Source organism: Halobacillus sp. B23F22_1 (assembly GCF_043497005.1).
Classification (GTDB): Bacteria; Bacillota; Bacilli; order Bacillales; family Halobacillaceae; genus Halobacillus_A.
The window spans coordinates 1-112322 of record NZ_JBIEKE010000004.1 but is presented as its reverse complement, the minus strand read 5'-3'; the positions used below and the strand labels follow the sequence as shown (position 1 = coordinate 112322).

Annotated in this window: 121 protein-coding genes, 12 tRNA genes, 1 rRNA gene and 2 riboswitches (1 of these 136 running past the window's edge); of the genes, 90 read left to right on the top strand and 44 right to left on the bottom strand. The window is 40.6% G+C overall.

Annotation, left to right across the window (positions count from 1 at the left end):
• The 3 genes in view from ACGTNH_RS19570 to ACGTNH_RS19560 are tightly spaced (at most 21 nt apart) and all read left to right on the top strand, a layout consistent with a single transcriptional unit that may run on beyond the window.
• A protein-coding gene (locus ACGTNH_RS19570) for an ABC transporter ATP-binding protein (RefSeq protein WP_394588704.1) crosses the window boundary here: on the top strand, positions 1 to 603 show its 3' portion. 318 nt of this gene lie to the left of the window's left edge; only the last 603 of its 921 coding nucleotides appear in the window; the start codon falls outside the window, past its left edge; it ends in the stop codon at positions 601 to 603.
• A complete protein-coding gene (locus ACGTNH_RS19565) occupies positions 596 to 1552 on the top strand; it encodes an ABC transporter permease (protein ID WP_394588702.1) in 957 nt (318 codons plus the stop codon). Before ACGTNH_RS19570 ends, ACGTNH_RS19565 begins: the two co-directional genes overlap by 8 nt.
• Before the next feature lie 21 nt (positions 1553 to 1573).
• Positions 1574 to 2023, top strand: a complete 450-nt coding sequence (locus ACGTNH_RS19560; RefSeq protein WP_394588701.1) for a DUF4064 domain-containing protein — start codon at positions 1574 to 1576, stop codon at positions 2021 to 2023.
• Between the two features lie 43 nt (positions 2024 to 2066).
• Here ACGTNH_RS19560 and ACGTNH_RS19555 read toward each other — a convergent pair whose 3' ends face one another.
• The gene (locus tag ACGTNH_RS19555; RefSeq protein WP_188378983.1) at positions 2067 to 2243 is read right to left on the bottom strand and encodes a hypothetical protein; all 177 of its coding nucleotides are present in this window, start codon (positions 2241 to 2243) and stop codon (positions 2067 to 2069) included.
• A gap of 128 nt (positions 2244 to 2371) precedes the next feature.
• Here ACGTNH_RS19555 and ACGTNH_RS19550 point away from each other — a divergent pair, with 128 nt between their 5' ends.
• Entirely contained in the window at positions 2372 to 3274 is a 903-nt protein-coding gene (locus ACGTNH_RS19550; protein WP_394588700.1) for a formate/nitrite transporter family protein, read from the top strand.
• Positions 3275 to 3328: 54 nt separating this feature from the next.
• Here ACGTNH_RS19550 and ACGTNH_RS19545 read toward each other — a convergent pair whose 3' ends face one another.
• Positions 3329 to 3799: a DinB family protein gene (locus tag ACGTNH_RS19545; protein ID WP_394588699.1), complete on the bottom strand. Its 471-nt coding sequence runs from the start codon at positions 3797 to 3799 to the stop codon at positions 3329 to 3331.
• 164 nt (positions 3800 to 3963) lie between these two features.
• Between ACGTNH_RS19545 and ACGTNH_RS19540 the strand changes: the two genes are divergently transcribed.
• Complete coding sequence (locus tag ACGTNH_RS19540; RefSeq protein WP_394588698.1) at positions 3964 to 4722, top strand: MerR family transcriptional regulator; 759 nt, start codon at positions 3964 to 3966, stop codon at positions 4720 to 4722.
• Between the two features lie 267 nt (positions 4723 to 4989).
• Here ACGTNH_RS19540 and ACGTNH_RS19535 read toward each other — a convergent pair whose 3' ends face one another.
• Entirely contained in the window at positions 4990 to 5547 is a 558-nt protein-coding gene (locus ACGTNH_RS19535) for an NADPH-dependent FMN reductase (protein ID WP_394588809.1), read from the bottom strand.
• A gap of 248 nt (positions 5548 to 5795) precedes the next feature.
• Here ACGTNH_RS19535 and ACGTNH_RS19530 point away from each other — a divergent pair, with 248 nt between their 5' ends.
• The 6 genes from ACGTNH_RS19530 (at position 5796) to ACGTNH_RS19510 (ending at position 9834) form a co-directional block, all read left to right on the top strand.
• Entirely contained in the window at positions 5796 to 5951 is a 156-nt protein-coding gene (locus ACGTNH_RS19530; RefSeq protein WP_188378975.1) for a hypothetical protein, read from the top strand.
• A 187-nt stretch (positions 5952 to 6138) separates the two neighbouring features.
• A complete protein-coding gene (locus ACGTNH_RS19525) occupies positions 6139 to 6939 on the top strand; it encodes an SDR family NAD(P)-dependent oxidoreductase (RefSeq protein WP_394588697.1) in 801 nt (266 codons plus the stop codon).
• Positions 6940 to 6987: 48 nt separating this feature from the next.
• Entirely contained in the window at positions 6988 to 8004 is a 1017-nt protein-coding gene (locus ACGTNH_RS19520) for a MoeB/ThiF family adenylyltransferase (protein ID WP_394588696.1), read from the top strand.
• Between the two features lie 76 nt (positions 8005 to 8080).
• On the top strand, positions 8081 to 8176 hold the full coding sequence (yxzF, locus tag ACGTNH_RS21175) for a small protein YxzF (RefSeq protein ID WP_507161316.1): 96 nt from the start codon (positions 8081 to 8083) through the stop codon (positions 8174 to 8176).
• A gap of 75 nt (positions 8177 to 8251) precedes the next feature.
• Positions 8252 to 9406 carry an AI-2E family transporter gene (locus ACGTNH_RS19515; protein WP_394588695.1) on the top strand — a complete coding sequence of 385 codons (1155 nt, stop codon included), beginning with the start codon at positions 8252 to 8254 and terminating at the stop codon, positions 9404 to 9406.
• A gap of 167 nt (positions 9407 to 9573) precedes the next feature.
• Complete coding sequence (locus ACGTNH_RS19510; RefSeq protein WP_394588694.1) at positions 9574 to 9834, top strand: YesK family protein; 261 nt, start codon at positions 9574 to 9576, stop codon at positions 9832 to 9834.
• Positions 9835 to 9843: 9 nt separating this feature from the next.
• On the opposite strand, the gene ACGTNH_RS19505 is transcribed toward ACGTNH_RS19510, so the two are convergent.
• Entirely contained in the window at positions 9844 to 10842 is a 999-nt protein-coding gene (locus tag ACGTNH_RS19505) for a YeiH family protein (RefSeq protein ID WP_394588691.1), read from the bottom strand.
• 114 nt (positions 10843 to 10956) lie between these two features.
• Here ACGTNH_RS19505 and ACGTNH_RS19500 point away from each other — a divergent pair, with 114 nt between their 5' ends.
• On the top strand, positions 10957 to 11856 hold the full coding sequence (locus tag ACGTNH_RS19500; RefSeq protein ID WP_394588690.1) for a LysR substrate-binding domain-containing protein: 900 nt from the start codon (positions 10957 to 10959) through the stop codon (positions 11854 to 11856).
• A 315-nt stretch (positions 11857 to 12171) separates the two neighbouring features.
• Here ACGTNH_RS19500 and ACGTNH_RS19495 read toward each other — a convergent pair whose 3' ends face one another.
• A complete protein-coding gene (locus tag ACGTNH_RS19495; protein WP_394588689.1) occupies positions 12172 to 13380 on the bottom strand; it encodes an MFS transporter in 1209 nt (402 codons plus the stop codon).
• A gap of 105 nt (positions 13381 to 13485) precedes the next feature.
• On the opposite strand from ACGTNH_RS19495, the gene ACGTNH_RS19490 reads away from it, so the two are divergent.
• From ACGTNH_RS19490 to ytvA, 3 genes are all read left to right on the top strand, one after another.
• Positions 13486 to 14352, top strand: a complete 867-nt coding sequence (locus tag ACGTNH_RS19490) for a LysR family transcriptional regulator (RefSeq protein WP_394588688.1) — start codon at positions 13486 to 13488, stop codon at positions 14350 to 14352.
• 100 nt (positions 14353 to 14452) lie between these two features.
• Entirely contained in the window at positions 14453 to 14917 is a 465-nt protein-coding gene (locus tag ACGTNH_RS19485) for a nucleotidyltransferase family protein (RefSeq protein ID WP_394588808.1), read from the top strand.
• Positions 14918 to 14983: 66 nt separating this feature from the next.
• Complete coding sequence (gene ytvA, locus ACGTNH_RS19480; protein ID WP_394588686.1) at positions 14984 to 15778, top strand: YtvA family blue-light photoreceptor; 795 nt, start codon at positions 14984 to 14986, stop codon at positions 15776 to 15778.
• 453 nt (positions 15779 to 16231) lie between these two features.
• Here the strand turns inward: ytvA and ACGTNH_RS19475 are convergent, their stop codons facing one another.
• Complete coding sequence (locus tag ACGTNH_RS19475) at positions 16232 to 16393, bottom strand: VOC family protein (RefSeq protein WP_394588684.1); 162 nt, start codon at positions 16391 to 16393, stop codon at positions 16232 to 16234.
• Between the two features lie 244 nt (positions 16394 to 16637).
• Here ACGTNH_RS19475 and ACGTNH_RS19470 point away from each other — a divergent pair, with 244 nt between their 5' ends.
• On the top strand, positions 16638 to 17798 hold the full coding sequence (locus ACGTNH_RS19470; protein ID WP_394588683.1) for an acyl-CoA dehydrogenase family protein: 1161 nt from the start codon (positions 16638 to 16640) through the stop codon (positions 17796 to 17798).
• Between the two features lie 45 nt (positions 17799 to 17843).
• Here the strand turns inward: ACGTNH_RS19470 and ACGTNH_RS19465 are convergent, their stop codons facing one another.
• Complete coding sequence (locus ACGTNH_RS19465) at positions 17844 to 18365, bottom strand: type 1 glutamine amidotransferase domain-containing protein (protein ID WP_394588681.1); 522 nt, start codon at positions 18363 to 18365, stop codon at positions 17844 to 17846.
• 61 nt (positions 18366 to 18426) lie between these two features.
• Positions 18427 to 18798 carry a DoxX family protein gene (locus tag ACGTNH_RS19460; RefSeq protein WP_394588679.1) on the bottom strand — a complete coding sequence of 124 codons (372 nt, stop codon included), beginning with the start codon at positions 18796 to 18798 and terminating at the stop codon, positions 18427 to 18429.
• Positions 18799 to 18963: 165 nt separating this feature from the next.
• Between ACGTNH_RS19460 and ACGTNH_RS19455 the strand changes: the two genes are divergently transcribed.
• Positions 18964 to 19872, top strand: coding sequence for a DUF1002 domain-containing protein (locus ACGTNH_RS19455; protein ID WP_394588677.1), 909 nt, complete (start codon positions 18964 to 18966; stop codon positions 19870 to 19872).
• A gap of 201 nt (positions 19873 to 20073) precedes the next feature.
• Here ACGTNH_RS19455 and ACGTNH_RS19450 read toward each other — a convergent pair whose 3' ends face one another.
• Complete coding sequence (locus tag ACGTNH_RS19450; RefSeq protein ID WP_394588675.1) at positions 20074 to 21342, bottom strand: helix-turn-helix domain-containing protein; 1269 nt, start codon at positions 21340 to 21342, stop codon at positions 20074 to 20076.
• A 263-nt stretch (positions 21343 to 21605) separates the two neighbouring features.
• Here ACGTNH_RS19450 and ACGTNH_RS19445 point away from each other — a divergent pair, with 263 nt between their 5' ends.
• Positions 21606 to 22127, top strand: a complete 522-nt coding sequence (locus ACGTNH_RS19445) for an RNA polymerase sigma factor (protein ID WP_394588673.1) — start codon at positions 21606 to 21608, stop codon at positions 22125 to 22127.
• Between the two features lie 35 nt (positions 22128 to 22162).
• Here ACGTNH_RS19445 and ACGTNH_RS19440 read toward each other — a convergent pair whose 3' ends face one another.
• Positions 22163 to 22750, bottom strand: a complete 588-nt coding sequence (locus ACGTNH_RS19440; RefSeq protein ID WP_394588671.1) for an SCO family protein — start codon at positions 22748 to 22750, stop codon at positions 22163 to 22165.
• 188 nt (positions 22751 to 22938) lie between these two features.
• On the opposite strand from ACGTNH_RS19440, the gene ACGTNH_RS19435 reads away from it, so the two are divergent.
• On the top strand, positions 22939 to 23718 hold the full coding sequence (locus ACGTNH_RS19435; protein ID WP_394588669.1) for an alpha/beta fold hydrolase: 780 nt from the start codon (positions 22939 to 22941) through the stop codon (positions 23716 to 23718).
• A gap of 59 nt (positions 23719 to 23777) precedes the next feature.
• Here the strand turns inward: ACGTNH_RS19435 and ACGTNH_RS19430 are convergent, their stop codons facing one another.
• Positions 23778 to 25193: a hypothetical protein gene (locus ACGTNH_RS19430; protein WP_394588668.1), complete on the bottom strand. Its 1416-nt coding sequence runs from the start codon at positions 25191 to 25193 to the stop codon at positions 23778 to 23780.
• Between the two features lie 345 nt (positions 25194 to 25538).
• Positions 25539 to 25712, bottom strand: a complete 174-nt coding sequence (locus ACGTNH_RS19425; protein WP_394588666.1) for a hypothetical protein — start codon at positions 25710 to 25712, stop codon at positions 25539 to 25541.
• Positions 25713 to 25836: 124 nt separating this feature from the next.
• Between ACGTNH_RS19425 and ACGTNH_RS19420 the strand changes: the two genes are divergently transcribed.
• The 4 genes from ACGTNH_RS19420 (at position 25837) to ACGTNH_RS19405 (ending at position 30214) form a co-directional block, all read left to right on the top strand.
• Positions 25837 to 26436 carry an NUDIX hydrolase gene (locus ACGTNH_RS19420; RefSeq protein WP_394588665.1) on the top strand — a complete coding sequence of 200 codons (600 nt, stop codon included), beginning with the start codon at positions 25837 to 25839 and terminating at the stop codon, positions 26434 to 26436.
• Between the two features lie 68 nt (positions 26437 to 26504).
• Entirely contained in the window at positions 26505 to 27650 is a 1146-nt protein-coding gene (locus ACGTNH_RS19415) for a trans-sulfuration enzyme family protein (RefSeq protein ID WP_394588663.1), read from the top strand.
• Between the two features lie 76 nt (positions 27651 to 27726).
• Positions 27727 to 27837: riboswitch (SAM riboswitch) on the top strand.
• A 90-nt stretch (positions 27838 to 27927) separates the two neighbouring features.
• Positions 27928 to 29715, top strand: coding sequence for a PLP-dependent aspartate aminotransferase family protein (locus ACGTNH_RS19410; RefSeq protein WP_394588662.1), 1788 nt, complete (start codon positions 27928 to 27930; stop codon positions 29713 to 29715).
• 271 nt (positions 29716 to 29986) lie between these two features.
• On the top strand, positions 29987 to 30214 hold the full coding sequence (locus ACGTNH_RS19405; RefSeq protein WP_394588661.1) for a hypothetical protein: 228 nt from the start codon (positions 29987 to 29989) through the stop codon (positions 30212 to 30214).
• Positions 30215 to 30234: 20 nt separating this feature from the next.
• Here ACGTNH_RS19405 and ACGTNH_RS19400 read toward each other — a convergent pair whose 3' ends face one another.
• Complete coding sequence (locus ACGTNH_RS19400) at positions 30235 to 30432, bottom strand: hypothetical protein (RefSeq protein ID WP_394588660.1); 198 nt, start codon at positions 30430 to 30432, stop codon at positions 30235 to 30237.
• A gap of 454 nt (positions 30433 to 30886) precedes the next feature.
• On the opposite strand from ACGTNH_RS19400, the gene ACGTNH_RS19395 reads away from it, so the two are divergent.
• The 3 genes from ACGTNH_RS19395 to ACGTNH_RS19385 all read left to right on the top strand — a co-directional run bounded on the left by ACGTNH_RS19395 (position 30887) and on the right by ACGTNH_RS19385 (position 34732).
• Positions 30887 to 32389, top strand: a complete 1503-nt coding sequence (locus ACGTNH_RS19395; protein ID WP_394588659.1) for a phytoene desaturase family protein — start codon at positions 30887 to 30889, stop codon at positions 32387 to 32389.
• Positions 32390 to 32980: 591 nt separating this feature from the next.
• Positions 32981 to 33970 (top strand): sodium:calcium antiporter, encoded by a 990-nt coding sequence (locus tag ACGTNH_RS19390; RefSeq protein WP_394588658.1) that lies wholly within the window; start codon positions 32981 to 32983, stop codon positions 33968 to 33970.
• Between the two features lie 126 nt (positions 33971 to 34096).
• On the top strand, positions 34097 to 34732 hold the full coding sequence (locus ACGTNH_RS19385; protein ID WP_394588657.1) for a uracil-DNA glycosylase: 636 nt from the start codon (positions 34097 to 34099) through the stop codon (positions 34730 to 34732).
• Positions 34733 to 34767: 35 nt separating this feature from the next.
• On the opposite strand, the gene ACGTNH_RS19380 is transcribed toward ACGTNH_RS19385, so the two are convergent.
• The gene (locus ACGTNH_RS19380; protein WP_394588656.1) at positions 34768 to 35418 is read right to left on the bottom strand and encodes a hypothetical protein; all 651 of its coding nucleotides are present in this window, start codon (positions 35416 to 35418) and stop codon (positions 34768 to 34770) included.
• The gene (locus tag ACGTNH_RS19375; RefSeq protein ID WP_394588655.1) at positions 35411 to 36001 is read right to left on the bottom strand and encodes a sigma-70 family RNA polymerase sigma factor; all 591 of its coding nucleotides are present in this window, start codon (positions 35999 to 36001) and stop codon (positions 35411 to 35413) included. Before ACGTNH_RS19375 ends, ACGTNH_RS19380 begins: the two co-directional genes overlap by 8 nt.
• A gap of 120 nt (positions 36002 to 36121) precedes the next feature.
• Here ACGTNH_RS19375 and ACGTNH_RS19370 point away from each other — a divergent pair, with 120 nt between their 5' ends.
• Positions 36122 to 37804 (top strand): YndJ family protein, encoded by a 1683-nt coding sequence (locus ACGTNH_RS19370; protein WP_394588654.1) that lies wholly within the window; start codon positions 36122 to 36124, stop codon positions 37802 to 37804.
• 150 nt (positions 37805 to 37954) lie between these two features.
• On the opposite strand, the gene ACGTNH_RS19365 is transcribed toward ACGTNH_RS19370, so the two are convergent.
• The 4 genes from ACGTNH_RS19365 to ACGTNH_RS19350 form a co-directional block, all read right to left on the bottom strand.
• Positions 37955 to 39352: an ammonium transporter gene (locus ACGTNH_RS19365; RefSeq protein ID WP_394588652.1), complete on the bottom strand. Its 1398-nt coding sequence runs from the start codon at positions 39350 to 39352 to the stop codon at positions 37955 to 37957.
• A 27-nt stretch (positions 39353 to 39379) separates the two neighbouring features.
• Positions 39380 to 39721 (bottom strand): P-II family nitrogen regulator, encoded by a 342-nt coding sequence (locus tag ACGTNH_RS19360; RefSeq protein WP_394588651.1) that lies wholly within the window; start codon positions 39719 to 39721, stop codon positions 39380 to 39382.
• Positions 39722 to 39896: 175 nt separating this feature from the next.
• Positions 39897 to 40937 carry a ribonucleotide-diphosphate reductase subunit beta gene (locus tag ACGTNH_RS19355; protein WP_394588650.1) on the bottom strand — a complete coding sequence of 347 codons (1041 nt, stop codon included), beginning with the start codon at positions 40935 to 40937 and terminating at the stop codon, positions 39897 to 39899.
• 12 nt (positions 40938 to 40949) lie between these two features.
• A complete protein-coding gene (locus tag ACGTNH_RS19350) occupies positions 40950 to 43178 on the bottom strand; it encodes a ribonucleoside-diphosphate reductase subunit alpha (RefSeq protein ID WP_394588649.1) in 2229 nt (742 codons plus the stop codon).
• A 145-nt stretch (positions 43179 to 43323) separates the two neighbouring features.
• Positions 43324 to 43502: riboswitch (cobalamin riboswitch) on the bottom strand.
• Positions 43503 to 43690: 188 nt separating this feature from the next.
• Between ACGTNH_RS19350 and ACGTNH_RS19345 the strand changes: the two genes are divergently transcribed.
• Complete coding sequence (locus ACGTNH_RS19345) at positions 43691 to 44368, top strand: class I SAM-dependent methyltransferase (protein WP_394588648.1); 678 nt, start codon at positions 43691 to 43693, stop codon at positions 44366 to 44368.
• Between the two features lie 332 nt (positions 44369 to 44700).
• Positions 44701 to 45219, top strand: a complete 519-nt coding sequence (locus ACGTNH_RS19340) for a hypothetical protein (protein WP_394588647.1) — start codon at positions 44701 to 44703, stop codon at positions 45217 to 45219.
• A gap of 43 nt (positions 45220 to 45262) precedes the next feature.
• Here the strand turns inward: ACGTNH_RS19340 and ACGTNH_RS19335 are convergent, their stop codons facing one another.
• Positions 45263 to 46117: an alpha/beta fold hydrolase gene (locus tag ACGTNH_RS19335; protein ID WP_394588645.1), complete on the bottom strand. Its 855-nt coding sequence runs from the start codon at positions 46115 to 46117 to the stop codon at positions 45263 to 45265.
• A gap of 125 nt (positions 46118 to 46242) precedes the next feature.
• Positions 46243 to 46968, bottom strand: a complete 726-nt coding sequence (locus ACGTNH_RS19330; protein ID WP_394588643.1) for a Bax inhibitor-1/YccA family protein — start codon at positions 46966 to 46968, stop codon at positions 46243 to 46245.
• A 401-nt stretch (positions 46969 to 47369) separates the two neighbouring features.
• Between ACGTNH_RS19330 and ACGTNH_RS19325 the strand changes: the two genes are divergently transcribed.
• On the top strand, positions 47370 to 47795 hold the full coding sequence (locus tag ACGTNH_RS19325) for a pyridoxamine 5'-phosphate oxidase family protein (protein ID WP_394588640.1): 426 nt from the start codon (positions 47370 to 47372) through the stop codon (positions 47793 to 47795).
• A 785-nt stretch (positions 47796 to 48580) separates the two neighbouring features.
• On the opposite strand, the gene ACGTNH_RS19320 is transcribed toward ACGTNH_RS19325, so the two are convergent.
• The 3 genes from ACGTNH_RS19320 to ACGTNH_RS19310 form a co-directional block, all read right to left on the bottom strand.
• Positions 48581 to 48892 (bottom strand): ArsR/SmtB family transcription factor, encoded by a 312-nt coding sequence (locus ACGTNH_RS19320; RefSeq protein ID WP_394588638.1) that lies wholly within the window; start codon positions 48890 to 48892, stop codon positions 48581 to 48583.
• Positions 48885 to 49790, bottom strand: a complete 906-nt coding sequence (locus tag ACGTNH_RS19315; RefSeq protein WP_394588636.1) for a cation diffusion facilitator family transporter — start codon at positions 49788 to 49790, stop codon at positions 48885 to 48887. Before ACGTNH_RS19315 ends, ACGTNH_RS19320 begins: the two co-directional genes overlap by 8 nt.
• Before the next feature lie 105 nt (positions 49791 to 49895).
• Positions 49896 to 51281 (bottom strand): DUF2254 domain-containing protein, encoded by a 1386-nt coding sequence (locus tag ACGTNH_RS19310; RefSeq protein WP_394588634.1) that lies wholly within the window; start codon positions 51279 to 51281, stop codon positions 49896 to 49898.
• A 467-nt stretch (positions 51282 to 51748) separates the two neighbouring features.
• On the opposite strand from ACGTNH_RS19310, the gene ACGTNH_RS19305 reads away from it, so the two are divergent.
• Complete coding sequence (locus ACGTNH_RS19305; RefSeq protein WP_394588633.1) at positions 51749 to 52192, top strand: GNAT family N-acetyltransferase; 444 nt, start codon at positions 51749 to 51751, stop codon at positions 52190 to 52192.
• A gap of 75 nt (positions 52193 to 52267) precedes the next feature.
• Positions 52268 to 53722 (top strand): aldehyde dehydrogenase family protein, encoded by a 1455-nt coding sequence (locus ACGTNH_RS19300; protein ID WP_394588631.1) that lies wholly within the window; start codon positions 52268 to 52270, stop codon positions 53720 to 53722.
• Between the two features lie 35 nt (positions 53723 to 53757).
• Here ACGTNH_RS19300 and ACGTNH_RS19295 read toward each other — a convergent pair whose 3' ends face one another.
• Positions 53758 to 54933 (bottom strand): pyridoxal phosphate-dependent aminotransferase, encoded by a 1176-nt coding sequence (locus ACGTNH_RS19295; protein ID WP_394588630.1) that lies wholly within the window; start codon positions 54931 to 54933, stop codon positions 53758 to 53760.
• Between the two features lie 130 nt (positions 54934 to 55063).
• On the opposite strand from ACGTNH_RS19295, the gene ACGTNH_RS19290 reads away from it, so the two are divergent.
• From ACGTNH_RS19290 to ACGTNH_RS19280, 3 genes are all read left to right on the top strand, one after another.
• Positions 55064 to 56395, top strand: a complete 1332-nt coding sequence (locus ACGTNH_RS19290; protein ID WP_394588628.1) for a CoA-disulfide reductase — start codon at positions 55064 to 55066, stop codon at positions 56393 to 56395.
• A 56-nt stretch (positions 56396 to 56451) separates the two neighbouring features.
• Positions 56452 to 56658: a zinc ribbon domain-containing protein gene (locus ACGTNH_RS19285; protein ID WP_394588627.1), complete on the top strand. Its 207-nt coding sequence runs from the start codon at positions 56452 to 56454 to the stop codon at positions 56656 to 56658.
• 100 nt (positions 56659 to 56758) lie between these two features.
• Positions 56759 to 57823: a nitric oxide synthase oxygenase gene (locus ACGTNH_RS19280; RefSeq protein ID WP_394588626.1), complete on the top strand. Its 1065-nt coding sequence runs from the start codon at positions 56759 to 56761 to the stop codon at positions 57821 to 57823.
• Between the two features lie 433 nt (positions 57824 to 58256).
• On the opposite strand, the gene ACGTNH_RS19275 is transcribed toward ACGTNH_RS19280, so the two are convergent.
• Positions 58257 to 59042, bottom strand: a complete 786-nt coding sequence (locus ACGTNH_RS19275) for a carbon-nitrogen family hydrolase (RefSeq protein ID WP_394588625.1) — start codon at positions 59040 to 59042, stop codon at positions 58257 to 58259.
• Positions 59043 to 59136: 94 nt separating this feature from the next.
• Here ACGTNH_RS19275 and ACGTNH_RS19270 point away from each other — a divergent pair, with 94 nt between their 5' ends.
• From ACGTNH_RS19270 to ACGTNH_RS19255, 4 genes are all read left to right on the top strand, one after another.
• A complete protein-coding gene (locus ACGTNH_RS19270; RefSeq protein WP_394588624.1) occupies positions 59137 to 59418 on the top strand; it encodes a GNAT family N-acetyltransferase in 282 nt (93 codons plus the stop codon).
• Between the two features lie 22 nt (positions 59419 to 59440).
• A complete protein-coding gene (locus ACGTNH_RS19265; protein ID WP_394588623.1) occupies positions 59441 to 59911 on the top strand; it encodes a GNAT family N-acetyltransferase in 471 nt (156 codons plus the stop codon).
• A gap of 34 nt (positions 59912 to 59945) precedes the next feature.
• Positions 59946 to 60827, top strand: coding sequence for a diacylglycerol/lipid kinase family protein (locus ACGTNH_RS19260; RefSeq protein ID WP_394588622.1), 882 nt, complete (start codon positions 59946 to 59948; stop codon positions 60825 to 60827).
• Between the two features lie 445 nt (positions 60828 to 61272).
• A complete protein-coding gene (locus tag ACGTNH_RS19255; protein WP_394588621.1) occupies positions 61273 to 61932 on the top strand; it encodes a lytic transglycosylase domain-containing protein in 660 nt (219 codons plus the stop codon).
• Positions 61933 to 61969: 37 nt separating this feature from the next.
• On the opposite strand, the gene ACGTNH_RS19250 is transcribed toward ACGTNH_RS19255, so the two are convergent.
• A complete protein-coding gene (locus tag ACGTNH_RS19250) occupies positions 61970 to 62509 on the bottom strand; it encodes an NADPH-dependent FMN reductase (protein WP_394588620.1) in 540 nt (179 codons plus the stop codon).
• Positions 62510 to 62629: 120 nt separating this feature from the next.
• Between ACGTNH_RS19250 and ACGTNH_RS19245 the strand changes: the two genes are divergently transcribed.
• From ACGTNH_RS19245 to ACGTNH_RS19200, 10 genes are all read left to right on the top strand, one after another.
• A complete protein-coding gene (locus tag ACGTNH_RS19245) occupies positions 62630 to 62920 on the top strand; it encodes a YkvA family protein (RefSeq protein WP_394588618.1) in 291 nt (96 codons plus the stop codon).
• A 64-nt stretch (positions 62921 to 62984) separates the two neighbouring features.
• Positions 62985 to 63401 carry an organic hydroperoxide resistance protein gene (locus ACGTNH_RS19240; protein ID WP_394588617.1) on the top strand — a complete coding sequence of 139 codons (417 nt, stop codon included), beginning with the start codon at positions 62985 to 62987 and terminating at the stop codon, positions 63399 to 63401.
• Positions 63402 to 63552: 151 nt separating this feature from the next.
• Positions 63553 to 63837, top strand: coding sequence for an iron-sulfur cluster assembly accessory protein (locus tag ACGTNH_RS19235; RefSeq protein WP_394588615.1), 285 nt, complete (start codon positions 63553 to 63555; stop codon positions 63835 to 63837).
• 163 nt (positions 63838 to 64000) lie between these two features.
• Entirely contained in the window at positions 64001 to 64612 is a 612-nt protein-coding gene (locus ACGTNH_RS19230) for a metal-dependent hydrolase (RefSeq protein WP_394588614.1), read from the top strand.
• An 86-nt stretch (positions 64613 to 64698) separates the two neighbouring features.
• Positions 64699 to 65544 carry an NmrA family NAD(P)-binding protein gene (locus tag ACGTNH_RS19225; RefSeq protein WP_394588613.1) on the top strand — a complete coding sequence of 282 codons (846 nt, stop codon included), beginning with the start codon at positions 64699 to 64701 and terminating at the stop codon, positions 65542 to 65544.
• Positions 65545 to 65871: 327 nt separating this feature from the next.
• Entirely contained in the window at positions 65872 to 66438 is a 567-nt protein-coding gene (locus tag ACGTNH_RS19220) for a nucleotidyltransferase domain-containing protein (protein WP_394588612.1), read from the top strand.
• Positions 66439 to 66568: 130 nt separating this feature from the next.
• On the top strand, positions 66569 to 68065 hold the full coding sequence (locus ACGTNH_RS19215) for a glycine betaine uptake BCCT transporter (protein ID WP_394588611.1): 1497 nt from the start codon (positions 66569 to 66571) through the stop codon (positions 68063 to 68065).
• Between the two features lie 337 nt (positions 68066 to 68402).
• Positions 68403 to 69215 (top strand): DUF368 domain-containing protein, encoded by an 813-nt coding sequence (locus ACGTNH_RS19210; RefSeq protein WP_394588610.1) that lies wholly within the window; start codon positions 68403 to 68405, stop codon positions 69213 to 69215.
• 74 nt (positions 69216 to 69289) lie between these two features.
• Entirely contained in the window at positions 69290 to 69607 is a 318-nt protein-coding gene (locus ACGTNH_RS19205; RefSeq protein ID WP_394588609.1) for a thioredoxin family protein, read from the top strand.
• Between the two features lie 80 nt (positions 69608 to 69687).
• A complete protein-coding gene (locus tag ACGTNH_RS19200; RefSeq protein ID WP_394588608.1) occupies positions 69688 to 70770 on the top strand; it encodes an FAD-dependent oxidoreductase in 1083 nt (360 codons plus the stop codon).
• A gap of 34 nt (positions 70771 to 70804) precedes the next feature.
• On the opposite strand, the gene ACGTNH_RS19195 is transcribed toward ACGTNH_RS19200, so the two are convergent.
• The 5 genes from ACGTNH_RS19195 to ACGTNH_RS19175 are packed head-to-tail and all read right to left on the bottom strand — an operon-like array spanning position 70805 to position 75283.
• Complete coding sequence (locus ACGTNH_RS19195; RefSeq protein WP_394588607.1) at positions 70805 to 71449, bottom strand: TVP38/TMEM64 family protein; 645 nt, start codon at positions 71447 to 71449, stop codon at positions 70805 to 70807.
• Positions 71442 to 72413, bottom strand: coding sequence for an ABC transporter ATP-binding protein (locus ACGTNH_RS19190; protein ID WP_394588606.1), 972 nt, complete (start codon positions 72411 to 72413; stop codon positions 71442 to 71444). Before ACGTNH_RS19190 ends, ACGTNH_RS19195 begins: the two co-directional genes overlap by 8 nt.
• Positions 72410 to 73207 (bottom strand): ABC transporter permease, encoded by a 798-nt coding sequence (locus tag ACGTNH_RS19185; protein ID WP_394588605.1) that lies wholly within the window; start codon positions 73205 to 73207, stop codon positions 72410 to 72412. Before ACGTNH_RS19185 ends, ACGTNH_RS19190 begins: the two co-directional genes overlap by 4 nt.
• Positions 73207 to 74064 (bottom strand): ABC transporter permease, encoded by an 858-nt coding sequence (locus ACGTNH_RS19180; protein ID WP_394588604.1) that lies wholly within the window; start codon positions 74062 to 74064, stop codon positions 73207 to 73209. The genes ACGTNH_RS19185 and ACGTNH_RS19180 overlap by 1 nt, the downstream gene beginning before the upstream one ends.
• A complete protein-coding gene (locus ACGTNH_RS19175) occupies positions 74045 to 75283 on the bottom strand; it encodes an ABC transporter substrate-binding protein (RefSeq protein WP_394588602.1) in 1239 nt (412 codons plus the stop codon). The genes ACGTNH_RS19180 and ACGTNH_RS19175 overlap by 20 nt, the downstream gene beginning before the upstream one ends.
• 145 nt (positions 75284 to 75428) lie before the next feature.
• Here ACGTNH_RS19175 and ACGTNH_RS19170 point away from each other — a divergent pair, with 145 nt between their 5' ends.
• Together ACGTNH_RS19170 and ACGTNH_RS19165 are read left to right on the top strand one after the other, a co-directional pair.
• Positions 75429 to 76019 (top strand): class I SAM-dependent methyltransferase, encoded by a 591-nt coding sequence (locus ACGTNH_RS19170; protein ID WP_394588601.1) that lies wholly within the window; start codon positions 75429 to 75431, stop codon positions 76017 to 76019.
• A gap of 93 nt (positions 76020 to 76112) precedes the next feature.
• Entirely contained in the window at positions 76113 to 76370 is a 258-nt protein-coding gene (locus tag ACGTNH_RS19165) for a DUF2164 domain-containing protein (protein WP_394588600.1), read from the top strand.
• 493 nt (positions 76371 to 76863) lie between these two features.
• On the opposite strand, the gene ACGTNH_RS19160 is transcribed toward ACGTNH_RS19165, so the two are convergent.
• The 7 genes from ACGTNH_RS19160 to ACGTNH_RS19130 form a co-directional block, all read right to left on the bottom strand.
• Positions 76864 to 78597, bottom strand: coding sequence for a methyl-accepting chemotaxis protein (locus tag ACGTNH_RS19160; RefSeq protein WP_394588598.1), 1734 nt, complete (start codon positions 78595 to 78597; stop codon positions 76864 to 76866).
• Positions 78597 to 79541 carry a BMP family lipoprotein gene (locus ACGTNH_RS19155; RefSeq protein ID WP_394588597.1) on the bottom strand — a complete coding sequence of 315 codons (945 nt, stop codon included), beginning with the start codon at positions 79539 to 79541 and terminating at the stop codon, positions 78597 to 78599. Before ACGTNH_RS19155 ends, ACGTNH_RS19160 begins: the two co-directional genes overlap by 1 nt.
• A 186-nt stretch (positions 79542 to 79727) precedes the next feature.
• Positions 79728 to 80408: a VOC family protein gene (locus tag ACGTNH_RS19150; protein ID WP_394588596.1), complete on the bottom strand. Its 681-nt coding sequence runs from the start codon at positions 80406 to 80408 to the stop codon at positions 79728 to 79730.
• Positions 80395 to 81411, bottom strand: coding sequence for an LLM class flavin-dependent oxidoreductase (locus ACGTNH_RS19145; RefSeq protein WP_394588595.1), 1017 nt, complete (start codon positions 81409 to 81411; stop codon positions 80395 to 80397). Before ACGTNH_RS19145 ends, ACGTNH_RS19150 begins: the two co-directional genes overlap by 14 nt.
• 83 nt (positions 81412 to 81494) lie before the next feature.
• Complete coding sequence (locus ACGTNH_RS19140; protein WP_394588594.1) at positions 81495 to 82778, bottom strand: efflux RND transporter periplasmic adaptor subunit; 1284 nt, start codon at positions 82776 to 82778, stop codon at positions 81495 to 81497.
• A gap of 12 nt (positions 82779 to 82790) precedes the next feature.
• Positions 82791 to 83465, bottom strand: a complete 675-nt coding sequence (locus tag ACGTNH_RS19135) for a hypothetical protein (RefSeq protein WP_394588593.1) — start codon at positions 83463 to 83465, stop codon at positions 82791 to 82793.
• 294 nt (positions 83466 to 83759) lie between these two features.
• Positions 83760 to 84209 carry a MarR family winged helix-turn-helix transcriptional regulator gene (locus tag ACGTNH_RS19130; protein WP_394588592.1) on the bottom strand — a complete coding sequence of 150 codons (450 nt, stop codon included), beginning with the start codon at positions 84207 to 84209 and terminating at the stop codon, positions 83760 to 83762.
• Positions 84210 to 84351: 142 nt separating this feature from the next.
• On the opposite strand from ACGTNH_RS19130, the gene ACGTNH_RS19125 reads away from it, so the two are divergent.
• The 5 genes from ACGTNH_RS19125 (at position 84352) to abc-f (ending at position 88481) form a co-directional block, all read left to right on the top strand.
• On the top strand, positions 84352 to 85293 hold the full coding sequence (locus tag ACGTNH_RS19125; RefSeq protein ID WP_394588589.1) for a YegS/Rv2252/BmrU family lipid kinase: 942 nt from the start codon (positions 84352 to 84354) through the stop codon (positions 85291 to 85293).
• A gap of 35 nt (positions 85294 to 85328) precedes the next feature.
• Positions 85329 to 85727, top strand: coding sequence for a cupredoxin domain-containing protein (locus tag ACGTNH_RS19120; RefSeq protein WP_394588588.1), 399 nt, complete (start codon positions 85329 to 85331; stop codon positions 85725 to 85727).
• Between the two features lie 218 nt (positions 85728 to 85945).
• Complete coding sequence (locus tag ACGTNH_RS19115) at positions 85946 to 86404, top strand: MarR family winged helix-turn-helix transcriptional regulator (protein WP_394588586.1); 459 nt, start codon at positions 85946 to 85948, stop codon at positions 86402 to 86404.
• Positions 86405 to 86460: 56 nt separating this feature from the next.
• Positions 86461 to 86568 (top strand): RAxF-45 family protein, encoded by a 108-nt coding sequence (locus tag ACGTNH_RS19110; protein ID WP_394588584.1) that lies wholly within the window; start codon positions 86461 to 86463, stop codon positions 86566 to 86568.
• A 92-nt stretch (positions 86569 to 86660) separates the two neighbouring features.
• Positions 86661 to 88481 (top strand): ribosomal protection-like ABC-F family protein, encoded by a 1821-nt coding sequence (gene abc-f, locus ACGTNH_RS19105; protein ID WP_394588583.1) that lies wholly within the window; start codon positions 86661 to 86663, stop codon positions 88479 to 88481.
• A 106-nt stretch (positions 88482 to 88587) separates the two neighbouring features.
• Here abc-f and ACGTNH_RS19100 read toward each other — a convergent pair whose 3' ends face one another.
• Positions 88588 to 89682 (bottom strand): SDR family oxidoreductase, encoded by a 1095-nt coding sequence (locus tag ACGTNH_RS19100; protein WP_394588581.1) that lies wholly within the window; start codon positions 89680 to 89682, stop codon positions 88588 to 88590.
• A 144-nt stretch (positions 89683 to 89826) separates the two neighbouring features.
• On the opposite strand from ACGTNH_RS19100, the gene ACGTNH_RS19095 reads away from it, so the two are divergent.
• From ACGTNH_RS19095 to ACGTNH_RS19080, 4 genes are all read left to right on the top strand, one after another.
• Positions 89827 to 90456 carry an SDR family oxidoreductase gene (locus tag ACGTNH_RS19095; RefSeq protein WP_394588579.1) on the top strand — a complete coding sequence of 210 codons (630 nt, stop codon included), beginning with the start codon at positions 89827 to 89829 and terminating at the stop codon, positions 90454 to 90456.
• 107 nt (positions 90457 to 90563) lie between these two features.
• On the top strand, positions 90564 to 90845 hold the full coding sequence (locus ACGTNH_RS19090) for a glutaredoxin family protein (protein WP_394588578.1): 282 nt from the start codon (positions 90564 to 90566) through the stop codon (positions 90843 to 90845).
• 94 nt (positions 90846 to 90939) lie between these two features.
• Positions 90940 to 91320 carry a YppG family protein gene (locus ACGTNH_RS19085; protein WP_394588577.1) on the top strand — a complete coding sequence of 127 codons (381 nt, stop codon included), beginning with the start codon at positions 90940 to 90942 and terminating at the stop codon, positions 91318 to 91320.
• Between the two features lie 213 nt (positions 91321 to 91533).
• Positions 91534 to 92259 carry an alpha/beta hydrolase gene (locus ACGTNH_RS19080; protein WP_394588574.1) on the top strand — a complete coding sequence of 242 codons (726 nt, stop codon included), beginning with the start codon at positions 91534 to 91536 and terminating at the stop codon, positions 92257 to 92259.
• Between the two features lie 113 nt (positions 92260 to 92372).
• Here ACGTNH_RS19080 and ACGTNH_RS19075 read toward each other — a convergent pair whose 3' ends face one another.
• Together ACGTNH_RS19075 and ACGTNH_RS19070 are read right to left on the bottom strand one after the other, a co-directional pair.
• A complete protein-coding gene (locus ACGTNH_RS19075; protein WP_394588573.1) occupies positions 92373 to 93230 on the bottom strand; it encodes a DegV family protein in 858 nt (285 codons plus the stop codon).
• A 69-nt stretch (positions 93231 to 93299) separates the two neighbouring features.
• The gene (locus ACGTNH_RS19070; RefSeq protein WP_394588572.1) at positions 93300 to 94214 is read right to left on the bottom strand and encodes a DMT family transporter; all 915 of its coding nucleotides are present in this window, start codon (positions 94212 to 94214) and stop codon (positions 93300 to 93302) included.
• A 350-nt stretch (positions 94215 to 94564) separates the two neighbouring features.
• Between ACGTNH_RS19070 and cshA the strand changes: the two genes are divergently transcribed.
• Positions 94565 to 96037, top strand: coding sequence for a degradosome RNA helicase CshA (cshA, locus tag ACGTNH_RS19065; RefSeq protein WP_394588571.1), 1473 nt, complete (start codon positions 94565 to 94567; stop codon positions 96035 to 96037).
• 420 nt (positions 96038 to 96457) lie between these two features.
• On the opposite strand, the gene ACGTNH_RS19060 is transcribed toward cshA, so the two are convergent.
• Complete coding sequence (locus tag ACGTNH_RS19060; RefSeq protein WP_394588570.1) at positions 96458 to 97219, bottom strand: rhomboid family intramembrane serine protease; 762 nt, start codon at positions 97217 to 97219, stop codon at positions 96458 to 96460.
• A 123-nt stretch (positions 97220 to 97342) separates the two neighbouring features.
• Between ACGTNH_RS19060 and acpS the strand changes: the two genes are divergently transcribed.
• The 15 genes from acpS (at position 97343) to ACGTNH_RS18985 (ending at position 109852) form a co-directional block, all read left to right on the top strand.
• Positions 97343 to 97699, top strand: coding sequence for a holo-ACP synthase (gene acpS, locus ACGTNH_RS19055; protein WP_394588569.1), 357 nt, complete (start codon positions 97343 to 97345; stop codon positions 97697 to 97699).
• Between the two features lie 58 nt (positions 97700 to 97757).
• Complete coding sequence (locus ACGTNH_RS19050) at positions 97758 to 99281, top strand: NAD(P)H-hydrate dehydratase (protein ID WP_394588568.1); 1524 nt, start codon at positions 97758 to 97760, stop codon at positions 99279 to 99281.
• 48 nt (positions 99282 to 99329) lie between these two features.
• Positions 99330 to 100349, top strand: coding sequence for a LolA family protein (locus ACGTNH_RS19045; protein ID WP_394588567.1), 1020 nt, complete (start codon positions 99330 to 99332; stop codon positions 100347 to 100349).
• A gap of 201 nt (positions 100350 to 100550) precedes the next feature.
• Positions 100551 to 101708 (top strand): alanine racemase, encoded by a 1158-nt coding sequence (gene alr / locus ACGTNH_RS19040; RefSeq protein ID WP_394588566.1) that lies wholly within the window; start codon positions 100551 to 100553, stop codon positions 101706 to 101708.
• 157 nt (positions 101709 to 101865) lie between these two features.
• Complete coding sequence (locus ACGTNH_RS19035) at positions 101866 to 102147, top strand: CopG family ribbon-helix-helix protein (RefSeq protein WP_188378875.1); 282 nt, start codon at positions 101866 to 101868, stop codon at positions 102145 to 102147.
• Between the two features lie 5 nt (positions 102148 to 102152).
• Positions 102153 to 102503, top strand: a complete 351-nt coding sequence (locus tag ACGTNH_RS19030) for a type II toxin-antitoxin system PemK/MazF family toxin (protein WP_188378874.1) — start codon at positions 102153 to 102155, stop codon at positions 102501 to 102503.
• Between the two features lie 209 nt (positions 102504 to 102712).
• Positions 102713 to 103582 carry an RsbT co-antagonist protein RsbRA gene (gene rsbRA, locus ACGTNH_RS19025; protein ID WP_188378873.1) on the top strand — a complete coding sequence of 290 codons (870 nt, stop codon included), beginning with the start codon at positions 102713 to 102715 and terminating at the stop codon, positions 103580 to 103582.
• Between the two features lie 5 nt (positions 103583 to 103587).
• Positions 103588 to 103944: an STAS domain-containing protein gene (locus tag ACGTNH_RS19020; protein ID WP_188378872.1), complete on the top strand. Its 357-nt coding sequence runs from the start codon at positions 103588 to 103590 to the stop codon at positions 103942 to 103944.
• Between the two features lie 2 nt (positions 103945 to 103946).
• Positions 103947 to 104348: an anti-sigma regulatory factor gene (locus tag ACGTNH_RS19015; RefSeq protein ID WP_394588564.1), complete on the top strand. Its 402-nt coding sequence runs from the start codon at positions 103947 to 103949 to the stop codon at positions 104346 to 104348.
• A gap of 12 nt (positions 104349 to 104360) precedes the next feature.
• Complete coding sequence (locus tag ACGTNH_RS19010) at positions 104361 to 105371, top strand: PP2C family protein-serine/threonine phosphatase (RefSeq protein ID WP_394588562.1); 1011 nt, start codon at positions 104361 to 104363, stop codon at positions 105369 to 105371.
• Positions 105372 to 105437: 66 nt separating this feature from the next.
• The gene (locus ACGTNH_RS19005; protein ID WP_394588561.1) at positions 105438 to 105767 is read left to right on the top strand and encodes an STAS domain-containing protein; all 330 of its coding nucleotides are present in this window, start codon (positions 105438 to 105440) and stop codon (positions 105765 to 105767) included.
• Positions 105768 to 105769: 2 nt separating this feature from the next.
• Complete coding sequence (rsbW, locus tag ACGTNH_RS19000) at positions 105770 to 106243, top strand: anti-sigma B factor RsbW (protein WP_394588560.1); 474 nt, start codon at positions 105770 to 105772, stop codon at positions 106241 to 106243.
• Complete coding sequence (sigB, locus tag ACGTNH_RS18995) at positions 106218 to 106997, top strand: RNA polymerase sigma factor SigB (RefSeq protein ID WP_394588559.1); 780 nt, start codon at positions 106218 to 106220, stop codon at positions 106995 to 106997. Before rsbW ends, sigB begins: the two co-directional genes overlap by 26 nt.
• On the top strand, positions 106997 to 107593 hold the full coding sequence (locus ACGTNH_RS18990; RefSeq protein WP_394588557.1) for a PP2C family serine/threonine-protein phosphatase: 597 nt from the start codon (positions 106997 to 106999) through the stop codon (positions 107591 to 107593). Before sigB ends, ACGTNH_RS18990 begins: the two co-directional genes overlap by 1 nt.
• A gap of 99 nt (positions 107594 to 107692) precedes the next feature.
• Complete coding sequence (locus ACGTNH_RS18985) at positions 107693 to 109852, top strand: Tex family protein (protein ID WP_394588556.1); 2160 nt, start codon at positions 107693 to 107695, stop codon at positions 109850 to 109852.
• Between the two features lie 34 nt (positions 109853 to 109886).
• Here the strand turns inward: ACGTNH_RS18985 and cmpA are convergent, their stop codons facing one another.
• A complete protein-coding gene (cmpA, locus tag ACGTNH_RS18980) occupies positions 109887 to 110000 on the bottom strand; it encodes a cortex morphogenetic protein CmpA (protein WP_394588555.1) in 114 nt (37 codons plus the stop codon).
• Positions 110001 to 110026: 26 nt separating this feature from the next.
• Here cmpA and ACGTNH_RS18975 point away from each other — a divergent pair, with 26 nt between their 5' ends.
• The 14 genes from ACGTNH_RS18975 to ACGTNH_RS18910 all read left to right on the top strand — a co-directional run.
• Complete coding sequence (locus ACGTNH_RS18975) at positions 110027 to 110524, top strand: SprT family protein (RefSeq protein WP_394588554.1); 498 nt, start codon at positions 110027 to 110029, stop codon at positions 110522 to 110524.
• A 198-nt stretch (positions 110525 to 110722) separates the two neighbouring features.
• Positions 110723 to 110797: transfer RNA gene (locus tag ACGTNH_RS18970), tRNA-Asn, on the top strand.
• A 4-nt stretch (positions 110798 to 110801) separates the two neighbouring features.
• Positions 110802 to 110892, top strand: a tRNA-Ser gene (locus ACGTNH_RS18965).
• 18 nt (positions 110893 to 110910) lie between these two features.
• Positions 110911 to 110982: transfer RNA gene (locus ACGTNH_RS18960), tRNA-Glu, on the top strand.
• 20 nt (positions 110983 to 111002) lie between these two features.
• Positions 111003 to 111079: transfer RNA gene (locus tag ACGTNH_RS18955), tRNA-Asp, on the top strand.
• Between the two features lie 6 nt (positions 111080 to 111085).
• Positions 111086 to 111160 (top strand) — tRNA-Gln (locus ACGTNH_RS18950).
• 245 nt (positions 111161 to 111405) lie between these two features.
• Positions 111406 to 111481, top strand: a tRNA-Lys gene (locus tag ACGTNH_RS18945).
• A gap of 7 nt (positions 111482 to 111488) precedes the next feature.
• Positions 111489 to 111570: transfer RNA gene (locus tag ACGTNH_RS18940), tRNA-Leu, on the top strand.
• A 43-nt stretch (positions 111571 to 111613) separates the two neighbouring features.
• Positions 111614 to 111697: transfer RNA gene (locus ACGTNH_RS18935), tRNA-Leu, on the top strand.
• Between the two features lie 70 nt (positions 111698 to 111767).
• Positions 111768 to 111844, top strand: a tRNA-Arg gene (locus tag ACGTNH_RS18930).
• Positions 111845 to 111852: 8 nt separating this feature from the next.
• A tRNA-Pro gene (locus ACGTNH_RS18925) sits at positions 111853 to 111929 on the top strand.
• Between the two features lie 39 nt (positions 111930 to 111968).
• Positions 111969 to 112042, top strand: a tRNA-Gly gene (locus tag ACGTNH_RS18920).
• Between the two features lie 20 nt (positions 112043 to 112062).
• Positions 112063 to 112139, top strand: a tRNA-Ile gene (locus tag ACGTNH_RS18915).
• A gap of 122 nt (positions 112140 to 112261) precedes the next feature.
• Positions 112262 to 112322, top strand: a 16S ribosomal RNA gene (locus ACGTNH_RS18910); the annotation flags it as partial.

Genomic DNA, 112322 nt, shown 5'->3' with positions numbered 1-112322 from the left:
TCTGGTATTACAAAAGAACGGATCGATGAAGTTGTTAAGTTGGTTGGTTTGGAAAATAGGATAAATGAAAAAGTGTCGAAGTATTCTTTAGGAATGAGGCAAAGGCTGGGGATTGCACAAGCTCTTCTACATAAACCGTCTATCCTCATTTTAGATGAGCCTACGAACGGGTTAGATCCCTCAGGTATTCGTGAAATTCGGGCTTACATAAGACGACTGGCTTCCGAGGACGGAGTGGCTGTCATCGTTTCGAGCCATATATTATCTGAAATGGAACTCATGTGTGATCGAATTGGAATTATTAAAAATGGGGAGCTTATTTCGATTCAATCTGTGGATGATGCTCTAGAAGAGACGGATAAGAAAGAAGTGCTTCTAGAAGCTGAACCTATTGGGGAAGCCCAAGGTGTAGTAAAAGAGTGTGTAGATGCTAAGGTGAGGATTCAAGGGGGGCAGCTTCTATTTACAGCAAAACGTGAAGAACTGCCATCAATTGTTCAGAAATTAGTAGAGCACAATATTAATATATACGGTGTCACCGTCTCTCGGTCTACATTAGAAGATAAATTCTTGGATTTGATTGGAGATGGAGCCATTGAATAACTTTATTCAGCTTGTTAAAAATGAGCAAATGAAACTGTTTTCCCAAATCTCAACCTGGGTCATGTTGATTATCTTAGCTGTTTTAGTCGTAGGCGTCGGGGTGTTCTTTAAAGTAGATGGAATGTTAACTGAAGAATCAGATCAGCCCTCTGAAAATTGGGAAGAGCAGCTCCAAACAGAAAACGAACAGCTTCAGCAAGATATAGACGAAGAATCAGGATTTTCTGATTTAAATCAAGAGACCATAGCAATGAACCAATATCGATTAGACCATGAAATTCCACCTGATGGTTACGATGTATGGGATTTTGTACAGGAAAATCGAAGCAATGTATCGATTATTAGTTTGTTAACAATTATAGTTGCAGCAAGTATTATTGCAAACGAGTTCAAATGGGGTACAATTAAATTATTATTGATCCGCCCTATATCTCGCACAAAAATATTGGCTGCGAAGTATGTGTCGGTTCTGGTCTATGCCATGATGATGCTTTTATTTCTTTATGTGTTATCTTTTATTACGGGTTCGCTGTTATTTGGCTTTGCCGGTTTAAATGAACCCTACTTGTTTATGAAAGATGGAGAAGTTCAAGAGGCACCTATTTTTCAGCATACAGCTTCACAGTACATGTTAAGTTCTGTTAATTTAGTAATGATGGCCACATTTGCTTTTATGATTTCGACTATATTTAGAAATAGTTCATTAGCAATTGGAGTAGCTATTTTTCTCATGATGTCCGGAAATACCATCGTTGGCTTTTTCGCAAATAAAGAGTGGGCGAAGTATATCTTATTTGCTAATACAGATTTAAATCAGTTTTTCACCGGCACCCCGATGATTTCTGATTTAACTCTAGGGTTTTCAATCACTGTTTTAAGTGCCTACTTAATTATTTTTCTAGGATTGGCATGGGTCTTTTTCACGAAAAGAGATGTGACGAACGCTTAAATTTGAAAGGAAGTGAAGCATTTGAAACGAACTGTAGAAATTGTTTTTACCATTATTGGAGCTGTTTTTTTTGGTCTTGCTTTAGCATTAGGAGCTTTTTTTGCAAATATGGGGGATAATCCTCAAGCTCGTGCTGAATTGGAAAGTATTATAAACCAGGACCCCAACGTAGATCCTGACCAGATTTCAGTGGATCAGTTAATGAATGCCATGTCCACCGGGGCCTGGACTGTAGTAGTTGCAGGATTGATCGCCGTAGCACTTGGCATATTATGTATTGTATTCTTAAAAGGAAATAAAAAACCAAAGGCAGCAGGGATTATTTTAATAGTGGCAGCAGTATTATTAACATTCGGCACCTTTGGGTTAGGATTGTTTGGCGGGATTGCCTACCTGATTGCAGGTATTACCGCTCTTGTCCGTAAACCTAAATCACCCGTAGTGAACGAAGAACCTACTGAAACTTATTAAATAACTAAAAAAGCGGGAGCTCTCTATAGGAGCTCCCGCTTTTTTAGTCTAATATTCGATTCATCTCGTCAGTGTCTGCAAGCTGGCGGTTGGCTACATTTGTATGTTGGGGCATAAAGCCATCTCCATTACATATTTTACATGTGTACTGCCATTCTTCATCGTCCATTAACAATCCACGTCCGTCACACGCTAAACATACTTGATCTCGGCTTCCCATGAGTCCCTCCTAAATGAGTTCGATTTACTATGTAATTTTACCTGTTTTAAGAGAAATATGCGTGAGGATATGATTTTTGATTACTTGTCATTAATGAAGGGAATAAGAATTCCACAGGAGGGATGGAAATGAGCGAGAAAGAAAAAGAAGAAGAGCGTGAAGCCCACGAAGATAAAGAGACGGATCAAAATTATTCTGAGATTGATCGCCCGGGGCGTCAATTTTATATTCCCTCACAGATTGTAGATGAATTTGGGGAAAAAGGGAGAGATCACTTAAGGCAGTCGTTTGGCAGCCAGTTTTTATTGGCTCTTACTGCCGGATCGTTTATGACGTTTGGTGCGATTTTTTCCATCCTGCTTGCTGAAGGTGTCGAGAAGCAAGGCATCTTTTATTTATTGTCGGGACTTGGTTTCGCAGCTGGTTATGCGATGGTATTTATTTCGGGGGCCGTTTTATTTACGGAAATTAACGTGCTGCTGCCATCTTATTTATTTAATAAAGCCAATCTTATGAAAGTCAATATTTATAAGTTCTGGGCGTCCACCTATATAGGTAATATTTTAGGCGCCGTTATGGTGGCTGTCCTTATAGAGGTTTCAAATTCACTAAACGCTGAGTTTTACACCGAACTTTCCTCTTACCTTGATAAAAAAATGAAGTTCATGGATCACGGAGTTAAAGGATGGTTTGAAGTTGTAGTGTCAGGGATATTAGCCAACTGGTTAATCGGGATGGCTGCTTTTCTTGCAACGTCCGCCCGCGACATTACCGGAAAAATCCTGGGGACGACTTTACCTGTTATCTTATTTGTAGCCGGTAACTTTCAGCACAGCGCTGCCAATATGGGTTACTTTAGTATGGGTGTATTAGCTTCAGATAAATACACGTGGTACGAGTATATCCTTTTTAATTTAATTCCAGCGAGTATTGGGAACTTAATTGGCGGAGCCATACTTGTTTCGTTGTTATTCTCTTACGCTTATAAGGATGATATTCAAACAACTTTAGGTAAAAAGAAGAAGAAATAAAACAAAGGTCTCCTGCTTTAGGCGGGAGACCTTTTCTTACGTTCAATGACTGACCTATTCAAATAACATAATCTCTGGATCAAGCTTGAAAGTATGGACAAGCATTGAGTGAAGCTGTCCACGGTGGTGATACATATGAGCTACAATTTCAAGCAGCCATTCAAAACGAGTATACGTTACATCCCACCAAGAAGTGATCTCCGTAAATAAGTGATCTTCTGTATAGTGTTCATACTGAAACTTCAGTTGGGCAAAATGCTCAAATAAAGCATGTGAAATTTCTTCCTTTGTTTTAAGGGATACCGAGTCATAAAGTTCTTTCATTTCCTCTTCCGATGCGCCTTCTGCAATTCTGGCGTCGGCTGCGGGAATCATCGCTAAATGTTCTAATAGTTCTCCAACGGAATATTTTCCGTCTGTGGGTCGAAAGGATAAGTCTTCATCTTTTAATTGTCCTAGAATCTCTGAGAGTGAAGCGATAACGATTTCTAACTGGTGAAAGGCACTATGGCAATACATATTCATAATTATGACCTCATTTAAAAGTGGTGTTACAGAAGATATTCTGCAAAATATCAAGAATACCTCTCTCTGTTTAAAAATCTCTTAAAAAACGACAATATTCCCCGGGAAATATTATTGACTCTTACGTTGCGTCATAGATTATATTTAGAAGTGAGGTGATCACCGTGTATAAAGTAAAAGAAGTAGCTGATCTAGCTGGTGTAAGTGTGCGCACACTGCACCATTATGACCAAATTGGACTGCTGTCACCAAAGAAAGCAGACAACGGGTATCGTTATTATAATGACAATGATTTTATTAGGCTGCAACAGATTCTTTTCTTTAAAGAGCTGGATTTTCCACTTCAGAGAATTAAGGAAATATTGCATGATCCAGCATTTGATGAAAAACAAGCGCTTAAGCAGCATAAAACCATCTTGTTGGAGAAAAAAAAGAGATTAGATAAGATTATTCAATCAATTGATCAGTCTATTCAAACATTTGAGGGAGGAAAAACAATGGCAAATAAAGATCGTTTTGAACCATTCGATATGAAGAAAATTAAAGAACACCAAAAGAAATACGCGAATGAAGCTGAACAGCGTTGGGGTGATACAGATGCTTATCAGGAATCAGCTAGAAGGACTTCATCCTATACCGAAGAGGATTGGAAGAAGATTCATGAGGAGAGTGAAGAAATCGATCGTCAGTTGGTTAACCTGATGGATCGCTCTCCGGCTGATGCAGAGGTGCAAAGATGGATCGAGGCAAAGCGCCAGCATATTACCGATCATTTTTATCAATGCAGTATTGAAATTTTTCGAGATTTAGCAGATATGTATATTACCGATCCGCGCTTTACGAACAATATTGATAAGAAGAAACGCGGGTATGCAGACTTTCTAAATAAGGCTATGCATATGTATTGTGATCTTCAGAAGTAAAAAGTAAGGTGCTGGGGCAAAACTGATAAAGCATAAAATCATCCGGACGATTCTAGTGAAATCAGTCCGGATGATTTATGTTCAAAATAGGATTTTAGGAAACGGTGCAATTCCTATGGTAGACACGAAAATGAAAGGATGCCTATTACCAAGGTTTCACTACAAGCTGACGACCACATTAAAGATGGTTGTTTCAAAGTAATGATCGAAAACTAACTCAGAATAGGGAACTTTTTTAATAGCCGCCGAATCCAATACTCGTTAAAATTACGTCCGAGCTTTTTCTTTTTGGTCTTCTACAAAAGGTATAAATTGATCAATAACACTATCGATAAAATCTATCGTTTGTTGATCAGTGAGCCGGCCATTCTCATCCATCTTATGCTGCACAGCCCCCACTAGAATTTCATTTCCTGGTAATACATTCGCTCCCATACCCGGTGAGTTTAAAATTTGACGCAGCTGCATCTGGGCGCGTACCGTCCCCAGAGCTCCCATTGTGGCTCCTGCAATAAAGGTCGCTTTATTTGCCATTTCACGATCACCTCGAGAAAGCCAATCCAATGCATTTTTAAGTACACCAGGAATGGAATGGTTGAATTCAGGTGTGACAATAAGAAAAGCATCGACATCAGCCAACTCAGCTTTAAAACGCTGGACAGAAGCAGGAGCCTCATCTTCAATATCTTGATCGTAAAAGGCTAAATCGTTAATGGGTACAATTTGAATATCTAAACGATCACTATATCTATCCTTCATAAATTGAGTTAATTTCATATTAAAAGAGTTCGTACGAATACTTCCCACAAGAGCCGCGACTTTTATCATATAAATCCTCCTCTAAAACATTTCATTGTATTCATTATAAAGACCGCCAAATCAATATTCTAATCTTCTGCTTATTAGATCCACGATCATAGTAAGAAAATCACCGAATTTTGTCAAAAAAATTGTAAAAAAAACTATTGCGTTACCCCCTTTATAGAGAGTAAAATTTCCTTAAATTCCTTAGTTTTAATGCTGAAAAATTTGGGAATTATTTTAATATACTATTTAAAAAGGAGGGACCAAAAATGACTATGCTTTATTCCAAGGCTCGCGAACTATTCGATCAGGATTACAAGAATAGTGAGGAAGCTAAGGAATCTCAACAGGCGGCTTCCACTAAAGTGAAGCGTACAAGAAGCGGTAAACTTCTAATGCCTTTCCGTAAAAATAAGCGGAAATAAAGACTTTAAGAAGTGGTGACGGTAGCTATGAGAATATATGACAAACAAATAACGGTGAACGTGCCTATGGCCGTTCCGTGGATCAACGTCTGAAGACTAAGGAAGTCTAAAGACGTTGATTTTTTATTGGGGAAAAGTTTGAAGCTTGCCAAATAGTGCTATCTTACTCGTAAAAGGAGGCTTCATAATGAGCGTATTTTCAAACGAAGCATTAACAGAGCAACACATTTTAATTACCGGGGCGACCGGCGGGATTGGCTATGCAACAGCAAAAGAAGCAGTGAAAGCAGGAGCAAGTGTTACTATTACAGGACGAAATGAAAAGAAATTGAGCGAATTGAAGCAAGCATGTGAACAAGAAACCCCTTCAGCTAAAGTATTTGTTTGTCCAACTGATTTAAACAAAGTGGAAGAACGAAAGCGTCTTGTGCAAGAAGCTCAACATACATTTGGAGCGATAGAAGGGCTGGTAAATTCGGCGGGGGTTATTGGAGGAAACGCACTAGATCAACTCACTGAAGATGATCTGCGTTCCGTGATGGAGTTAAATTACTTCTCAACCGTACTCCTTACTCAAGAGGTTTATGAACACATGAAAGAGCTAAGACGCGGAGCCGTTGTAAACCTATCCTCTCTCTCTGGATTACGAGGGACCCATAGTAACACAGCTTATAGCGGATCAAAGTTTGCCATTACAGGATTCACTCAATCCTTTGCGGTGGAGGCTGTAGAGCATAATATACGAGTGAATGCTGTCTGTCCTGGTTATGTTGATACGCAAATGGGCCAGCAGGCGATTAAGAATAAAGGAGAGCGGGAAGGGCGCAGTTATGAGGACCAGTTAGAACGAGCAAAGGCCGGGATTCCTTCTGGCCAATTGAGCACCCCTGAGGAAGTAGCACGTACGATTATCTTTTTACTATCAGATGCCTCCTCCAACATTATCGGCGAATCCTTGAAAATTTCTGGAGGAAGCGTAATGAGGTAGCTTCGTGATAAAATAAAAAAGAAGAGTCAGTCAAAATGGGGGTAAAGCATGTCTTTCGATCGTTATTCTCGTCAAGAACGCTTTCAGCCAATTGGAAATCTAGGTCAAAAAAAATTAATAAAAAAACATGTGCTAATAATTGGTGCAGGTGCGCTAGGGGCGAGTAGTGCCGAACAGCTTGTCCGTGGCGGGGTCGGAAGATTAACTATTGTCGACCGTGATTACGTGGAGTGGAGCAATCTGCAGCGCCAGCAGCTCTTCACCGAAGAACATGCAAACCAAAGAATTCCAAAAGCAAAAGCAGCTGAAAGTAAGTTGAAGGAAATTAATTCTGAAATACAGATACAAGGACACATAATGGATGTCCAGCGCGAAGAGTTAGAAATGTTGATTGATCAAGTGGATGTTGTCCTGGATGCAACGGACAACTTTGATACCCGTATGTTACTTAATGATGTGTGTCAGAAGTATTGCGTTCCCTGGATTTATGGAGGGTGTGTGGGGAGTCACGGAATGAGTTATACAGTCATACCTGGAGAAACCCCCTGTCTTCAATGCTTGCTTGAATCTGTTCCAATCGGTGGAGCCACCTGTGATACAGCGGGCGTCATCAGCCCGGCTGTACAAATGGTAACTGCTCATCAAGTGGCAGAAGCTCTAAAGATCCTTGTCGAGGACAAAGAAGCTTTGATCGGCAAGTTCGTCATGTTTGATTTATGGAACCACCACTATACTACGTTGAAGGTAAATCGTGTCAAACGAAAGAACTGCCCTTCCTGTGGAGTGAACGCTGTCTATCCTTATTTATCACCGAAATACCAAACGAAGACCGCAGTATTATGTGGACGAGACACCGTTCAGATTCGCCCGCCTTCTAAAATGGTAAGAAATTTAGATGAGGTAAGGATGTCTTTAATAGACGGCGAGGTCGAACAAAATCCGTTCTTATTATCTTATAAAAAAGGGGACCAGCGCATGGTTTTCTTTAAAGACGGACGAGTTCTGGTTCATGGCACCAAAGATATAACAGAAGCCCGGAACTTGTATCATAAAATTATCGGGTAAAGGCCGTAGGGTTTTAGAAATGGAGGAGAAGGGAAACATACCTTTAACAAACCATTTCGGGTAGGAGGTAACTACGATGGGAAGATTAATCAAACGTGCGATTAAATATGGACCTATGATCTATCCGGTGATTAGGAAATTTATGAGAAACCGCAAGTCTAAAAGATATTAAGCAAAACGTGCCTTAAAGGGGCACGTTTTTTTTTAGGCTGTGCTAAAATGAAGGTACATATAGGGAGGGAAAGATATGGATAAATGGGAATCTACCCCTTTGATTCGTTTTTTTGGAGGTCGAAATTTACTTTACATATTAGCGATTCTTTTATTTATTGGGTTAAATTTTCTTGTTTATACCCAAGTTTCATTTATATTTCATCCCATTGTTATTTTCCTTGAAACAATTGCTCTGCCCGTTCTGTTTACTGTGGTCGTTTATTATTTACTGCGTCCATTTATCGGATTATTAGAGAAGATAGGTATAAAAAGGGTGTGGGGTATATTAATCACCATAGCTCTTGTAGCTGGTTTAATTACGCTGCTTGTATTTTTAATTATTCCTTTCTTAGAACGTCAATTTATGAGCCTTGCCAAGGAATTACCTGAATACTTAATGGAAATGGCAGGAGCGATCGATGAGTGGTTAAGAAACTCGATGTTCGCCAATTACTATAACAACTTATTTGAAGATTTAGAAGGAACGCTTGGTCAGGTTTCAGATAACTTTTCTTCCTATGCCGGCAATACAGTAGAAGGCATTACCAACTTTATTTCTACAATAACGAATGTGATCATTGCCATTTTAACCTTGCCTTTTATTCTCTTTTACCTATTAAAGGATGGAGAGAAATTCCCGAATATGATTCTGAAAGTATTTCCTCCTAAGGTAAGACCTGAGCTATCTAGTGTGTTTAAAGGTATTGATCACCAACTGAGTGCTTATATACAAGGCCAGATCCTTGTCAGCTTCTGCATAGGGGTGATGATGTATATTGGTTTTTTAATTATCGGATTAGATTATGCACTGCTGCTTGCAGCTATTGCTAGTGTAACAAGTGTTGTTCCTTATCTTGGCCCTATGATTGCCATTATTCCAGCACTTATCATTGCGATTGTAACTTCACCTTTTATGCTGCTTAAGCTTGCTGTGGTATGGACAGTTGTCCAGCTATTAGAAGGAAAGTTTATTTCCCCGCAAATTATGGGGAAAAGACTTCATGTTCATCCAGTGACAATCATCTTCGTCCTGTTAACAGCGGGGCATTTGTTTGGAGTTATTGGCGTAATTGTCGCCATTCCAGGTTATGCGATCATTAAAGTCATTGTAACGCATCTGTTTTATTGGTTCCAACGCAGGTTCAATAAGTATGCAGATTCAGATAATCAGTATGGAATCTCTAAATAGAAGCTTTAGTCAGCAAAAGATAAAGAGTATGTATCTCGTCGATTCATACTCTTTTTTCATGGTAAATGACTTAAGACAAAAAAAGAAAATAAGGGAATTTATGTTAAAATAAATGAAGAGAGTATATTGAAAATTTCATAAATTTGCTTGCAGAGGGAGGTAAATACATGATGGTAGGAGGACCGCTTCTTATGGCAACGGTCATTGGAGTGCTTGTAATAGTTTTAATGTGGTGGCTGAGAAAGTCAGCACTTCCTTTTATCGTACGTTTGATCCCTGGTCTATTAACTGCGGTGGCAGCTTTGATTTTGTTTTACATAGGATTTGTTCAAATAAGAGGTTTTGAAGGAGGCGCATATGGTCTATTAGCTTTTTTTCTACTAGTATTTGCTTTCGTTTCGGTCATCATGGGGACCAGAAAATTATAGTTATCATTATCAAATTATAAAAAAGGTTACGATACTTAACAAGATTGACGTAACAATCACTGCTGTAATGGGTTTTAAAGCACGATCTTTTACATCGTGCAGACTTACATTCAATCCCAGAGCAGCCATAGCCATCGTAAGAATGAACGATGTGGCAGTAGAAATGCCCTCTAAGAATGAGGTGGAGACAGTGATATAAGTACCAAAAATAAAGCTTCCGATTACACTCATGACTAGAAATCCAACTAAAAACCAGGGAAATGGCACGGGTTGATTAGAGCTGGTTTGATATTTTCGCTTCATTACCGTCATCAACAAAAGGCAGAGTGGTACGAGTAGAAATACACGTCCGAGTTTACCGAGCAGGGCCATCGCTAACCCTTCTTCTCCTGCTGGTTCCCCTGCTAAGACCACATGAGCAACTTCATGCAAACTAAGTCCAGACCACATTCCATAACTTTCAGCATCCATAGGTAGAAATGGGCGAAGGAGGACGTAAATAATAGCAAAGCCGGTACCAATTAAAGAAATTATGCCGGCACTTAGTGCCGTATCCTCTTCCTTCGCTTTTAATATAGGAGAAACAGCAGCAACTGCAGATGCTCCGCAAACCCCAGTTCCTATGCCAAGCAGTAAAGAAAGAGAATGATCTGCTTTTATCAACCTTGCGAGGAACATCATAGTCCCGATGCTGAACAGGATCACTATCAAATCGCGAAAGAGTAAGGAAATACCTTCTTCGATAATGACATGTATATTTAACTTTAAACCGAATAGTATGATCGCCAACCTTAATAATTGTTTTGCAGAGAATTGAATGCCTTCATTTAAAGAAATGGGAAATCCGAAAAAGTGCCGGTAGACCACTGCGAGTAAAATGGCGGCGGATAAGGGTCCGATTTGATGGAAAACGGGTAGAAAAGCCAGAAAAAAACCAATCCCTGCAATTGAGAATGTAAAAACTATACCAAGGAATAAGGATTGGTGCGATTTATTAATAAAAGACATAATATCCTACCTTTTCGTTCTTATATAAAAACCACTATACGAGCGCTATGGTGATTAGTAAAATAAAACTTTATAATGATAATCATTAATAATTTAAATGAATGGACTGAAACGATGGATATAGAATCATTGCAGACTTTTGTAAAAGTTATTGAACTCGAGAGTTTTACTAAGGCTTCTCAACAGCTGAACCTGTCTCAGCCTACAGTAAGCTTCCATATTAAAAGTCTGGAAGAGCATTTCCAGACGACCTTAATTGATCGTACACCTAAACGATTTCAAATTACGTATACAGGCGACATTGTTTACCAGAGAGCAAAACAAATTCTCGCTCTGCTGGATAAAGCGCGCACTGAAGTTTACGAATTTCACCATCAGCTGAGAGGGGAAATTCGAATAGGAGCGAGCTATACAGTTGGAGAATATGTTTTACCTTCTTTGCTGAAAACCTTTAGTGATTTATATCCGGATGTAGAACTTAATGTAGCGATTAAAAACACTGAGCACATCAACCAGGAGGTTCAGCTGCATGAACTGGATATTGGGTTGATAGAGGGACAAGTGAAGCAAAAAGATCTATCGCCCCATCCTTTTATGGAAGATGAGATGGTGGTTGTCGTACCTGCAGAACATCCGTTACGTCATAGAAAAGATGGGAACTTTAAAGAGCTGCAAGATCAAACGTGGATATGTCGGGAACGTGGTTCAGGTACGAGAGATGTTATGGAGTCTTTGTGGGACAGCTACAATATCCGCCCGGGTAAACTAATTACGATCGGCAGCAACCACGGTGTGATTCAAGGAGTAAAACAAGGACTAGGTTTATCTATTATTTCAAAGACAGTTGCAGAGCATTCTGATTCTAAAGAGCTAATCTATCCTCTGCCATTTATTAAGTCTGCTACCCGCTTCTTTTCCTACGTTATTCCTGGCAATGAGAAAGAAATTTCAAAGAATGTTTCTGTTTTCATTGAGCTGGTGAAAGAACAACACCCTTTTGACGAGCAATTGTAAAAAAACTGTGTAAATATGCTTGAAATTGAATACAATAATGAAATCTGGGGTATGGTTAGATTAGAGAATATGAAACAAAGTAAGTAAGTCATTCGTAAATAAGCCATAGAGATTTTTAAGTCATCCTAACATTACATTGAGGTGAAATTATGAAAAGCCTAGACCAGATCGTCGATTATCTGAAGACACTGGGAGTTGAGGTTGAAAAGGTTTATAAGACACCTAAGGAAGAAGCGAGATAAGATAGAAAACGAGAGGCTTAGCGGTATCTTTATACATGAAAACAACAAGGTATGTTTTAAACATACCTTGTTGTCATGCGGTTTTTGAAGTTATTTCGATGAACTGCGGGTGCTTAGATTGGAACCAGGACCATATTAGTCCAAAAACCACGGGGATCAACAGGAGTAAAAAAACAAAGTTAGCTCCATTTTCATTGGCGATCCATCCAAATAGAGGGCCTGTAATAACTACGGAAGACTGGTTACATAACATTCGAAAACTTGCCATTCTACCATGAAACGCACGATCCGTAGCTATTTGCTGAACCGATTGCAATAGAGCTCGTACGATGGAGGTACCAGCACCGATTAAAAGAATGCCAGTAAACACCACTCCTATGTTTTGAAAGAAACCCAGCATCCCTAACCCCGCTGCCATAGTGAACATGGCATAAACAGCCATGCGGTTTTGCATTCTTCTCCACCACCAGGCTCCAAGAATTCCAGCGGCTATTCCTCCAATAGAGAAAGTTACGTCTAATGAACCATAGACTAAAGCAGATCTCTGTAAATGTTCACTCGTGTAAACGGATAAAAATCCAAGAGTAGTATGAAAAGTTAACTGCCCGAGCATCATCATGACGAATAAACCGTAGAGCATACGGTGCTCATGTAAATATTTAAAGCCGGAATGAATTTCCTTGAAGAATTGCGAGTGCTCCTCATCTTTCCGTTCAAAAAGCGGCTTATAATTTAGGAGATAAATCATTAAAGATGCTGCCAGATAGAAAATAATAACGATGAACAAGGCGAGAGAAATAGGGAGAAAGCTTGAAAAAACCCCGCCCAGCCCTGCTCCAGTTAAACTGCCGGAAATGGTGGCTGATCCAGAAAGTGAAAAGATTCTTGGAAGCTCTTCTGGTTTGAATACTTCCGCCACTAACGCTTGTAAAGATGGCCGAAAAAGCGAACCTGTAGTCTGCAGGAACATATGAGTGATGATTACGCCCCACGGGTTAATCCAATCCAATAAAAAAGCTGACCACAACATAATAAGAACGAAGATACTTAGGAGCCCTGCTAGACTAGCTAATGTTTTACGATTATAACGATCAACTAGGACGCCGAAAATGATGTTTGAAAACAAACCTGGAATAAAACCGAAACTTACAAACAACCCCGTATACAGGGCGTTTTCAGTCCATTGAAATAAAAACCATGTGACGAGGACAAAATACATAGCCCTCCCGCATTCATAGGCAAAGTATCCAACTAATAATTTACGAGTGTTGTTCTGATTCATAGGCTCACCTCAATCTAGTTATCTTTATCATACTCTTCATACTGTGATAAAAATAATATTAATTTATAATTAAAATTGATAAGAAAATCTAATCGGAGGTAAGATATGAAACTAGAAGACTATCAGCTGCTCGTACACTTGCACAATTATAAAACGATTCGAGAGACGGCGAGGAATGTCTTGATTTCTCAGCCGGCAGTTACTCAGCGTTTAAAATATATTGAAGAATATTTAGGAGCGGAAGTTTTTATCCGCACCTCAAAAGGATTAGTCCTCACTCCAGAGGGAGAGGTGGTGTTGGAGCATGCTTCCGCTTTGCTCGAAGCTGAAACAAAGTTACATAATCAATTGCTGCGCAAAAATGAGTCAGTGAGAGGTACACTTTCTTTAGGGGTGTCATCACTTGTCAGTCAGCACTATTTGCCGCACATTTTACAAAGGTACACGACCACTTATCCGGACGTTAAAATTGATCTTGTCACAGGAGCAAGTGCGGAGATTAAACATACAGCAAGAGACTTTCACGTCACCATCGTTAGAGGGGAGCCTTTAAAAGGATACAAATGCTATGAGTTGTTTGATGATCCGTTATATTTATTTGATACCGTTAAATTAGATGGGAAATCTGAGCGTCCCTTTATAGAATTTAAAACAGATGCCGATTATCAAAAGCTTGTAGAAGAGTGGATGCTGCAGCAAAATAAGATTAAATACAGACGTACGATGAAAGTTGATCAATTTGAAACGGCTAAACAGTTAATGGTGACCGGCCTAGGAATGACCGTATTACCAAAGAGTATCGCAGCAGAAGAACTATGGAAGCTGCCCCATCTGCCCTTATACATAAACGGTCAGCCGATGAATCGAAAAACATGGGTATGTTTTTATGAAGAAACGAGCGGTCTTCCACAAGTAAAAGCTTTTATTCATTTACTTACGAGTGATTCGTGGAGAGGGGGCAATAATGCTTAACTCAAGATTAGCCAACATAGTGAGACGTACTGACTTTCTACAAGAGGTTTTTCAGAAAGTTGATGGAGAGTTTAGCCACTATTAAATTGGTGCCGGTTGAATTACGCAAACGGTATGGAATGAATTAAGCGGGAGTCCTCAAGGATATGGAATTGGCGATATAGATATTGTCTATCATAACTCTTCCGATCTTAGTGGGGAAAAAGAGAAGGCTTGTGAGTTAAAGTTGAGAGAAGCATTACACGACCTTCCTTTTTCTATAGATGTCACGAATGAAGCGCGTGTCCACTTGTGGTATGAGGATAAGTTTGGAAAAGAAATAAAACCTTATCAAACGGTAGAGCATGCCATTGATACGTGGCCTACTACGGCATCGGCTGTAGGGGTGAAAAGGGTAAGCGGGCAGTATACCATATACGCCCCTTATGGATTACAAGATTTATTTGATATGGTGGTACGCCCTAATAAAAAACTGGTTACTAGACAAGTCTACGAGAGTAAAGCTCTAAAGTGGATGCAGCGCTGGCCGATGCTTAAGATCGTCCCTTGGGAAAGTGACGTTTGATTGGAAATTTTCGTTTGTTCATTTTATTATGATAGTAATTATATTTCTCTAGAGGGGATTGGACATATGCTTTATCATTCGCTAGATAAACTAGAAGACATTCAGCAAAATGAATTTATAAAAGCTGCCATTGACCATGTGGGTGCGGGGGTTGTTATTTCTGATCCAGAGCAGGAAGATAACCCTATCATTTATGTGAACAGAGGGTTTGAAGAACTTGTGGGGTACAAGAGTGAAGAAATATTAGGGCATAATTGTCGATTCTTGCAAGGAAAGGATACAGACCCTGGGGCTGTAGGCAAAATCCGTGAGGGCTTAGCAAATTCTCAATTTGTTCAGGTCGAGATATTAAACTACAAAAAAGACGGTACCCCTTTTTGGAATGAACTGCAGATTTACCCGGTACATATTAAGCAAGTGGATCAATTATTTTTTGTCGGGGTTCAACAGAATGTTACCCAAAGGCGAGAGGCTGAAAATCTCGTTGAACACTATTTATCAGAAGTGAAACGGTTATCGACTCCTATTGTTCCAATAGAAGATAATATATCTATACTGCCATTAATAGGCACAGTTGATGAAGAGCGTTTACAACAAATGCTTGAAACTGTGAGTCATCACGTGCAAGAAATGAAGGAAGACTATTTGATTTTAGACTTATCGGCTGTTTTTACGTTTAATGAAGATATCCATTTAGGTATCTATCAATTAAATCAGCTTCTTGACTTAATGGGAACAACGCTTTTACTTACAGGAGTAAAACCGAATTTCGCTATGCAAAGTGCTCCCTATGCTGATTTTAAGGAAATGTCATTAAAAAGCTATGCTTCCGTTAAACAAGCATTAGAGGATATTAGATAACTGAAAAGGGGCGGTGACGCCCTTTTTCAGCTTGTAGAGAAGATTTTGTGTTGGAAACGGCTGAGGCCACTGAAAAAGTCTTACCTAATCTTAAAGAGCCTCACGAATCTTGGATGCTTGCCGCTGGCATGACCTCAGCTAACTTGGTCATTTTGACCAAGTGAATCTTCAGCTTTCATCCTCCCCACAAAGCGACTCTTTTTCTTTAGACAAAAAAGTTGTATTGCTTACTTTTTTGTTACCCGTTGCAAATCATGATGATATTTCGATCGGGATCATATAGATTGAAAAAGGATAAATCTTCAAACTCAGTGATGGGGGCTGCTATGCGCAGCCCCTTTATATGTGCAAATGAATAAGCTTTTTGAATGTCTTCCGTATAAATGTTAAAGAGAGGGTAAGGGAGCGGTTCGAAAGTTTTTGGATTAGTGCCGGGTGGGCCGGCATCCAGGGTTAAGCTTGTGTGTTGTGATAAGAGAATGTATAGACGGGATCGCTTACGTCTTCTTCTTTAAAGCTGCGATCAAGCAACTGACTGTACCATCGAACGGATCGGGTCAAGTCGGAGACATGAACAAAAACCGTATTCATCTTAAGGTAGATCGGGTGGCTCATATAGATTCTCTCCTTCTTCAATTCATCACTAATTAGTTCTATTTCAGAAAGAAAATTCCTTTATTTTTAGAAGAATATCAAAACAGAAATCTGCCCACTAAAAGTTAAGAAAAAGCCATAATTTTAAGTAAATGATATTTTTAATGCCCATAATAAGGGATATGGTATATGAAAGACGGATGATTCGCATTATTACGATCGCTTTTGTATGATTTAAATAGAGTGTTTGAAAGGGAGTGAGAAGATGAGTGATCTTATACGTTCATGGTTAAGAAATGAGAGGCATGAGCGTCTCTATGAAAAAGCAAAGAATATTGCTGAAGAAGCTCGTTCCCACTTAGAGGAAACCGATTTAGAAGCGATTTTTTCTCATCAAACGTTAAAAGTCATTAAACAAGAAGGTTATCCTTCCTTAAGTTTACCTCTTCGCCTGGGAGGAGAGGGTATATCGTTATATGAATTTTTATTTTTACAAGAAAAAATTGCTGAAGGTGATGGATCGGTTGCTCTATCTATAGGGTGGCACGTCGGCGTGATTATGGAATTGAGCGAAGACAGGAGTTGGTCGAAGGATCACTTTATGGACCTAGCCCAGCAAGTGATTGAAAATCAAGCGATTGTTAATCGAGCAGCCACAGAGCCAGCAACGGGGAGTCCGACTAGAGGAGGTATCCCTGAAACAAACGCTGTGAAAAAAGGTGACCATTATATTTTGAATGGACGCAAAACGTTTACTTCAATGGCTGATCATCTTGACTATTACATTGTCTCTGCTTACGTAGAAGAATTGAAAGATATCGGCTGGTTTATCATTGACCGTCATCAGCCTGGGGTGAAAGTGGAGAAGACGTGGGATACGTTAGGAATGCGCGGCACAGCAAGTGATGATTTAGTTCTGGAGAATGTTGAACTTAGTGTGGATCATTTGGTGGAAATGAAAAGTAAGGCAAAGCCATCTCCCAAAGGATGGCTGCTCCATATCCCTGCATGTTATTTAGGAATTGCTGTTGCTGCTCGTAAGGATGCAATTACTTTTGCAAAAAACTTTCAGCCTAATAGTCTGGATACACCGATCTCTGAAGTCAGTCATATTCAGGATAAGATTGGCGCGATGGAATGGAAGCTTATGCAGGCTCATAGTTTTATGTATTCGACTGCTAGAAAATGGGACGAAGAGCCTGAAAAGCGAGAACACATGGGCCCGGAGTTGGCTGCAGTAAAATTGGCAGTAACGAATGCGGCGGTGGAAGTTGTAGACCTTGCCATGCGCATTGCAGGGGGAAGAGGATTGTCGAAAGATCAGCCTTTTGAAAAATATTATCGTGATGTAAGAGCTGGATTGCATAACCCGCCTATGGATGATGCTGTGCTTCGGATGCTGGCAGGTAAAGCATTAAACGAATAAACAAGTTTTAAAAAATCACACCTTCTTTTTGAAGGTGTGATTTTATTATTTGGCTAATAGATCAGCAAAAGCTTTGGCGTAAGGCGGAAGATCAGGTGGACGGCGAGCAGAAACGATGTGTTCGTCGACGATTACGGCTTCATCAAACCATTCGGCACCGGCATTTTTCATATCATCTTTAATACCAGGCGTACTGGTAACTTTTCTACCTTCTAAGATGTTAGCTGAGATCAGTACCCAGCCTGCATGGCAAATTTGGCCGATTGGTTTTTTGTTTTCATCCATATGACGAACCATTTCAAGCACACGGTCATAGCGGCGAAGCTTGTCCGGAGACCAGCCGCCTGGAACGAGAATGCCATCATAATCAGCAGGATTGATATCCTCAAAGGCATAATCAGCGGTAGCAGGAACGCCATATTTACCAGGATATTCTGCGCCGGCTTTTTCGCCGACAAGGTGAACGGCTGCACCATCTTCTTGCAAGCGGAGAACCGGATACCATAACTCTAAATCTTCAAAGTCTTTACTTACGAGTGCAATGACTTTCTTATTTTCTAACCTCACGAATAAGCCTCCTTATTTTTAATCTATTTGTAGTGTATCAAATAATGGGCGACCCAAGATACTATTTCGAAGCAGCAAGCACCCACCAGATCAATAAAGGCTGGAAAAGCGGCCGCAGCCATAACATAATAAGATTGGTATCTTCAGCCCATGGAGCCGGGGCCCCTATAATGGCTGCATAGATATTGGCAGGTAAGACAGCTACTAGAAAAACAGCTGTGGCAATACCGGCTGCCCGTCTAGTCTGAGGAAATATGAGAAAAAGAGAGAGCATCCATTCCATGATTCCTGTTACATAAACAAGTTCAAGCTTATATGGGACAAAGTCTGGAATCATAACTGCAAAGCCTTCATCATATACAAAATGGGTGACCCCCGCTAAGAACAAACCAATAGCGAATATGTATAGGGACATTGTCTTAAAAATAATCATCTTGTCACTCCTTTTGAAACCTTATACACGGTCAATACGTAAAAATAGAAGCGGGAAAATAATCCAAAAAAGTAGGTGCCAAATAAAAGAAAATAAGTATAATAAAAGTTAAGTTTAGCATAATCGTAAATAAGTTTGAATCTATAAACTAAGGGGACGAACATAATGAAAAATCATATCGGCTTGTTTTTGTTGTCGTTCATATTGATGTTGACTTCTGTCATTCCGCAAGGAGTACAAGCTTCCACAGGCAATGGTAATGAAGGGATTAATGAGAAATTAGGATTGCCTATCGTTGTTTATGGAGATGCTTTATCCGATGCACAGAAAAGTGAAGTTACTGATTTACTGGAAGTGGATCAGCATGACGAAGTTGATGAGTTTACCGTCACAGGTCAAGATATTGCAAATTACATCGGTGGTAATCCGAATTCCAATATGTATTCTTCGGTGAAAATCATCCATCAAGATGATGGAGAAGGAATCAATATTGAGATCGCCACGCCAGATAACATTACCAAAGTAACAAAAGAAATGTATCACAATGCTCTGTTAACAGCAGGAGTCGAGAATGCTGATGTGCTTGTAGCCTCTTCCGTTCAAGTAAGTGGTCACTCTGCTCTTACAGGTATATATAAAGCTTATGACGCTAAGGGAGTTTCTTTAGATGAAGATCGAATGAAAGTGGCAAATGAAGAACTCGACGTAGCCACTTCTCTTGCGGACGAAGAGGGTGTGGATGAAGCTGAGGTTAGTGAATTATTAACAGAAATTAAGAAAGCTATAGCTGAACAAAATCCCGCTACGAAAGAAGAGGTTGAACAAATCGTAGAAGAACAGCTTAGTAATTTGAATATTGAACTTAGTGAAGAAGATCGTCAGCGCTTAATTGATTTATTCGATCAAATGCGTAACTTAAATATAAACTTTGATGATGTGAAAAATCAGCTTGATGAATTGACGGGCGGCCTCCAGGACATCCTTAATGATGAAGGATTCTGGGATAACTTATCAAATGCGATACAGGAGTTTTTTGATGCACTTACTGAATTTTTTCAGTCTGTCTTTAATTAATGGAGGAGCGCATGTGATTAAGCATATCTGCACTTTAGACTTTGCTAAAGCATCGACTCCAGTTGCGCCTGCACTACCGATTAAAACGAGTTAATCTCTCTCCGTCATCAATAGCTTCTATACAATATTTAATTAAAATTACAGCCTCAGTCCCTGTAGAATGAAACAGGTGCTGAGGTTTATCCATGTCTGAGGAGCCTACTAACAAGGACGCGTCTGCTTAATATGTAAAAGGTAACAGTCGGCCGCTCGTTTGTATTTACCTGTTTCATATAAGTAATCACCAAGCTTTAAGTACAATGTTTCTAAAGGTTCTTGATCAGCATCTTGTTCAAAGAAATCAATACATTCTTCTAAACTTCTTTGGTACATCTTACCTTGATTTGTTTTTTTATAGTATTCAAGAAAAGCTTCCAGAAGGTAATAATAATCTGATGTCTTAATCACTTCAGATTTAGCTTTTGCAAAAATCTCATAGGCGTTTTCTAATCGATCTAAATTAAGGTAGGCTTTACACAAGGAATGGTAAGAAATTTGTTTATTAGCTTTTAATCCTTCTGCTTCTTTTAACGCTAGAGATTCCTCTAAGAACTCACACGCCTCATGATTAGCCCCATCTTTTCTCATAACCACTCCTTTGTTATGAAGCACTTGAGTTAATAACCGAAAATTTTTAAACTCTTTCGCGAGTTGTTGTGCTTGAGTTAAATATTCCATTGACTTACTAAATTCTTCTTTATTTAAATAGATGACTCCAATTAAGTTATACACCATAGCCGCCTGTTGGTGCTGTTTCAAGTTTTCGTAGTAACCTAAAGCTTCATAACTAAAGGTGATGGCTTGACGATAATTCCCTACAGCATTTGATAAGACTGCTATATTATAAGTCAGCGCTGCTTTTACACTTAGAGGCTGTTTCTCCAGTCGAAAGTTCTTGTAATGAGCAAGGCTTGATTGAAAATCAGACTTTTGATAATGACGAATGCCTTCACAATAATGATAAGCATTTTGCACATATAAAGGTGTTTTATCGATATCGTCTTCATCAATAAAAGGCTGGACATATGTATCATAAACTTTCCTGGCTTTCGAATAGTCTTTTGTTTTGCAGTAAAAAGCACATTTAAGCAGTAAAAAGTAAATTTCTTGATGGACATTGGATAGGTAGTCGTAATAGTTCTCAACGATCGTATCTACAAGCGGTGTAGCTTTTTCAACTTGAGTAATAATAAACTGCTCCAGTTGAGTGAGAACATGATGAACCTCAGGATCTTCTTCTTCAAAATTGTCGAAGAAGGCAAAGGGGAGGTTTAAGGAATTGGATATTTTTTTTAACGTCGATTCTCCAGGGCGGCGATATCCATTTTCAACTTTACTCAAGTGCGCTGTGGAAATCGCTTCCCCAGATAAATCATGTAATGTCATTTGGTTTAATTTGCGATAGATGTTTATCCTGCGCCCAATATCCATCTGTCTTCGCTCCTCTCTTTTTCGATTACTGTTCATTGTAAAACAGGAAAAATTTTGTCGCTTCTAATTAGGTATAATGAACTACTCATATCAATTTCCTGTAAAAATAAAGAAAGAAAGCAACTGAATGAGTGCCATTTATGGAAAAATTGCTAAATTGTTTAAGGATAATAGTACAAAAACAAGATTTTTATTCGATAGGAATATTGTACGATAAAAAAAGGAAATATTGAAATACTATTGGAATGGACAAGGTGATGGGCATGAATCGAGAGCAGCATCTTAATGAAATTGTCGAAAATCATTACGGCGCATTGCTGAGAACAGCAAGATGCTATGTAAAAGAACAGATGACAGCTGAAGACATGGTTCAGGAAGCATTGCTGAAGGCTTATGAGAGATTTGATCTGTTTAAGAAAGGCAATAATCTTAAAGCTTGGGTGTTCCGAATTATGATCAATCACTGTAAAGACTATTTGCGAAGCTACACAAAACGTAACGTAACTCCGTGGGAAGATCAATGGCTGCATTGTCAGGAGGACGAGGAGAGTAATCCTTTAGACATAATTGTGGAAAAAGAAGAATACGGCCAGATTCATGAAGCTATTGACCATTTGAAGCCGGATTATCATAAAGCTGTGTACTTGTATTATTTTGGTGATTTATCTGTAAAACAAATGTCTCATGTTCTCCACTTAAATGAAAATACTTTAAAAACCCGAATGAAACGGGCAAGAGATCACATAAGTGGAGAGATAAAAGAATTGGCTGCTGCACATAGCTAAATTGGCAAAAAAACGAGCATATGCTGCTCGTTTTTTTATTGTTCAGCTAAGATTTCAGTATCTTCAATAATATCTTCATAAGGGACATCTGTGTCCCCTTTATAGTGTTTCATTACCTGATTGTTCTGGTCGACCAGGAAAAAAGATGACCCATGTGATACTTGCTCGGCTCCTTCTGGTTTCTGGGCAACGGTACGAAAGCTTTCTTGAGCAAACTCTTCAATTTCTTCCTGAGAGTAACCGGTAATAAAGGACCAGTTAGAAAAGTCAGCATCTTGTGCAGAGGCAAATTCCTTCAGCATTTCAGGGGTGTCTACTTCAGGATCCACGCTAAATGAAACAATCTCTGCTTCAATTCCCTCTTCTTCCAACTGATCTTGAAGTTTACTCATATTACGAGTCATTGGAGGGCAAACGGTATCGCATGATGTGAAAATGAAGTTCGCGAGCCAAACATCACCTTCCATGTCATCGACAGAAAAGTCTTCACCTGATTGTGTTACGCCGCTTATGTTATCAATTTCCCATTCCAAAGGGTCCTCGAGTTCTTTTTCACCGCATGCAGACAGTAAAATGGTCAAGGTTATAAATAATAAAGCAATAAGAAAACGTTGATTCTTCATAAGAAACTCCTCTCACTTCTATGTACCTTCTTATAGTTTACGACTGCTGGAATCAAGGTGTCAATTTACTAATTGAGAAGAAAAAGGCGTTCGTGTAAATGTTCATTGAGTTTTCACATCCGGTGAATGGTTAAAGGAGAAAAGGAAACACTAAGCAGCATGAAATTACTAAAAAGTAGGGGATGTGTATGGGGTATTTCATCAATGAAGACGGACAGCGTATTTTTTATGAAGATCAAGGGGTTGGCCACGCCCTTATATTCATTCATCCACCGGGGATGGGAAGAAAAGTATTTGCGTATCAACATGAGCTCAGTCAGCATTTTCGATTGATTCTGCCTGACTTAAGCGGCCACGGAGATTCAGATACACTCACTGGAAACCCTGGAATTGAAGATTATGCCAAAGAATTATTGGAATTAGTGGATCATTTGAAATTAGACCAAGTGTTTATATTTGGTTACTCTGCAGGAGGGTCAGTCGCACAGGAATTTGCGATTCAATTTCCTGATAGGGTAAAAGGATTAATTTTGTCCGGCGCTTTTCCGAAAGTGAACACGAGACTTTTAAAACTTGAGTTTTTAGCTGGAATGAAATGGCTGAAGCACAATCCGTTATCACTGGCTAGACTATTGAGCAGCTCCCATTTTAAACATCATGAGACTAAAGTTGAGCAATTTCATCATATTCTAAAGTCTGATGTTGACGTATGGTATGCATTTTACCGTAATTCCTTAACGTATGACTGCACACGTCAATTATACAAGCTATCTATGCCGTTATTATTATTGTACGGAACCCGGGCAGAATGGATTAATCACCAAGCCCCCTTTTACCATTCATGTCCTCAAGCTAATTTAGTGGTAGTAGATAAAGCTTATCATCAGCTGCCTGCAACTCATAGCGACGTGGTTAATCAAGCCGTCATAGATTTTTTTAAGCGATCTTACGTACACAAAAATAAATAAGGGAGAAGAAACGGTAAACAATAAGCCGCCGTTTTCCTTCCCCATTTTAGAGGGGATGATTAGTCTACCTTTATTTCTGCTGAGAAATTGATATTCTTAGAGATGGGTGTTTTTTTGAAATTTAACCGCAGTTTTTCTGACCCTTTAAGAGAGTAACTATTTACGTCTAAGACTGTGTTTTGGCCGTCATATCCCATACCTGGCTGAGGGTTGATCTCTTCTCCATCTATAGTTGCAAGAAGGTCGTCTTTATGATTTAACGACGTTCCAAAATGGGCAGACTGCGAACTTAAATAGAAAGACTCACTGGTTTCTTTCGGTTCAAATGACAATCGAAATTGAGAGGTCATGGAGGTATCATAAACTTTTTCGTCTAAGATAATATCAGTGTTTAGATGTTCTCCTATTTTTTCCTCTACTAGAATGGTTGCCCGATCACCTTCTTCTACAGCTTTATCATAATCACTTACATCTATTTCTAGCGAATACTCCTCCTCACGAACCATTGTCACTGTTTTTAAATCAAGTCTTAAGGATTGTGGAATATCTGAAGCAGGGGGGACCTGAGATTCAAAGATCTGGGAATTTTCGTCACGCTGCCAAATATGAGCTAAAGAAAAGCTTTGATCATCCATATGTAAGGTGCCATTTAAGTTTGTAATTGGATAGTCTTCATGCTCAATTTCAAACATTATTTTACTGCTCATAATGCCAAACTCGATTTTCTTTGGCCGGACGGTTAAACCATCTTTTTTGTACGTTTGGTGGAATTCTTCTGTATGTAAAATTTCTTGCCCTGGTTCATATGTATAGCTGATCGGCTGTTCTTCCGTTTTATGAAACCCATCTTCCATTTCTAATCGAAACGTTGTAGGGGCTGCTTCATTTAATGAAGCATCTTGACCGTTTTGAATAGATTGATGTTCCAAACCTTCTTGTTCTAAGCGATCTAAGTGAGCTAAACCATATAATTTGCCATCATATATTTTATAGTGCGAATCATTTGAGTTGCTGTTAAAAATAGGGCGTGTTTGAGTCGGCAGCTGACCTTTATTTGCTATGTTAACTCTGGAAATCTCGAAGAAGGGGAGAGAAGGCGTATATTCTTTTTCTTCAAAAATCTTTAAATCAACACTATAGTACATAAAAATCTGTTGCTGTGTGTACCAAACCTCATCGATTGTTAAAGTACCTTCGTGTTCGGGTATCTTAAAAGATTGGTCAAGAGATTGAACAATATTAAGATTTTTGGCTTTTTTATATCCGTGTATCTGATCTTCATAAAATTCATCAATGTCCTCTCGGTTCTCCACTTCTTCAATTTCATTTGGAAGATCAATTTCATCTGGACTCGGATTTTGAAAGACTTTTAACTTTTCTGTGGCATTGTCTTTATCACTCATACTCCATTGAACGGCTAAGGCAAAACTAACTAAAAGTATAACAAAAGTGAACCATTTCGTTTTGTGATGCATTTATCAACGTCCTTTCTTGAAATGGGTTTCTCTTCCATAAATGATAGCAGATTTTGAAGTATTATGAAGTGAAAAATAAGATTAAGTAAAGTTGAGATGTCAAAATAGAACATTGTATAAATGCAGCTCATGAGCGCACGAAAAACAAAGAGTCCTGGGACAGCGGAAATCGATGAGCCCGCAGTTAAGCATTTTTAACTTATCGAGGGATTTGAGGTCGTGTCCATCGAAAGTGAAGTGTTTTGACGGAGCGAGGGTGTAATTCTTTATATAAATCATCCGAACTGATTTCTACAAGATCGTTCGGATGATTTCATGCTTTATTCAGTTTTCTCCCAGCCAGGTTTACTTTTTATCATGATCGAGATAGTGATTAAGTAAAGCATCTGATTCTGATTCTTCATTATCTTCTTTATGAGGGTGGGTAAATGCTTGACTGAAATTGGATGGATGGGCAAAGAGTTCAGCTGCTTCGTTCGAAGTATCCTCTTTATTTACACGCTTATTTTTTCTGTTCATCTCATAAACCTCCTTTTATCTAGTTTTACTAAAGGGGAGAATTTTAAACGATTTTCCTCGCATTTTGTCGTTATATGGTAGACTAATGAATATATAAATAATGGCGAGGAGAAATAATGAACGTATGGGAGAAATTATAAAAATATTCAGTGATTGGTTAACGCCCATAGGTGAAAAAGATAGAGATGAAGTTCACCGCGACGGAGATTGGCATGAAAGCTTCCACTGCTGGTTTTACAGCCATGACAGGAATCAAACGATGATTTATTTTCAAAAGCGATCGAATGTGAAGAAGGATTTCCCTAATTTGTATGACATTACAGCCGCAGGTCATATCGGGATTGGTGAAACTCGGATAGAAGGCGGGCTGAGGGAAATCCATGAAGAGTTAGGGCTGGAATTAGAAGAAGAAAAAATCAGCTATACCGGTTTTTATAAAGAAGAATTAAAGATGAAGAAGTTCAATGATCGCGAAATTTGCCACATTTACTTATTTCCTTTTGATGAAGCATTACCCCTGTTGATGAATGAAGAAGTAACAGATGTAGTGAAGATCGATCTTGAAGACTTCTTAAGTATGATATCGAAAAATCGACCATTTTTGTCAGCAATATCGGTTATGAACGGGGAAAACAAAACGTTGCTGCCTCAACATTTTTGTCCTCATGACTTTAATTATTATCAGCATGTTATTCAAGAGATTTTACAGACGCGACGGAGATAATTTTTTGACAACAGGTGCTGGGAATAAGATATACTGTTGTGAATAACCAAGTGAAGGAGATGGATCATATGGCTGATCAATTATTTAGTACACGCGTTGTACATAATAAATTGAATCAAAACACCGCATTGAACAGTAAAGCGACACCGATTTATCAGACGTCCGCTTTTACATTTCGTGATTTGGAACACTTAGAAAGTTACTACTCTGGTGACACACCTTATTTATATACAAGAGAAAATAATCCGAACACCGATGAATTAGGACAAGCTGTAGCCAACCTTGAAGAAGCAGAGGCAGGTGCGGCCGCCTCTTCTGGAATTTCGGCAATCATGGCTGGAATCCTTTCCATAGCTGAAGCTGGTGATCACATTGTGACAGCTGAAGATATATACGGTGGTACGCATCAATTGATTACGAAGCAGCTGACAAGTTTTGGTATTGAATTTACAATGGTTTCATTTGCAGATCCCGAGGCTATAAGATCAGCCATTAAACCAAATACGAAATTGCTTTATACGGAATCTATAACGAATCCTTTCTTACGCGTGGAAGATATCGAGCTCCTCGTCGATATTGCCAAAAAGCATGATTTAAAGACGATGGTGGATAATACGTTTGCTACACCATATTTACTTCAGCCTTACACGCAAGGGGTTGATCTAGTAGCACACAGTGCTACGAAATATATAGGCGGGCACAGTGATGTAACGTCAGGCGTAGTAGTTGGGCCAAGTGATCTTATTGCGAAAGCTAAGCAGAGAATTATTGGCTTAGGAACGAATCTGAGTCCATTTGAAGCTTGGCTGACTCAGCGTGGATCCAAAACACTTGCTTTACGTATGAAGCAGCAGTCTCAAAATGCGAAGCATGTGGCTCATGTGTTGAAAGAAGATCCGGGAGTAGAACGAGTTTATTATCCTGAGTATGTATCTGAGAGAGGCAATGGAGCGATTATCACAATTGAATTAGCTGAACAAGTCGATTTTGAAGCCTTTTTTAAATCGCTGGGCTGGATTAAGCTGGCTCCTACATTAGCAGGTGTCGAAACCACAGTTTCTTATCCAATCCGTACCTCTCACCGAGCGTTGACGGAGGAAGAACAAGAAAAATTAGGAATTTCTGATTACACCATTCGATTGTCAATTGGGATTGAAGAAGCAGAAGATATTGCTGCTCAATTTCAACAATCCATTCGCAACTCTATTAAATAAATATTCGAAAAATTATTGACTTTGTTTTGTGTAGTGCTTATAATTCAATAACATAACCACGTTAACTAAATAAATACTCTTATCAAGAGCGGCAGAGGGACTAGGCCCTGCGAAGCCCGGCAACCTACAAACATCGGTTTGAAAAGGTGCCAATTCCTACAGATTTCATAGATCTGAGAGATAAGAGGAGGACCTGAATTTATAACCCCTCTTCTTATCGAAGAGGGGTTTTTTGCCATTCAATTTCTTTAAGAGAAAAATCAAGGAGGAAGTTACAATGACGAACTCATTTGAAAGCTATGATTTAGATACAGTAGCCCTGCACGGGGGGCAATCACCAGATCCTACCACAGGTTCAAGAGCTGTTCCTATTTATCAAACGACATCTTATGTATTCCACGATACTGACCATGCGCAAAGTTTATTTGCGTTAGATGAGCCAGGTAACATTTACTCGCGAATTATGAATCCGACGGTGGACGTTTTTGAAAAGAGGATGGCTCTACTTGAAAATGGGGTAGCTTCTGTAGCAACAGCTTCCGGAATGTCTGCGATATCCTTAGCGATTTTAAACCTTGCAGGTTCAGGGGACGAAATTGTGGCTGCAGCTAACTTATATGGCGGTACTTATAACTTATTCGCGAATACGCTGCCAAGATACGGCATTAAAGTGGTATTTGTTGATCCAGAAGATCCAGAGAATTTCCGTAAAGCGATTACTGACAAAACAAAAGCTGTTTTTGCTGAAACGGTTGGTAACCCGAGCCTTCACGTGCTTGATTTTGAAAAAGTAGCTGATGCTGCTCATGAAAATGATGTGCCGTTAATCGTGGATAACACGTTTGCTACCCCATACTCTTGCAAACCTATTGAGTGGGGAGCGGACATTGTTGTTCATTCAGCCACAAAGTGGATCGGCGGACATGGGACGACGATCGGCGGTGTAGTCGTAGACGGAGGACGATTTGATTGGAGTAACGGAAAGTTTCCAGTATTTACTGAACCTGACGAAAGCTATAATGGCATCCGCTACGCAGCAGACTTCGGGACGCTAGCATTTAGTACAAAGCTGCGCGTACAGTTACTTAGAGACTTAGGAGCATGCCTGAGTCCCCAAAACGCTTTCCAGCTTCTTCAAGGTCTTGAAACACTGCATTTAAGAGTTGAGCGTCATAATGATAATGCGCTAGAATTAGCGCAATATTTAAAAGGTCATCCTGACGTGGAATGGGTTTCCTATCCTGGACTGACCGATCACCCTGCCCATGATCTTGCTAAAAAGTATTTAGAAGTGGGTTATGGTTCTATCGTCAATTTTGGTATTAAAGGCGGGCGTGAAGCAGGTCGTCAGGTGATCAATAATATTTCCCTATGGTCTCATGTGGCTAACGTAGGAGATGCGAAATCACTAATTATTCACCCGGCCTCTACGACCCATCAGCAGTTAACAGCAGAGGATTTGGCTGCAAGTGGAGTAACTGAGGAATTAATTCGTTTGTCTGTTGGTTTAGAATCAGTAAAAGATTTAATCAATGATTTAAATCATGCCATCGGTAAAGCGACAGGGAATGAAGTAGCTGCAACGATTACTGAAAATGATGAAGGAGTCATTAAGTGGGCACTAAGCTCCTCACAGGTGACAGAAGAAGAGGGCGGCCGGAAAGTTACTCGTCCTAAGCGCCTGGCGGTTGTAGGATTAAGTGGAAAACCTTCAAGACCTAGTCACCGTCTTGCTCGCAAAATGCAGCGATTGGGTTATCAGATCGTCCCTGTTAATCCTCGGGAAGATGAAGTGTTGGGCGAAAAGGCTTACCCTGACTTGAGTTCTATCCCGTTTAAGATTGATGTGGCTCAAATTTTCAGAAGTCCAGAAGCTGCAGTTGAAATTGCTAAAGAAGCTTCTCAAGTAAAACCTGAAGTTTTCTGGCTGCAGGAAGGAGTTATTGCACCAGAAGCAGCCAAGATTGCCAGCGAAGCAGGTCTGCAAGTGATTCATAACCGCTGCACTTACAAAGAAGCACAACGCTTAAGAGGTAGTATTGACACTTACGCCTGTGAAATTTAACACTTGAGGATGTCTCTTACACTGGGCTCGGCTCCTCCTGCTCAAGTGGTGTATGGGGGAGCGCTGTCAGTAGTAAGCTGCGGGAAAGGAAATGTTAGAAGCGAGGTACTGAAAAAGCAGGAAAGCCGTAGGGCTGCCTGCTTTTTTTATTGCGTGCAGATGAAACAGCAGAGCTGTTCGGTCTACTCTTTTAATATGAAAATCCTATGTGTGCTTTTTCTATTAATTGGGTATACCTGTAATAGACGTTAATTGTAGAGAGGTGATTTGGATGGCTTATTCTGTAACATTACAAAAGATCTTAATTTTTCTTGGAATAGGAGTCACGATAGGAGCAATTATTGGATTTAGTGCCGTATACGGTTTTGAGCAAGGCGGAGTTGTATTCATTCTGTCTATGTTCCTAAGCATTCTTACTGTATTTGCTACAGCTATGTATGCAGAACTCTATCATATTCGAGAAGCAGTAAATAAACAAAATAAAAGAGACGGTCTATAAGCGTATTTTTTTGAGATTTTTCATACCCCGTCAAGAAGAGAAAAAGCTAAAAGAATCGCATAAAGTACACCTATAATAACAATAATCACATAACTTGTTTTTGTTAGTTTTCTGAAAATAATCCAAAATGTGCTTAGAACGACGCTGATAATAAATATCCAGTAGATGGTGTGCATAGGTTCTCCTTTATTAACTGCTTTTCTACTCATGATACGCAAATGAAAAATCTCTTACAACCTACAAGTGTGCTGTGGGCCGTTTAGGTGTGAAACCATAGGGTATTGTTTAAAAGTAGCAGCTATACGGCAGAGTGGGGCCTCACTTAAGAGATTTCAGATCGGGATGGACTAATAAAGGGAATTTAGAAATACTTCATTTGCGTGAACTGCTTACAAGAGAGGTCTCTTCGCGCAAACGCGCCATCTTATAAGTTAATAAAAGGTCGAGGCCCCCCTTGTACACTGACTTGTTATTTATAGTGGTTGGTTTCTGCTTAGGTGCAGGATAGGTCAGGACCGCAGTAGTTGGTGGGGTATGCGTAGCACATAAACTGCTACATAGAATTCGAATTAAAACTATGTTAATAGATGTACATGGAAAACAGTCTTGAGAACAGTGTAAAGGCCGATATCGTTTAATTTCATTTGTTCATTAAATTCGGAGGTGGAAGGTTTGGGGAAACGTCAAGCAATTGTGGTAGGAGCAGGATTAGGTGGAATGTCAGCTGCGATAAGGCTGACAGCTGATGGATATGACGTAAAGGTTCTTGAGAAAAATAGTAACCTTGGCGGAAAGTTAAATCGCAGAGAAGGAAAAGGGTTCACCTTCGATACGGGTCCTTCGATTTTAACGATGCCCTGGGTATTGGAACAGCTATTTGAAAGTGTGCACCGTCGCTTAGATGATTATGTAACAGTAGAGCGGGTAGAGCCGCAATGGCGCACCTTTTTTGAAGACGGGACACAGTTGGACGTGACGAGTGATTTACCTACTATGCTTGACGAGATGGCCAAGGTTACTGACCGACCGAATCGAAAATTAACCGACTTTCTATCGTACAGTCAAGACATGTATGAACTTTGCATGAAGAGTTTCTATAAATATAGTATTCAAGATTTGCAAGACTTAAAGAGTCACCACAAGCTAAGTGATTTATTCAAAATGGATCCAATGAGCACGATTGCTAAATCTACTCATAAACATTTTGATAATAAACATTTAGAGCAATTATTCAATTATTTTGTGATGTATGTAGGTTCTAACCCATATTCTGCTCCAGCTATTCTAAATCAACTGGCGTATGTTCAACTTGGGTTGGGTATCCACTATGTAAAAGGAGGAATGTACCAAATCGCTGAAGGTATGCGCAAGCTGATGGAAGAATTACGAGTAGATCTTCATCTGCACACTCCTGTGCGGCAGTTGATTGTTGAGAAAGAGAATGTTGTCGGCGTAGAAACAGAAGATGGAGAAATCTATACGGCAGACGTAGTCGTATCCAATTTAGAAGCGATTCCTTCATATCGTCGTTTGGCACCTAAGTCTTCTAAGGTGAAAAAGGAAACGAAGGCATTAGAGAAGAAATTTCAGCCAACTGTATCAGGTCTCGTGCTGCTGCTTGGCACCGATAAGAAATTTGAACAGCTTCAGCATCATAATTTCTTTTTCTCTGATGATCCTGAAAAAGAATTTAAAGAGATTTTCGATAAGGGTGTTCCAGCAGAAGACCCGACAGTTTATATTGGAGTTTCTGCCCGCTCCGATGAGACTCAGGCTCCTGCAGGCAAAGATAATCTCTTTGTACTGACGCATGTGCCGCCTCTGAAAAACGGTAAGCGAAAGCCGGTCGATTGGGATCAATATCGTGAAACCGTCCTTAATAAGCTTGAGCGTATGGGGATGGAGAACGTTAGAGATTCGATTGAGTTCGAATATCGTTTTACCCCTGAAGATCTAGAAAGTTTATATGGTCCAAATGGGGGGTCTATTTATGGAATTGAGGCTGATAAAAAGACAAACGGGGGCTTTAAAATTCCTTCAAAGAGTCAGATCTTCGAGAACCTTTACTTTGTCGGCGGCTCTACACACCCTGGTGGAGGGGTACCAATGGTTACCTTATCAGGCCAGTTAACCGCAGATTTAATTAAAGAACATACGACTGAAAAAGTAACATGATAAAAAAGCTGGCCATTCTGCCGGCTTTTCAGCTTGTAGAAAAACCTTAAAGAGTGTAAAATTCCTTGCGTTAGAGAGTGTAAAGGGTTTGAGGAAACGACTCCCTTTCCGCGGGCGAATGGTGTGCCTCCTCGGGCTATCAGCCCTCCGGGGTCACACCTGATTCCCGTTTCCCGCAGGAGTCTCGCTGTTTCCTCAAACCCTTTTTCGAAATAGATCACTGGCAAAATCATTTATTCAAGCTGTGCCCTTATGAAAACAGCGTTTGCAATAAGGCATTCACAAGTACGTAGGTTTCAAGATTCCATTTTCGTCAAAGGAACGAAAAAAGTGCTGACTCCTGCGGGACGAGCAGACAGGAGAAGCCCTGGAGGTCGCAGTGAAGTGACTGAGGGATTTTCCATCTTGGCCCGCGGAAAGCGGCGCTTTTTCTTTTCCTTTCTCCATACTTATATGAAGTACATCTTAGCTTTTTCGACAGACTGAAAAGCCGGCCATTCTGCCGGCTTTTTGTAGTTGGTTTTGTCCGTGGTGATTTGGGGAAACTTAACGGTATCTTGGATAGGAACATTAGATTTGAGGAGTTATGTCATGGGAGATGTATTAGTTTTTGTTTTATTCACATCTGCAGCGGTGGCTACTTTTTTTGTAGCTTCACGCTTAACGATGTTTGGGGATGCAGTAAAAGAAAAAACGCGAGCCTCTTCATCATTTATGGGAATTCTTATTGGGATCGCGATTTCGCTGCCTGAGTTAACCTCAAGTGTAACTGCTGTGGCTATTGACGCCCCCGATTTAGCGGTTGGTAATTTAATAGGAAGTAATTTATTTAATATAATGGGTCTTGCTATATTTGATATTGTGTATCGACGCCATCAGATTATGACGCACGCTACCGTGGAGAGTAAATTATATGGTTGGTTAGTTATTTTCATGACGTTAATAATTCTTGTCGGATTGTCGTTAACTCTACCGACTCATATTTATCATATTAGTTATTCTACGATCGCCGTTATCATCCTTTATTTTATAGGATCTAAGTGGATCAATGACAGAACCGAGTACAAAGGAAGGAAAATCAAAAGAGAAATTAAGCGTTATAAAGAGTATACTTACAAGCAAGTGATGACCTACTTTGTCATGGCTGCTGTAGGGATTATGATTATCGGCAGTGTACTTACTATAACAGCTGAGCGAATTGCCACGATTACGGGGTTAGGTACATCGTTTGTAGGGGCATTCTTAGTTGCTATCAGTACGTCTCTTCCTGATGCAGTAAGTGTAGGAACGGCTTTAAAACTTAGACGGTTTAATTTAGGGATCAGTTCATTATTAGGGAGTAATGCGTTTAATATTATGGTACTGGCCATTACAGACTTAATCTATCTCCGCGGCGGTTTACTTTCAGAGTCAAGTCCCTCGAATTTAATCACTGGTGGAGTGTCTATACTATTTATCCTGCTCATCATTTACAGTATTTCCAGGAGAAAGAGCCAGCCAGCCTGGAGTTATATTCTTCCTTCGATTCTTGTTATAGTGGGGTATTTTGTAACCACTTACTTCGTTTTTCAAATGAGGTAATAAAGAGAGTTTTTCCATTAAGGTGAATTGATAAATGGTATGGGCTGGAAACAGTATTGCCTCGTCAAACAGGGAGGAAGTAGAAGATAGAGTAAACCTCTTCTACGAAAAGCTTTGGAGGGATAAATGATGCAAATACCTGATCAGATAATTGAAAAAGCAAATAAGGAAATAGAAGGTTGTGACGTAGAGGGTTTTGTGCTCGGAGGGGGCAGCTCAGAAGCTGATATTGTAATTGTGGGTGAAGCTCCTGGAGAACACGAAGCTGTGAAGGGTGTTCCTTTTATTGGACGAGCGGGAGATGAATTAGACAAGCAATTCAATTATATAGGAATTAAAAGAGAAGAGGTTTATATTACAAGTGCTGTAAGAAGCCGGCCTTATAAATGGGTTAAAACAACTAAAAAAGGATCAGGCGGTAGTAGAAAAGCAAATCGTAAGCCTAATAAAAAAGAAATTTGGGCGCATGCCCCTATATTAGATTACCAATTAAATACGATTGCACCGAAGTTAATTATTGCGCTTGGGGGGGTAGCTTTAGAGAGACTGTTGGGACAAGGGTATAAAATTACAGAGGTATTGGGGGAAGTAATTGAAAGTTCAATTTTAGAAGTGCAAGGAGAGGGTTATGGATGGTCGGAAAAACGATATGCGATTTTTCCACTTTACCACCCGGCAGCTGTATTTTATAATCCTCGAATTAAAGAAGACATTTATCAATCGTTGGATCACTTAAAAGAATATATGGATCAGTTGAATTAAAAACCCGCATTCGCTTAAGAATGCGGGTTTACACGTTATTGGGCCATAGGCAGTGCTTCTTCTTTTTCAAAGATAAAATAACCGTGCTGGCTGACCGCAGTTGAACCAATTCCTGTGCTTCGCCGACTTTTAATTGCGATCTGGTCATGGTGGTCTGTCCCTTTAACGCTGTATATTTTTTCTTCTGAGGTGACAGATGCCCCTCGCTGTTGTTCGGCGGGCGTTTCAGGTTTAACATGACCAATCGGTTTTTCAAGATCTGATTCATCCACTTGCTCATTAGTCTGCACATACATATTGTCATCATAAATAATATAAGTATGGCGAACCATAGTGGAGCTCTGAGTATCTTCTGTGTTACTCGCTTGTTCGATGTTCTTCTGAGCTTCGTCATTAGTGATGAATTGTTGTGACTTCATCTCTGTGTTCATAGACCTTTGGCTCAAAAATGAAATTTCCTGTTCTGAAGAGTTGGAGGGCTGATAATTGATTTGAAAAAACATAAAAGCCACTACTGCTACTGCAGGTACAGGGAAAATGTATTTTATCCACCTTAGAGACGATGGGTGAGTATGGTTTCTAACCTTAACAATGAGCGCGCTTGCATCGTGTTGATCCATAGGCACTTTATTGTATTTGATGTTATGGTTCATCTTTTTCAAACGACGATCCATGAGTTCATTCATTTATAGTGCTCCCTTCTGAAGCGAGTTGCTCCTGTAAAAGCTGACGACCTCTTCGTAGTCTGGTCTTAACGGTGTTAGGGCTGACATTTAACATTTCAGCAAGTTCTTTCACATCGAATTCTTCGAAATAATAGAGAACAATTACTTCTCTATATTTATCTTCCAGCGTTAAGATGTGCTCTAAGAGTTCTTCGTCTTCGCTTTTATTCAGTGTGTGCTGCTCTGGAGTCTCGGTTTGAGATGGGATGCTTTGGAAGGCTTCCGCCCCTTTTTTCAATACTCTCTTTATGTAAGAGCTTTTTAAGTGATCCTTACATAAATTAATGGTAATTTTGTAGAGCCAAGTCTTTTCGCTAGATTGTTGTTTGAAGTTTGTATATTTTTGAAAGGCTTTAATAAAAGCTTCCTGAGTTATATCTTCAGCCATTGCATGGTCTTTTACATAAGAATAGGCAAGCCATTTTAAATCATGGCTGTATAAGTGGATCCATTCCTCTACTTTTTCATTGACAGAAAGGGAACGATTTGATTCTTCCACATTATTCTCTGCGCGGTCTTTTCCGATCAATTTGTCCCACCTCATAGAATAGACGACACTCCTTACATTGAGGTTTTATTTAAAAATAGAATCTACAGCGTGTATAATATTTCTAGCATAACATATGATTTCCTCTCAAGAAGTGACAGTTAGGAGAAATGCAGCGTGGAAAAGTCTGGAACACTACTGGCGTTAGCCGGCACAATTATATTGATGGCTTGGGTTATTATTTTCGATATGAGTTTAATAGATATAGTTTTATCTTTTTCTTTTCTAATTCTCGTTCCTTTGTTGTTAGAAGAAGCGGTACGGGGAAAGGAGAACAATCGTGCTGAACACTGGATTAATAATGTCATGATTACGTCACTGCCTTTTGCTGGAGCAGGAATGTTGTCTGTAGCGCTGCCTGCGGGTCAAGAGGCGGGAGCATGGGCGGTTTTATGGTTGTTTTTTACCATATTGATTGCTGTCGGTGGATTAATGCGTTTGCTGGGGAGAGGTTGGAGACCTGTTCAGGAAACAGTTATTGATCTGGGATTAATCTATATGGCAGCGGGCGGGGGATGGCTGGTTATCTCTAGTGGGGGATTGAGTCGTTATCTGCCTTATTCTGAAACAATTGTCCAACTGACAGCTGTGCACTTTCATTATGCTGCTTTTGTAGTCCCTGTTGTTACTGGACTTTTTGGCCGCTGGCTCGTTTCCTATAAGAAAAAGCCTGCAGGTCTACCTTATACTGTACTAGCTTCTGGAATAGCTGCTGGTCCTGTGCTCGTTGCCCTTGGGCTTCGTCAAGGTTCTCCCACAGAAACGGTAATGGTTATAATTTACGTTAGTTTCATACTCTGGTTATCTGTATGGTGGTTATGGTGCTCAGCAGAGTTTAATATGTGGTCCAAGATTGCGATTCGTTTATCTGCTTTATTACTTATTATAACAATGAGTGTATCCTTGTTCTATAGCTTTGGAATGATGAACGGGTCTTACTGGTTTGGAATAAGTGATATGATTCGCTGGCACGGGCTTCTGAATGCGTTTGGGTTCTCATTATTTTCTGTATTAGCGTGGAGGGATATTAAACCGGATAGAGGTTATATTTACACAAGCTTTCCTATATCTAAACTTCGAACAAAGGGACACGTTGGCAATGACGCCATTTTTAATAAAGGGTGGGTTGCTCGTCATGTGCACGAAGAAGGGCTGTTAGATCACTTTCATGCTTATCGTTCCGAAAACTTTGATCCGGCAAAAGTAAGTGCAACGATAAGGCAATTTTATGAACATACGGATCAATTCTCTTTAAGAGCTCACGTACTTTGGCAAAAGGGTTTTCGGAGATTATCCACTCTTATTAATAAATGGACGTTGAGAATGGGGCAAATAAATGTACCACCCTCAGGGGAAGTATCCATGACTGGAGAAATTGTAGCGATTGATGATGACCAAGATGGAAGGGAAGGCGTCCGGGCCTGGACTAGGAAAAATGAACAGACGGGAGATTCTATTTTCACGGCTCTTTACTCTTCTCATGCTAATGGGAGAGAAAGGTATTTAAATATAGCTTTACCGTTGCCATTAGGAATAATGACGGGGGTCCTGCGTCTACTTCATGATAGAGAACGTGGGTTGATTTTAACGAGCGAAAGAAGAAAAGGGGGAAAAGGCGATGAAGGCATTTACCTAACGCTAGGAAATTGGACAATTCGACTGCCGATGCGTGAACATTTTTACGTAAAAGAGGTGTCAAAAGGGAAGCTAAATGCTTCTCATGAGATGAAGGTATTTTCGATTACTTTTCTTAAAATAAAATATATAATTGAAGAGAAGAAGAGCAGGGGACAAAACTGAATAAAACATAAAATAATCCGAATGATTGTGTAGAAATCAGTTCGGATTATTTATGTTAAAGAGAACACATCCGTCTTGCCCCGCGGAAAGCGGCGCTTTTTCGACAGACTTAAAAACCACCTCAGTTTGAGGTGGTTTTTAAATGGCGATTTATTGAGCTGTACGCTCTTTAGATTTTACTTTTTTATTTTCTAAACTATCAAGTCTATTTAACAAGCCGACACCAAAGTCTTTTCCTACGTCCGTAACATTTGGATTCTCATTGAAGATACTCTTAGAAGACTCGTAAGCACTTGAGCCATGCTCAGCGAAGTCCAATCCGGAGATTTCTTCTTCACGAGAAACGCGTATACCGAAAGCGGATTTAAGAACAAAGATGACAAGCGCGGAGGTTCCCATGGTCCATGCCATAACAGCTAGAATTCCTATCGCTTGAATGGAAAGAAGGTCAAACCCGCCGCCGTAGAATAAACCACCTTCCAGGGCGAAGAAACCTACTGCTAGTGTACCCCACACCCCGCAAATGCCGTGTACGGCGATCGCTCCGACTGGATCATCGATGTGAAGTTTACGGTCAAGCAATTGAACACCTTCTACAAGGATTATCCCTGCAATGGCACCAGTAATGATGGCTCCAATAGGTGATAAGTCTCCTGTACCTGCTGTAATACCTACTAGCCCAGCTAGAGCCCCGTTCAATGTAAGTGAAGCATCAATACGCTTGTACTTTAATTGGGAATACATTCCGGAACCAACAACACCTGCTGAAGCAGATAAAAGGGTAGTTGCAACTACGCCCGGAATTGCTGAAGGGTCAGCAGCCAGCGTACTACCGCCGTTAAAACCGAACCAACCGAACCAAAGAATGAATACACCCAGCGCACCGATCGGAATGTTATGACCTTGGATAACATTGACTTTACCACCACTGTATTTCCCTAAACGCGGTCCTAAGAACATGACAGCTACAATGGCGCCAAGAGCGCCTGTTAAGTGAACAACGGTTGAACCAGCAAAGTCTACGAAACCTAACTCAGCCAACCATCCGCCTCCCCATACCCAGTGACCAACGACTGGATAGATGAAAGCCGTCATAGCAACAGTAATCATTAAGTACGAGCTTAATTTAATTCGTTCAGCTACAGCACCTGAGATGATCGTAGCACATGTAGCAGCGAAAACAGCCTGGAAGACAAAGAAACCAACTTGGTCTTCGTGACCGCTAAGCATAAATCCATTTAGACCTATAAAACCTCCCCCAGAGGTACCAAACATAATGCCATATCCAACTATAAAATAGAGAATAGCAGCTATTGACATCGTCATAAAGTTTTTCATTAAGATGTTTAATGCGTTTTTAGATCGAGTGAATCCTGCCTCGACCATGGCAAATCCTGCGTGCATGAAAAAGACAAGAAAAGCAGCGATCATAATCCAAACCATATCGACAGATTCTAAAACGGCTTCTGGTGTAGTGGAGGTCTGAGCGTTTGCCACTACAGGAAAACTTAGAGAGGTTAGTAATAATAATGGAATTACTTTTTTCATTAGTTCATGACATCCTTCCGAATAAAATTAAATAAGGGCAGCTTTTCCTTTTTCACCGGTACGAATTCGATAGACTTCCTCAATCGTAGAAACGAAAATTTTACCGTCTCCCACTTTGTCTGTTGCACATGTATTTGTAATGACTTCGATAATATCTTCTATCTCTGTTTCATCGACAACCATTTCAACCTTAACTTTAGGATATAGTTTGATTTCATATCGGTTGCCGCGGAAGATTCCTTCCTGTCCTTTTTGCTGACCACAGCCAGCTACTTCTGAAACGGTTAATCCCTTAACACCCATAATATCAAGATTTTCGCGAAGCGATTGAAAAGCTTCGGGGCGTATAATGGTCTCTACTTTTTTCATGGTTGACATCCTCCTTTTTAATTTGTGTTAACTTTTCTAACATATAAAGTAATGATAAATCTTACTATAAACCAAATTATCAGAAAAATCAACACCTATCTTTTATTTCGTGTTAGGAAAGTTTACATAAAAAAACGAACCACTTTCAAAGTGGTTCGGGAGGGGTAGCAGAGTTTTAAAGGTCATCAAATCCATTATCTTCAGAGACCTTCGTATATTGTCTGGATTTTTGTTCGAAGAAGTCTGATTTCCCTTCATCGACTTCTTGATAAGCACGTATCCATTTTAGAGGATTTTCAGCATACTCTGGATAAGGTTTGTCAGCGCCCATTAATTTGCATCGTTTATTAGCAATAAAGCGAATATAGTCTTCTAAATCATGAATCGGAATTCCTGGAAATTCGTTTCCGATGATGTGCTGAGCCCATTTTATTTCAAGCTCAGCAGCTTCTTTAAAAGTTGTAGTAACGAAACTCTCATACCATTCACGGTCGAGTTGAGGATTTTCATTTAATGTTTCTTTAAAGATGTGGGCAAATAAGTTTACATGAATTTGCTCGTCTCGATTGATGTAGTTGATCATCGTGCTTGTAGAGACCATCTTTTGGTTTCGAGCTAAATTATAGAAGAATGCAAAGCCGGCGTAGAAGAATAACCCTTCTAATACAACATCATAAACTACGGATTTTAAGAATTTATCTATACTTGGATCATTGGCAAACTCTTCATATCCGTCTGTTATAAATTGGTTTCTTTCCATAAGGATTTCATCATGCTTCCAATACTCGAAGATTCGTTCTTGTTCACTTTGATCTACAAGAGTAGATAGTACATAGGAATAAGATTGATTATGGACGACTTCCTGAAAAGCGAGCACCTGCATGAGAGCTGAAACGCTTGAGTCGGTTAAATAGTCAGCTACTTTTCCGGAGTAATCAGTTTGAATCGAATCTAAGAACGCGAGCAAACCTATAATTTTTTTAAAAGAAGCTTGCTCTTGGGCTGATAGCTCGGGCCACTGCTTTAAATCGTTGCTCATATTTATTTCACTGGGAATCCAAAAGTTTGCCAGCATCGTCTTATACATAGGGTACGCCCAAGAGTATCGAGTATTATCCCAGTTTAAAACGTTCGAGCTTCTGCCATTAACGATACCTGTTGAAGCGTTAGGGGCGTGATGGTCCACGAGCTTTCGTTTTTGTAGTGCATGATCCATTATTTTTCCTCCTTAAGATGAGCAGCTTTCACACTCGTCAAATTCACCTTGGCTGGAAGTAGAACGGGTGTAGTAAGTAGTTTTCAGTCCTGACTTCCACGCGTCGATGTGTAAAGCGAGCAATTCTTTCGCTTGAATTGTGTTCTTGACGTATAGATTGAAAGAGATGGACTGATCAATGTACTTTTGGCGTACGGCATTCTGTTTAATACTAGAATGCTGGTCCACATCGTAAGCTGATTTGTAATACCAGTAAGTGTCCGGGCTTAAGTCAGGAGCAGTTACAGGAATTTTAAAATCTTTTTTCTCTTCGGAATAGAACTTCTTGAAAATCGGATCAATACTAGCCGTACTTCCAGCTATTAAGGATGTACTGGAATTCGGTGCTACCGCCATTAAATACCCGTTTCTTATGCCATTACGGTGCACATCCTGCTGAAGCTCTTTCCAGTCATGAGAAGTGTCTTGGTCAAGCGCTCGTTTAACAAAGAATTTCCCCGAGTCCCAGTCGGATCCTTCAAAGAGAGGGTAACTTCCTTTTTCTTTGGCAAGTTCACTGCTTGCCTTAATCGTATAGTAGGAAATTTCCTCGTACACTTCATCAGCATAATCAATCGCTTGGTCTGATTCCCAGGCGATTTTTTTCTGAGCGAGCAGGTGGGCCCAGCCGAACGTACCTAATCCGATTCCTCTGTAAGACTGGTTTGTAAGCTGTGCCTGCAGAACCGGAATTGTATTTTGATCAATAACATTATCCAGCATCCTCACTTGAATAGGGATCAACCGTGGAAGGACATCGTTAGGAACGGCACGACCTAAGTTAATGCTTGATAAGTTGCAGACAACAAAATCGCCAGGTGTTTGAACGGTTATAATCTTTCCATCTTCAACCCGTTGTTCTTCCTGAGTAGTCGGACTTTGGTTTTGAGTGATTTCCGTACAAAGGTTACTGCAGTAAATCATTCCTTTATGGCTGTTTGGGTTCATACGGTTGACTTCATCACGATAGAACATATAAGGAGTCCCCGTTTCCAGCTGCCCAATCATGATTCGCTTCATGATCTCAATAGCTGGGACCTTTTCTTTAGAAAGGAGGTCGTTTTCAATGCAGGCTTGGTAACGTTCTCTAAAGGATCCGTTTCCACGCGTTTCATCATAGTAATCTTCTAATGAAAAGCCCATAACGTCTCGTACTTCGTGAGGATCAAACAAATACCAGTCCTCGCGACGTTCAACAGCTTCCATAAAGAGGTCAGGAATAGATACACCCGTAAATAAGTCATGTGTACGTTGGCGTTCATCCCCGTTGTTCAATCGGCTGTCAAGAAACGGAAAGATATCTTTGTGCCAGATGTCTAAATAGACGGCCACTGCCCCTTGACGCTGGCCAAGCTGATCTACACTAACAGCGGTATTATTCAATTGTTTCATCCAAGGTAGTACCCCTGAGGAAACACCTTTAAATCCTCGGATGTCACTGCCTCGGCTGCGGATTTTTCCTAGATATACCCCTATACCGCCACCGTGTTTACTTAAATTCGCAATATCGGTATTGCTGTCATAAATGGATTGCAGGCTATCGTCTACTGTATCGATAAAACAGGAGCTTAATTGACCGTAACGCTTTCCGGCATTAGCAAGCGTCGGAGTGGCTACTGTCATGTATAAGTGGCTTAAGGCCCAGTAAGATTCTTTGACCAGCTCCAAACGCCGGGCTGTATTTTCGTGTGCCATTAATACCATTGCAATAACCATGAACCGTTCTTGGGGAAGTTCATAGACCAGTCCGGATTTTGAACGGGCTAAGTAACGATCGCCAAGTGTCTTAATCCCGATATAAGTAAATAATCTATCACGATCGGGAACGATTGCTCTTTCAAGTTCGTCCATTTCTTCTTTTGTATAAAGACTAAGTAGATTCGGGTCATAGATATCTTCCTGAACCAACGTTTCGATTAAATGATGAAAACCTTGGTATGCCTTCACGGTGCCGCGGTTAGCAATCGAAGATTCATACATTTGCTGTAAGTGAATGCTGCTGGCTAAGTACGTCCAGTTAGGAGCTGTTTCACTAATTTCTGCTAAGCATTCCAATATTAAAGCTTTAGCTTGTTCGCTTTGGGTTCCTTTAATCTCTTTTGATTTTTCGATGATTCGTTTCATTGGCAGTGCAGGAAAATTCTCCTCCTGTGCTTTTAGCCATTCTTGCCAGTACGACGTCACAATTGTACTCAATACCATCACTCCTCTATGATAAATAGAAATTTAATCCATAAAAAAATCCACTCTATGAATGAGCGGATGAAACCATGGAATAAAGAGGACTCATAAAGAGTGAAACTGCCTTCATTCCATCGTCTCATCTTCTCAATCCCCGAAGAAGTTGAAACTTCTGCGAATGAAGACAGGTCTCCTGACTTACGCTCAATTCTACTCCGGCCCCTTCCCGTGAAACACACAGTGGGTGATTGCCGATTTAAGAGCGATTACAGTTGCGGGGGCAGCTCTGGAATTTCACCAGATTCCCTATTAAGCCTAGTGGCATCTTTTGTTCGCGGATACTATATATGGTGTTTGTTTTAATTAATGTTAGCTTATATTGTGTTCTAAGCATAACGGAGATTAATGGAATGTGCAACCATTTTTGATGCGCACTTGCATGTGAAAGGACAAAAATAAAGGAGAAATACTTAGTTCTATCGAATAATTGAAGGGTGAGATTTTTTTGAGATTGATAAACAGGAGGTAGAGCAATGGCATTTAATTGGCATCAAGAAGCAGAAAAACAGTGGGACGAACGATCTTCTTTTTGGAACGCAAATAGTAAAAATATGTGGGATAGCGGAAGCAGGAAAACGATCATCCCTTTAATAAAGAAACATGCAAAAATTGGCAATTCTATAGCCGATCTCGGATGCGGAGACGGTTACGGTTCTTATAAATTAGCACAAGCCGGGTTTGAAGTAACGGGTTTAGATCTATCTGAAGACATGATTGAATTGGCTAAATCAAGACTTGCACACGACACCCTGCGTTTTGTGCAAGGGGACATCGTTCAACTTCCATTTGAAAGTGAAAGCTTTGATACCATTATGGCGGTTAACTGCCTGGAGTGGATAGAGGTTCCTTATCAAGGGATAACAGAGATGAAACGAGTCCTCAAACCGGGTGGGAAACTATGTGTAGGAGTACTTGGTCCAACAGCGAAGCCTAGAATTAATAGTTACCGTCGGGTTTATGGGGAAAAGGTAATTTGTAATACGATGATGCCGTGGGAGTTTGAACAGTTGGCGTTAGAAAATGGCTTGAAGCTTATTGATGGACATGGTGTGTTTAAAAGAGAAGCAGAGGGAATGGACGTCACAGCGTTTCCTAGAGAATTACAACAAGCGTTAACGTTCATGTGGGTATTTATATTTGAAAAGGAGTAGTTATTGTGGGATATGTCTTAGGTCTTCGAATGCATATAGGGACAAGACCTATAATCGTACCTGGATCTAGTGTTCTGTGCTTTAACAATAAAGGAGAATTGCAGTTAATAGAACGTAGTGATAATCATCAATGGGGATTGCCCGGGGGTCCCTTGAGTTAGGGGAGGAAGTTGTAAGTGACCGCTGTTGGCCGCACAATATGTGAAAATAAAAACGAGGGATAAGAGCGCAGTTGAAACGGCAGAGATTATAAAACGTACCTTTAATCTATAGTCAGCCATCGTTTTCTAGTATAATAAATGGCGAGTATCATCTTGAGGAGTTGGTAATAGGTGTATACGGAGGAAGTGACGAAACGAGTTCTGAAAGCTTTACGTTCCAATGATCAGAAGGCAGACGAGCATGTTATAAAGTCTTTATCTAAGGTGGAAGTGATGGATCTTTACCTTCAAGACTACGGGGAGCGGATCTCTGCCGGTGAAATAAGAAGAATGATTTTAGACATCTTCGGTGTTCATCTAGAAGGTATTTCTGCTCTTGAAAAACTAAGAATTTCACTTTTTTCAAAAGGGCAGTGGATTGCACAAAAACCAAGTGACTTGTTCGTTGTTTACACAGGTGCTGGAGATGTCGATGTGAATATATATCCAGCCCAGTACTTTATTGAGAAGACGGGGACAACTCAGCTTCCTGAAGCGTTAACTTTTAAGTTAGAAGGTTTAGGTTATACACCAATTGAAAGCGGTTATTATTATCGTCACCCTGACGGTAAAGGTGTACCTTTATCTTTTAAGGACCAGACGATTGCTGCTATTGGTGAAGTGGTCATGACTACATATAAGAATCTATAAAAGAAAACCGCAGATCAATACAGATGCTGCGGCTTTTTCGTATTTAATGGATACTCCATAAGAACTCAGCTACCGATTCATCTACACCTGGATGTTCGTGCAGCCCTGAATGAGTCGAGAATTCATCTATAAAAGTTTCCTGATGAAAGTTTCTTGTTGGAACAATATTTTGCAAACCATGGGCACTTTGCTTTGTGACTAGGCCATCCCAGTGGTCTTCCTCTAAATCTTCTTCATTAACAACCCCGGCAATAGATAAAGCCGGCACATCTTCATCAAAGTTCGCTTTATTATTAATCATCGTCGTTAAAGCATTTGATTCCACTTGTAAATCCACCACTGCTTCTCCCGTATTCAATGTGAAGTAGTCACTTTGTCCGATGCCAAGGAAGGGACTGCCGATAGCTACTAATTTGTTAACGTCAGGGTAGTCGCCTTCTTGGTTGTTTAATAAAAAGTTTGTAGAAGCTAAGCCCCCCATAGAGTGCCCGACTAAATTTACTTGATCGATAGCATAGTCATGTTTAAGCTTTGTCATGATGTGCTGCATCCAATTTGTCTGGTCAGCTACACTTGCACGGTTATTTTCAAAAATAACCTGGATGAATGGATTCATCGTATGAGGAATGCCTCCTCGAACACGTACATGTCCTGAAGATTTAACGTAAATTATCATCCGCTTCGTTCCCCAATTATTATCTTCAAAACGTTTGAGCATCGTATTAAAGGAACCAGGGCCGCCTTTAAAACCATGCACAAAGATTGTAGGTGTAATTTCCGCCGGCTTCTCAGAACGAGTGGGTGTGGAATTTATAAAAAAGAGCGAACCGCCCAGGACGAATGATAACACAGTGATGAGTATGAATTTATTTTTATGATGAATCAGTTTGTCGAACATTATGATCCTCCCAGCATCTTCCCTCATTTTAATACAAATCCGAATATTTTTAAAGGTTATATTTCAATTATGTTACAAATATTACGGAAATATGTTAAAGGGAAATCCCTGAGTTCGTGGAGCTGTTAACGTCGAATTTTTCTTAACAGCCTGAGAATTTCAATATATAACCAGGCAAGTGTAATAATAAGCCCAAAAGCCCCGTACCACTCCATGTATTTAGGAGCACCTCGTTTAGCACCTCGTTCAATAAAATCAAAATCCAAAACAAGATTTAAAGCTGCGATCGCAACAATAAATATACTGATTCCGATACCGATAGCTCCGCTTGAATGCAGATAAGGTACTTCTGCTTGTAAGAAAATGCGTAATAAAATGTTTACGGCATAAACGATAAAGATGCCAATCGTTGCCGAAATGATCATTAATCGAAACTTTTTCGTAACTTTAATGATGCGTGTTGAATAAAGGAAGAGAAGTCCTCCCATCACAGCAAATGTCAATGCAGCCGCCTGAATCACAATACCTGGATAGCTTGCTTCAATGAATGAGGAAAGACCTCCAAGGAAAAAGCCTTCAAGTGCCGCATAAATAGGGGCTGTAACAGGCGCTGCTTTTTTAATAAATACCGTAATTAATGCAACAATAAAGCTTCCCACTGCCCCGATTATCATCATCATAGTTATGTCCACACCTTGATAGTACTGATACCATGTGTAAACAGCGGTTCCTAGTAAAAATAACAACAAGATACTTGTCTTAAAAACAGTGCCACCAAGTGTCATCGTGCTGCTAGAGTTTTTAGAGCGGCTGAATGCTTCATTCTTGAGTACAGGATTACCGGTTCTCATCGTTTATAGTTCTCTCCAATCCATTCCCTCTTTTAAATTTTTCTTTTTATAGTCCTTCTACGAAGTGTAACGCACAAAACTCTTTCTTCATATCAATAGCTGCTTTTATGAATGAATACCCTACAGAATATTATATATATGGAACGAATAGAAAAGGAGTGGACATAAATGAATTCACCTATGTTCTTAAGTTTATACGATCCCGATGTAGGACAAACCTTACAATGACTTAGATGATCTTCCAGAAGAATTCGCTCCGGGTATAGATGCAGACGTTTATCAAAAAATAGCTAAAATGCTGATGGAGAAATGTAAAAACAAATCTTACGCATTATGAGGTTTATATTTCCTTTTCAACAGGAAAACTAAGAACAAGTTTTCATATTGAAAGGAGAATAGCATTGGACCAACAAGAACTGAAGAAGAAGATTTATAATATTATGGATCAACATAAAATTGGAACGCTGGCTACAGTGAAACAAGGAAAGCCTCATTCTCGTTACATGACATTCTCTAATGATGATGAGTTTACTTTTTACACCCCTACGAATAAAGAAACACACAAAGCGGAAGAAATTGAAGAAAACCCTAATGTTCATATCTTAATTGGATATGAAGGTGAAGGGTTTGGAGATGCTTATTTAGAAGTAGAAGGTCAGGCTAAAATTCGGGATGATCAAAAGATAAAAGACTGGCTTTGGAGTGAGGAAATGGAACGCTGGTTTACGAGCAAAGGTGATCCTGATTATATCGTTCTTGAAATTTATCCGGAAAGCATACGTTTAATGAATATTGGAGAAAAAACTCCGGAAGTATTAGAATTATAAACCAAAAAAGGCCGCCTCATGAAGAGGCAGCCTCAGTCTGTAGAGAAACCCCTTGTTTTCCTACAAGTTTTTTTGTGCGCCCGTGCGGACAAATACCACTGACGCCACTGAAAAACTAAAGGTCGATTAAAGATAATTTAAAAAGCATCCTGTGGGGAATTTTATTTCCCCACAGGACGCTTTTCTTATAACTATTAAGAGAATTTTACCTTCTATTCCTACATAAGTTTAACGATTCGTTTTCACATTAGTGATTTAGCCAGGCAACGTATATGGGTTTTAGATTGATCATTGATGCCACGAGGAGCTTTCGGGGAGGACGCCTGGTCGATTAAAACCGGCCGCGTCCTGTGGCCAACATCGACACTAGCACGTCCGGTGCGTCGCGGAAACAGCGCGAGCCGGTGATCCATTTGGTCAAGTGATCTTCTTGACCAAGTTCGCTGAGGCCGTGGCCGCTGCAAGCGTCCACAGATAAGCGATTCGTGACGCTCTTTAAATTAGATAGGACTTTTTCAGTGACCTCATACCGCAGGAGTCGGCACTTTTTGTGTTCCTTTGACCAAAATGGAATCTTGAAACCTTCGTAATGTGAAGGCCTTTTGCAAACACTGCTTTCCTAATGGCAAAGCTTGAGTAAATGAATGCCCATGATCTATTTCGAAAAAGGGTTGGAGGAAACGGAGTCGTTTCCTCCAACCCTTTACAAATTTCCAAAGCAAGGAATTTTACACTCTTTAAGGTCTTTGCAAGGGGATTGCTGCGTCCATAAAGAGACAGCTTTATTAATGATGAAGTGCGTGTTGAATCATTTGCTGAAGGACGGTGATCACATGTTCATCATCATGGGAATAATAAATCGTCGTCCCTTCTCTGCGATATTTAACGAGTCGTAAGTTTTTCAAGAAACGAAGCTGGTGAGAGACTGTAGATTGACGGAGCTGTAAGCTTTCCGCAATTTCATTGACACTGTATTCCTTTTCAAAAAGCAAATTGAGGATCCTGACACGGGTAGGATCTGAAAGTGCCTTAAATGTTTGTGTTACGACGAACAACGTTTCGTCATCAAGGTCCTTTGTGTAAAAAGGATCATCCATGCTCGGTGCCTCCCTTGTCTTGTTCTAGCATTGAACAATATTCGTCCTCATACTCAATTTCAATCGTAATATGATCTAGATGAATGGGTTCAAGTACTTCTTTCACACGCTCTTTAATTATACATACGTCTTCTTTTGATGAAGTGGAGGGAACAACAATGTGGGTGGAGAAGGCATGATGCTCGCCATCTAATGACCATAAATGTGTATGATGAGTTGATTGAACCTTTGGCAGCTGATTCATTTTTTGTATAATTCGGTCAAGGTCAATATTTTCTGGCACAGCCTCTAGAAATAAACGCATGGTTTTAACTAAGTTAAGGATTACGTTATAGAGAATGTATAACGTAATACCAATAGATGCAATAGGATCAAGAATAGGCAGATCCGCAAAGGTCATAACCACACTAACGATGAATACAGCTGCCCATCCTAATACGTCTTCTAATAAATGCCATGTCATGACTTTTTGGTTCATAGACTCCCCGCCTCGAAGTCTAAAGACAGCTGCTCCATTGACGAGGATACCGAGAACAGCAAGACCCATCATTCCTAATGTATGAGGCTGTTCAGGATTCATTAGTCTTGGAATCGCTTCAGATAAAATAAAAATGGAACCTACCACTAATACTATACTGTTAATTAAAGCGGCAAGCAGCGAGAAACGTTTAAACCCGAATGAAAACTGTTCCGTTTTTTCTTTCTTGGAGAACTTTTGTAAAAACCAGGCGAGACCGAGGGATAACGAGTCACCTAAGTCATGAAGTGCATCGGAAATAATGGCCATACTATTGGTAAGTATCCCTCCGATTAATTCAATAATCGTGAATCCAAAGTTTAAAAAGAAAGCAATCTTAATGTTCCCCGTTGTATGATCGTGATGATGATGATGCCCCATAAAAAGCACCTCCTTATTTCGATATATGTGTATATGTACATATAATACTAGTAGAAGGATTAAAAGGTGTCAATAAAATAAAAAAGTCAGGGCTATCCTGACTTTTTACGTGTTTGTATTAGCATTTGGATAAAATTTTGCTTCTATTCTCGGATATTCATTTAAGTGCTCCGTGACTTCAGCAAGGTTGTGAATTTCACGTAACAAGAATGATTTATCGAGTTCATAGATGACCTCAGTCTCAATGTGATCCATCGTGTTGCAAGCAAACTCCCATAATTTATCGTGTTTACTGATGTCAATGGACTCGGCTACTTTAGCTAAGGAAGAGAGGATGTCTGTAATGATTAAATGGTTGTCTTTTGCGTAGTGACGGATAAATCCGAAACCGCGGTACAAGTAATAATCAAATGTTTCTTCCTTAAGAATAACGCGTACTTGTTCTTGGTCATCTGCTAAATAAGGGCTGAAGGTAATGTAACTGTCTACTGTCAGCATGAGTTCAGACATTTGGTGAATCGTGTTTGATGCAGTTTTTGGATCGTCGTTTCCAATGGCTTTAATCGCGATTTCAGCTAACTTATGCATACCCATTTGTAAGTCTTGAATCTCTGTTTCTTTATGCCCCATCTCAAACATATCATAGTATTTTGATTCCTCTATCTCATTAGCTCCAGGCCCCCATAAACTAAAGAATTCGTTCCCTGCTAATACATAGTCACCGACCTGGAAATGGAATTGAATAATAATATTGTCATTTTTAGCTTCGGAAATCATTTTGTTATAGTCTACTACTTGTAAATAGCCTGAACCTCTGGCTAATACGGTGTGCAGTTTGTCCTGGTACTCTTCTTTAAGATCACCTGGTTCTTCTATTCTGTGTGCATCAAGGTCTTTACGAAGCGATTGATAAATAATATCTTTAGAGACGTTTTTCATAGTGTACGTTATATTGTGTACTTGCATCCAGGTGGTGGCATGGTTAATAAAATAGATAAATACGACAGCAGTTAGAAACGCTAAGGTAACAGTCATCACTGGAGTGGCTACGAAAATATCGTTTGAAGCATTTCCGATAAATAGAAATGTGAGCAATACATAAACAAAGCTTCCATTAAAGATTCCGAGAGCATGCTGAGTCTGTCGATCTGATACAAAGTTTAACAGCATGCGGGGGGAAAACTGTCCGCTAAAAGTAGTAAGTACAACGAGTAGGGAGTTTAACGTGAAGGCACTCAGCGTTAAAATACCACCAATGAGGGTACTAACTAAAGTTCTTGTAACAGAGGCTTCAATTTGCAGCATTTGAGGTGCCACTTCTTCTAAACCAACTTGGAGGTCTAGTACTAAAGTTATTGCAACTAAGATAGCAGATAAGAAAATGTATATGGCCGGCATATACCATAATGTCATTTGCACTTCATGTTTTCTCTGCCTTCTGGACATCCGAAAATATTTCCGGATTTCGACTGGGAGAAAGTTTAAAAACATATGATTGACCTCCTATTCTAATATAATAATTTTGCTAAACGTAATATTCCCTGCCCATTCCTTTTTAAACAAAAAAATATAACGTAAATGAGGTCACTGAAAAAGTCCTCTCTAATCTTAAAGAGACTCACGAATCGCTTTTCGATAGATGCTTGCCGCAGGCGTCATCTCCGAACGCTCATCGTGGCATCAACAGAGTTCAAGTATCTGCTTCAAAAACGTCTATGCGGTTACTGGCTGAAGAACAATGTAAGATTGAAACGAAGAATAGTGAACGGAAGCATACAAGGTACGATGGGGTTTTTACAGCTAATGTGCAACGACTCGTTAAACTTATGAAGGCTTTTTTTACATTCTACTTTCTTCGCCCTTTAGTTTTTCAGTGGCCTCATCAAAAATAGTTGGTTTTTTTATAAAATTTTGTATAGTTAGATTATCGAAGTTTTAAGAGTAAAGGGTGGAATACGATGTGGATGAAGAAAACGTTTGAAGAAATGACAAAGCAGCAGCTATATTCGATTTTAGAGTTACGCGTGCGTATATTTGTCGTAGAGCAAGAGTGTCCTTACCAAGAAGTGGATGGAAGAGACGAAGAATGCCTGCATTTATGGAAAGAGGAGAATGGAACTATTCAAGCTTATTGCCGTATTGTGCCTCCTGCGAATGAGCAGGACCATTATTCAATTGGAAGAGTGCTTGTTACAAAAGAAGCGAGAGGTACAGGAGCCGGGAGAGAGCTTATGAATCGGGCCATCTCTCTTTTAAGAAATGAATGGGAAGTCTCTTCGATTTGGCTGCATGGTCAAGAATACTTACGTGAATTTTATAAGTCATTTGGATTTGAAGAAGTATCGGAAGTTTATCTAGAAGATGATATTCCCCACGTTGATATGCTGATGCATATAAAGTAGAGTCCCTAAAGGTTTGGAATAAAGATATAGGTGGAATTTACCCCTGTGACTACTTTATACATGGAGGGTAAATGAATGAGTCCACAAACGTTTACGAAACAATATATAAATGGTGAATGGCGTCCAGGATCCAGTGATAAAATGGTAGAAAACGTAAATCCTTATACGAGTCAGACGCTCTCAACCATTCCATCTGCTGATGAAGATGATTTAAATGAAGCCTATCGTTCGGCAGAAGATGCCCAAAAGGAATGGATGACCTATACACCTGAGGAAGTTCAATCGTATTTTGAAGCACTTATTAAAGTGGTGGAAAAGCGTAAAGATGAGATTGTTGACTGGCTTGTAAAAGAGGCAGGAAGTACACTTGTAAAAGCCGAAGTGGAATATCAAGCAGCGCTGGGCATTATTAAAGAATCTTCTTCGTTCCCAACGCGAATGACAGGCCAAATTCTGCCTTCAAACACCAAAGGAAAGGAGAACCGTGTATATCGGTCACCTAAGGGTGTAATAGGAGTTATTGGACCGTGGAATTTTCCATTTCATTTAGCCATGCGTTCCATTGCTCCGGCTGTAGCAACGGGTAATACCGTAGTGGTTAAGCCGGCTTCAGATACGCCAGTAACTTCTGGTTTGTTTATTGCTGAATTATTTGAAGAAGCTGGATTTCCTAAAGGTATATGCAATGTAGTTGTAGGGAGAGGTTCTGAAATCGGTGATGCCTTTGTAACTCATCCAACGGTTAAACTGCTATCGTTTACAGGCTCAACTGAAGTAGGCAGTCATATAGGTGAACTAGCTGGCAGACACATTAAAGATACGGCTTTAGAGCTCGGTGGAAATAATGCAATGATTGTGCTTGAAGATGCAAATATCAAAAAAGCCGTTCAGGCTGCAGCTTTTGGTAAGTACCTGCATCAGGGACAGATTTGTATGTCACTTAACCGAATCATTGTTCATGAAGCGGTTCATGACGAATTTGTTGAAGCATTTAAAGAGAAAGTAGAAAGTTTAAAAGCTGGCGATCCCTCTGAGAAAGACACTGTTATTGGACCTTTAATAAATCATGAGGCTGTAAAACGTATTCAAGATGATATAGCTGCAAGTGTAGAGCAGGGTGCTTCTGTTCTTACGGGTGGCGATGCAAAAGGCAATATAATGCAGCCCACAGTCCTTACTGGCGTCACTAATGAAATGCCGGTTGCGGAACATGAAATGTTTGGTCCCGTAGCGTCTATTATTAAAGTAAGCAGTGAAGAGGAAGCGGTTCGTGCTGCGAATCATTCTCTTTATGGTTTAAGCGGATCGGTTTTTACAGAGGATATTCATCGTGGCGTGGAAGCAGCTAAAAAAGTAGAGACGGGTATGATTCATGTGAATGACCAATCCGTTAACGATGAAGCACACGTCGCTTTTGGCGGTGAAAAGGAATCTGGTATTGGAAGATTTGGAGGAGAGTGGGCGCTTGATAAATTTACTACTGTTAAATGGATAAGCGTAATGAATGGATACAGAGAATTTCCGTTTTAAAAATAGAAAACCGGAGCTGAGACGGCTCCGGTTTTTTACTGATCTTTTTTAAATCTTTTAAATCGGTGTACAGCTTCTCGAAGGTGTTCTTCAGAGTTGTTCAGGCCGATGCGTACGTAAAATTCACCATATTCCCCAAAGCCTACACCAGGGGCGACAAACAATCCGACTTTATCCAGAAGTTCATCAGCAAAAGACTCTGAGGTATAGCCATCAGGAACCTTTAACCACATAAAGAAAGAGCCTTTGCACGGTGTAATTTCATAACCAGCTTCTTGTAAACCCGTAACTAGTAGGTTTCTTCTTTTTTCATATGTCTCTTTAAGGTCTTCCACGCATTGTTGAGAATCGAGCAATGCTGTAGCAGCTGCATCTTGGACTGCTCCAAACAAGCTGACATAGTAATGGTCTTGAATGAGTTCCAAAGCTTTTACGACACTCGGATTACCAACCGCAAAAGCGATACGCCAGCCTGCCATGTTGTAGGTTTTAGACATGGTGTAAATTTCAACTCCAACGTTTTTAGCCCCAGGGACTTGTAGAAAGCTTAATGGTTTGTCCCCATCAAAACCGATAGCTCCATAGGCGAAGTCGTGGACAACGCAAATGTCTTCTTGCTCAGCCAAGGCAATTGTTTCCTTAAAAAATGATTCATTAGCTACGGCCGACGTTGGGTTGTTTGGGTAATTTAAAAACATAAGTTTCGCTTTTTGTAATGTCTCTTGATCAAGCATATCGTAATTAGGAAGAAACCCATTTTCCTCAAGTAAAGGAAGGGGCTCCATAACACCATTGGCGAGGGCTACACCCGACCAGTAATCTGGATACCCGGGGTCTGGCACGAGCGCCACATCTCCTTCGTTTAAGAAGCATTGACTCAATTCTACTAGTCCGGCTTTGCTTCCGAATAAGAGGGCAACTTCAGTGGAAGGGTCTACATCAACGTTGTATTCCCTTTTATAATAAGTGGCTACGGCTTCCTTTAAATGATCGAATCCCTGAAAAGGAGAATACTTGTGATTAACCGGGTTTTCAGCTGCTTTCTGCAAGGATTTTACAATATGATCAGGGGTGGGCTGGTCCGGGTTTCCTTGTCCCAGGTTGATTAAATCATGGCCCTGCTGCTGGTATGTATAAAGTTTTTTGACGAGTTTGGCAAAAAACTGTTCAGGCAGGCGAGCTAAAGCATCAGATTGCTGGAATTCTTTCATAAGATCCTCCCTTTATTCATTTTTTGAATAGTTTAATAATTCATATTAACGTGCTGATTGTTATTTGTAAAGAGGACGTTTTTGCCTTATGGGGATTTGGGGTATAACTAAAGAGAAAGGTGTGATGAAGATGAAGGTTGTTATTATTGGAGGCGATGCTGCAGGAATGAGTGCAGCGATGCAAATGATAAGAAATAGTGAGGGGAATAAAGTAATTACTTTAGAACGCGGTGAAATTTATTCTTATGGGCAGTGTGGACTTCCGTACGTTATTGGTGGGGAAGTCGATTCTACAGACGATTTAATTGCAAGAACTCCTGAAACCTTTCGCGAAAAGTACGGTATTGATGCCCGAGTTCTTCATGAAGTAACACGAGTGGATTGTGATCATAAAATCGTTCATGGGGTTGATCACTCCAGTGGAGAGGAATTCGAAGAACGGTATGACAGATTACTTGTAGCCACGGGAGCTGATCCAATTATGCCCCCGTGGGAAGGAAAGCATCTCGATGGTATTTTTCCATTAAAGACGATTCCTGATGCAGAAGTGATCATAGAGGATCTAAACAAAGACGTACAAGATGTGGTTATCATTGGTGGAGGCTATATAGGGCTCGAGATGGCAGAGAACCTCATAAGTATTGGGAAAAAGGTCCGCATCATAGACCGTGGAGCTCAGCTTGCGAAAATCTTTGATGAAGAAATGGGGGAACTCGTTCACGAAGAAGCAAAAAGAAATGGAATAGAGCTGTCCCTTGGCGACTCAGTTGAAGGGTTTGAGGGGAAAGATCGAGTGGAATGTGTAGTCACGGATAAAGGACGTTATCCGGCGGACCAGGTATTAGTTGCCGTTGGTGTGACGCCAAATACTTCATTCTTAGAAGATACAGGAATATATAAGAGTTATAACGACGCAATTCAAGTCAATGGATTTATGGAAACGAGTATTATGGATATATATGCTGCCGGCGACTGTGCCACCCAATATCACCGAATTAAAGAGCGGCACGATTACATACCGCTTGGCACTCACGCAAATAAACAAGGGCAGATTGCGGGGTTAAATATCGTCAATGAGCATAAAAGTTTTCACGGCATAGTTGGAACTTCTATTTTGAAATTTTTTATTCTAACGTTAGGTCGAACAGGTATTTCGTCTCGTGAAGCGGAACAAGAAGGCATTCCATATAAGACAGTTACTATTAAATCCACGCATGCTGCTGGTTATTATTCAAAAGAAGGAACGATGGACGTTAAACTGATCTACCATGAAAAAAACCGAAAGTTATTAGGTGGTCAGATTATTGGGAAGGAGGGCGTCGATAAGCGGATCGATGTATTAGCCACCGCGCTCTATCATCACATGTCTGTTGATCAATTAATAGAGTTGGATCTAGCTTACGCCCCTCCGTATAATAGTGTGTGGGACCCGGTCCAACAGGCAGCAAGGAAAGCAAAGTGAAACCAAAGCCCAACTTATTCGTATAAATGAGTAGAAAGAATTAAGGAGGGTCACTGATGAGTGAACAAGGATGTATCAAATGTGGAAGTACGGATGCTGATTCAAAAGATGTCGCGATGACGGGCACAGGACTTTCCAAAATGTTTGATGTACAAAGCAATCAATTTACAGTCGTCTTTTGTAAAAACTGCGGATACTCAGAATTCTATAATAAACAGGCCTCTCAGGCGAGTAACATATTCGACTTCTTCTTTGGCGGATAGCGGGATTGACAGTCTTAAACGGGCTGTCTCTTTTTTATGTTCCTTTCTTTCGTGTGATAATATAGAGGGGTAATATTAGGGAGGAGAGGGTTGAAAGGTCATGTGGCAAAAGGCAGCATCATTTATACGTCAATGTTATACAGAATTAAATCAATCTTCTTGGATAGAGGAACGATTGGCGGAAGTGAAAAGTTCAATTGACAAGACAGGGACATATCACCATACCTTAGAAGAGTTGGAATACGGTGCAAAGGCAGCTTGGCGCAACAGCAATCGTTGTATTGGCCGGTTTTTTTGGGATACTTTGCATATATTAGATCATAGGAATTTAAAGACGGAAGAAGAAATAAGAGACGTCCTGTTTGATCATATTGATTATGCTACGAATAAAGGCCGTATTCGCTCCACTATATCGATCCTGCCTCCTTCTATAAATGGAAGACGTGTCCGTATTTGGAATCATCAGCTTATTCGGTATGCAGGGTATGAAGCTTCAACAGGGATTGTGGGAGATCCTGCATCAATTGAGTTTACGGACGCATGTCATCGCTTAGGATGGAGAGGCGACGGAAGTGCTTTCGACGTCCTCCCGCTTGTTATTCAAATAGGCGACAGTCCACCCCAATGGTATGACATACCTTCAGAAAAAGTACTTGAAGTACCGCTTCGACACCCCGAGTTCGAGTGGTTTAAAGACTTACAATTAAAGTGGTACGCTGTTCCTATTATATCCGATATGTGTTTAGAAATCGGCGGGATTCACTATACCGCTGCCCCGTTTAATGGCTGGTACATGGAAACGGAAATTGGAGCCCGCAATTTAGCTGATAACTTTCGTTATAATTTACTTCCTGTTGTAGCCGAAGGAATGGGATTGAATACTCGGAGAAATACGACGTTGTGGAAGGATCGTGCATTAATAGAATTGAATCAAGCTGTTCTTCACTCTTATAAAATGGATAAGGTAAGTATTGTTGATCATCATAGTGCTGCTCAACAATTCCAATTATTCTTGTCAAAAGAGCAGAAATGCGGACGTGAAGCTACAGGGGATTGGACTTGGCTCATACCGCCTCTTTCCCCTGCATCCACAAAAATCTTCCATCAATCATTTGAAAACCGTATGGATACACCTAATTATTTCTATCAGGACAAAGTTTATTAATGAAAAGAATTTAATGAGGCTGGGACAAAACTGAATAAGGCATAAAATAATCCGAACGATTTTATTGAAATCCGTTCGGGTTATTTTTGTGCCAAGAAAGGATTTTATCCCCGCTCCGTCAAAATACTTCGCTTTCCGTGGGGACGGCCACAGCTTCGTCGAAAAGCAAAGAGAGCTTTCCTGCGGGATCTTCGGCTCGTGCTGTTCCCGAAGGAGTCTCCGTATTTTGACTACGCTAATGTACTACTCTTTTACAATTAAGCTTTTATTATTTGCTGGTTGATATCAAAGCTTTACTTATGTCCCAGCCTCAAATTTCTAACCGTTAAGGAGAATTCTCCAATGAAAGAGTCCATTTGATAGAAACTAAATGATTTCTTAAAAGAAAGGACGAAAAAGCTGTCGAAAATTCTCGACAGCCTGAAAAGATTGTTTATTCGTATAAGTCAGGTCGCCTGTCTTGAAAAATAGGAATTTGTTCCCGAATAGCTTCTACTCTTGAAAAGTCCACCTCGCAAAGTAAAATCTCGTCTTTTTCTCCTGCTTCTGCCACAACATTCCCCCATGGATCAATCACTATTGAATGTCCACCGAATTCATTGTTTTCATCAGCACCTACTCGGTTACAGGCGATGACAAAGGTTTGATTTTCAATCGCACGGCTGATTAGAATGTTTCTCCAATGTTCGACTCTTGGCTTCGGCCACTCTGCGACAACAAACAGCGCTCTCGCACCATTAAGCATATGCGTCCTAATCCATTCAGGGAAACGAATATCATAACAAATGACGCCTGCCACAAGGGTATCGTTTAACGTGAAATTTCCTTTTTGATTACCTGAATTTAAGTATTTCTCTTCATCCATTAAACGGAATAAATGGGCTTTACGATAATTTAAAATACGGTTTCCATCAGGGTTATAAGCAACAAGCGTATTATAAAAATAACCGTTATCTCCTCTTTCTGCTACAGAACCAGTGATCGTGACACTGTGCTGTTTGGCGAGGTCAATCATCATTTGGTGGGTAGGCCCGTCAAGGGGTTCTGCAATCTCGTCAAAGCGGCTCAGGTCATAGCCTGTCGTCCATAATTCAGGAAGAACGATTACATCTGCTCCTTCTAAAACGGCGTTCTTGATTCGCGGGAGTGCCTGCTGGCGGTTCGTTTCTGGTTTCCCAAGCTCAATATGCATTTGAATAATAGCTATAGTCGTTGTCATCGTTTTCACCTCTTTACCTTTTATTTTAACAAAAGAAATTAGTTAAATCATGGCATAGCTTCCTAAAGTTAAGGGTATATAAGGGAGAGAAAGGATGATAGCCGTGTCACATATTCAAGAAGATAAAGGTCGTTTTTATATAAAGGAAGAAAATCAAACGATAGCAGAATTAGCTTTTGAAGAAGAAGGGCCACTTATTATTATTACTCATACCCAAGTGAACCCTCAGAATCAAGGGGAAGGTTTGGCTACAGAGCTTGTTGCACATACCGTTCAATATGCACGGGAAAACGATAAAAAAATTAAGCCTGTATGTTCATTTGCAGAACAAGTGCTTAAGGATGAGCAAAAATATCATGATGTATTAAACGGATAATTTTTGAAAGGATGGTTTAAGTATGGCTATTGTTAGGAAACCAGCTGAAAAGGATTTAATGCATGTAACGAAGTATGCAGTGGATTATACTTGGATAAGTCTGGACAATGACGATCCTCAAAGTGCTGAGAAACTTAAGAATAAAAAAGACTGGGCAGCTGACTATCTATTTAACGAAAACCCAAATTGCCGGCTTCTCGTGGCTGAAGAAAACGGGAATGTAGTTGGGTATGGCTTTGCAGAGGCATCTCAAGAAAATGGAGAGCTCACAGGGAAAATTAAAGAAGTATTTGTCGATGAATTTTATCGTCGAGAGGGGATTGGCTCTGAGTTAGTCCAGTCCTTGTTAAAATGGTTGAGAGATAGACAAGTCGATCGAATAGAGCTAGGTCCTTCATCACAAGATACGATGACACAGGGATTTATTAAGTCTATAGGTTTTTCACCGGATGGTATTTTTTCACCAGATGGGAAAATAGATAAGAAAAACTGATAGTTTGGCTTTTAAAGAGGAAGGTGAGGGTCCCGTGAAGCAGGCGATGATTATCGTAAATCCTTCTTCAGGCAAAGAAGAAGCTGTAGATTACGTGGAACAAATTGAAGAGATATTGACAACGAAAGAATACAAGGTGAATACGGTTCAAACAGAAAAAGAACTAGACGCTACTAACTATTGTTTAGATGCATGCAAAGATGAATACGATCTGGTTGTCTCACTCGGGGGAGACGGTACCCTTAATGAAACAATTAATGGGATGGTCGATCAAAATCACCGTCCGAAGCTCGGAATTGTCCCCCTGGGCACAGTGAATGATTTTGCGCGAGCATTAAACATATCGTTAGAGCCCCAAGAGGCCATAGAGACTTTAAAATCTGACCATACAAAAAAAGTGGATATAGGTAGTTTTAATGAAAGATATTTTGTGAATATCGTAGCTGTAGGATCAATCGCTGAAGCAACATCAGAAGTTTCGCCAGAGCAGAAGACAAAATTCGGTCCTCTGGCTTATTTGATGGAAGGAGCGAAAACAATAGCTTCCACCAATGCTTACCCTTTACGAATCGAACATGATGATAAAGTATGGGAGGGGGAATCCTTCTTATTCCTTGCTGCACTGACGAAATCTACGGCCGGGTTTGAAAAGCTGTCTCCTGAAGCAAAAGTAAATGATGGAGTACTCCACTGCTATGTTGTAAAAAAAGTGAACATGATCAGAATGGCTTCTATCGTAACATCGGTTTTAAGAGGAAGCCTCAAAGAAGATAAAGATGTTGAATATTTTAAAGCTAAGAAACTGCATGTAACATCCTCAGAAAAACTTCACACCAATGTTGACGGGGAAGAAGGAGATCCTTTACCTGTAAAAATGGAAGTAAAGCCTCAGCATATTGAAGTGATTGTGAATTAAAAACTCGCTGGCTCAGCGAGTTTTTTTATACAAAAAAACCCCCCTCCTTGAATCACTCATGGAAGGGGATGGCAGAAGTCTTTCTCCATGTAAGAGTAAGCCCGCCATGAAATCTACAGGTCTATTCTTCCGACAAAGAATAGAAAGGGTGATACGACATTAGAGACAAAAGAGAGTCTTACTATGCTTGAGAACATATGACCAGACGCCTTGAATACAGTTATTCAAGATAAGAGGTATCTCTTTTGCTAATTGTAATTATATCATCTATAGAAGCTTTTTTGTTTTGAGAAAAATCTTGCAAAAATAGTCAGTTAACGACCATATTGTATAAAACTTTCTCAAGTTTTGGGTGATAATGGGATTTGGTGTCTTACAAACAAAGATTGTGCCCTTTAAGGTTTTACTGTAAAATTAAGTTAATCATAACGATTGAGGTGAACCGATGGACTTTCATGCAATACGTCATTTTATGCATATGCAAGCAATGTCTTTAGTTAGTGGAGATCATAAATCTCAATCTTCATCTTCAAGTAATGAAGATGCTTCTTTCCAGAATATGCTGAACGTTTTTTTAGCTCCGTCTGAAGGGGCTTACACCCCTCAGCCGAGCAAGCCGAACTTAACTAGTTTTAATGCTTTTCAGCAGCCTCCTACTATACATATGTCTACTCGTTCCTCTTCTGAAGCTGCTTCAAGCTCAAATCCAAGTTCGAGTACCAGAGAGGTTAATGTGGATGATCACGATGTGAATGAACTAATCAAAGAAGCTTCATCAGTAAACGGAATAGATGAATCGCTGGTCCGTGCGGTTGTAAAAGCTGAATCAAATTTTGATCCTAATGTGGTGAGCCCGGTTGGCGCACAGGGTCTTATGCAGTTAATGCCAGCCACAGCTAAGGGGTTAGGGGTAACGAATGCGTTTGATCCAAGAGAGAACATCATGGGCGGCACCAAGTATTTAAAACAGATGCTGGACCGTTATGACGGAGATGCAAAGCTGGCTTTGGCTGCCTATAATGCCGGCCCGGGGAACGTTGATAAATACGGTGGAGTACCACCTTTTAAAGAAACTCAGAATTATATAGGAAAAATTTTAGGATGAAAAAATCCTCATGGACTGACCGACCCATGAGGATTTTTTATATATCTTTGCTCATTTTGATGTACTGGTCGAAGACACGTGTCATTTCACGAAGACGGTTATGGACATCTTCGTCAATTAATTCGCCCTGGGTGGAAAAGTGGTTCGTGTGCGTATACACATAGTTTGGCGTTACGAGACAGCGGAAATAATTTAAAATAGGCTTTAACTGGTTTTCAATCACTAAGTGGTGCTGCAAGGTACCTCCGTTGGCCACAATAGAAACTGGTTTGTGACGCATGGCCATAGGAGAAACAGCATCAAATAAGTTTTTTAATGTTCCTGGAATTGAACCTTGAAAAATAGGAGTGGAAATAACGTAAGCATCAGCTTGTTCCAGTTCTTCAATCAAATACTTCATGTCATCGTTGTACTGGTCGAAAGGACGACCATCGACAAATTGGAGTTCGTAATCTTCAAGATTGATGAGTTTTGTATCATAATTCTCTTGAAGCTTTTTAATATATTTTTCAATTTCGATTAATAAGGTTTTGGTTTTAGTACCAACAATGGTCCCGTTTAGAAGAAGAATTTTCATAAGTGTACACCCCTTTAGCAGGTCAAGTATCAATGGGATTTCTAACGTTTCATATCATTCATTATGTTAAATCATACGTGCAAAATTAGCAATTGTGACTAAGAGGAGGTATGAGCACCTATGTGGAGAATGTGGAGAAGGATTAAGTTTTTAGCTAATTTGAAGAAGTCGATTCCCTTTTTAATTCGATTCTTTCGATCAGAAGAAGTGGGTATAGATAAGAAAGTAATTTCTGTCGCTATGATGGTTGGTTATATCGCTTTTCCGTGGGATTTAATTCCAGACTTTTTTATTTTTATCGGTCTTATAGATGATGCTGCTGTTCTTACCTTTATACTGCAGCAGATTGTAAAAATGGCTCCATCCTCCCTTAAAGAAGAATTTCAATTGGAAAAAGAAGATAAGGTTTAATGGAACCAAATTTGAGGTACATATTAGTTGTGAAAAGATTTAACAAACTCAAGGAGTGATTATAGTGAGTAATGTAATGTTTACTTCACACGCAACTGCTAGTGGAGGCCGTGAAGGTCATGTAAAATCAGATGACGGGATTATTGATGTGAATCTTGTAATGCCGGGAAGCGGCAACGAGGAAGGATCTAACCCTGAGCAGCTATTTGCAGCCGGTTATTCTGCTTGCTTTGATGGTGCATTAAATCTAATGGCCAGCAATCAGGACAAAGATATTGAGTCCGAAACGAAAGCGGACGTCAGTCTTATTAAAGATGAATCAGATGATGGATTTAAAATTGGTGTCATCTTAAATGTAAGTGTAAAAGGTGTTTCTCAAGAGGAAGCAGAAAAACTTGTGAAAGATGCACATGACTTCTGCCCTTATTCTAAAGCAACAAGAGGAAACATTGACGTGGAGCTAAATGCAAAAGCCGTATAATCATTCTTAAATAAATGACAAGCCTCCATTTTAGGGGGCTTGTTTCTTTTTAGCGGATGATCCTCCTTGAACATACTGAGCATATTTTTACTAGAAATGCATATAAACCCTCATAATAAAAGTATACAGGGGTAAGGGGAGGATTCTTTAAATGAAAATTACAGATGAAGCCCGTGACTTATTAAACCAGATTTTAGAAGACGTAGAAGAAGGGGTGCTGCGCTTATATTTCGCTGGTTATGGGTGTGGTGAGCCGGATATAGGCTTGACGATTGCAGACCCGGAAGCGGATGATGAATTGAAGCGTATTAACTCTATTCCTGTAGCAATCGACCGAAGAATTCTTCACTTAACGGAGAAATTAACGGTCGATGGCAAGCAAACGATGGAAGGACCCAAGTTTCAAATGCTTGGCCTGCCTGAAAAAGACTGTTAAAAGAAAGAGCTGCTTTTATGCGGGCAGCTCTTTTTATTTTGGAGAGTGGATGCGAATAGATGTTCTCTGTTTGGTTTACGTAGGAAATCAAATCAGATAATATTGAAGATGCCCTCACGACAACATGCAGGGCACAAATTATTTGGAGGAGAAAACAGTCATCATGTTAGCATCCGGACACCAAGCTCTAGGCTTAAGCAGTGGTCTTATCGTTATGACCATCCTGCCTCAAATGGGTCTAGTACCCGATACCCCATTTGAAGCTCTATTATTTATGATATTTATATTATTCGGTTCACTTTTACCTGATATTGATACGCCTCGTTCTAAACTTGGGTACCATTTTTGGCGCCTCCTTATCTTCATCTTATTACTTGCTTTCGGATTTTATTTGTTTGCACCTGAATACCTGGATCAGTATCGAGGTGAGTTAAAGGTTTTTGTCATGCTGATGGCTCCGTTACTAGTTATGGTGAAAAGCCATCGGAAAATGACCCATTCTGTCTTATTTATTGGACTTCTCACTGTTTACCACGTGATCATTACCCATTTTTTTAACGTGCCTTCTTTTTATTTCTTTGGTTTCATAACTGGAGTGGTTTCGCACCTGCTTGGTGATTATATAACGAAAAGAGGCATTCCGTTATTTTATCCTATTTATAGAAAACACTTTCGGTTTTTATTGACGTTTAAAACGGGGTCTTCCATAGAGAGAGGACTCGTTTGGTTCCTCTCGGTTTGGAATATTTGGTTTCTTGTTACGCAAGTTTTTTAACACTAATAGGCTATTTAACGATTAGTCATGGTTGTGTGTGGTACATATAAGGAAATTCTCGGTTAACGGAAAGGGGCGTAGACATCATGCTAATTACAGGGGTAACAGGCTATGTTGGGAGAGAACTTGCCAGCTGGCTGCTCGACAAAGAAGTATCATTTCGCGGAGCTTCTCGAAACCCTTCAGCTGCAGAGAAGATATTTAATGACAAAAAAATCGAATGCGTACATTTTGATTTTTACGACCCTTCTACTTTTGCTCCTGCTTTTGACGGAGTAGAGAGCTTGTTTCTGAGTTGCCCTTCTAACGTGAACGAATATAAGCCGGTTGAACAGGCTTTAAAGACCGCCAAACGCTGTGGAGTGCATCGAATCGTGTTCTTATCAGTTTTAGGTTGTGAAAAGATGCCTTTCCTTCCTCATCGAGGACTTGAAAAGTTGATTGTTAGAATGGGCTTTAATTACACTTTTTTACGAGCAGGCTCTTATATGCAGGAATTATTAAAGACGCCGTTAAAAAAAATAAAAGAATATCGGCAGTTGAGTCTTCCGGCGGGGGAAGCGCAAATAAGTTTTGTAGACAGCCGAGATGTGGGTCAGACGGCCTTTTCTATGATGTTAGGAAAATCCTATTCAAAAGATGCTTATAAAATCACTGGAAAAGAAGCCCTTACGTTTTATCAGGTTGCTCATATTCTGTCTAAAGAAGCAGGAGCCGACATTCAATACATGAACCCATCAAAGCATGAATTTATTAATGACGTCCAGCTTAGCGGTTATGCAAAAAGTGACATAGAAAAACTAGCCAATTATTATATAACAGCAAAAAATGGCGTTTTAAAGCGAATCAGTCTGGATACTGAAAAAATTCTTCAACGAGAACCAACAAGTATGAAAGAATTTATGAGGGATTACCGATTAGCATTTTTATAAAGTTTAAAATAAAAATTAGAGGCTGAATTGAAGCTTAGAAGCGTTCAACCATGAAAGAATCCCTGCCCAAAAACTAAGAGCAAATAATTAAAACACTTCCCAAGTTGTAAATACTGATTTTACATGTGGAGGTGTTTTTCTCATGGGTAAGTAAAATTTAATATCCAGATAAGTTGTTCGCTTGAAATTGGCTGGAAAACACAGGAACCAGGCGTCCTTCCTATTTTAGCAAGTTGAAACATTTCATCAGATTATTCAGAAATCGAAAGGGTGTTGTAGAATTCTATTTTTAGGGAAAGGTAGATTACAAAGAGAGGAGCGATATCTATGTTTGAACCTTGTTTACAAGTGAAAGAATTCATGGAAGATTTTGAAGGGAAGTGGCTGATAGCAGGCGGATGGGCTATTGATTTACATATAGGAGAAGAAACGAGAGATCATGAGGATATTGAAGTCGCTGTTTTTCGAGAAGATTTATTGTCCTTATCAGAATGGCTCCAGAATTGGAGAACTTTTGTCGTCGATCGTTCTCGAATGGTGGAAGATCATGTAGATGAATCGTTGGATAAACATATTCATGAGATTCACGCTCATCGAGAAGAGGCAAAGCTGGAAATCCTTTTAAATATGAAATCTAAGGAACAATGGAAATTTCGCAGAGACCCTCAAATCTCGTTCCCGCTGAATCGAATGAATTTACAGTCAGAGCGTGGCATTCCTTATCTAAATCCAGAAATTGTGCTTTTATTTAAGGCTAAAAATACACAGGTTAAAGACGAGCAGGATTTTCAGTCTGTCTTCCCTTATTTAAATGAGCAGCAGAAGGAATGGTTGAAGCAGGCACTAATTATTCATCAGCCTGAGCACCATTGGCTGGAAAGTCTTTTGTATTGAGACGAAAGACCTTTGGCTTGTTTATTTCTTTATCAATAGGGGTAATTTGTAGGCATACTCCTCTGCTCGACAATCCTCTACTTATTTCTACAAACAACAACAATTAAATAAAGCGTGAAAGGAGAAGGCAATGAACAAAATCACTTCAGTATTTTGGGCTACATTATCTATTGCTGTATTTGCGGTAGTCTGGGGGGCTGTAGCACCGTCCAATTTAGAAAGCATTACGGGTGCGATCCAGACCTATCTTTCCGTTCATTTCGGCTGGTATTATTTATTAATTGTTACGGGATTTGTCGTCTTTTGTTTATATATGATTATTAGTCCTTATGGAAAAATCAAGCTTGGAAAGAAATCAGATACTCCTGACTACAGCTATCCTACTTGGTTTGCCATGCTCTTCAGTGCTGGAATGGGAATTGGTCTCGTGTTCTGGGGTGCGGCAGAGCCTATTTATTTCTTTGGCACCGACCCTCCGACAGAAGAGGCCGGGAGTCCTGAAGCTATGGGAGAAGCGATGCAGTTTGTATATTTTCACTGGGGGGTTCATGCCTGGGGCATCTATGCCATTGTAGCGCTAGTCCTGGCTTACTTTAAGTTTAGAAGAGGGGCGCCTGCCTTAATCAGTGCTACTTTAGAGCCGCTCTTTGGACAAAGCATGAAGGGACCTTGGGGGAAAATAGTAGATGTTATTGCTGTTTTTGCAACAATTGTCGGGGTTGCCACGACCCTTGGATTTGGAGCGGCACAAATAAACGGAGGACTTACTTATCTAACGGGTATGGAAGAGTCCTTCACTCTCCAATTGATTATAATTGCAGTTGTGACCATATTATTTATGATCTCTGCCTATACAGGACTAAGTAAGGGAATTAAATATTTAAGTAATACGAATATGGTGCTGGCCCTAACCCTTTTAATACTTATGCTGATAATCGGTCCTACTTTAATGATTATGAATATCTTTACGGATACCATTGGGGCTTATTTGAAAAACCTCCCCTCCATGAGTTTCCGTTTAGCTCCTGAAAGCGAGGAGGCAAGAACATGGATTAATGATTGGACAGTCTTCTATTGGGCCTGGTGGATTGCCTGGTCACCATTTGTAGGTATATTTATTGCCCGTGTTTCAAAAGGAAGAACGATACGAGAATTTTTATCCGGCGTCTTACTTGTTCCATCTATTGTAGGATTTCTTTGGTTCTCTGCATTTGGATCGTCAGCTATTGACCTGCAGCAAAATGAAGTTGCTGACATTGCCGGACTGGCTACGGAACAAGCGTTGTTCGGTGTATTTGACCAATACCCCTTAGGGTTGATTATGTCGATTATCGCCATGACGCTCATCGGTACATTTTTCATTACATCTGCAGACTCAGCAACATTTGTTCTAGGGATGCAGACAACTAATGGATCGCTTACACCGCCGACAATGGTTAAATTCGTATGGGGGCTTGCCCAATCCTCTATGGCTGCTGTCCTTCTATATACAGGTGGATTGCAAGCTTTACAAAATGCTCTTATTTCAGCCGCTTTTCCTTTTTCGTTTATAATGATTTTAATGGTAGTATCGTTGTATAAAGCTTTACGCGCAGACCGTACTAGTTTAGAAAAAGACAACATATAATCAATTACAAATAAGGCTGGGGGCAAGACGGAAAATATCCTCAGTCTGTGAAGTGAACTCTAACATCGACGCGCATAAAATTGTATTAAACGACTGCTTTTTCCGTGCCTTTGACCAGAATGAAATCTTGAAACTTTCGTAATGTGAATACACTTTTGCAAACGCTGCTTTTATAAGGGCTCAGCTTGAGTAAATGAATGCCCAAGATCTATTCCTCAAACCCTTTACACTCTATAAGGTTTCTCTACAGCCTTATTTGCTAGTTAAGCTATGAATCTGGTAAAACTTTGATAAAATAAAGAAAGTGACGATTACGCAGGAGAAGGAGAACAGAGTTATGAAGTGGAAGAATATTTATCGTGGAATGCTTATGGGGGCTAGTGATGTAGTTCCTGGAGTAAGCGGCGGCACGATTGCAGTAGTGTTAGGTATTTATGATCAACTAATTGAAGCGGTAAATGGGTTTTTCAGCAGAGAGTGGAAGAAACACCTTAAATTTCTTCTTCCTTTAGGAATTGGTATTGGAACCTCTATTTTGTTATTGGCTAACCTTATTGAGTGGTTGTTTGAACACTATCCAGGACCTACACAATTTTTTTTCTTAGGGTTAATCATCGGGATCGTTCCATATTTAACCCATAAAGCAGATGTGAAACATCAATTTGAAGGGAAGCATTACGGAATTTTATTGATCGGTGCTTTGCTTGTCGCCTCAATGGCGGTTTTTCAAACATCCGAAGGAGAAGCAATGACGAATCTTTCTTTGGCTTCGTATATTGGTTTGTTCTTTTCTGGTTGGTTAGCGAGCAGTGCAATGATTCTGCCGGGGATCAGCGGATCCTTCCTATTGCTTATTATTGGGATGTACAGCACGATTATTTCGGGTATTTCTAATCTTCGATTGGACATTATTCTTGTCGTAGGGCTTGGAATTTTAATCGGGATTTTGGTGATGAGTAAAATCATAAAGTTTTTCCTTGAGAACTATACTTCAGCAACCTTTAGTTTAATCATTGGACTAGTCGTCGGCTCAGTCTTTGTGATTTTTCCTGGAGTTCCAGAGAGTGGGTTAATGTGGGGAGTAAGTATTGTAACTTTTGTCGGTGGATTGGCCGCAGCATGGTTATTGGGAAGAGTAGAATATAAGTGAGCCAATTAAAAGACACCTTCCTCAATTTCATTTATGATAGGAATAGATTAAGTTGGTAAAGGAGAATTAGTAAGATGAAATCCATTCATACGCAAGATGAGTTTCAAAACGTTATCCAAAGCAGCATGCCTGTGATGGTTAAATTTCAGGCGGATTGGTGCCCCGATTGTCGCCGTATGGATATGTTTATCGGTGATATCTTAGAAGAATATAAGAATTACGATTGGTACGACGTGAATAGAGATGAAGTTCCTGCTATTGCAGAGGAGTACGAGGTTATGGGTATTCCAAGTATTTTAATTTTCCAAAACGGAGAAAAGATCGGGCATTTGCACAGTGCCTATGCAAAGACTCCAGAAGAAGTGGAAGAGTTTTTACAAGGACACTTGTAAGTACAGCAGCACCCGCATGGTCAAAACCATGTGGGTGTTTTTACAATAATGAACGTGACGGCAGCGGAGGGGATCGTTAAATGAAAAAACGCTTATTGTTAGTGGGAGCGGGCCATGCCCATCTGGAAGTGACTCGTCAGTATAACGAGGATCCCATTGAAAATTTAGAAATATGCTTGATTTCTCCCTCTGAATATCAATATTATTCGGGTATGTTTTCTGGATATACTGAAGGACTTTACTCAGAAGAGCAAATCCGCGTAAATCTTCGTGAGCTTACTAAAAAATTTGGAGTGAATTTTGTGCGAAAACAAGCAACGCACATTGTTCCCGATCGTAAAAAGCTTTTTTGTGAGGGAGGCGCTGTTTACCCTTTTGATGTGGTCAGCTTTGATATTGGTTCGAGAAGCATTCCATACGATCTCACAACCTCTATTGCACGATCGGTGAAGCCCAATTATCAATTTATCGCTCAAATAAATAAGCTTAGAGAAACGACCTCTCCCATTGTGGTGGGAGGAGGGGCCGCTGGGTGTGAGCTGGCTATATCTATTCAAATGTATAAGAATAAGAACAATATAGGTGGCCCTGTGAAGCTTATTTCCTCTAGTGAAGTATTATCTGCATTTCCCAGACGCTCATCGCGCAAGGTAAAGTCATTATTAGAAGAAGCGGGCGTTCAATTGTGGGAAAAGGAAGAAGTAATCCATATTCATGATGATTATATTATAACGAGTGCAAACAATCGTGTTCGGCATACGGGAGTATTGTGGCTTGGGGGACCGGTCGGTGATCCGGTATTTGAGGAACCCCCCATTAAACTTGATGCTAACGGATTCGCTTACGTGCGGTCTACGCTCCAGTTTGAAGATTACGATTACATCTTTGGGGCTGGGGATTGTGTAACGCTGAGTTCCGCTCCTCATATAGATAAAAGCGGTGTTCATGCTGTGAAGCAGGCACCAATCCTATACAATAATCTTAAGGCTTACTTCGAAGGAGAGATGCTTCAAGAGTATGAGCCGCAGAAAAATGCACTTTATATTTTATCCGTTGGTGAAAAGAAAGGGTTTCTTCTATATGGAAGCTTTTCTTTATATGGGCGTCAAGCCTGGAAGTTGAAACACAAAATTGACACGGATTTTATGGAGAGATATAAGTAAGGCGTTCCTGGACGACGGTCTAAAGGAACGCCTTTTATCGTGTGAGCCACTTTTGCACTCTTTTCCTCAGTAGAAAAGTGATGAGAAGAAGTAAGAAAGTAAGAGAAAAGGCTAGGATAAGTAAGTTGCGGTCACCACTTGCCAGACTTGTGCCCACAAGGCTGTATACCAAAGTTCCGGGAAGCATACCAAGGATTGTCGCTGAGACAAAAGAACGAATTTTCACTCTCGTCATGCCTGCCGCATAGCTTAAAAGGTCAAATCCTACGAGAGGGATCAGTCTTAAAATAAGTACATACAAAAAGCCGTTTTCACCCATGCGGATGTATATAGTATCTGCCCATTTAATACTCTGAAGACGAATGATAGAATCTCCAAAAAAACGACCCATCAAATAGCCTATAAGTGATGCCCCTGTGGCTCCAATAACGATGTATAACATACCGGGCCAAACGCCATAAGCAAAAGCTGCCGCTAAAGATAAAACTGAAGTGGGGAAAGCCACGATCGGTCCAATCGTATAAAGGCCCATAAAAAGTAAAGGGCCAAGGATACCAAACGAGAGAATATAGGCTCTTATCTCTTGCGGGGACGCATCTAACTGGTTCCTTACATACCAAGCCATCATAATAAATCCTATTAGAAAAAGCGCTGTTCGGAGGATTGCTTTTTTATTCATAGTCGCTGACCCCGCTCGAGGAATCAAATGAATAAATATGGTCATTTGGTATAAAGATGTTTAGGATGCTCCCATCATGAGGGAAGGGAAGGCGCAAGGATAAGCGTTTATTTAATTCTTTCAAGTAGACGTGAGCCACCCTCTCCCCGTTGGTAACAGAAGTCTGCAGAAGCGCTGCCTTCATAACGCGGGCAGATGTCGCTGGTGAACGGAACGAAATTTTGTTTAAAGGTACGTAATGATCTTGATCGAGGAGTAAATGATTGTCAAAGAATTGAACGACAAAGGGATTAGCCGGGGATTGTAAAATGGTTTCTGTGCTGGCTAATTGCTGGAATCGCCCATTATAAAACACGCCAATCGTATCCCCCATGAGCATCGCTTCTTCACGATCGTGGGTAACAAAGATAGAAGTGATCCCTCGCTCATTTAATAAGTCTCTTACCCAGTACCTTAACTCTTGACGAAGTGTGGGATCGAGACTGCTAAAAGGTTCATCCAGTAATAAAATTTCTGGTTCCGTCGCTAATGCCCTCGCTAATGCCACGCGCTGCTGCTGTCCGCCGGAGAGTTCAGAAGGAAACCTAGTCCGGGTTTCTGTTAGATTAATAGCTGCTAGCAGATCCCTCGTTTTTCCTTTTGAAAATCTGCCCGTTAACTTTGCTCCATAGTTGATGTTTTCTTCTACTGTCATGTGAGGAAACAACAGTGGTTGTTGAAACACAAGTCCGACTTTCCGTGTACGGGCATCGAGATGAGTTACATCTTTTTCCCCTATTTTAATAGTTCCGCTAGAAGGTTGATCAAGACCTGCCAGAATGCGGAGCAGCGTTGTTTTGCCACTTCCCGACGGCCCGACTATGCTTAACTTATCCCCTGGACTCATCTGGAAGTTTAATTGATCTAAGATCACATTCGATCCTAATGCTTTAGAGATGTTATTTACTTCGATTGCTTTACTCATACTCGATTCCTCCAAGGTGTCTGTGAATAGGGAAGTAAAGATAACAGTCCTTCGATCAGGATAAACATCAGAAGAGGGAGGGCTGCAAACCAAACGGAGAAAGCAGCCATAATCGATGGATTAGCTGTATCTAAAAATGGGAAGAAAACCATAGGAAGTGTGACGACACTTCCTCCTCCAATGATAGCCGTGATCGCATACTGGCTTAAACTAATGACAATCGTTAAGAACGTCACGCTGCGTATCGCGTTTTTTAGTAATGGCAGTTCGACGGTGAGAAATTGTTTTCCTTCGGATGCTCCGAGAATCAGAGCCTGCTCGATCATAGGTTTGCCCAGTTGACTGTAAGCGTGATGGAAGATTTTTATACTGTAAGGCACCGTGGGAACTAAGTGGACGATTGAAACGCCTATCCAACTGTCGGCTAGTCCTAATTTGATCATCAATAGGTGCAGCCCCATGGCGACCGCTAGAACGGGAATAAGAAGCGGGGCCAGAAGTAAAGCTTCGAGTGGTGTTCTTCCTTTAAATGAATATAAGGCTAACGCTTTCCCTGCAGTAACCCCTATAAGAAAATTTAATAATAGAACCATTGCACCGATCAAGATCGAAGTTATCGTAGCTGTCCAAAGATTAGGATCTGACAAAAGCAAGGCGAAACCTTCGAATTGAACGTTTATCTCCTGAGTCGTTTGTAAACGCCACGGCGTTGTAATGCTTTGCAGGAGAAGGACAAAGACCGGGGAGACGAACAGAAGCCCGGCAATGATATAGAAGTGAATTTTGTGTTTCATTACAATCGTCCTCTCAAAGCTCGCATTCTTTTGCGATTGACGTACATATAACCAATGAAGGCCATCAAAGTAATAAGGAAACTGATCGTCACCATAGCCGCAAATGCTAAAGGACGGTCTTCCCAGCTTCCGCTATAAAACCAATCATAGCTTAAGACAGATATCATTTCAGGAAAGTTCGTACCTAGAATAGCAGGAACTTCATAGGCCGTAAGTGTAAAAGCGAATAGAATAAAAAAGATTTCCATGACCACCGTGGATATTTGGGGCCATTCGATGGTTTTAAATTGTTCCAAACGACTCCCTCCAAGTGTCTTGACTACATCATAATAAGAGGAAGGGATGGCGTTATAAACAGGAAACAGCATAAGGATGACAAACGGCACTTCTTTCCCGATATAAGCGAGAATAATGCCGATGCCGTAATTGTCTCTCGTAAGAATGGGGAAATCTCTTGGATTTTCAAGTACCCCGAGTACCGTTAACATTTGAGCAAGCCACCCAGTTTCTGAAAAAATTAAAATAATCACATAAGCAAAAATCAAGTGCGGGAACAGCATAGGAAGCCAAACCGAAAGGCGCGGGAGACTGGATCTTAAAAGATGAGTAAAACGGCGGGTAATTAAAATTCCTATGATAATCGACACTAGTGTAGACGTGAACGATGTATAAAGGCTGAACCACAGCGAGCTCAGAAAACGATCCGACGTAAAAAGCTGATGGTAATAGGTCAAAGTCATATTACTTCCGTCTTTTATACTTTCTATAAAAGCGGACCACAGACCATAAGCAGGCAGCATAAGAAATAGCAGAGCAGGCAAAAGCAGGAGTAAGAGCTTAATTTTGTACAAGTTCATTCATCCATTCTTCCTCAATCCAATCCACATATTCTGCTTCTGCTTCAGGCAGGAATGATTTTTCAAGTTCCTGCTGATCTAATACACTATTTCCCCGATCTACGCTTTCAAATTGCTCTTTCTGTGCTTTACTTAATGCATCAAAGTTGATAGGTGAACTCTCGCCCCACACATCTGGTTTCAGCTTTTCTAATTGAGCTTTGGGAGATAGCATATCGTTAATAGCTACGAGAGCTCCTGCTTTGTTCGGGCTGTTATAAGGAATAGAAAGGAAATGAGTGTTCCCGATTGAACCAGGTTTCATAACAAACGACTCAGTCGTCTCTGGAAAGACCCCTTCTTCAATTAGTGACTCTGCACGGGCTTCGTTATAGCCCATTGTCATCGATACTTCCCCTTCACCATAAAGCTGATCCAGCTCTTCTAAACGATTAGGATAGTGTTCCCCTGAACGCCATAGATCTGCCTTAATCGACTGTAAATATGTCCACATCGCATCTCCCGCTTCACTGGTTTGCCCTTGGTCGAAAGGCTGTCCATAAATAGTAGAAGGTTTTTCGGCTTCCGCATAAAGCAAATGTCTTAAAAACGCATTACCCGTAAAGTCATTGGCTGCTGGATAAGTAAACTCTTGCGGGTTGTTTTCTATCCATTGCTGCAGCTCTTCAAATGACTGGGGAGGATGATCAATTTTCGCCCGGTCATAATGAAAGACAAATTGCACTTTCCCCCAGGGCGCTTCCATTCCTTCCACCTCTGTTCCAAAATCGGTCGTAATGGCGGGGTCTTCTTTATCGTAATATTTATTAAAATTAGAAAGCTGATCGGTAAACGAACCAGCTAGTAGTTCGTGATCCTTTGCATTTTTAAAATTTTCACCATTAAGCCAAATGATGTCTATTGTGCCTGTTTGCTTGTCGGCTTGTTTTTCAGTTTGAAGCTTTTGCAGAATTTCTTCAGTGTTCATAGGAACACGTTTAAGGGTCATGTTGTATTCTTCCTGTAAACGAGGCTGAAGCCATTCGTCTATGTACTCGTTAATTCCCTCATCTCCACCCCACATATATAACCGTACCTCAGATCCATTGGCTTCTTCTACGATCGACGCCCAATCGCGCTCTTTTAACTCTTGTAAATCAGCAGAGGAGCCGCTCTGATTACAGCCGGTTAATAAAGCAAAGCAAGAGAATAGGAGTATTAGATCAAATTTTTTCCACATACAACAGGCCTCCTTTCATTTCATCATAGCTCATTGTTGGTAAGGGTGTTGTTATCTATATTACAAACAATTGGTTCGGAATGGAAACGATAAAACCGCGTGAATCGGTTATGAAAAGGGTAGATTAGGTAGAGGAGGTGTTGGTATGTTAAAAGATCAATTTGTAAAACCAAATGGATGGATAGGGAAGGCAGTCGGACAGTTCATGGAATTTGAGAATAACGAGCTGGCTGACTGGACACAGTCCTTTTTACAAATAAACGAAAACGATACGATTTTTGAAATCGGTTTTGGGGCGGGAGGGGGATTAGCCAGCCTAGCAAAAGCGTACCCTTCGGCAGAATTAATAGGAGTCGATCCCTCAGAAGCTATGGTGGAAATGGCTGTGAGTAAACTGCAAAGAATAGGTAACCACCAGCAAATCCTGCTTACTCATGGACCGGCCCAAATTATAAAAAACTTTAATCTTAGGTTTGATAAAGTATATGCGGTAAATAATATTACATTTTGGGAAGATCCTGTAGACACGTTAACGCATATTCATGACTCCATGAATCAAGGAGGGATAATTGCGTTAACCTTATGTCCTCACGAGGAGGGTGCTACAGATGATACGACGGAGGTGTTAGGGGGACAATTCACATCGTTATTGACGGAGGCAGGCTTCTCGCAAATCGAAGTGTTTATTAAACCAACGAAGCCTAATAACACGGTATGCGCAGTTGCAATGCGTTAATGCAACAGGTCCATTGAAACTCTCGCGTGGTGTCCTCCTTTTGAGTTAGGAATGTGCTACGATAATGAAAGATGAAAAAGGAGGGGAATTATCATGCGTGCATCCTTATCGAAGGAACAAAGAGAGTATATGATTGACCGTGTGCAAGCATATTTTGAACTTGAGAGAGAGGAGCAGCTCGGTGATTTAGCTGCAGATCAACTGCTTGAATTTATGGTGAATGAATTAGGTCCTTTTATGTACAATAAAGGCATTTATGATGCAAGGCAGATGGTAGAGCAGAAAGTATTAAACTTAGATGAAGACTTACTGTCGCTTGAACGTCCGGCGGGTCGTCCGCCGCGGAACTAACAAAAAATGAAAGGATCCTTCTAAAGCACCTGAGCTTCTTGCATAAGGGAGAGGAAAGGGATGCAGAAAAAAACTCCCTTTCCTGGGGCGAATGGTGTGTCTCCTCAGGCTTTGGCAGCCTTCCGGGTCACACCTTATTCGTATCTCCCCCAGGAGTGTCGACAACCCTTATTCAAAATAGATTACAGGAACCCATTTCCTCAAACTTGAAATCACACATAGGAAATAGCCACTCTAAAAACTCATATTAAATTCTTCTAAGGTTTTTCGACATTCTGAAGTCGGGACATAAGCAAAGCAGTGAGGTCAATGAACAAACATTCGAATAAACGCGGATCATTATTTCTCTTTAATATAAATCATCCGAACGAATTTCTAAAAAATCGTTCGGATAATTTTATGCTTTATTCAATTTTGTTCCGGCACCAAATTCTTTGCTAGAATATGAAAGGTTCAGCCGGTCGATAAAATAAAAGGTTCTAGAAAGCTGCTATTAACTTGCTGCATAAGGAAGATCTTCATCATGGTTTGGGGGAGATACACTCTTTAGGAATTCTTCCGTTGAATCTTCCTTATCCCATTGGAAATGAGACAATTGATCGTTTAAATCAGACACCATTTTCTCCAAATGATTAGCTTCCTTTTGCAGTTGATTAAAGGCATTTTGCTGTTCTTCTGCAGAAGCAGATATTTCTTCTGTCCCTGCTGCTGTTTCTTCTGTCACTGCACTTACATTTTCCACAGAGGAGGTTACTTGAGAACTTTGTTCCTTTGACTGTACCATTCCCTCTACAAGGTCATTTAACTGTTTATAAATGGCATCAACTTGCGTGTGAATGAGGCTAAATGCACCTTCTGAAGCATTTAAGGAACGGTGATGCTGTTCGGTAAGCTCCATTGTTTCCTGCATTTCTTTTTCAATAGTTGTGACACCAGACTTAATTTGCTGGACCATGCTGGATATCTCACCAGTTGCTCTAGTTGATTGATCAGCCAGTTTTCGTACTTCCTCGGCAACGACAGCAAACCCTTTTCCATGCTCTCCTGCTCGTGCCGCTTCAATGGCCGCGTTTAAAGCGAGTAAGTTTGTTTGCTCTGCAATATCATTGACTAGTTTAACCGTAACTTCTATTTGATCTGTATAGCGAATAAACTCGGTGACGGATTCTTCAACATTTGAAATAGCATGATTATTTCTTTCCATTACTTCTCGTTGATCGGCAATAGATTCTTGTCCTTCTTGAGCTGATTGTAACGCTTGTGTGCTTTTGTCAGAAGCTAATTGACTTTCCTTTGTATTTTGTTCGAAATTTCGGTTCATCTGCTCCATTAGTGAAGCGATATCCTGAATATCATTAGAGATTGATTGGCTTCCTTCAGCTAATTCTTCTGTTGAACTAGATACTTGGTCGGTGACTTCAGAAAGCCCCGACATTTCTTTGTTTAATTTAGAGCTGAATTCTTCGACATTACCGCCAATTCGATGGACGGACTGCAGTGTATTTGTTAAATTATCCACCATAATCTGAAAAGCTCTTTTTAACTGCCCAACTTCGTCTTTTTCTTTATCGGAAGTCTCAATCCGGGTCGTTAAATCTCCGTCTGCAACCTGCGAAGCCTGCTTAGCCAGCTCTCTTATTGGTTTTGCAATCCTGGAGGTTAGGCGAGAAGTAGCAAAAATCGATAAAGCAATAAGCACGGCTGCTGACACCAGAGCGAAAATAATAAGACTTCGAATCGCCTCTGCCTGAGCGGTTGCTTTTTCGTCGTACCACGCTTGAGCTTCCTGTTGAAGCATAAACATATCATTTAAAATACCAGCTGTACGGGAAGCCTGCCGCTGAACTTCATTATTATCTTCAGCCTGTAACGCCTCCACTGCTGTCTGCTGCCAGTCTTCGTATTTCGTCTGAGCCTGTTCATACCATTGCTGTTGAGCTTCTGTCTTAAGCATAGGTGCTAAATTCTCAAACGATTTACCTGTAGTTTTAATCTGCGTCAGTGCCTCTTGGCGTGTAGCTTCAGATGGACTGTAGCCATATGTATCTAATGCCTGTTCGACGGAAATAAGCTGACTGTTTACTTCTTTACCTTCTAATAAAAAGACAACATCTTCATTGGAGGAGCTTTCAAAGCTAATCATCTGAAAGACAATATAGGAAATCAGCAATAGACTTAACAATAAAGGGATCAGGGTCATCGTGTATAAACGTTTACCTATTGTCATTAGTTAACCTCCTCGTCTATGCGGTCTTGTTCTTCATCGGACAATTGAATTAAACGAATGGGTGCAAGTCCGACGCCTTCTTCTTCAATGCCAAGCTCTTGTAAGCCGCCCTCTAAAAGTTCGCCTTCCGTAAGCTGAGCCATGACATCATAAAGAGCCACATTAACATTTTTCATCATGGAAGAAACGACCGCATCTTCAGCAACATAATACTGATCACTATCAGCACCAAATGCATAGATTCCTAGATTTTGAGCTTCTTTCATCACACCTACTCCAGTAAAACCTGCTGCGTGAAATACATAATCAGCCTCATTCTCGGTGAACTCGCGAGTCAGGTCCGCCCCTTTAGAATCATCATCAAATGTACCTGCATATTCCACAAGCACTTCAGCATTATCATTCACTTCTTGAACTCCTTCACGAAATCCATTCTCAAACCGTTCTACCACCTCAATCTGTTCACCGCCGATAAATCCTACGACATCAGACTCTGTTTTCATCCCAGCCAGCAAACCAATTAAGTAGCTTCCTTCATCCTCTCGAAACGTAATTGACGTTACATTATCAAACTCAGAAACTGCATCAATTAATACAAACTGCTGCTCAGGATACTTTTCAGCAAGAGCATCAATCGATGCTTGGGAATCATACCCTAGCCCCATAATCACATCGTGTCCCTGCTCAATTAAGTCCTTCATATGTCCCTCGAAATCTCCATTAAAAGGTTCACGATAATCGAACGTTATATCGAGTTCGTCCCTGGCTTGCTCCAGTCCTTGAAACGCAGAGTCGCTAAACGAATCGTCGCCAAGTCCGCTCTCAGTAACAAGAAGGCCGGCGCTAATTCCTTTCTCGGCGCTGACAGAATCAGCTTTCTCACTGCTGCATCCAGCAACAAACACACATAGTAATAGTAATCCGAACCATCGATATGCACTCATACACTCACTCCTATTGTAAGATGTCTAACAACCTGTAATATCGGTTATATTTGTAAATTTTTAATAGGTAGGACAAAAAAAGAACGTTGACTGTGGCGTCAACGTTCTGGGACGTGTCGTTTTAAGATTAAAACAACTTGTAGAGAAATTCTGCTTTCTCAACAAGATGATGGAACTACAACGTAATTACGTAATCGAGAAGTGATCAAATTGGGTATGGAAGTGATCTCCAATTTCTAAAATCAGCTCCCCATTCTCAAGAGGGTAGCTGGCTGTTGAAGGTCCGCTCGTTGTTTTAGCAAGCCTATATATGGTTTCGAATATTTTTTGGGCTGCTTCCATGTCTGATATTCCTAAAGAAAGGTGAAGAAAGCGAGACGAATTGATGTCTGTTTTGTTTGAGGGCTCATTTTTACCTGTCCATTCAATAAGAAAGGGAAGGGGAGCATCCACGTATTCAAAAGGTTGCGGGAATAGCATTCTCCACTTTATTAATGAGCCATCAGGACGTCTGCGTTCTCCTGGAAAAGGACCATGATAAGAGATTCCTTTTTCCTTAAAATAGGTGATGTACTTATCCATGAAGGTCGTACGAAGGGCAAATTGAAACGGACCAAATCTACCTTGGTCAAACGTTTGTTTAAACTGCTGAATGAGTGGATTCTTTGAGTTGGATGCCGTTTCACGATCGCTTAAACTGAGCCACTCAATGTAATTGTTATTGCTAAAGTAACAAAGTTCATTAAAGGTGCCCCAAATACTATGATGACCGCCAGGCACTCCCTTTAATCCGTGGGTGCTGGTAAACTCCTCTTGGTCTTGCTTTGGCTGTTTCGAGGCAATGACAAGATGGTCAAAAGCTAACATGGTGTTTCGCTCCTTTAAGCTGAAAAGCTTCAGCGATTAATTGATACGATTTCACTCGCTCCTCAAAAGGAGAAACAATGGTATTAATAATGACTTCGTCCACATTGTAATAGTGCGCGAGTTCTTCAATCTCTTGTTTTACTTTCCCTGGTGAGCCGACGACCATTCGGCTTCTATTCTCTTGGATTTGTTGTTCCTCAAACATTGTATATGAATAATGGAGTGCATCTTCAGGGGACGGAAAGTTATGCTGTAAGCCGCCTTGTTCGATCTTTAATATAGCTAAGTCCAGGCTCGAGGCCAAAAACTCGGCCTTTTCATCCGTTTCTGCGCAAACAGCAAAAATAGAAACATTACCACAAGGCACCTCCTGCTGCACAGAAGGTTGAAAATAGTCGTGATAGCGGCGCATGGCTCTAGCTCCCCCATATCCATTGATGAAATGGGCAAAGGAATAAGAGACGCCAAGTTCAGATGCAACGCGGGCACTTGCTCCACTGGAACCTAACATCCAGATCGGCGGACTATGTTCCCCTTCAGGTGAAGCGTAAATCCCCATCTTATGCGGGTCCTCTCCGTAAAGGTAAGAGAGAAGTTCACTCAATTGAGCGGGATAATCTTCGATAGAAGGAAGTTGGCCACGATTTAAAGCTAAATTAACGTTAGGTACACCGCCAGGAGCTCGGCCGACTCCCAAGTCAATCCTGCCGGGATACAAGGCTTCCAATACACGAAATACTTCTGCAATTTTATAAGGGCTGTAATGAGGAAGCAGGATTCCACCAGTTCCAATACGAATTTTCTCCGTCTGGCTGGCCAGGTGGGCAGCTAAGATCTCAGGAGAAGATCCGGCTAAACTTTTCGTGCTATGGTGTTCAGCTACCCAAAAACGGTGAAAGCCCAGCTCGTCAGCAGCCTTGGCAAGCTCGGTCGTATGCTGAAAGGCGTCTGCCGGTGTCATTCCAGATAGAATGGGAGATTGATCAAGTACACTTATCTTCATAGGACTAGCCCCTTTTCTCACGATGTTCTACAAAACTACTATATATCGTGTCATGAGACTAGTATTTTTGCAAAAACTTTCTCTTACCGATTAAACACACCAAGCAGAAAGTTCTCTTTCATCACAGCTTTGGATCCTTGAAAAAGTTCATCTTCTTTCACATGATGATAGTCGATCGGCGTGACAATTGGGGTCAGGTTTCGGAAGCGCTCTTTAGGCTCGTGAGCCAGTTTGACTTGATTTTCGAGACCGCTCTGTACTTCAACTACGCCATCTTTTTCTAACCCAGTTTCAATTTCTTTTTTTTCAAGCAGGCCCTGATTATTCATTTCCCAGGCATACAAATGTTCTTCAGTTATAAGAACTTCATCAAAAGCGGCTATAGTCTCAGATGCTTCATCTGTAATCACTTTAATGTCCGTATGATATCCTGGTCTCAGGGCTTCGTTTTGTTCAGAAAGTGAGATCTCAAAAGGATATTTACTCGCTTTCTGGACGTCGGTCTCTTTTGAAAAAGTATCGAGACTTTCCAACGTCCCCTCCAGTGTGACTTCTTCGTCTTCTATATCTGTTATAGATAACTCTGTTCGCATCCCTTCTTCAAGCTGCTTTCTGTCTTCTTCATTCACTTCTCCCTCTACTATAAGCTGAGTAGAAGCGATGGTAAGCAGGGGAGATGAAAGGTCAGCTGAACGATCACGCACCACACCATCAAATGTACTTCGAACGGTAATGGTCTGACCAGTAGTCGTCAGCTGATCAAGCTGGTCGTTAACCATGGCTAATTCCGCTTCTTTTTGAGCACGTTCTTTTTCTTTGTCACGAATAGCTTCCTCTTGGAGAAGCTCGGCTTCAGCTGTAGATTCTTCACTCGTATCTTCAAGATCTTCTTCATCTTCATTATTTTCATTATTAGAAAAAGGAGAGTCGAACCCACCGAATGACTCCTCTGGACTATCATCAATGTTGTAGTTTTCTAGCGTAGTTATATATGTATCGACAGCCGCTATTTCTTCTTCTATTTTTGCAGCTTCTAATTCCAGGTCATTTACTTGATTTTCATAATGAAGGACTTCATAGGCGTATAACTCATCGCCTTCACTTATCTCATCTCCAACTTCCACAAAGAATTCCTGAAAAGCACCCGTGTTCTCATCAAAATAAACAGGAGTGTCCTCCTCTGAAGTGAAGATACCACGCACGTTCAGGGACTCCACCACATCGGCAGTGAATGTTCCAGACCACTCTCGAACGAATGATTTACGCTCAATCAAATGGTTTTTGTCAAAGTAGAGTAATAGACAATTGCAAAGAATGAAGAGGAAGACGCCAATGGCGATTCCTTTCTTTTTTCGAGAGTTTTTCATTAGGATCATCCTTTAAGAGAGTAATAGTTGAACGATGGTTTCATCAAAAAACAAAAGCGCTGCTGTAGCGGCCCATAAGATAAGGTTCCATAAAAGCACACCTGTGATGACCCACCATTTCTTTGAATTTGAAAGAAAAGAGAGGGATTTAATTTGAAACCATACAACAAAAAGCTGAAATAAAGAAATCGATCCAAAGAAATAAATAACCCATTCCAAATATGTAAAATATGAAGCTATAATGCCAAAAGATAAAGGGGAAACATACCAATCAAGCCCTAAATAAATCATAAAAGGAATCCAAGTGAGGCGCTCGAAAAGCATGACAGCCCAGACAGTTAATTGAATATTAACCACTTTTTTATAAGAAACGTCAAAAAGAATCCAGTATATGAAAGGCGTAAAAAGAACAACACCGAGAAATAAAAGACCGGCTATAGATAAACGTCCAAACAAGAACCAGATTTTCTGGAATTCAAATTCAATTCGGCTGAGAGTGGTGATTTTATAAGAGAGCGGGTCCGTACCTAACCCTGACCACGTAACAGCTGCGTATGTTAAGATCGTTAGAAAGAACAATAGAAAAAAAGCTTTCCAGAAGTGTTGAATGCGTTCAGATTTACGAAGCAAGATTAATTGATCATGAGGCTGAAAAAATAATCGAACGAAATTAGTTGAGTAAGTCATCGGACGTCACCTTCCTGAATCATCTATTCATTAGTGTAACTGAAAATTCTTAATCTTTCTATCGATTTTTATCAATTATTGGAAGATAACGGGCTGAGGGAACAATGTGAGTCGAAGGTCCCTGAGGGAAGTGCTATTTGCTTTCTGAGGAATTTGAGATCGTGCGCGCGGAAAGCGGAGGATTGTGACAGAGCGTCGTAAATTCGGTTTAATATAAATAATCCGAACCGATTGCAATAGAATCGTTCGGATTATTTTACGCTTTATTCATTTTGTTCCGTCCCGCATTTATGGTTAGTGATCGGTTTGTTCAGATCTTTCTGTTAAGTTACGCTGAATTTTTTTCAGCCAGGAAACAATGACCCGCTGTTCTTCTTCTGAAAAGTCTTTAGTAATTTCTGCTTCAATCTCCTGGATAATCGTCCAAATCGTCTGATCCAGCTCTTCCCCTTTTTCGGTGAGTTGAATAACCTTTGTGCGTTTATCCTTTCTACTTGAATCTTTCGTAATGCATTCATTTTTTAATAGAGATTCAATAATTCCATTCATGGAAGACGCTTTAATGTACAATCGGTTTTGTAAGTCAGATTGGCTCTGTTCTCCATGTTTGGCCAAAAAGTAAATGACTTTGGCTTGAGCGTTCGTCAAACCATATTCACTTAACTTTTCGTTATACATATTTTTTAGAAAATGAGAAATCACATTAATATTATAGCCTAATAAAGGTTCTATTTGACGATTCATGCTTTAGTTAGCCTCCTAAACATTGAATAGTATATAAGTTTTAAGTGAATAGGTAAACCTCTTTGCTTAGAAGCAGACAGACGTTTGATGGATCCTAAAACAGGAAATTATAGTAACACGGACAGGGTAAAGGAGGAGAATGATGCCTCGTTATGAACGTGGATTATTTATATATAATGGAAATGCAGGCAATGGAGAATTGGAACAAAATTTATCAGAAACAATCCCCGTTATAGCCCAGCAGGTGAAAGAGCTGCAAGTCATTCAAACCGAAGATCTTGATGAGTTTAAAGAGACGTGCTGCAGATACGGAGCTTATGTAGACGTGCTCTTTATTTTAGGTGGAGACGGAACATTACACGAATGCGTTAATTGTATGGCAGAGCAAAATTCTAAACCTGTTATAAGCATCCTTCCAGGTGGAACGTGTAACGATTTTAGCCGCGTACTTGGCACCCCCCAGCCTCTTCGACAAGCTGCTGAAGCAGCCATTAAAGGGGAGGAAGTAAGTGTTGACATTGGAAAATCAAACGATGATTATTTTATTAATTTCTGGGGGATTGGATTAATTACCGAAACATCAACGAATATTGATGAAGGGCAAAAGGATCGTTTTGGCGTGCTCAGCTATTTTATTAGTGCTTTTAAAACGATGAATCAAGCCGACTCTTTTCATTTTACAGCTGAAATAGATGGAGAGAAGCTCCGGGATGAGGCAGTTATGGTTTTAGTCATGAATGGTCGATTTGTAGGAACTAGAGAAGTTCCCATTCCTGATACACGTCCTGATGATGGGATGCTAGACGTCCTTATCATAAAGAATTCTAATTTGACGTTATTTAGAGAACTACTTTCTATGAACAAGCCATGGTCTGATCCGGAAAATTTTCAAGAGCTGACTTATTTACAAGGAAAAGATATTAAAATTAACGTGGAAAACTCTCAAAAAATTGACATGGACGGCGAGATCAAAGGTGAAACACCAACTCATATACGAGTACTTTCGAATCATTTTACATTTCTAGCCCCTGATCCAGCAGTTGTTAAGAATATCCAAGGGTTTACGAATGGAAATGATCGGTAAAAGTTAACTATATCCAAAAGTTAGGAGGAGGTAGAATGTCGAAAAAAGTACTTATGGCGTTAATGCTTGGACTTATTTTAGTTTTAGCAGCTTGTGGTGGATCAGATGAAGAGGAGACAGGTTCAGGTGAAGATTCAGAAGAGATGGAAGATGGAGGCGGTGAAGAGACTTCAGGAAATACGCTGGATATATCAGCCACTAACTTTGAATTTGATCAAGAAGAATATACAGTACAGTCTGGGGAAGAAGTGACGGTTAATCTTTCAAATGAAGAAGGAGCACACGGAATCGCGATAGAAGATTTCGATGTCAGTATGGATGCAGAAGGGTCGACTACTTTCACTCCTGAAGAACCAGGCGAGTATACGATTGAATGCAGTGTTCCGTGTGGTGAAGGGCATGAAGATATGAAGTCCACGTTAGTTGTAGAATAATGATGGGTTAATTTGCAAACGAATAATTAAATTATTTAGCATAGTGGACATTTAAGACTACTATGGTGAACATCACCAGCCTTAAGACCCGATCTAATTCGAATGAATTGACCGGGTCTTTCTTGAATGAATAAAAAAGTCTTTAGTTTTTCTTTAGAATGGCCCTATTCTTTGATATATTAAACGTAACGAGAGGGTAGGATGAGAGGAAGAGGACTATGGACGAATCTTACAAAAGAAAAAAACAAGACCCATCGCTTAAGCTTTTTGTCGTATTAGCGAAAGCTCAGCGTTCCATTGCAGATTTAGTGAAAGAAGATATTCAAAGATATGGTTTAAACCCAACGGAGTTCGGTGTGCTCGAACTTCTTTATCATGAAGGGGACCAACCGCTGCAAAAAATCGGAGAAAAGATTTTATTAGCCAGCGGAAGTATTACGTACGTGGTTGATAAACTCGAGCAGAAAGGGTTTATCGAACGTGTTCCTTGTCCAAGCGATCGCAGAATTACTTATGCGTCTATTAATGATCAAGGAACCGAGCTGTTACATGGTATATTCCCTGATCACTGGAAACAGATTGAGAAAATTACAGGCGGCTTGTCTGAAGATGAAAAGAAGCAGGCAATTGAATTGTTGAAAAAGCTCGGCACTTACGCCGACCAACAAATTGACTAGACGTAAGATGAGTTTTAGGTATAATAAAAGTAACTAAGGACAAAGGAGGGATGAAGATGTTATCGAAGCATGTGATTGATCGCGAATTGCTGTATATCAACCGTGCGCTTTTTCATGATTTAACTGCCCAGGGGACAGGTCTGTCCAAATGCGAAGTTAAATAATGGAAAATGATAACGTCTCATACCTGATCGATCACTATTAAAAGTCAGAGGTCACGAGACCTCTGACTTTTTTTGTCTTTAGGAGGAAAAGAATGATGAATATTACATTAAAAGATGCGTATAAAATCATTGGCGGTAAAGTGTTATTTGAAGCCCTTACCTTCGAAATAAATGAAGGGGAAAAAGCAGGGCTTGTCGGCCGGAATGGAAGCGGGAAATCAACGCTTTTTCGTTTGATTACAAAAGAAGAAGGACTGGATGGAGGCGACCTATTTATTAAAAAAGGGTTATCCATCGGCTATTTGAAGCAAATTCCTGAGAACTATGATGGCACTGGACGGGATTACTTGAGGGAAGCATTTGAAGATCTCAATCAAATGTTACTCACCATGAAGCAATTGGAAAGCGAGATGCAGGACCCAGAAAAGATGGAGAAGGCCTTGCTGCAATATGGAGAGCTGCAAGAGCGCTTTACAGAACGTGGAGGATATGAAGTAGAAGCTTCTATCAATCAAGTGGCTAACGGACTTCAGGTGGGGTCCCTGCTTGACCAGCCCTTCAGTCATTTAAGCGGTGGAGAAATAACAAAACTGTCTTTAGCTAAGATCTTACTTGAAGACCCTGATGTTCTCCTATTGGATGAACCGACGAACCACCTTGATCTTCATGCCATTGAGTGGCTGGAACAATATTTGCAGCGCTATAAAGGGGCTGTCTGTATCATATCTCATGACCGGGCCTTTCTTGATCATGTCGTAACATCGATTGTTGATTTAGAAGATGGGGACACCCATTTTTATAAAGGGAATTACAGTTCGTTTGAAAAGCAAAAAGAGGAAAAACTGCTCATTGAATTTCATCAATATCAGGAGCAGCAGAAGAAGATTAAAAAGATGAAAGAAGCGATTCGCCGACTAAGACAATGGGCAAATGAAGCGAACCCTCCGAATCCGAAGCTTTTTAAAAAAGCAAAAAGTATGGAGCGAGCGTTAGAACGGATGGAGAAACTTAACCGGCCGGTAATAGATGCTAAGAAAATGGCTCTTTCATTAAAGGCTGAAGGGAGAAGCGGCAAGGATGTCATCGTTCTTGAGAAAATTAGTAAAGCTTATCAAGAACGTCAAGTGTTAAAAGACATCAACCTTCACTTGCGTTATCAGGAAAGGTTGGCCATTGTAGGAACGAATGGGAGTGGAAAATCGACGCTTCTCAAACTCATTTTAGACAGAGTAGAGGCAGATGAAGGGAAAGTGGCCTTAGGGGAGTCGGTGAAAGTGGGGTATTTACCGCAGAACCCACTTCAAGGTGTAGATGAACAGCAGCGCATGATTGATCATTTTAGAGACCATATTATCGTAACAGAAGGGCAAGCGAGACATATGCTGGCTGCCTTTATGTTTTATGGATATGACGTGTTTCAAAAAATCTCTCTGCTCAGCGGCGGGGAACGAATGAGGTTGAAACTTGCCATTTTTATGCATCAGGGAGCGAACCTGCTTGTACTTGATGAACCAACGAATCACTTAGACATTGAGTCGCAGGAAGTGTTGGAGGAAGCTCTTCAGCGGTTTGAAGGTACAGTTATAGGTGTCTCTCACGACCGCCGCTTTCTTAATGCCTGTTTTCTTGAAACAGCTTATTTAGTAAATGGGGAGCTTCATCGCTTTATTGGAAATTATACAGACACACGGAGTCACTGGCGCAGTTTGTTAGAACTTGAAACAGAAGTATCTGAAGCGCATAATCCAAGAGAAAAAGCCAAAACCCCGAGAGAGAAGACAAGTTATTCTTTAAGTTATGAACAGCAAATTGAGCAATTGGAAGCGCAGGCACTTAAGGAAAACGATCCAGTTAGCAAAGCTGAGCTTCAAAAACAAATCGATGATTTATATACAAAATGGATGAACGAATAGGAAATCAGCTTGCAGGCGCCGGGTACCAGGTACCGAAATTCACACTTGGCCCTTCGCTCATTGATAGCTTTTCGGTACCTGGCACCTTTATGCGTCTCATCCCTTTTTATAAAAGCGAAAGATGTTTCTCTTCGTTTTTTCTGTGGGATTGGTAATAATCAATTAACTTAGGAAGATAGCTCTTTAAATTGGGACAAGTAATTTGAGTTTCTTTTAAATCCGTGTGAGTATGGTCCTGCTGATACTTGCTTTCACAAGTGAAGTAAGACAATGCTTGTTTTTGAATACCTGTTAGACGCCGCGTTGTTTTAAAACTCAGAACGGTTTTAGCTATTGGCATAGGCAAGGAAAAGTTGGGTGTACGGCCGAGGTAGTGCTGCGTAAATAAGCGGTAGATGTCTGATGCCGTATAAGGATTTGGATCTGTCAGATGATACGTTTTTCCAATGCTTTGCGGCTGATGAGCTAAGGAAGCTGCGGCGCGTGTCACGAAATCTTGAGGGACGATATTAATATACGCCTTTCCGTTGCCGAACGAAGGAAGTAAAGGCAGGTGCTTCAATTGATGCAGAAGATTTAATATGAAATAAGGCCCGTCAAATTTCATAGTCTCTCCGGTTTGCGAGTGTCCGACAACTATTCCAGGGCGGAGCACTGTGACAGGGAGGGAGGAGCGCTGCTGTTGAACGAGACGTTCTGCTTCATATTTAGTATATTCATAATGGTTTTTGAAACCCGCTTTATGAGTAAGCTCATGTTCATAGATGTTTCCTTCTCGCTTCCCTGACACAAATGCACTGCTGAAGTATATAAAGTGTTTCAGCGTGGGTGAATCTTGAAGCCAGTTAAGTACATTTCGCGTGCCATCAACGTTAATTTTCCAAGATGGCAGGAGCGGGGCAGCCAAATCATATAGAGCTGCTAAATGGAAGAAATGCGTCACTTCGTTTAAAAGGGAGGCGGATACAGAGGAGACCAATCCCATATGCGGCAAGGTAATATCTCCTTCAATAAGCTGGATGTCAGGAGCATTTACTCTGCCTTCCTCCATTAAGCGACGAAGGTCAACTTCGGCAGTTTTCTTTACCGATGGATGATGCAGGAGATAAAGTCGCTCGATGGGATGTTCTTGATTTGAAATCTCTTGAATTAAATGAGTGGCAAGGTAGCCGGGAAACCCTGTAAACATGTAAATAGACATGGCAAACTCTCCTTTCTCTCTATAATAGTAAATTCGTTATCTATAGAAATATTTCCTGCATTTAGAGAAGCGGTCTGTTTATTTTTTGAAGAAAAAGGGAAGTTTACAGGAAGTGATTACTACATTTAAAAGGGAGGCTGGCACGTGCGCGTTTTAGTCATTGGAGCGAATGGTAAAGTAGGAAAACACATTGTATTTAAACTAAAAAAATTCGATCATGAGCCTGTGGCAATGGTAAGGTCCACAGAACAAATTCCACAGTTTGAAGCAGAAGGAGTTGCAACGGTACTAGGGAATCTAGAAAAAGATTTTGAATCTGCTTTTTATAATGTTGATGCAGTCATTTTCGCGGCTGGTTCTGGTCCTGATACGGGCGCGGATAAGACGATTCTTATTGATCAGGAGGGGGCTATTAAATCAGTTGAACGTGCAAAGCATTTTGGTGTTCAGCGGTTTGTTATGTTAAGCTCGATGGCAGCAGATCGTCCAGAATCCGGCCCCAGCGGGATGAAGCACTATCTCTATGCGAAGCACCGGGCTGATGAATACTTAAAGCAATCAGGATTAAATTATACAATTGTACGACCAGGTGGTCTTACGAATAATGAAGGGACAGGCCTGGTGAAACTCCAGGAGCACATGAACAACTTCGGTGAAATTCCAAGAGAAGACGTAGCAGAAACGCTCGTTTATTTGTTGTCAGTTCCTAAAGCAGAAAACAAAAGCTATGACTTAGTCAGTGGAGATCAGCCTATCAGAGGATTGCTTGTATAAGGATGGTATCTTTCCAGTAAATTTTAGGTTTACGATCCTGGACACCGGGTATTAAGTTAATAATGAGCCATTAGAACTAGGTGAAGTCTAGAAAGAGGAGGGCTCCAATGAGTCAACAAAGAGTAATTGTGTATACAAGTGATCATTGCACCCACTGTAAAAAAGTTCTTTCCAAATTAACGGAGTGGGAAATTGATTATAAAGAGAAAAATATCACACAAGATAAATCATATTTTAAGGAACTTCAAAAACAAAAGGTTTATGGCACCCCTGCTACGTTCATTAATGATGAAAAAGTGTTAGGATATCAAGAGAGAAGTTTAAAGCGGGCATTAGGAATTCAAGATGCCGGGCGTTTTCAAAATGCGGATACGATTCATTTCTCATAACAGTTTCAAGTGATCAGGCATCACTTGTTTTTTTTTACACTTTTTTAGTGGGACACTCATAGCCTATAGTATTAAATGTAAAGGGGGTCCTTCTATGTATCCACCATACAATCCATACAATTGGCAGCCGCCTTATTCACCTTACGGAAATGCGGATATCGACCGAAGCTATAATGATTTATACAATCAACAAATCCCGTATGGATGGGATCCGTCCATGTATCAAGCGCAGGCTCACGCCCAAGGCCAGGCACCTTTCATGCAAGGATATGGGTATCCGGGTTATTATGATTATGGATATGAAAACGGCGCATACGGGCTGCAAAAGAAGAAAATGATGGCTTATTTTCAAGATGAGCAAGGCCAATTAGACCTGGATAAAATGTTTAATACGACAGGTCAAGTCGTTCAGACGATCCAGCAAGTATCGCCTATGGTTAAGGGTATCGGCTCATTTGTAAAAGGGCTGCGCTAATTCCGCAGTCTTTTTTACATAAAAGGATATAGAATTACAGGTCATTTGCGCCACATCTGCTTTCACAACGGATGGGTGAGTTTTTGACAGCGAGGTAAGAGCAAGGAGGCTTGACCGTATGTAGAAGTATGATTAAATGCGGCATGTCACTGTCCTTCGAATAAGTAAGGAACTGCCTCGTCTACATCATAGAAAGAGTGGATGGTGAGAGAAGTGAGTACAGGTTGTTTATGTATCCATGGCTATACAGGTAGTCCTGAAGAGGTACAGCCACTCGTGGACTTTTTGCAAAAAGAAACGGATTGGGAGTTTAGCGTACCCACATTGCCAGGGCATGGGAGTGAGCTTGATTTACGAGGGCACTATTACCAGGAGTGGGTTGCTGCAGCTGAGCTCGCATTACTAGACCTCAAACAGCGCCATGATACGATTTTAATTATAGGATTTTCAATGGGGGGCATGATTGCTTCCTACTTAGCTGCGAAGCATGAAGCGGATCGTCTTGTTTTATTATCAGCCGCTTTAAAATACATCAGTTTTCCTCAAATGATAAAGGACACATTTGGAATTGTTACTGATGCGTGGAAAGGTTCCCTCATAGAAAATCCACTTTTTATCCGATATCGAACGAAGGTGACGCAGACTCATTTTCTTTCGAGTTTGGAGTTTATGAAATGTGTGGAATTCACAAAGCCTTATCTTCAGCACGTGCGTTGTCCCACACTAATTATGCAGGGGAAGTTAGATGGGATGGTGCCGAGTAAAGCGGCTAACTTCTTAGAACAAGAAATATCTTCTCCGCTAAAGGAAGTCGTTTTTCTCCCTAAATCAAAACATTTAGTATGTCATGACCAGGATCGCGATACGCTTTGCGAGAAAGTAATCGATTTTCTGCGTGAAGTTTCTTATGAAATGGAAAATAGAGAAGTACACCTGTAAATTCTCCTTTTTTGTAGGTGAATTCTTTTATGAATGGACCCAGGTATCGGAAAACTAAATGTGCATCAACAATCAAAATCTTTATTCCGGCACCTGGTACCTCTTATGAATGGCTAATCTTTAAAAAATGCGATAACGAGTCCGCCTTCTCCAGCATATGTTGAGATGAGCGGGCCTGTTTCAGTAAAAATGGAATCCTTGAAACGATATTTATTCTTTATGCTTTCTAAAACCGAGCGCCCGCGTTCCTCATCATTACTATGAGACATAGCGATCACCTTGTCTTCAAAATGATGAGCATATTCTCCAATCTGTTCAACGAAGCGGCGAAGCGACTTCTTATCTCCTCTTACTTTTTCCGTCACATCGATCGAGCCTTCATCTTCTGTAGCTTTCATAAGAAGTTTAATGTTGAGCGTTTTGGCAATTGTACCTTTAACTTTATCTAACCGCCCGCCTTTGATTACGTTTTCTAATGTTTTTAAAATGAACAACGTCGTCGTTTGTTCGATTTTCTTTTCCATATGCTGTACGATTTCTTCAAATGGTAGATTTTCGCCGATTTTCTGGGCAGCTTCGTGAACGAGAAGAGCAATTCCGCAAGAAGCTGTTTTCGTATTCAGTACTGCAATCTTTCGATCGGGTTCTTCTTCTAACAGCATGTCCTTCCCCATTACAGCACTATCATACGTGCTGCTCAATCCTTGAGTGAGTGCTAATACAAGGATGGGATAATGAGGATCTACTTGTTTGTATTTTTCGTAAAAGTCATAGGGACTAGGGGAAGAAGAGGTTGGTAACTCTTCAGCTTCTTTTAGTTTAGTGTAAAACGTGGACAAGTCGATCGTTTCGCCCGTTTTATACTGTTCTTCGCCAAAGTGAATGTTTAATGGTACAACTTTGAGATTGTGTTTTTCGATCATCGTTTCTGGGAGGTCAGCCCCTCCGTCAATAATCATTTGAATGGTCATCTCTTCACCTGCTCTCCGTTAGTGATGATATTCTCTATCTTTTTTCTTAGTATAACAGACATCTTTTTATTACGAGTCTGTGGGGTGATGGGTGAGCTTCGGTTTCATCATTTTCTTCGTACTGATAATAAAAAGCATGAGCCCAAATATGACAATGGATCCGCCTAGCCACTGGGCCCAGGATATCCCTTCCCCTAGAATGATAAAAGCCAAAACAGCTGCACCAATGGGTTCTAATAATATGCTCATTGAGATTTTAGATGCGCTGATCCATCGCAGCGACCAATTGAATAACGAATGGCCGAAGAAAGTCGGAATAATCGCAAGCGCTGCATAAATAAGCCATTGACTTCCTGAGTAACCACCAAACGGTACTTGTAAAGCCAGGTTGTAGCCAAGCAAAGTAATTGAAGCAACGAGGTAGACAATAAAGGTATACGACGTCATCGATAACCGCTTTCTCAAGCTTTGACCCACGAGGAAATATCCGGTCACCATCACCGCTCCACCTAGTGCAAGAAGGTCTCCGTATAATGCCATGCCGCTTATTTGGAAATCCCCCCAGCTAATAATGACACTACCGGTTATAGCAATAATCATACTTAAAACCGCTCCTGCTGAGAAACGTTCTTTAAAGAATAGAAACGTTCCAATAAAAGCGAAGATCGGCTGCATGGAAACGAGTACAACAGAACTAGCTACAGAGGTATAATTTAAAGATTCAAACCACAAAATAAAGTGTAGAGCTAAGAAGATTCCAGATACGGATGCCCATACCCAATCCTTCCTGGATATGTGCTTAAGGTCTGGAGCATGTTTGAAAAAAACATAAGGTGCCATAATAATGACCGCAAGCGCTAATCGATAAAAAGCAATAATAGAAGAAGGAGCATCTCCGGCCAGTTTTACAAATATAGCCGATGTCGAAATAGAGATGACTCCAACAATTAATAAGAGTAATGGATGAAATGGAGGCTTATCCATAGGAGGCCCTCCTTATACAAAGCAGTTTTCCTTAATTTTATCACTGTCACGTTTGAAAAGCATAATAAAAATGTGTAGAATTAATACAGTTATGTGTGTTATGATGGATGAATCGTTCAGGCAGGTACCTAACAGCCTCTCCATACTTTAGGATAAGAGGCTTCTTTTACTTGTTAAAACATGTATATTTATTTCGGGTCTAACAACATAGAGGCTTATCATACTTCTATTAGTGCAATCAAGTAGAGTGGAAAGCGAGCCTCAAACGGTTAGACGCGTAAATCTCAACTGACCATTCCGTAAAGCGGATGGAGGTTTCACTTTATATAAAAGAAGGAGTATGAAAGTTAGTGACAACATTTAATTCATTAGGTTTATCAGAACCAGTACTAAAAGCATTAGATTATATGGGTTTTGAAGAAACTACACCGATTCAAGAGCAAACCATTCCATTAGGATTAGAGGGCAAAGACGTTATTGGGCAGGCGCAAACCGGAACAGGTAAAACTGCAGCGTTTGGTATCCCGATGATCGAAAAAATTGATAAAAACGTTCGTTCAGTTCAAGGGCTAGTTATTGCTCCTACGCGTGAGTTAGCCATTCAGGTAGCAGAAGAAGTCAACCGTCTTGGTAAAAATAAAGGCGTTCGTGCGCTGCCGATCTATGGTGGGTCGAACATGGACCGTCAAATCCGTGCGTTAAAAGATAACCATATTGTAGTAGCTACACCGGGTCGTCTTCTTGACCACATTCGTCGTAAAACGATTAAGCTTCAAAACGTCCACACGGCCGTTTTAGATGAAGCAGATGAAATGCTGAATATGGGATTCATCGATGATATTCGTGACATCCTTAAATCACTTCCTGAAGAGCGCCAAACATTGCTTTTCTCAGCTACTATGCCTAGAGAAATTCGCGATATTGCGACAAAGCTTATGAAACAGCCTGAAGAGGTTAAAGTAAAAGCGAAGGAAATGACAGTAGAGAACATTGAACAATACTACATCGAGATCCCTGAGAAGCATAAATTCGACACATTAACACGTCTGATGGATATTGATGCTCCAGCTTTAGCGATTGTTTTCGGTCGTACGAAGCGTCGTGTTGATGAAGTATCTGACGCTTTGCAGGCTCGCGGTTTCCGTGCAGAAGGTATTCACGGTGACTTAACGCAGGGTAAACGTATGTCCGTTCTTAATAAGTTCAAAAAAGGCCGCATCGAAATTTTAGTTGCGACTGACGTTGCAGCTCGTGGTCTGGATATTTCTGAAGTATCACACGTGTACAACTTCGATATTCCGCAAGACCCTGAAAGCTACGTTCACCGTATTGGACGTACAGGACGTGCGGGACGTAAAGGAAAGTCCATTTCCTTTGTAACGCCACGTGAAAAAGCACAGCTGAACTTAATCGAGAAGCTTACGAAGAAAGAAGTAGAACGCCTAAGCGTTCCATCTTCCGATGAAGCTCGCCGCGGACAACAGCAAATTGCTGTAGAGAAGCTAATCGAGACAACAGGTCATCAAGGGCTGGAGAAATATCAGCAATCAGCCAGCGAATTGTTAGAGCAGTACGATGCTTCTGATTTAATCGCAGCTGCATTAAAAATGATGACGAAGGAACGCAACGAAGTGCCAGTACGACTATCATCTGTACAGCCAATCAGTGTGAAAGGTGCTCAACGTAACAAGGGAAAAGGCGGCGGCAAAAAGCCATACCGTAAAGACGGTAAACGCCCTTACAATAAGCACGGAAACAAGTCACGTAATTATAAAGGAAAAGGCAATCGCAGTTTCCAGAACAAAGGACGAAATTCCAATTAATAAAAAAGTCCGGTCCCTCGAGGGATCGGACTTTTTTAACTTGTATAGAAACCTTAAAGAGTGTAAAGGATTTGAGGAACCGGCTACCTTTCAGCGGGAGAATGATGTGGCTCTTCGGGCTATCAACATCTTATTGCCAATTCTCGGAGGAGTCTTGCTGTTTCCTCAAACCCTTTTTCGAAATAGATCACTGGCAAAATCATTTACTCAAGCTGTGAAAGCAGCTTTGGCAAAAGTGTATTCACATTACAAAGGTTTCAAGATTTCATTTTGGTCAAAGAAACGGAAAAAGAAAAAGTGCCGCAGGTCGCAGACCGAGGGGATTTTCTGTCTTTCCCTGCGGAAAGCGTTTTTTTTATACTTTATTCAGTTTTGTTCAAGCTTGTTTTTAGTGAATTTTAGACTAACATTTACTCTCCCTTATCGAACAAAAGCGAGCGCGATCAGGAAGATAATAATCCCCCAAAAGACGTATTTCCCGTATTTTTTTACCGGACTCGATCCTTTACTCCAGCGATTGGGATTAAATGAAATGTCTTTGCTTTCCCGGTTGGCGAATTTAGCTCGATTTTGCCAAATTGAAAATGGGCGAGCATTTCTTAATAGTGGAGGTGCAGCGGCAAACCCTCCTATCAGACCAAATAGATGAGCCCAAACGTTAATGCCCGGGCGTGAAAAGGTCATGAATAAACCGAGTACGAAGATAACCATTACAATTTGAGTGTTTGCTGAACCAATGAGTGATTTACGGTTAAGGACCATAAACAGATACACACCAAAAATCCCAAAAATTGCTCCAGAAGCCCCGAGATGTTGATAGAATGCGTTTGGAGCCATTAAGTAAGTACCCACATTTCCAGCGATTCCAGCAGACACGTACATCAAAATAAATTTCGTTTTTCCAAGCATTTGCTCAAGTGCTGGACCGAAAAGTACGAGAGAGAAGGAGTTAAATAAAGCGTGAGCGAACCCACCGTGTAAAAATATGGGGCTCAAAAGCCGCCAGTATTCGCCTTGGCCGACTAAATAGTTATTACCGATTCCTTCTCGAAGGATTTGCATCGCAATTGGGAGCTGAAGAATATCTATACAAAGCCATAGAAGAAAATGGATGGCAACAAGACATGAAACAATCGGATAAAATTTTAAAAATTCTTTGAAGCTTTCCGTTCGGACAAACATAGCGTGTGCTCCTTTATATAAAAGGTTATAAATCAATATAAGCAAAAATGAACGCCGGTATTCTTTTTGATCTAATATAGGATCGGGTATACTACACATAAACAATTGTAAAGGAAGATAAAGATGATAAAAGGGATTGGAATAGACCTAATCGAACTGGATCGTATTAAACAAAGTATAAAGCGTAATCCTCGGTTTGTTCAACGAATATTAACTAGAAGGGAACAGAATTGTTACGACCGTATGAACGACCATAGGAAAATTGAATTTCTAGCAGGAAGATTTGCTGCGAAAGAGGCGTTTGCTAAAGCGGCAGGATCGGGAATAGGTACTTTAAGTTTTCAGGATATTGAAGTTTTACCTAATGAACAGGGGGCGCCGGAAATTACAGTGGAATCTTATAATTCCTTGTCGATATGGGTAGCTATTACCCATAGTGAACAGTATGCTGTGGCTCAAGTCATTTTAGAAGAACAGTAAGTGGACATATTTACATAGATTTAGTCATACCATGGTAATGCGGGTAGGAGGGAACGAATTGGAGATAGTTACCGCACAAGAAATGTATGAGAGAGATCAAGTGGCTATTCAAACGGTTGGAGTAAGCGGCGTCATGCTTATGGAGAATGCTGGACGAGCGATTTGTGATGATATGGCGAAGAAGATAACGAACGACCAGCGGATCGCAGTGCTGATTGGAGGTGGGAATAACGGGGGAGATGGATTTGTCATTGCGCGAACTTTACGAACCAGGGGGTTTCAAGTAGAAGCATGGCAGGTTGTCTCAAATGAAAAAATTACAGGGGATGCATACTCGCACAAACAATTGTATGTGAACTCAGGATTTCATTTGCATCATATGGAGGATCTTTCCTCTTTCCAACAAGCTTTGCAGCAAGCTGATGTGATCATTGATGCAATGCTCGGAATCGGGGTGCGCGGACCATTACGTTCTCCATTAGATCAAGTGGTTTCTATCCTTAATGAACTTCCTGTTTACACCATTTCTGTGGACATCCCAAGTGGTATTCCAGCTGATGAAGGTGCGGGAGAGTTTGATGGGGTACAAGCAGATTATACGTGCATCATTGAAGCTCCTAAAATGAGTGCATTTCTTCAATCGACAAGCCCGTATTATGGGGAGTGGAATGTGGTAGGAATCGGCCTTCCGAATCACCTTGTGGATCAGGTGGAGAGAGAAGTGTGGAATGATCGAAAGGCATTGGAGTCGTTTCCGGTGCGTGCCTCTCATTCCCATAAAGGAAGCCATGGGAAGGGCGTCGTCATCGGCGGCTCTTACCAGATGCCCGGTTCGATTGCTATGACGGCAAAAGCAGCCTTGCGAAGCGGGATAGGGTTATTGGCGATCGCTACTTCAAAAAGCTCAATACCTATGATTGCACCGTATATACAAGAGGCAACCTTTCAGTCTTTACAAGAAGAGGATGGATGGATCCGGAATCTGAAAAATGTGGACTGGTCCGCTTTTGATGGAGTGGCTGTAGGGATGGGGATCGGGAGAAGTGCTTCTTTAACTGCTCAAATGGATGAGCTTTTTAACTATGCGAACGGTCCGATGATCATTGATGCAGACGGAATCTATCATGTGAAAGAAAAATTAGGCAAATGTGCGGAATATCCGCACCCCGTTATTCTAACACCCCACCCAGGAGAGTTCGCTTATTTAATGGATCGTTCAATTGCTGAAGTCATGCAGTCTCCATTTTCATTGACCTGTAATTTTGCAAAAACAAACGGGGTGTATGTTGTCCTAAAAGGACCTTCTACCATTATTACCACGCCTGAAGGTCAGCAGCGAGTTGAAACCTCAGGGAATGAGGGACTGGCTAAAGGTGGAAGTGGAGATGTGTTATCTGGGATCCTGCTCGCGTTGACCTTACAATCTAGTTCCGTGTTCGATGCACTGGCCAATGGCTGTATGGTTCATGGCAAGACAGCAGAACGTTTGACCAAGACGACTCACTCAACGTTTGATTTATTAGCCACTGATCTTATAGACGGTTTATCAGAAACCTTTCGTACATTTTCTTCTTCCACGTAATTCACGTTCCCTTTGTCCTTCAGGAAGAGACAAAGGAGTTGAAACTAAATGAAACGTTTTCCAATCCTTTTCTTTATGGCTATGGCACTTACCCTTGTCCTTACAGCCTGTGGAGAGCAGTCCAAAGAAGATGTCGTGAAGAAGCTTGAAGAGCAGGAAAGCGAAATGAAAGGGTATAAAACAGACGCCAGCATGACGATGAAGACGGGGAAAGAAGAGCAAAAGTACCATATTCAAATTTCACACAAGAAAAAAGATTTTTATAAAGTGGAGCTAGAAAACGATCAAGATGAAAAGGGAAGCCAAATCATTTTAAAGAACGACAGTGGGGTGTATGTTTTGACGCCGGCCTTAAACAAGAGCTTTAAGTTCCAAAGTGACTGGCCGGAAAATACAAGTCAGCCTTATCTGTTTAATTCGCTAATTAAAGACATAAAAGCTGATGCAGAAACCGAGTTTAATGCAACGGATAACCATTACGTCTTTAAAACAAAAACCAACTATCAAAATAACCAATCATTGCCTTATCAAGAAATCTATTTTGATAAAAAGTCCTACACTCCTGTTATGGTCAAAGTCTTTGATCAGGACATGACAGCGCTGGTAGAAGTGCAATTCTCTAATTTCTCTAAAGCCGATTCGTTTAAAGAAACAGACTTTGATGTGGATCAGAACATGGCGATGAGCACTTCAGATGTTCCAGTGAATGCTTCCGAAGAGCAGAAAGAGGCAGAGGTTCTATACCCTGAAGAAACACTTGGCGCCAGTCTTTGGGACAAGCAGGAAGTGGAAACAGAGAATGGCAAGCGGGTAATTATGACATATAAAGGTGAAAAAGATTTTACCATTATTCAAGAAACGGCAGCGACCCAGGCTGCAAGTGCACGCCAGTCTGTTGAAGTGAATGGTGAACTTGTACAGCTTTCAGGTGGATTAGTCGGTGCTCTTTCTGAGCAAAAACTAGAATGGAATGATAACGCTACGACTTATCATTTAGCGAGTAATGAGTTAACACAAGATGAAATGGTTGCCGTAGCTAATTCGATTCACGGTTACTCTGAGAAATAACTATCAATTCGGGCAGGCTTAACGGTCTGCTTTTATTTTAGTCTGAGAAGTTGAGCGGCAAAGGCCTCATTTCATATTGAAATATACCAGCAGAAGTCTCAATGAAATACGTGAAGCAAATAAATCTTTTCTGCCGCTATTTGACACACTTCATCCCTCGTTCAATAATAGAAAGATATTGAATCGGAGGGAGTGCTCGTAGTGGCGCAGGAACCGTATTATCGTGATACGTGGGCAGAAATCAATTTGTCGAACATCGACTTTAATATAAAACAATTAAGAAAGCATCTTAAGGAAGAAACAGGAATTTATGCCGTAGTTAAAGCAAATGGATATGGTCATGGAGATATTCAAGTTGCGGAACAAGCGCTGGAATCGGGAGCGGATCGTCTTGCGGTAAGCTTATTGGATGAAGCGATTAAATTAAGAAGAGCAGGAATGAGTTGTCCCATTCTAGTCATGGGGTGGATACGACCGGAAGATGCCGTTGTTGCTTCAGAGTATGATGTGGCGATTACGGTTTTTCAAAAAGAGTGGTTTGAACAAGTGGAAACAGAAAAGTTAAAGAATCCGCTCAATATTCATATGAAGTGGGATACAGGTATGGGGCGCATTGGTATTCGAACAATAGAAGAAATGGATACCCTTTTAAAAGAAATCAAGAAACACCCTTTCTTCAAGCTGGATGCCATCTTTACTCATTTCGCTACCGCGGATGAAGACGATACTGCTTACTACAAAAAGCAGGAAAAACGGCTTGAGGAATTGCTGACTCATCTTCAAAAGGTGTGGCCAGAGGAGGTCGACATTCACTCTGGTAACAGTGCAGCGAGTATGCGATTTCCTGAAAACATGAAGCAGTTCATTCGTTTTGGAATTAGTATGTACGGTCTTTATCCTTCAGGTGAAGTGAAAAAAGAAAGGCCTATTGAATTACAGCCTGCTTTTTGCTTAAACAGTCGGCTTATTCATGTGAAAAAAGTGGGGCCAGGAGAGTCACTCAGTTATGGGGCGACTTACACGACAAGTGAATCGGAATGGATTGGAACAGTCCCTGTCGGATATGCTGATGGCTGGCTCCGGAAACTTCAAGGGTTCGAAGTACTCGTCGGTGGAAAAAGACATCCGATTGTTGGACGAATTTGCATGGACCAATTCATGATTAGGCTCGATCAGGAATATTCTATAGGAAGTCAGGTTACATTAATTGGCAAGCAGCACCGAGAAGAAATTCACATGGATGATGTAGCTAAGCATTTAGAGACTATTAATTATGAAATTCCGTGTACCATAAGTTATCGAGTTCCACGCATGTATGTAAAACACGGGCATATCGTAGAAGTAGAGAATTCTTTATAATTTTTCTTCAAATAAGAATTCCTTCTGAAATCGTACGTCATGCTACATCTTTCACGAAAAAAACCGAAGACTCCTTTGCATTAGACACGAGCGAATGATAAGATTAAATTGGAATTTATACGACTGGTTTCTTTTGGGTAAAAGATGGTGGAGGTGTATGGATGTGTCCGACAGCATGCGAGAGATTGTAATTCGGATTCCGGATAACCTACTAGTTGAAGTGGATGGACAGGTTCAACTCGAAAACAGTGATCGGAGCGATTTTATGTGTAAAGCTACGAAAATGTATTTGCGTGAAGAAAAGCAGCGGCTTGTCAGAGAATCAATGCGTCGTGGCTATATGGAAATGGCAAAAATTAATTTAAATATCGCTTCAGAAGCGTTTCAGGCCGAAGAGGAGGCAGATCACACCCTGGAGCAACTAGTGAGCGGGGTGTGAAGTCGGTGATAGTCAAACGAGGAGATGTTTATTTCGCTGATTTGTCCCCAGTTGTAGGATCTGAGCAAGGTGGAGTGCGCCCTGTGCTCATTCTGCAAAATGATATAGGGAATCGTTTCAGCCCCACAGTAATTATCGCCGCGATTACCGCGCAAATACAAAAAGCCAAACTTCCTACTCATGTTGAAATTGATGCTGAAAAATATGGTTTCGAACGAAATTCTGTTATTCTGTTGGAACAAATCAGAACGATTGATAAACAGCGTTTGACCGACAAAATCACTCAACTAGATGACCCGATGATGAAGCAAGTGAACGAAGCGTTGCAAATTAGTTTAGGTCTTATTGATTTTTAAAATAAAGTTGTCTGTTACAGGCAGCTTTATTTTTTTGTTTCAAAACGCAAAAAACATGAATAACGATGGCGTCTTTATTAAAAAAAGTATAAAATAATGTTAATTAGTATATTTAGATCGATTTTTTTGTTAACATTATTTTTATATAACGAATAGAGCGTGCGAGCGGCTTTTAGAAAACGAGGATAGTTTAATTCGGAGGTTTTGTAATGGATCAGAAGTTAAAAGATATAGTAATTGAGCATAGTGACGACATTGTAAAGATGTGGTTAGAGGAAGTAAATAAAAAGAAATCAAGCGACTATACGGCAGCGATATCGGACGAGCTCTTTGACAGCACAAACCGCGAATTCGTAAATGTTATTTTCACGAGTATTGAGAAATCAGGGTTGGCTAATGATATCAATGATTTCTCTGAACGACTGATTAACTTAGGGTGGCCGCTGAGTTACTTAACGGATGGCATGCAGGTTTTCCGTCGCGTTACTTCTGAATACATCCTTAGACAGTCGGATAAAATTGACTCGGATTATTTTGCAGAGGTACTTAGAAAAGTAGATGGATGGGTAGATCCCGTAATCAACCAGCTCGTTAACGAGTACTCCGGCAGCTGGGAGCACATCGTTTCTCTGCAAAGAGTCGCTCTTCAAGAGTTATCTGCACCTTTGATCCCTGTTATGGATAATATTACGATTATGCCGCTTATCGGAACTATTGATACGGAAAGAGCCAAGCTGATCATGGAGAATCTTCTTGATGGAGTGATCAAGCATAATGCGGAGGTCGTCTTAATAGATATTACGGGCGTCCCGGTTGTTGATACAATGGTAGCTCACCATATTATTCAGGCAGCTGAAGCCGTGCGGCTCATTGGATCCCGATGCATTTTAGTGGGGATTCGTCCGGAAATCGCTCAGACGATTGTAAATCTGGGGATTGACTTAAGTAAATTCCCTACGAAGAGCTCACTTAGAAAAGGTTTCCAATCAGCGTTAGAACTAACAAATCGCACAATAGAAGATGTACAATCTAAAGATGAAGATATAGAAAAACTAATTGATTCTCTAAACAGGGAGTGATCGTAATGAGAATACCTATTTTAAAGCTTCATAACTATTTGCTGATTTCGATCCAAATCGATTTAGATGATCAAACAGCGATTCAATTTCAAGAAGACCTATTAAGTAAAATCCATGAAAGCGGAGCGACAGGTGTTGTAATTGACCTTACATCGGTCGACATCATCGATTCTTTCATTGCAAAAGTACTGGGAGATGTAGTAACGATGTCTGATCTCATGGGTGCAAAGGTTGTTTTAACAGGTATTCAGCCAGCTGTAGCCATGACACTGATCGACTTAGGCATTCACATGCAGGAAGTTCCGACTGCACTAGATTTAGAACAAGGATTGATTAAACTTCGCCAGGAATTGGAGGAGTGATTATGGAATTCCAATCCTGTGTCAATATAAAAAAAGAATGGGATATTGTTGGAGCTCGTCAGCTTGGCCGTGATGTAGCTAGAAAAATCGGCTTCGGAACAGTGGACCAGGCCCGTATAGCTACTGCGATCTCCGAACTGGCTCGAAATATTTATTTGTATGCTGGGACAGGGAAGATATGTTTTGAAGCTATAGATGACATCAACCATAAAGGTCTTAGTATTGTAGCTATGGATGATGGTCCGGGAATTGAAGAGCTTAGTCAGGTGATGGAAGACGGTTTTTCAACATCTGGAGGACTTGGAGCAGGTTTACCGGGTGTTCAAAGGCTGATGGATGAGTTTGACATTCAGTCAAATGTAGGGCAAGGTACTGAAATCAAGGTGATCAAATGGCTCCGTTAAAGGAGGGTGAACATGAGTACATTAAAACTCGATCTCGAAAATTATAAAGAACTAATGCGGCAATATATAGAAACTAAAGATGAACAAGCTCTTTATCAGGCTGAGCAATTTAGTAAGTATTCGATGCAGCAAAATATTTCTCCCGAAGAAATAATCAATGTGCATATCGAATCTTTACAGGATATATACCCAGATATGCCTGATTATATTCAATCTTCACTCGATTTTTTATTAGAAACCATGATTTCTTATGGACTAGCCTACCAAGAATACCAGTCTTTAAGGGAAAAGCAGCTGGAGTTAAAATCTGAAATTTCTGTTGCAGCTAATATGCAAAAGACCCTTTTAGCTACAGAAAAACCTGAAATCGATGGATTAGAAGTCGGAGCCATCAGTATACCTTCCAAGCAAATGAACGGGGACTACTATCACTTCGTAAAAGATGAAAGTGGGTCTCTTGGTGTTGCTGTGGCAGACGTGGTGGGGAAAGGTGTGCCTGCCGCTTTGTGTATGTCCATGATCAAGTATTCAATGGATAGTTTTCCTGAAAATAGAATGGATCCGGATGTCATATTAGGCAGTTTAAACCGGGTGGTGGAACGAAACGTTGATTCTAGTATGTTTATTACCATGTTTTATGGGTTGTACAACATTCATAATCATACGTTTCGTTTTGCGTCCGCAGGACATGAACCCGGATATTATTATGATAGTGATGAAAAAAAGTTTGAAGAGATAGATGCCTCAGGTCTTGTCCTCGGTGTATCTTCGGAAGCTACGTATGAACAATGTACAAAGAAAGTAAATGTCGGTGACATGATTATTATGCTTACTGATGGGGTGACAGAGTGCCGTCAAGGGGATCGTTTTATTGAGGAAGATGAGGTGCTTGAAATTATTGAACAGTATGCCCACCTGCCTGCTCAAGAAACGGTCGAACAGGTGTATAAACATTTTGAACGGTTACAAGATTTTCACTTAAGAGATGATTTCACCCTTATCATTTTGAAAAGAAGGGTTTAGTGAGATGCAGTAGAGGGAATACTTCCTCTACTGGGCAATTTTAAGGAATTACGGGAGGCGAAATAAATGAATTTAACGGTAGATGTTACAAATAAAGATAAAGTCACAACGGTATCGCTAGCTGGTGAAGTAGATGCGTTTACAGCCCCTAAATTAAAAGATACTTTATTACCTTTAACAAAGGAAGATGGACAGACGATCGAAGTCGATCTTCAAGAAGTAAACTATATGGACTCAACGGGATTGGGTGTATTTATAAGTGCTTTGAAATCAACGAAAGAGCACGATACTAATTTGAAACTCGTACAAATGCAAGATCGTGTACACCGTTTGTTCAAGATTACTGGCTTAACCGAGATTATGGATATTGACAATACTGTACGAGGTGGAATGTAATCATGGAACCATTTGACTTTGTTGAGGTTAAAGTCCCTGCAAAAGCGGAATACGTGGGTGTAGTGCGATTAAGCACTTCTGGTATAGCTAATCGAATGGGGTTTGCTTATGAAGAAATTGAAGATCTTAAGGTCGCAATTTCTGAAGCCATTACGAATGCTGTAAAGCACGCCTATAACGATTCAGGTGAAGGTGAAATCACCATTGGTTTTGGTGTATATGAAGACCGATTAGAAGTGATGGTTGCTGATCACGGTGGAAGTTTTAATTTAGGTGAAATCAAAGAAGACATTGGACCTTACCAGCACAAGGATGATATTGGCGAACTGCGGGAAGGTGGTTTTGGTCTATTCTTGATTGATGCATTAATGGATAAAGTCGAAATTAATAGTAAATATGGAGTTATTGTCCTAATGACAAAATACCTTCATGAAAATGGGGTGAGTCAAGATGGCGACCAAATCTCAACATCATAATGATGAGGTTTATGAGTGGATCGCATTTTTACAAGAAAATCCGCGAGATGAAGAAATTCAAGAAAAGATTGTACTCGTTTATAATGATTTAGTTGAATCCATTGCTAGAAAATATTCTAAAAACAGTACGATTCATGAAGATCTAGTGCAAGTAGGAATGCTGGGCTTGTTAGCAGCTATTCGAAGATACGACCCTTCGTTTGGGAAGTCATTCGAATCATTTGCCATTCCAACCATTATTGGTGAGATCAAACGCTTCATCCGTGATAAAACATGGAGTGTACATGTGCCTAGAAGAATTAAAGAACTTGGACCTAAAATTAAAAAAGCTGCTGAAGAGCTGACCAGCGACCTTCAGCGCTCTCCTTCTGTGATTGAGATTGCAGACTACCTGGGAGTTTCCGAAGAAGATGTGTTAGAGACAATGGAGATGGGCAAAAGCTATAAGGCTTTATCAGTTGACCGTAAGATCGAAGCTGATTCGGACGGCAGTACCGTAACCATCTTAGACTTAATAGGGAATTCAGAAGGAGGATACGATCAGATAGATCAGAAAATGCTCCTTCAAAAAGTTCTGCCTATATTAAGCGAACGTGAACAAGAAATTCTGCAGTGCACTTACTTTGAGAATTTAAGTCAAAAAGACACAGGTGAACGCTTAGGAATTTCCCAAATGCACGTTTCTCGCCTTCAACGTCGAGCGTTAAGAAAACTGAAAGAAGCTTTACAAGCTGAGTCAATTGAGGCTTTCTAGTGGAATCTGAATTGTCAAAAGTGGCTGTCTCCATTTATCAGAAGGCGAAAAAAGGAAATTACTATTGCGGAGATAGTTACTATTATAAAGAGACGGACAAGGAATTCGTGTGTGCATTAGCAGATGGCTTGGGCAGTGGTGAACTGGCCAGTGATTCTTCCCAGGCGGTTATGGATATGATTGAAAAATATCCGGACCTGTCCATTGAATCGATAATTAAAAAATGCAATGAGGCTTTACTCGGTAAACGCGGGGTAGTGCTAGGCATACTTAAGATCGATTTTTACCAAAACACATACTCTTACTCTTCCATTGGAAATATTGGTGTTATTACGATTGATCGTGAAGGTCATAGGAGTCGAAATATTCCTTTAGCAGGTTATCTAGCCGGCTATCCCAGAAAACTGAGAGTCAGCCATGGAAAAGCCGAAGAAGGAATGGTCTTTCTAATGTTCTCCGACGGAGTGCATGACAGAAAATTATCGGCTAAGCATACATCAACTCGTAATGTAAAGGTAATTACAGAACAGTATAAAGAATTTTATGGGGAGTCACGGGACGACGATACGACGTTGATTGCCCTAAAGTATAAATAGAAGGGACCTTATTCTGAAAATCAGAAATAGGGTCCCTTATTAAATGGAATAAGATTTTGGTACAATATACAGGTGAAGTATCGTGAGGAGGCTTTTTTAGTGAGTGAGAAACAGAATTTAACAAAAATTGTAGCCGAGCAAACGGGGCTTGCAGCTAAGCCAATTGAACAAGTCATTCAACTATTAGGTGAGGGGAATACGGTTCCTTTTATCGCTCGTTATCGAAAAGAATTAACAGGCGGACTGGATGAAGTTCAAATAAAAGCCATTGAAGATCAGTGGAATTATGCCCAAAACCTTGCTCAGCGTAAAGAAGAAGTCATTCGATTGATTGAAGAACAGGACAAGTTAACAGATGATTTAAAAAAAGAAATAGAACAAGCTACACAACTGCAAAAAGTAGAAGACCTATATCGTCCTTATAAACAAAAGCGTCGTACGCGTGCGACTGTAGCGAAAGAGAAGGGGCTGGAACCATTAGCTCAACTGTTATGGAAGCAAGATGAATTTAATTTTAACGAAAAGGCAGAGGAATTTTTCTCGGACGAACATGAACTACATACAGTAGAGGATGTACAAGCAGGAGTAAGTGATATCGTAGCTGAGTGGATTTCAGATGAACCAAGTTACAGGGAGAATATTCGTCGGCAAACCTTCCGCTCAGGCACGATTGAATCAAAAGGCAAAAAAACCGAGCAGGATGAAAAGGGTATTTTTGAAATGTATTACGAATACCAGGAGCCTGTCCGCGCGATAGCATCGCACCGAGTGTTAGCGCTGAATCGTGGGGAGAAAGAAGGGGTACTGAAAGTAGCGGTCCACCCTCCAGAAGAGAAAATTGTAAAATACCTAGGGGATCACGTTATTCAGAGATCTGCATCTCAGCATCTTCGTACTATCATCCAAGAGGCTATCGAGGATAGCTATAAGCGATTAATCCAGCCTTCAGTCGAAAGAGAAATTCGTAATTCATTGTCGGAAACAGCTGAGGAAAAAGCGATCGAAGTGTTTTCAAGCAACTTAAAAAGCTTACTTCTTCAACCTCCACTTAAAGGAAAAGTGGTACTTGGGGTAGACCCGGCTTATCGTACAGGCTGTAAACTGGCGGTGATTGATGAAACTGGTAAGGTACTAGACATATCTGTTATTTACCCAACACCGCCGAAAAGTGACGTCAAAGGGTCTGAAAAGAAAATCATGGAGTACTTCAGCCAATACCCTATTGAACTGATTGCTATAGGTAACGGAACAGCTTCAAGGGAAACAGAACAGTTTATTGCGAATATGATACAAAATCAGTCTTTAGAGGCAGCATATATGATTGTCAACGAAGCCGGCGCCAGTGTTTATTCAGCATCAAAACTAGCAAGAGAAGAGTTTCCTGAACTCCAAGTAGAAGAGAGAAGTGCCGTTTCTATTGCTAGACGTGTCCAGGATCCTCTCGCCGAACTAGTGAAAATTGATCCGAAATCCATAGGGGTTGGTCAGTATCAACACGATGTGGGTCAAAAAAAATTAAACAACTCACTAACCTTTGTAGTAGAAACGGCCGTTAACCAGGTAGGAGTTAATGTGAACACCGCTTCTCCCTCACTGCTGCAATATGTGTCAGGTCTTAGTAAATCAGTCGCCAATAATGTGGTGAAAAAGAGAGAAGAGATCGGGAAGTTTACGAATCGCAAGCAGTTAAAAGACATTCCGCGTTTAGGAGCTAAAACATTTGAACAAAGTATCGGGTTTTTGAGAGTTCTTGAAGGAGAAGAACCGTTAGACAAAACGTCGGTTCACCCTGAAAGCTATCGAGCAGCCAGAGCCCTGTTAAATACGGTGAATGCAGAACCAGCCGACATTGGGGAGAAAGAAGTAGGAGAACAATTAGCACAAATTGATGCGGCTTCTACAGCTAAACAGCTTGATATTGGCGAACCAACACTTAAAGATATTATTAAAGCGTTAAGGGAACCCGGACGAGATCCGAGGGATGACCTCCCTAAACCATTGTTGAAAACAAACGTTTTATCAATGGAAGATTTAGAACAGGGCATGGAACTTGAAGGAACGGTTCGAAACGTAGTCGATTTTGGGGTGTTTGTTGATATTGGAGTTAAACAAGATGGACTAGTACACATCTCTAAGCTATCTAATAAATTTGTTAAGCACCCGATGGACGTGGTCTCCGTGGGAGATGTAGTCACCGTATGGGTAGACAGAGTAGATATGAAAAAGCAGCGAATTGCATTAACGATGCTGAAGAAGTAAAACAAAACTAACCTGGGGGATTCCTATCTCCGGGTTAGTTTTCATATTTGTGCCGATAAAAATACCAGCATTGATTAAGCATTTTAATTTGGTACTTATCCTTATTGAAAAAGGCGTCCGACATTTGTTTCTGTAACCAACGGGGCACAGAAATCTCCTCCCTTTGAAATTAGGATGGAACCCATTTATAATAAACTATGCAAAAGAGGAAGAGGGTGTGCCATTTTGAATGAATCGGAAGTCAATTTAAAACAATGGACAGACCAGCTTTCCAAAGAATACTTTGGAAAACCATTCACTGATCAAGTTATCTTTAATACAAGACTTCGAACGACAGGGGGACGGTATATCCCTTCTAAGCGAGTTATTGAACTAAACCCTAAGTATTTAAAAGAATTAGGAATAGAAGAAGTAGAGGGAATTATTAAACATGAACTCTGCCACTATCATTTACATATTGAAGGTAAAGGATATAAACATGGAGACCGCACATTTAAAGAACTGCTTGTAAAAACAGGGTCCCCAAGACATTGCAAACCTCTCCCATCAGAGAAGATTAAGTTTCATCGATACATGTGCACGAAGTGCAAGCAATCCTACAGGCGAAAGAAAAGAATTAACGTCTCTCGCTACGTTTGCGGCAAATGTAAAGGGAAGTTAAGAAAACTTTAACAAACCCATTGACGAAAATTTACGTCCGTGTTAAATTAAATAAGCCCTGAAGGAAAGGGTATTCGTATTTTGAGACAAGTCATATGGTTTTCAAAAATAATAAAGAATATCGTTGACAATCGACAGCGATTGTTATAATATATAAAACGTCGCTGACATTACTTACATAAATTCTTCAAGGGATTTATCCGACATTATTCCACAGTAGCTCAGTGGTAGAGCAATCGGCTGTTAACCGATCGGTCGTAGGTTCGAATCCTACCTGTGGAGCCATTACGGAGAAGTACTCAAGTGGCTGAAGAGGCGCCCCTGCTAAGGGTGTAGGTCGCGCAAGCGGCGCGAGGGTTCAAATCCCTCCTTCTCCGCCATTTTTTAATGTCTAAAATGGCCCGTTGGTCAAGTGGTTAAGACACCGCCCTTTCACGGCGGTATCACGGGTTCGAATCCCGTACGGGTCACTTATCACTTACATATGTGGGGTCCGGTAGTTCAGTTGGTTAGAATGCCTGCCTGTCACGCAGGAGGTCGCGGGTTCGAGTCCCGTCCGGACCGCCATTTAGTTGGGCTATAGCCAAGCGGTAAGGCAACGGTTTTTGGTACCGTCATGCGCTGGTTCGAATCCAGCTAGCCCAGCCATTTTCTTATGAAAAAAATCTTGACTTTTCATCTTTAAAGTTATATGATGGTTCTTGTGCTTAAAAGCAGAACACCTTACAGCTAAACCTGATTTTTAAAAATGATTTTACGTTAAGAGCCAATAGCTCAGTTGATAGAGCAAGCTAACTTCAATGATAAACTTCTTTGGAGTAAGGCTTCACAAAATGTACTTGCTAACACGACGAGCATCACAACCAATTTTATGAAGTATCTTATTTTATTAAGAGCCATTAGCTCAGCTGGTAGAGCATCTGACTTTTAATCAGAGGGTCGGAGGTTCGAGCCCTCCATGGCTCACCAATTATTCGCGGGTGTGGTGGAATTGGCAGACACGCTAGATTTAGGATCTAGTGCTTCACGGCGTGGGGGTTCAAGTCCCTCCACCCGCATTCAGTAAGTCAGCTCAGCTGCTTACCCAACTTTTTCCAATTAGCGGTCGTGGCGGAATCGGCAGACGCGCTAGGTTGAGGGCCTAGTGGGGGCAACCCCGTGGAGGTTCAAGTCCTCTCGGCCGCACTAAGGTTTTCAAAAAGACTATTGCATTACAAGCTGAAACGTGATATATTAGATATTGTCGCTTCAAAAGGCGCCCGTAGCTCAATTGGATAGAGCGTCTGACTACGGATCAGAAGGTTAGGGGTTCGACTCCTCTCGGGCGCGCCATTTATTTGCGGGAAGTAGCTCAGCTTGGTAGAGCACTTGGTTTGGGACCAAGGGGTCGCAGGTTCGAATCCTGTCTTCCCGACCATGGATGCTCACTAATTAGAAACTATGAAACTTTATATTTGCGGGTGTAGTTTAGTGGTAAAACCTCAGCCTTCCAAGCTGATGATGAGGGTTCGATTCCCTTCACCCGCTCCATTAAATCTTTACTACCATTGGGGCCTGTAGCTCAGCTGGTTAGAGCGCACGCCTGATAAGCGTGAGGTCGGTGGTTCGAGTCCACTCAGGCCCACCATTAAGACTATTTGATCTTTGAAAACTGAACGAACCAACCAGTACGTCAAGAATTCCTTCTATAGTATAGAAGGAAGTAAAACAAGCACATTCGGTGTGCAAATGAGCAAGTCATTCTCAACTTTTATGGAGAGTTTGATCCTGGCTCAGGACGAACGCTGGCGGCGTGCCTAATACATGCAAG

What these genes read in the sequence shown, in the direction of transcription:
- ACGTNH_RS19555 (WP_188378983.1), bottom strand. Translation starts at nt 2,243, where the DNA reads ATGGGAAGCCGAGATCAAGTATGTTTAGCGTGTGACGGACGTGGATTG.
- ACGTNH_RS19550 (WP_394588700.1), top strand. Translation starts at nt 2,372, where the DNA reads ATGAGCGAGAAAGAAAAAGAAGAAGAGCGTGAAGCCCACGAAGATAAA.
- ACGTNH_RS19545 (WP_394588699.1), bottom strand. Translation starts at nt 3,799, where the DNA reads ATGAATATGTATTGCCATAGTGCCTTTCACCAGTTAGAAATCGTTATC.
- ACGTNH_RS19530 (WP_188378975.1), top strand. Translation starts at nt 5,796, where the DNA reads ATGACTATGCTTTATTCCAAGGCTCGCGAACTATTCGATCAGGATTAC.
- ACGTNH_RS19525 (WP_394588697.1), top strand. Translation starts at nt 6,139, where the DNA reads ATGAGCGTATTTTCAAACGAAGCATTAACAGAGCAACACATTTTAATT.
- ACGTNH_RS19520 (WP_394588696.1), top strand. Translation starts at nt 6,988, where the DNA reads ATGTCTTTCGATCGTTATTCTCGTCAAGAACGCTTTCAGCCAATTGGA.
- yxzF (WP_507161316.1), top strand. Translation starts at nt 8,081, where the DNA reads ATGGGAAGATTAATCAAACGTGCGATTAAATATGGACCTATGATCTAT.
- ACGTNH_RS19515 (WP_394588695.1), top strand. Translation starts at nt 8,252, where the DNA reads ATGGATAAATGGGAATCTACCCCTTTGATTCGTTTTTTTGGAGGTCGA.
- ACGTNH_RS19510 (WP_394588694.1), top strand. Translation starts at nt 9,574, where the DNA reads ATGATGGTAGGAGGACCGCTTCTTATGGCAACGGTCATTGGAGTGCTT.
- ACGTNH_RS19505 (WP_394588691.1), bottom strand. Translation starts at nt 10,842, where the DNA reads ATGTCTTTTATTAATAAATCGCACCAATCCTTATTCCTTGGTATAGTT.
- ACGTNH_RS19500 (WP_394588690.1), top strand. Translation starts at nt 10,957, where the DNA reads ATGGATATAGAATCATTGCAGACTTTTGTAAAAGTTATTGAACTCGAG.
- ACGTNH_RS19495 (WP_394588689.1), bottom strand. Translation starts at nt 13,380, where the DNA reads ATGAATCAGAACAACACTCGTAAATTATTAGTTGGATACTTTGCCTAT.
- ACGTNH_RS19490 (WP_394588688.1), top strand. Translation starts at nt 13,486, where the DNA reads ATGAAACTAGAAGACTATCAGCTGCTCGTACACTTGCACAATTATAAA.
- ytvA (WP_394588686.1), top strand. Translation starts at nt 14,984, where the DNA reads ATGCTTTATCATTCGCTAGATAAACTAGAAGACATTCAGCAAAATGAA.
- ACGTNH_RS19475 (WP_394588684.1), bottom strand. Translation starts at nt 16,393, where the DNA reads ATGAGCCACCCGATCTACCTTAAGATGAATACGGTTTTTGTTCATGTC.
- ACGTNH_RS19470 (WP_394588683.1), top strand. Translation starts at nt 16,638, where the DNA reads ATGAGTGATCTTATACGTTCATGGTTAAGAAATGAGAGGCATGAGCGT.
- ACGTNH_RS19460 (WP_394588679.1), bottom strand. Translation starts at nt 18,798, where the DNA reads ATGATTATTTTTAAGACAATGTCCCTATACATATTCGCTATTGGTTTG.
- ACGTNH_RS19455 (WP_394588677.1), top strand. Translation starts at nt 18,964, where the DNA reads ATGAAAAATCATATCGGCTTGTTTTTGTTGTCGTTCATATTGATGTTG.
- ACGTNH_RS19450 (WP_394588675.1), bottom strand. Translation starts at nt 21,342, where the DNA reads ATGGATATTGGGCGCAGGATAAACATCTATCGCAAATTAAACCAAATG.
- ACGTNH_RS19445 (WP_394588673.1), top strand. Translation starts at nt 21,606, where the DNA reads ATGAATCGAGAGCAGCATCTTAATGAAATTGTCGAAAATCATTACGGC.
- ACGTNH_RS19440 (WP_394588671.1), bottom strand. Translation starts at nt 22,750, where the DNA reads ATGAAGAATCAACGTTTTCTTATTGCTTTATTATTTATAACCTTGACC.
- ACGTNH_RS19435 (WP_394588669.1), top strand. Translation starts at nt 22,939, where the DNA reads ATGGGGTATTTCATCAATGAAGACGGACAGCGTATTTTTTATGAAGAT.
- ACGTNH_RS19430 (WP_394588668.1), bottom strand. Translation starts at nt 25,193, where the DNA reads ATGCATCACAAAACGAAATGGTTCACTTTTGTTATACTTTTAGTTAGT.
- ACGTNH_RS19425 (WP_394588666.1), bottom strand. Translation starts at nt 25,712, where the DNA reads ATGAACAGAAAAAATAAGCGTGTAAATAAAGAGGATACTTCGAACGAA.
- ACGTNH_RS19420 (WP_394588665.1), top strand. Translation starts at nt 25,837, where the DNA reads ATGGGAGAAATTATAAAAATATTCAGTGATTGGTTAACGCCCATAGGT.
- ACGTNH_RS19415 (WP_394588663.1), top strand. Translation starts at nt 26,505, where the DNA reads ATGGCTGATCAATTATTTAGTACACGCGTTGTACATAATAAATTGAAT.
- ACGTNH_RS19410 (WP_394588662.1), top strand. Translation starts at nt 27,928, where the DNA reads ATGACGAACTCATTTGAAAGCTATGATTTAGATACAGTAGCCCTGCAC.
- ACGTNH_RS19405 (WP_394588661.1), top strand. Translation starts at nt 29,987, where the DNA reads ATGGCTTATTCTGTAACATTACAAAAGATCTTAATTTTTCTTGGAATA.
- ACGTNH_RS19390 (WP_394588658.1), top strand. Translation starts at nt 32,981, where the DNA reads ATGGGAGATGTATTAGTTTTTGTTTTATTCACATCTGCAGCGGTGGCT.
- ACGTNH_RS19385 (WP_394588657.1), top strand. Translation starts at nt 34,097, where the DNA reads ATGATGCAAATACCTGATCAGATAATTGAAAAAGCAAATAAGGAAATA.
- ACGTNH_RS19380 (WP_394588656.1), bottom strand. Translation starts at nt 35,418, where the DNA reads ATGAATGAACTCATGGATCGTCGTTTGAAAAAGATGAACCATAACATC.
- ACGTNH_RS19375 (WP_394588655.1), bottom strand. Translation starts at nt 36,001, where the DNA reads ATGAGGTGGGACAAATTGATCGGAAAAGACCGCGCAGAGAATAATGTG.
- ACGTNH_RS19365 (WP_394588652.1), bottom strand. Translation starts at nt 39,352, where the DNA reads ATGAAAAAAGTAATTCCATTATTATTACTAACCTCTCTAAGTTTTCCT.
- ACGTNH_RS19360 (WP_394588651.1), bottom strand. Translation starts at nt 39,721, where the DNA reads ATGAAAAAAGTAGAGACCATTATACGCCCCGAAGCTTTTCAATCGCTT.
- ACGTNH_RS19355 (WP_394588650.1), bottom strand. Translation starts at nt 40,937, where the DNA reads ATGGATCATGCACTACAAAAACGAAAGCTCGTGGACCATCACGCCCCT.
- ACGTNH_RS19350 (WP_394588649.1), bottom strand. Translation starts at nt 43,178, where the DNA reads ATGGTATTGAGTACAATTGTGACGTCGTACTGGCAAGAATGGCTAAAA.
- ACGTNH_RS19345 (WP_394588648.1), top strand. Translation starts at nt 43,691, where the DNA reads ATGGCATTTAATTGGCATCAAGAAGCAGAAAAACAGTGGGACGAACGA.
- ACGTNH_RS19335 (WP_394588645.1), bottom strand. Translation starts at nt 46,117, where the DNA reads ATGTTCGACAAACTGATTCATCATAAAAATAAATTCATACTCATCACT.
- ACGTNH_RS19330 (WP_394588643.1), bottom strand. Translation starts at nt 46,968, where the DNA reads ATGAGAACCGGTAATCCTGTACTCAAGAATGAAGCATTCAGCCGCTCT.
- ACGTNH_RS19320 (WP_394588638.1), bottom strand. Translation starts at nt 48,892, where the DNA reads ATGGATGATCCTTTTTACACAAAGGACCTTGATGACGAAACGTTGTTC.
- ACGTNH_RS19315 (WP_394588636.1), bottom strand. Translation starts at nt 49,790, where the DNA reads ATGGGGCATCATCATCATCACGATCATACAACGGGGAACATTAAGATT.
- ACGTNH_RS19310 (WP_394588634.1), bottom strand. Translation starts at nt 51,281, where the DNA reads ATGTTTTTAAACTTTCTCCCAGTCGAAATCCGGAAATATTTTCGGATG.
- ACGTNH_RS19305 (WP_394588633.1), top strand. Translation starts at nt 51,749, where the DNA reads ATGTGGATGAAGAAAACGTTTGAAGAAATGACAAAGCAGCAGCTATAT.
- ACGTNH_RS19300 (WP_394588631.1), top strand. Translation starts at nt 52,268, where the DNA reads ATGAGTCCACAAACGTTTACGAAACAATATATAAATGGTGAATGGCGT.
- ACGTNH_RS19295 (WP_394588630.1), bottom strand. Translation starts at nt 54,933, where the DNA reads ATGAAAGAATTCCAGCAATCTGATGCTTTAGCTCGCCTGCCTGAACAG.
- ACGTNH_RS19290 (WP_394588628.1), top strand. Translation starts at nt 55,064, where the DNA reads ATGAAGGTTGTTATTATTGGAGGCGATGCTGCAGGAATGAGTGCAGCG.
- ACGTNH_RS19285 (WP_394588627.1), top strand. Translation starts at nt 56,452, where the DNA reads ATGAGTGAACAAGGATGTATCAAATGTGGAAGTACGGATGCTGATTCA.
- ACGTNH_RS19280 (WP_394588626.1), top strand. Translation starts at nt 56,759, where the DNA reads ATGTGGCAAAAGGCAGCATCATTTATACGTCAATGTTATACAGAATTA.
- ACGTNH_RS19275 (WP_394588625.1), bottom strand. Translation starts at nt 59,042, where the DNA reads ATGACAACGACTATAGCTATTATTCAAATGCATATTGAGCTTGGGAAA.
- ACGTNH_RS19270 (WP_394588624.1), top strand. Translation starts at nt 59,137, where the DNA reads ATGATAGCCGTGTCACATATTCAAGAAGATAAAGGTCGTTTTTATATA.
- ACGTNH_RS19265 (WP_394588623.1), top strand. Translation starts at nt 59,441, where the DNA reads ATGGCTATTGTTAGGAAACCAGCTGAAAAGGATTTAATGCATGTAACG.
- ACGTNH_RS19255 (WP_394588621.1), top strand. Translation starts at nt 61,273, where the DNA reads ATGGACTTTCATGCAATACGTCATTTTATGCATATGCAAGCAATGTCT.
- ACGTNH_RS19250 (WP_394588620.1), bottom strand. Translation starts at nt 62,509, where the DNA reads ATGAAAATTCTTCTTCTAAACGGGACCATTGTTGGTACTAAAACCAAA.
- ACGTNH_RS19245 (WP_394588618.1), top strand. Translation starts at nt 62,630, where the DNA reads ATGTGGAGAATGTGGAGAAGGATTAAGTTTTTAGCTAATTTGAAGAAG.
- ACGTNH_RS19235 (WP_394588615.1), top strand. Translation starts at nt 63,553, where the DNA reads ATGAAAATTACAGATGAAGCCCGTGACTTATTAAACCAGATTTTAGAA.
- ACGTNH_RS19230 (WP_394588614.1), top strand. Translation starts at nt 64,001, where the DNA reads ATGTTAGCATCCGGACACCAAGCTCTAGGCTTAAGCAGTGGTCTTATC.
- ACGTNH_RS19225 (WP_394588613.1), top strand. Translation starts at nt 64,699, where the DNA reads ATGCTAATTACAGGGGTAACAGGCTATGTTGGGAGAGAACTTGCCAGC.
- ACGTNH_RS19220 (WP_394588612.1), top strand. Translation starts at nt 65,872, where the DNA reads ATGTTTGAACCTTGTTTACAAGTGAAAGAATTCATGGAAGATTTTGAA.
- ACGTNH_RS19215 (WP_394588611.1), top strand. Translation starts at nt 66,569, where the DNA reads ATGAACAAAATCACTTCAGTATTTTGGGCTACATTATCTATTGCTGTA.
- ACGTNH_RS19210 (WP_394588610.1), top strand. Translation starts at nt 68,403, where the DNA reads ATGAAGTGGAAGAATATTTATCGTGGAATGCTTATGGGGGCTAGTGAT.
- ACGTNH_RS19205 (WP_394588609.1), top strand. Translation starts at nt 69,290, where the DNA reads ATGAAATCCATTCATACGCAAGATGAGTTTCAAAACGTTATCCAAAGC.
- ACGTNH_RS19200 (WP_394588608.1), top strand. Translation starts at nt 69,688, where the DNA reads ATGAAAAAACGCTTATTGTTAGTGGGAGCGGGCCATGCCCATCTGGAA.
- ACGTNH_RS19195 (WP_394588607.1), bottom strand. Translation starts at nt 71,449, where the DNA reads ATGAATAAAAAAGCAATCCTCCGAACAGCGCTTTTTCTAATAGGATTT.
- ACGTNH_RS19190 (WP_394588606.1), bottom strand. Translation starts at nt 72,413, where the DNA reads ATGAGTAAAGCAATCGAAGTAAATAACATCTCTAAAGCATTAGGATCG.
- ACGTNH_RS19185 (WP_394588605.1), bottom strand. Translation starts at nt 73,207, where the DNA reads ATGAAACACAAAATTCACTTCTATATCATTGCCGGGCTTCTGTTCGTC.
- ACGTNH_RS19180 (WP_394588604.1), bottom strand. Translation starts at nt 74,064, where the DNA reads ATGAACTTGTACAAAATTAAGCTCTTACTCCTGCTTTTGCCTGCTCTG.
- ACGTNH_RS19175 (WP_394588602.1), bottom strand. Translation starts at nt 75,283, where the DNA reads ATGTGGAAAAAATTTGATCTAATACTCCTATTCTCTTGCTTTGCTTTA.
- ACGTNH_RS19170 (WP_394588601.1), top strand. Translation starts at nt 75,429, where the DNA reads ATGTTAAAAGATCAATTTGTAAAACCAAATGGATGGATAGGGAAGGCA.
- ACGTNH_RS19165 (WP_394588600.1), top strand. Translation starts at nt 76,113, where the DNA reads ATGCGTGCATCCTTATCGAAGGAACAAAGAGAGTATATGATTGACCGT.
- ACGTNH_RS19160 (WP_394588598.1), bottom strand. Translation starts at nt 78,597, where the DNA reads ATGACAATAGGTAAACGTTTATACACGATGACCCTGATCCCTTTATTG.
- ACGTNH_RS19155 (WP_394588597.1), bottom strand. Translation starts at nt 79,541, where the DNA reads ATGAGTGCATATCGATGGTTCGGATTACTATTACTATGTGTGTTTGTT.
- ACGTNH_RS19150 (WP_394588596.1), bottom strand. Translation starts at nt 80,408, where the DNA reads ATGTTAGCTTTTGACCATCTTGTCATTGCCTCGAAACAGCCAAAGCAA.
- ACGTNH_RS19145 (WP_394588595.1), bottom strand. Translation starts at nt 81,411, where the DNA reads ATGAAGATAAGTGTACTTGATCAATCTCCCATTCTATCTGGAATGACA.
- ACGTNH_RS19140 (WP_394588594.1), bottom strand. Translation starts at nt 82,778, where the DNA reads ATGAAAAACTCTCGAAAAAAGAAAGGAATCGCCATTGGCGTCTTCCTC.
- ACGTNH_RS19135 (WP_394588593.1), bottom strand. Translation starts at nt 83,465, where the DNA reads ATGACTTACTCAACTAATTTCGTTCGATTATTTTTTCAGCCTCATGAT.
- ACGTNH_RS19130 (WP_394588592.1), bottom strand. Translation starts at nt 84,209, where the DNA reads ATGAATCGTCAAATAGAACCTTTATTAGGCTATAATATTAATGTGATT.
- ACGTNH_RS19125 (WP_394588589.1), top strand. Translation starts at nt 84,352, where the DNA reads ATGCCTCGTTATGAACGTGGATTATTTATATATAATGGAAATGCAGGC.
- ACGTNH_RS19120 (WP_394588588.1), top strand. Translation starts at nt 85,329, where the DNA reads ATGTCGAAAAAAGTACTTATGGCGTTAATGCTTGGACTTATTTTAGTT.
- ACGTNH_RS19115 (WP_394588586.1), top strand. Translation starts at nt 85,946, where the DNA reads ATGGACGAATCTTACAAAAGAAAAAAACAAGACCCATCGCTTAAGCTT.
- ACGTNH_RS19110 (WP_394588584.1), top strand. Translation starts at nt 86,461, where the DNA reads ATGTTATCGAAGCATGTGATTGATCGCGAATTGCTGTATATCAACCGT.
- abc-f (WP_394588583.1), top strand. Translation starts at nt 86,661, where the DNA reads ATGATGAATATTACATTAAAAGATGCGTATAAAATCATTGGCGGTAAA.
- ACGTNH_RS19100 (WP_394588581.1), bottom strand. Translation starts at nt 89,682, where the DNA reads ATGTCTATTTACATGTTTACAGGGTTTCCCGGCTACCTTGCCACTCAT.
- ACGTNH_RS19090 (WP_394588578.1), top strand. Translation starts at nt 90,564, where the DNA reads ATGAGTCAACAAAGAGTAATTGTGTATACAAGTGATCATTGCACCCAC.
- ACGTNH_RS19085 (WP_394588577.1), top strand. Translation starts at nt 90,940, where the DNA reads ATGTATCCACCATACAATCCATACAATTGGCAGCCGCCTTATTCACCT.
- ACGTNH_RS19075 (WP_394588573.1), bottom strand. Translation starts at nt 93,230, where the DNA reads ATGACCATTCAAATGATTATTGACGGAGGGGCTGACCTCCCAGAAACG.
- ACGTNH_RS19070 (WP_394588572.1), bottom strand. Translation starts at nt 94,214, where the DNA reads ATGGATAAGCCTCCATTTCATCCATTACTCTTATTAATTGTTGGAGTC.
- ACGTNH_RS19060 (WP_394588570.1), bottom strand. Translation starts at nt 97,219, where the DNA reads ATGTTTGTCCGAACGGAAAGCTTCAAAGAATTTTTAAAATTTTATCCG.
- acpS (WP_394588569.1), top strand. Translation starts at nt 97,343, where the DNA reads ATGATAAAAGGGATTGGAATAGACCTAATCGAACTGGATCGTATTAAA.
- ACGTNH_RS19045 (WP_394588567.1), top strand. Translation starts at nt 99,330, where the DNA reads ATGAAACGTTTTCCAATCCTTTTCTTTATGGCTATGGCACTTACCCTT.
- ACGTNH_RS19035 (WP_188378875.1), top strand. Translation starts at nt 101,866, where the DNA reads ATGGATGTGTCCGACAGCATGCGAGAGATTGTAATTCGGATTCCGGAT.
- rsbRA (WP_188378873.1), top strand. Translation starts at nt 102,713, where the DNA reads ATGGATCAGAAGTTAAAAGATATAGTAATTGAGCATAGTGACGACATT.
- ACGTNH_RS19020 (WP_188378872.1), top strand. Translation starts at nt 103,588, where the DNA reads ATGAGAATACCTATTTTAAAGCTTCATAACTATTTGCTGATTTCGATC.
- ACGTNH_RS19015 (WP_394588564.1), top strand. Translation starts at nt 103,947, where the DNA reads ATGGAATTCCAATCCTGTGTCAATATAAAAAAAGAATGGGATATTGTT.
- ACGTNH_RS19010 (WP_394588562.1), top strand. Translation starts at nt 104,361, where the DNA reads ATGAGTACATTAAAACTCGATCTCGAAAATTATAAAGAACTAATGCGG.
- ACGTNH_RS19005 (WP_394588561.1), top strand. Translation starts at nt 105,438, where the DNA reads ATGAATTTAACGGTAGATGTTACAAATAAAGATAAAGTCACAACGGTA.
- rsbW (WP_394588560.1), top strand. Translation starts at nt 105,770, where the DNA reads ATGGAACCATTTGACTTTGTTGAGGTTAAAGTCCCTGCAAAAGCGGAA.
- sigB (WP_394588559.1), top strand. Translation starts at nt 106,218, where the DNA reads ATGGCGACCAAATCTCAACATCATAATGATGAGGTTTATGAGTGGATC.
- ACGTNH_RS18975 (WP_394588554.1), top strand. Translation starts at nt 110,027, where the DNA reads ATGGAACCCATTTATAATAAACTATGCAAAAGAGGAAGAGGGTGTGCC.